General features: G+C 57.4%; 100 protein-coding genes (1 of these 100 running past the window's edge). 52 read left to right on the top strand and 48 right to left on the bottom strand.

What is annotated here, in order from left to right; translation table 11 throughout:
- Positions 1-157: 157 nt before the first annotated feature.
- Positions 158-2023, bottom strand: coding sequence for an amino acid transporter (locus tag JAO32_RS09605; protein ID WP_334239692.1), 1866 nt, complete (start codon positions 2021-2023; stop codon positions 158-160).
- 179 nt (positions 2024-2202) lie between these two features.
- On the opposite strand from JAO32_RS09605, the gene JAO32_RS09610 reads away from it, so the two are divergent.
- From JAO32_RS09610 to phoU, 4 genes are all read left to right on the top strand, one after another.
- Complete coding sequence (locus tag JAO32_RS09610) at positions 2203-2934, top strand: response regulator transcription factor (RefSeq protein ID WP_334239694.1); 732 nt, start codon at positions 2203-2205, stop codon at positions 2932-2934.
- Positions 2935-2951: 17 nt separating this feature from the next.
- The gene (locus JAO32_RS09615; RefSeq protein ID WP_334239696.1) at positions 2952-4310 is read left to right on the top strand and encodes a sensor histidine kinase; all 1359 of its coding nucleotides are present in this window, start codon (positions 2952-2954) and stop codon (positions 4308-4310) included.
- 122 nt (positions 4311-4432) lie between these two features.
- Positions 4433-5191, top strand: coding sequence for a phosphate ABC transporter ATP-binding protein PstB (pstB, locus tag JAO32_RS09620; protein ID WP_334239698.1), 759 nt, complete (start codon positions 4433-4435; stop codon positions 5189-5191).
- Positions 5192-5193: 2 nt separating this feature from the next.
- Positions 5194-5856 carry a phosphate signaling complex protein PhoU gene (gene phoU / locus JAO32_RS09625; RefSeq protein WP_334239700.1) on the top strand — a complete coding sequence of 221 codons (663 nt, stop codon included), beginning with the start codon at positions 5194-5196 and terminating at the stop codon, positions 5854-5856.
- A gap of 6 nt (positions 5857-5862) precedes the next feature.
- On the opposite strand, the gene JAO32_RS09630 is transcribed toward phoU, so the two are convergent.
- From JAO32_RS09630 to JAO32_RS09650, 5 genes are all read right to left on the bottom strand, one after another.
- A complete protein-coding gene (locus JAO32_RS09630; RefSeq protein WP_334239702.1) occupies positions 5863-7767 on the bottom strand; it encodes a hypothetical protein in 1905 nt (634 codons plus the stop codon).
- A gap of 18 nt (positions 7768-7785) precedes the next feature.
- On the bottom strand, positions 7786-8076 hold the full coding sequence (locus JAO32_RS09635) for a helix-turn-helix domain-containing protein (RefSeq protein ID WP_334239704.1): 291 nt from the start codon (positions 8074-8076) through the stop codon (positions 7786-7788).
- A complete protein-coding gene (locus JAO32_RS09640) occupies positions 8073-8690 on the bottom strand; it encodes a CvpA family protein (protein ID WP_334239706.1) in 618 nt (205 codons plus the stop codon). The genes JAO32_RS09635 and JAO32_RS09640 overlap by 4 nt, the downstream gene beginning before the upstream one ends.
- A gap of 4 nt (positions 8691-8694) precedes the next feature.
- Positions 8695-9597: a phosphoribosylaminoimidazolesuccinocarboxamide synthase gene (locus tag JAO32_RS09645; protein WP_334239708.1), complete on the bottom strand. Its 903-nt coding sequence runs from the start codon at positions 9595-9597 to the stop codon at positions 8695-8697.
- A 75-nt stretch (positions 9598-9672) separates the two neighbouring features.
- Positions 9673-10113, bottom strand: coding sequence for a MarR family winged helix-turn-helix transcriptional regulator (locus tag JAO32_RS09650; protein WP_334239710.1), 441 nt, complete (start codon positions 10111-10113; stop codon positions 9673-9675).
- 53 nt (positions 10114-10166) lie between these two features.
- On the opposite strand from JAO32_RS09650, the gene JAO32_RS09655 reads away from it, so the two are divergent.
- Entirely contained in the window at positions 10167-11303 is a 1137-nt protein-coding gene (locus JAO32_RS09655; RefSeq protein WP_334239711.1) for an FAD-dependent oxidoreductase, read from the top strand.
- A 13-nt stretch (positions 11304-11316) separates the two neighbouring features.
- On the opposite strand, the gene smc is transcribed toward JAO32_RS09655, so the two are convergent.
- A complete protein-coding gene (gene smc, locus JAO32_RS09660; RefSeq protein ID WP_334239714.1) occupies positions 11317-15174 on the bottom strand; it encodes a chromosome segregation protein SMC in 3858 nt (1285 codons plus the stop codon).
- Between the two features lie 404 nt (positions 15175-15578).
- Here smc and JAO32_RS09665 point away from each other — a divergent pair, with 404 nt between their 5' ends.
- Complete coding sequence (locus JAO32_RS09665) at positions 15579-16874, top strand: hypothetical protein (RefSeq protein WP_334239716.1); 1296 nt, start codon at positions 15579-15581, stop codon at positions 16872-16874.
- A gap of 62 nt (positions 16875-16936) precedes the next feature.
- Entirely contained in the window at positions 16937-17266 is a 330-nt protein-coding gene (locus JAO32_RS09670; protein ID WP_334239718.1) for a hypothetical protein, read from the top strand.
- Between the two features lies 1 nt (position 17267).
- On the opposite strand, the gene JAO32_RS09675 is transcribed toward JAO32_RS09670, so the two are convergent.
- Together JAO32_RS09675 and JAO32_RS09680 are read right to left on the bottom strand one after the other, a co-directional pair.
- Positions 17268-18062 carry a TIGR00282 family metallophosphoesterase gene (locus tag JAO32_RS09675; protein ID WP_334239720.1) on the bottom strand — a complete coding sequence of 265 codons (795 nt, stop codon included), beginning with the start codon at positions 18060-18062 and terminating at the stop codon, positions 17268-17270.
- A gap of 51 nt (positions 18063-18113) precedes the next feature.
- Positions 18114-19757: an ATP-binding protein gene (locus JAO32_RS09680; protein ID WP_334239722.1), complete on the bottom strand. Its 1644-nt coding sequence runs from the start codon at positions 19755-19757 to the stop codon at positions 18114-18116.
- A gap of 150 nt (positions 19758-19907) precedes the next feature.
- On the opposite strand from JAO32_RS09680, the gene carA reads away from it, so the two are divergent.
- On the top strand, positions 19908-21056 hold the full coding sequence (carA, locus tag JAO32_RS09685) for a glutamine-hydrolyzing carbamoyl-phosphate synthase small subunit (RefSeq protein ID WP_334239725.1): 1149 nt from the start codon (positions 19908-19910) through the stop codon (positions 21054-21056).
- Positions 21057-21143: 87 nt separating this feature from the next.
- Positions 21144-24422 (top strand): carbamoyl-phosphate synthase large subunit, encoded by a 3279-nt coding sequence (gene carB / locus JAO32_RS09690; RefSeq protein WP_334239727.1) that lies wholly within the window; start codon positions 21144-21146, stop codon positions 24420-24422.
- Between the two features lie 74 nt (positions 24423-24496).
- Here the strand turns inward: carB and JAO32_RS09695 are convergent, their stop codons facing one another.
- Positions 24497-24982 carry a hypothetical protein gene (locus JAO32_RS09695; protein WP_334239728.1) on the bottom strand — a complete coding sequence of 162 codons (486 nt, stop codon included), beginning with the start codon at positions 24980-24982 and terminating at the stop codon, positions 24497-24499.
- Between the two features lie 90 nt (positions 24983-25072).
- On the opposite strand from JAO32_RS09695, the gene JAO32_RS09700 reads away from it, so the two are divergent.
- Entirely contained in the window at positions 25073-26140 is a 1068-nt protein-coding gene (locus JAO32_RS09700) for a dihydrodipicolinate synthase family protein (RefSeq protein WP_334239731.1), read from the top strand.
- A 23-nt stretch (positions 26141-26163) separates the two neighbouring features.
- On the opposite strand, the gene JAO32_RS09705 is transcribed toward JAO32_RS09700, so the two are convergent.
- From JAO32_RS09705 to JAO32_RS09730, 6 genes are all read right to left on the bottom strand, one after another.
- Entirely contained in the window at positions 26164-27129 is a 966-nt protein-coding gene (locus tag JAO32_RS09705) for a tetratricopeptide repeat protein (protein ID WP_334239733.1), read from the bottom strand.
- 93 nt (positions 27130-27222) lie between these two features.
- Positions 27223-27975, bottom strand: coding sequence for an OmpA family protein (locus JAO32_RS09710; RefSeq protein ID WP_334239736.1), 753 nt, complete (start codon positions 27973-27975; stop codon positions 27223-27225).
- Between the two features lie 36 nt (positions 27976-28011).
- Entirely contained in the window at positions 28012-29349 is a 1338-nt protein-coding gene (locus JAO32_RS09715; protein ID WP_334239738.1) for a translocation protein TolB, read from the bottom strand.
- Positions 29350-29454: 105 nt separating this feature from the next.
- A complete protein-coding gene (locus JAO32_RS09720) occupies positions 29455-30231 on the bottom strand; it encodes a TonB family protein (RefSeq protein ID WP_334239740.1) in 777 nt (258 codons plus the stop codon).
- A 30-nt stretch (positions 30232-30261) separates the two neighbouring features.
- Entirely contained in the window at positions 30262-30672 is a 411-nt protein-coding gene (locus JAO32_RS09725; protein ID WP_334239742.1) for an ExbD/TolR family protein, read from the bottom strand.
- Positions 30673-30693: 21 nt separating this feature from the next.
- Positions 30694-31476, bottom strand: coding sequence for a MotA/TolQ/ExbB proton channel family protein (locus JAO32_RS09730; RefSeq protein ID WP_334239745.1), 783 nt, complete (start codon positions 31474-31476; stop codon positions 30694-30696).
- 254 nt (positions 31477-31730) lie between these two features.
- On the opposite strand from JAO32_RS09730, the gene recN reads away from it, so the two are divergent.
- The 12 genes from recN (at position 31731) to JAO32_RS09790 (ending at position 44233) form a co-directional block, all read left to right on the top strand.
- Positions 31731-33503 (top strand): DNA repair protein RecN, encoded by a 1773-nt coding sequence (gene recN, locus JAO32_RS09735; protein ID WP_334239746.1) that lies wholly within the window; start codon positions 31731-31733, stop codon positions 33501-33503.
- A gap of 368 nt (positions 33504-33871) precedes the next feature.
- A complete protein-coding gene (locus tag JAO32_RS09740; protein WP_443082586.1) occupies positions 33872-34882 on the top strand; it encodes a 4-hydroxy-3-methylbut-2-enyl diphosphate reductase in 1011 nt (336 codons plus the stop codon).
- An 81-nt stretch (positions 34883-34963) separates the two neighbouring features.
- Positions 34964-36997 (top strand): squalene--hopene cyclase, encoded by a 2034-nt coding sequence (shc, locus tag JAO32_RS09745; RefSeq protein ID WP_334239749.1) that lies wholly within the window; start codon positions 34964-34966, stop codon positions 36995-36997.
- 57 nt (positions 36998-37054) lie between these two features.
- A complete protein-coding gene (gene hpnH, locus JAO32_RS09750) occupies positions 37055-38206 on the top strand; it encodes an adenosyl-hopene transferase HpnH (protein WP_334239750.1) in 1152 nt (383 codons plus the stop codon).
- 33 nt (positions 38207-38239) lie between these two features.
- Positions 38240-38587: a hypothetical protein gene (locus JAO32_RS09755; RefSeq protein WP_334239752.1), complete on the top strand. Its 348-nt coding sequence runs from the start codon at positions 38240-38242 to the stop codon at positions 38585-38587.
- Between the two features lie 47 nt (positions 38588-38634).
- Complete coding sequence (locus JAO32_RS09760; RefSeq protein WP_334239754.1) at positions 38635-39087, top strand: hypothetical protein; 453 nt, start codon at positions 38635-38637, stop codon at positions 39085-39087.
- Positions 39088-39091: 4 nt separating this feature from the next.
- Positions 39092-39469, top strand: coding sequence for a DUF6334 family protein (locus JAO32_RS09765; RefSeq protein WP_334239757.1), 378 nt, complete (start codon positions 39092-39094; stop codon positions 39467-39469).
- Positions 39466-40470 (top strand): hopanoid-associated sugar epimerase, encoded by a 1005-nt coding sequence (gene hpnA, locus JAO32_RS09770; protein ID WP_334239758.1) that lies wholly within the window; start codon positions 39466-39468, stop codon positions 40468-40470. Before JAO32_RS09765 ends, hpnA begins: the two co-directional genes overlap by 4 nt.
- Complete coding sequence (locus JAO32_RS09775; RefSeq protein ID WP_334239761.1) at positions 40467-41156, top strand: phosphorylase family protein; 690 nt, start codon at positions 40467-40469, stop codon at positions 41154-41156. The genes hpnA and JAO32_RS09775 overlap by 4 nt, the downstream gene beginning before the upstream one ends.
- Before the next feature lie 75 nt (positions 41157-41231).
- On the top strand, positions 41232-42305 hold the full coding sequence (locus JAO32_RS09780; RefSeq protein ID WP_334239762.1) for a zinc-dependent dehydrogenase: 1074 nt from the start codon (positions 41232-41234) through the stop codon (positions 42303-42305).
- A gap of 25 nt (positions 42306-42330) precedes the next feature.
- A complete protein-coding gene (locus JAO32_RS09785) occupies positions 42331-43305 on the top strand; it encodes a diacylglycerol/lipid kinase family protein (protein WP_334239764.1) in 975 nt (324 codons plus the stop codon).
- Positions 43306-43309: 4 nt separating this feature from the next.
- On the top strand, positions 43310-44233 hold the full coding sequence (locus JAO32_RS09790) for an alpha/beta fold hydrolase (protein ID WP_334239766.1): 924 nt from the start codon (positions 43310-43312) through the stop codon (positions 44231-44233).
- Positions 44234-44239: 6 nt separating this feature from the next.
- Here the strand turns inward: JAO32_RS09790 and JAO32_RS09795 are convergent, their stop codons facing one another.
- From JAO32_RS09795 to JAO32_RS09815, 5 genes are all read right to left on the bottom strand, one after another.
- On the bottom strand, positions 44240-44683 hold the full coding sequence (locus tag JAO32_RS09795) for a VOC family protein (RefSeq protein ID WP_334239768.1): 444 nt from the start codon (positions 44681-44683) through the stop codon (positions 44240-44242).
- A 50-nt stretch (positions 44684-44733) separates the two neighbouring features.
- Positions 44734-45117, bottom strand: a complete 384-nt coding sequence (locus tag JAO32_RS09800; protein WP_334239769.1) for a group III truncated hemoglobin — start codon at positions 45115-45117, stop codon at positions 44734-44736.
- Positions 45118-46122: 1005 nt separating this feature from the next.
- Entirely contained in the window at positions 46123-47544 is a 1422-nt protein-coding gene (locus JAO32_RS09805) for a sigma-54-dependent transcriptional regulator (protein ID WP_334239772.1), read from the bottom strand.
- On the bottom strand, positions 47537-50452 hold the full coding sequence (locus JAO32_RS09810; protein WP_334239774.1) for an ATP-binding protein: 2916 nt from the start codon (positions 50450-50452) through the stop codon (positions 47537-47539). The genes JAO32_RS09805 and JAO32_RS09810 overlap by 8 nt, the downstream gene beginning before the upstream one ends.
- A 259-nt stretch (positions 50453-50711) precedes the next feature.
- Positions 50712-51740, bottom strand: coding sequence for a M20/M25/M40 family metallo-hydrolase (locus JAO32_RS09815; RefSeq protein ID WP_334239776.1), 1029 nt, complete (start codon positions 51738-51740; stop codon positions 50712-50714).
- Between the two features lie 23 nt (positions 51741-51763).
- Here JAO32_RS09815 and JAO32_RS09820 point away from each other — a divergent pair, with 23 nt between their 5' ends.
- The gene (locus JAO32_RS09820) at positions 51764-52468 is read left to right on the top strand and encodes an alpha/beta hydrolase (RefSeq protein WP_334239778.1); all 705 of its coding nucleotides are present in this window, start codon (positions 51764-51766) and stop codon (positions 52466-52468) included.
- Between the two features lie 261 nt (positions 52469-52729).
- Here the strand turns inward: JAO32_RS09820 and JAO32_RS09825 are convergent, their stop codons facing one another.
- The 4 genes from JAO32_RS09825 to pdxT form a co-directional block, all read right to left on the bottom strand.
- Positions 52730-55480: an ABC transporter permease gene (locus tag JAO32_RS09825; protein ID WP_334239780.1), complete on the bottom strand. Its 2751-nt coding sequence runs from the start codon at positions 55478-55480 to the stop codon at positions 52730-52732.
- Between the two features lie 14 nt (positions 55481-55494).
- On the bottom strand, positions 55495-55827 hold the full coding sequence (locus tag JAO32_RS09830) for a PadR family transcriptional regulator (protein ID WP_334239782.1): 333 nt from the start codon (positions 55825-55827) through the stop codon (positions 55495-55497).
- 300 nt (positions 55828-56127) lie between these two features.
- Positions 56128-56907 carry a cytochrome c oxidase subunit 3 gene (locus tag JAO32_RS09835; RefSeq protein WP_334239785.1) on the bottom strand — a complete coding sequence of 260 codons (780 nt, stop codon included), beginning with the start codon at positions 56905-56907 and terminating at the stop codon, positions 56128-56130.
- 75 nt (positions 56908-56982) lie between these two features.
- Positions 56983-57588: a pyridoxal 5'-phosphate synthase glutaminase subunit PdxT gene (pdxT, locus tag JAO32_RS09840; RefSeq protein WP_334239787.1), complete on the bottom strand. Its 606-nt coding sequence runs from the start codon at positions 57586-57588 to the stop codon at positions 56983-56985.
- A 112-nt stretch (positions 57589-57700) separates the two neighbouring features.
- Here pdxT and JAO32_RS09845 point away from each other — a divergent pair, with 112 nt between their 5' ends.
- The gene (locus JAO32_RS09845) at positions 57701-58336 is read left to right on the top strand and encodes a nitroreductase family protein (RefSeq protein WP_443082587.1); all 636 of its coding nucleotides are present in this window, start codon (positions 57701-57703) and stop codon (positions 58334-58336) included.
- Complete coding sequence (locus JAO32_RS09850) at positions 58333-59304, top strand: alpha/beta fold hydrolase (protein WP_334239789.1); 972 nt, start codon at positions 58333-58335, stop codon at positions 59302-59304. The genes JAO32_RS09845 and JAO32_RS09850 overlap by 4 nt, the downstream gene beginning before the upstream one ends.
- 1 nt (position 59305) lies before the next feature.
- On the opposite strand, the gene JAO32_RS09855 is transcribed toward JAO32_RS09850, so the two are convergent.
- Positions 59306-59935, bottom strand: a complete 630-nt coding sequence (locus JAO32_RS09855) for a UbiX family flavin prenyltransferase (RefSeq protein ID WP_334239790.1) — start codon at positions 59933-59935, stop codon at positions 59306-59308.
- Positions 59936-60063: 128 nt separating this feature from the next.
- Between JAO32_RS09855 and JAO32_RS09860 the strand changes: the two genes are divergently transcribed.
- Positions 60064-61119 (top strand): hypothetical protein, encoded by a 1056-nt coding sequence (locus tag JAO32_RS09860; protein ID WP_334239792.1) that lies wholly within the window; start codon positions 60064-60066, stop codon positions 61117-61119.
- Between the two features lie 77 nt (positions 61120-61196).
- Positions 61197-62258, top strand: a complete 1062-nt coding sequence (locus JAO32_RS09865; protein ID WP_334239793.1) for a linear amide C-N hydrolase — start codon at positions 61197-61199, stop codon at positions 62256-62258.
- A gap of 11 nt (positions 62259-62269) precedes the next feature.
- Here JAO32_RS09865 and JAO32_RS09870 read toward each other — a convergent pair whose 3' ends face one another.
- Together JAO32_RS09870 and purB are read right to left on the bottom strand one after the other, a co-directional pair.
- Entirely contained in the window at positions 62270-62851 is a 582-nt protein-coding gene (locus JAO32_RS09870; RefSeq protein ID WP_334239795.1) for a YkgJ family cysteine cluster protein, read from the bottom strand.
- A gap of 94 nt (positions 62852-62945) precedes the next feature.
- Positions 62946-64259, bottom strand: coding sequence for an adenylosuccinate lyase (gene purB / locus JAO32_RS09875; RefSeq protein ID WP_334239934.1), 1314 nt, complete (start codon positions 64257-64259; stop codon positions 62946-62948).
- A 170-nt stretch (positions 64260-64429) separates the two neighbouring features.
- Here purB and JAO32_RS09880 point away from each other — a divergent pair, with 170 nt between their 5' ends.
- Both JAO32_RS09880 and JAO32_RS09885 read left to right on the top strand, forming a co-directional pair.
- Positions 64430-65521 (top strand): tetratricopeptide repeat protein, encoded by a 1092-nt coding sequence (locus tag JAO32_RS09880; protein WP_334239798.1) that lies wholly within the window; start codon positions 64430-64432, stop codon positions 65519-65521.
- Positions 65518-67242, top strand: coding sequence for a chloride channel protein (locus JAO32_RS09885; RefSeq protein WP_334239800.1), 1725 nt, complete (start codon positions 65518-65520; stop codon positions 67240-67242). Before JAO32_RS09880 ends, JAO32_RS09885 begins: the two co-directional genes overlap by 4 nt.
- A 47-nt stretch (positions 67243-67289) precedes the next feature.
- On the opposite strand, the gene JAO32_RS09890 is transcribed toward JAO32_RS09885, so the two are convergent.
- From JAO32_RS09890 to JAO32_RS09925, 8 genes are all read right to left on the bottom strand, one after another.
- Entirely contained in the window at positions 67290-67550 is a 261-nt protein-coding gene (locus JAO32_RS09890; RefSeq protein ID WP_334239802.1) for a glutaredoxin family protein, read from the bottom strand.
- A gap of 23 nt (positions 67551-67573) precedes the next feature.
- On the bottom strand, positions 67574-68350 hold the full coding sequence (locus tag JAO32_RS09895) for a glucose 1-dehydrogenase (protein ID WP_334239804.1): 777 nt from the start codon (positions 68348-68350) through the stop codon (positions 67574-67576).
- Between the two features lie 22 nt (positions 68351-68372).
- On the bottom strand, positions 68373-68819 hold the full coding sequence (gene tadA, locus JAO32_RS09900) for a tRNA adenosine(34) deaminase TadA (protein ID WP_334239806.1): 447 nt from the start codon (positions 68817-68819) through the stop codon (positions 68373-68375).
- Between the two features lie 12 nt (positions 68820-68831).
- Positions 68832-69419: a cytochrome P460 family protein gene (locus JAO32_RS09905; RefSeq protein ID WP_334239808.1), complete on the bottom strand. Its 588-nt coding sequence runs from the start codon at positions 69417-69419 to the stop codon at positions 68832-68834.
- A gap of 123 nt (positions 69420-69542) precedes the next feature.
- On the bottom strand, positions 69543-70592 hold the full coding sequence (locus JAO32_RS09910) for an agmatine deiminase family protein (protein WP_334239809.1): 1050 nt from the start codon (positions 70590-70592) through the stop codon (positions 69543-69545).
- Between the two features lie 93 nt (positions 70593-70685).
- A complete protein-coding gene (locus JAO32_RS09915) occupies positions 70686-71597 on the bottom strand; it encodes a carbon-nitrogen hydrolase (protein ID WP_334239812.1) in 912 nt (303 codons plus the stop codon).
- 221 nt (positions 71598-71818) lie between these two features.
- Complete coding sequence (locus tag JAO32_RS09920) at positions 71819-72865, bottom strand: threonine aldolase family protein (RefSeq protein ID WP_334239814.1); 1047 nt, start codon at positions 72863-72865, stop codon at positions 71819-71821.
- A 330-nt stretch (positions 72866-73195) separates the two neighbouring features.
- On the bottom strand, positions 73196-73759 hold the full coding sequence (locus tag JAO32_RS09925) for a pyruvoyl-dependent arginine decarboxylase (RefSeq protein WP_232296297.1): 564 nt from the start codon (positions 73757-73759) through the stop codon (positions 73196-73198).
- Between the two features lie 312 nt (positions 73760-74071).
- On the opposite strand from JAO32_RS09925, the gene JAO32_RS09930 reads away from it, so the two are divergent.
- Positions 74072-75502, top strand: coding sequence for a glutamine synthetase family protein (locus JAO32_RS09930; RefSeq protein ID WP_334239818.1), 1431 nt, complete (start codon positions 74072-74074; stop codon positions 75500-75502).
- Positions 75503-75607: 105 nt separating this feature from the next.
- Here the strand turns inward: JAO32_RS09930 and JAO32_RS09935 are convergent, their stop codons facing one another.
- On the bottom strand, positions 75608-76186 hold the full coding sequence (locus JAO32_RS09935) for a hypothetical protein (RefSeq protein WP_334239820.1): 579 nt from the start codon (positions 76184-76186) through the stop codon (positions 75608-75610).
- Positions 76183-78366 (bottom strand): NHL domain-containing protein, encoded by a 2184-nt coding sequence (locus JAO32_RS09940; protein ID WP_334239822.1) that lies wholly within the window; start codon positions 78364-78366, stop codon positions 76183-76185. The genes JAO32_RS09935 and JAO32_RS09940 overlap by 4 nt, the downstream gene beginning before the upstream one ends.
- 309 nt (positions 78367-78675) lie before the next feature.
- Here JAO32_RS09940 and JAO32_RS09945 point away from each other — a divergent pair, with 309 nt between their 5' ends.
- The gene (locus JAO32_RS09945) at positions 78676-79389 is read left to right on the top strand and encodes an EAL domain-containing protein (protein ID WP_334239825.1); all 714 of its coding nucleotides are present in this window, start codon (positions 78676-78678) and stop codon (positions 79387-79389) included.
- Positions 79390-79409: 20 nt separating this feature from the next.
- Here the strand turns inward: JAO32_RS09945 and uvrB are convergent, their stop codons facing one another.
- From uvrB to JAO32_RS09960, 3 genes are all read right to left on the bottom strand, one after another.
- On the bottom strand, positions 79410-81395 hold the full coding sequence (gene uvrB / locus JAO32_RS09950; protein WP_334239827.1) for an excinuclease ABC subunit UvrB: 1986 nt from the start codon (positions 81393-81395) through the stop codon (positions 79410-79412).
- An 81-nt stretch (positions 81396-81476) separates the two neighbouring features.
- The gene (locus JAO32_RS09955) at positions 81477-84134 is read right to left on the bottom strand and encodes an ABC transporter permease (RefSeq protein ID WP_334239828.1); all 2658 of its coding nucleotides are present in this window, start codon (positions 84132-84134) and stop codon (positions 81477-81479) included.
- Entirely contained in the window at positions 84131-84472 is a 342-nt protein-coding gene (locus JAO32_RS09960; RefSeq protein WP_047487992.1) for a PadR family transcriptional regulator, read from the bottom strand. The genes JAO32_RS09955 and JAO32_RS09960 overlap by 4 nt, the downstream gene beginning before the upstream one ends.
- A gap of 222 nt (positions 84473-84694) precedes the next feature.
- Between JAO32_RS09960 and JAO32_RS09965 the strand changes: the two genes are divergently transcribed.
- On the top strand, positions 84695-86107 hold the full coding sequence (locus tag JAO32_RS09965) for a DUF418 domain-containing protein (RefSeq protein WP_334239831.1): 1413 nt from the start codon (positions 84695-84697) through the stop codon (positions 86105-86107).
- Positions 86108-86119: 12 nt separating this feature from the next.
- Positions 86120-87574, top strand: a complete 1455-nt coding sequence (locus tag JAO32_RS09970; protein WP_334239833.1) for a DHA2 family efflux MFS transporter permease subunit — start codon at positions 86120-86122, stop codon at positions 87572-87574.
- On the opposite strand, the gene JAO32_RS09975 is transcribed toward JAO32_RS09970, so the two are convergent.
- Both JAO32_RS09975 and lexA read right to left on the bottom strand, forming a co-directional pair.
- Positions 87571-88284 (bottom strand): HAD hydrolase-like protein, encoded by a 714-nt coding sequence (locus tag JAO32_RS09975; RefSeq protein ID WP_334239836.1) that lies wholly within the window; start codon positions 88282-88284, stop codon positions 87571-87573. The two genes, JAO32_RS09970 and JAO32_RS09975, sit on opposite strands and share 4 nt — an antisense overlap.
- Positions 88277-88882, bottom strand: a complete 606-nt coding sequence (gene lexA / locus JAO32_RS09980) for a transcriptional repressor LexA (protein WP_334239837.1) — start codon at positions 88880-88882, stop codon at positions 88277-88279. The genes JAO32_RS09975 and lexA overlap by 8 nt, the downstream gene beginning before the upstream one ends.
- 230 nt (positions 88883-89112) lie before the next feature.
- On the opposite strand from lexA, the gene JAO32_RS09985 reads away from it, so the two are divergent.
- The 12 genes from JAO32_RS09985 to JAO32_RS10040 all read left to right on the top strand — a co-directional run bounded on the left by JAO32_RS09985 (position 89113) and on the right by JAO32_RS10040 (position 102555).
- Positions 89113-89856 carry a response regulator transcription factor gene (locus JAO32_RS09985; RefSeq protein WP_334239839.1) on the top strand — a complete coding sequence of 248 codons (744 nt, stop codon included), beginning with the start codon at positions 89113-89115 and terminating at the stop codon, positions 89854-89856.
- Positions 89853-90095 carry a hypothetical protein gene (locus JAO32_RS09990; RefSeq protein ID WP_334239841.1) on the top strand — a complete coding sequence of 81 codons (243 nt, stop codon included), beginning with the start codon at positions 89853-89855 and terminating at the stop codon, positions 90093-90095. The genes JAO32_RS09985 and JAO32_RS09990 overlap by 4 nt, the downstream gene beginning before the upstream one ends.
- Positions 90092-91345 carry a sigma-54 dependent transcriptional regulator gene (locus JAO32_RS09995; RefSeq protein ID WP_334239843.1) on the top strand — a complete coding sequence of 418 codons (1254 nt, stop codon included), beginning with the start codon at positions 90092-90094 and terminating at the stop codon, positions 91343-91345. The genes JAO32_RS09990 and JAO32_RS09995 overlap by 4 nt, the downstream gene beginning before the upstream one ends.
- Before the next feature lie 122 nt (positions 91346-91467).
- Positions 91468-92820 (top strand): flagellar hook-associated protein FlgK, encoded by a 1353-nt coding sequence (flgK, locus tag JAO32_RS10000; protein ID WP_334239845.1) that lies wholly within the window; start codon positions 91468-91470, stop codon positions 92818-92820.
- Positions 92821-92843: 23 nt separating this feature from the next.
- Positions 92844-93725: a flagellin N-terminal helical domain-containing protein gene (locus JAO32_RS10005; protein WP_334239847.1), complete on the top strand. Its 882-nt coding sequence runs from the start codon at positions 92844-92846 to the stop codon at positions 93723-93725.
- A gap of 256 nt (positions 93726-93981) precedes the next feature.
- On the top strand, positions 93982-95190 hold the full coding sequence (locus JAO32_RS10010; RefSeq protein ID WP_334239849.1) for an endo-1,4-beta-xylanase: 1209 nt from the start codon (positions 93982-93984) through the stop codon (positions 95188-95190).
- An 85-nt stretch (positions 95191-95275) separates the two neighbouring features.
- On the top strand, positions 95276-95542 hold the full coding sequence (gene rpsO, locus JAO32_RS10015) for a 30S ribosomal protein S15 (RefSeq protein ID WP_047487890.1): 267 nt from the start codon (positions 95276-95278) through the stop codon (positions 95540-95542).
- Positions 95543-95832: 290 nt separating this feature from the next.
- Positions 95833-98229, top strand: a complete 2397-nt coding sequence (gene pnp / locus JAO32_RS10020; RefSeq protein WP_334239852.1) for a polyribonucleotide nucleotidyltransferase — start codon at positions 95833-95835, stop codon at positions 98227-98229.
- Between the two features lie 143 nt (positions 98230-98372).
- Positions 98373-100124 (top strand): hypothetical protein, encoded by a 1752-nt coding sequence (locus JAO32_RS10025; RefSeq protein ID WP_334239854.1) that lies wholly within the window; start codon positions 98373-98375, stop codon positions 100122-100124.
- Positions 100125-100144: 20 nt separating this feature from the next.
- On the top strand, positions 100145-101320 hold the full coding sequence (locus JAO32_RS10030) for a glycosyltransferase family 2 protein (RefSeq protein WP_334239856.1): 1176 nt from the start codon (positions 100145-100147) through the stop codon (positions 101318-101320).
- A gap of 51 nt (positions 101321-101371) precedes the next feature.
- Positions 101372-101782: a hypothetical protein gene (locus JAO32_RS10035; protein ID WP_334239859.1), complete on the top strand. Its 411-nt coding sequence runs from the start codon at positions 101372-101374 to the stop codon at positions 101780-101782.
- Between the two features lie 20 nt (positions 101783-101802).
- Positions 101803-102555: a dienelactone hydrolase family protein gene (locus JAO32_RS10040; protein ID WP_334239861.1), complete on the top strand. Its 753-nt coding sequence runs from the start codon at positions 101803-101805 to the stop codon at positions 102553-102555.
- A 2-nt stretch (positions 102556-102557) separates the two neighbouring features.
- Here the strand turns inward: JAO32_RS10040 and JAO32_RS10045 are convergent, their stop codons facing one another.
- Together JAO32_RS10045 and JAO32_RS10050 are read right to left on the bottom strand one after the other, a co-directional pair.
- Positions 102558-103364 (bottom strand): ABC transporter ATP-binding protein, encoded by an 807-nt coding sequence (locus JAO32_RS10045; protein ID WP_334239863.1) that lies wholly within the window; start codon positions 103362-103364, stop codon positions 102558-102560.
- A 5-nt stretch (positions 103365-103369) separates the two neighbouring features.
- Positions 103370-104149 (bottom strand): MlaE family ABC transporter permease, encoded by a 780-nt coding sequence (locus JAO32_RS10050; RefSeq protein ID WP_334239865.1) that lies wholly within the window; start codon positions 104147-104149, stop codon positions 103370-103372.
- A gap of 122 nt (positions 104150-104271) precedes the next feature.
- Here JAO32_RS10050 and JAO32_RS10055 point away from each other — a divergent pair, with 122 nt between their 5' ends.
- The 6 genes from JAO32_RS10055 (at position 104272) to JAO32_RS10080 (ending at position 112275) form a co-directional block, all read left to right on the top strand.
- On the top strand, positions 104272-105339 hold the full coding sequence (locus tag JAO32_RS10055) for an alcohol dehydrogenase catalytic domain-containing protein (protein ID WP_334239867.1): 1068 nt from the start codon (positions 104272-104274) through the stop codon (positions 105337-105339).
- A complete protein-coding gene (gene hpnC, locus JAO32_RS10060) occupies positions 105336-106286 on the top strand; it encodes a squalene synthase HpnC (protein ID WP_334239869.1) in 951 nt (316 codons plus the stop codon). Before JAO32_RS10055 ends, hpnC begins: the two co-directional genes overlap by 4 nt.
- A 2-nt stretch (positions 106287-106288) precedes the next feature.
- A complete protein-coding gene (locus JAO32_RS10065) occupies positions 106289-107266 on the top strand; it encodes a phytoene/squalene synthase family protein (protein ID WP_334239871.1) in 978 nt (325 codons plus the stop codon).
- A 2-nt stretch (positions 107267-107268) separates the two neighbouring features.
- A complete protein-coding gene (gene hpnE, locus JAO32_RS10070; RefSeq protein WP_334239873.1) occupies positions 107269-108642 on the top strand; it encodes a hydroxysqualene dehydroxylase HpnE in 1374 nt (457 codons plus the stop codon).
- Between the two features lie 148 nt (positions 108643-108790).
- The gene (locus JAO32_RS10075; protein WP_334239875.1) at positions 108791-110998 is read left to right on the top strand and encodes a DUF1800 domain-containing protein; all 2208 of its coding nucleotides are present in this window, start codon (positions 108791-108793) and stop codon (positions 110996-110998) included.
- Between the two features lie 29 nt (positions 110999-111027).
- Complete coding sequence (locus JAO32_RS10080) at positions 111028-112275, top strand: DUF1501 domain-containing protein (protein ID WP_334239877.1); 1248 nt, start codon at positions 111028-111030, stop codon at positions 112273-112275.
- 307 nt (positions 112276-112582) lie between these two features.
- Here the strand turns inward: JAO32_RS10080 and JAO32_RS10085 are convergent, their stop codons facing one another.
- The 3 genes from JAO32_RS10085 to JAO32_RS10095 form a co-directional block, all read right to left on the bottom strand.
- Entirely contained in the window at positions 112583-113020 is a 438-nt protein-coding gene (locus JAO32_RS10085) for a DoxX family protein (RefSeq protein WP_334239879.1), read from the bottom strand.
- A 36-nt stretch (positions 113021-113056) separates the two neighbouring features.
- A complete protein-coding gene (locus JAO32_RS10090; RefSeq protein WP_334239882.1) occupies positions 113057-113971 on the bottom strand; it encodes a serine aminopeptidase domain-containing protein in 915 nt (304 codons plus the stop codon).
- Between the two features lie 299 nt (positions 113972-114270).
- Positions 114271-114696 carry a recombinase family protein gene (locus tag JAO32_RS10095; protein ID WP_334239884.1) on the bottom strand — a complete coding sequence of 142 codons (426 nt, stop codon included), beginning with the start codon at positions 114694-114696 and terminating at the stop codon, positions 114271-114273.
- A gap of 497 nt (positions 114697-115193) precedes the next feature.
- Between JAO32_RS10095 and JAO32_RS10100 the strand changes: the two genes are divergently transcribed.
- Positions 115194-115343 carry the beginning of a BlaI/MecI/CopY family transcriptional regulator gene (locus JAO32_RS10100; RefSeq protein WP_334239885.1) on the top strand. It continues 252 nt past the right edge of the window, so 150 of the gene's 402 nt are visible here — the first part of the coding sequence; the start codon lies at positions 115194-115196; the stop codon falls past the right edge of the window.

Below are 115343 nucleotides of genomic sequence, written 5' to 3' on the forward strand. Positions count from 1 at the left end.
CGCATGTCGGGCCGGTTGGCAATCCCAGGACGCAGTGACCTTGCAGCGCCATGCGGAGCATCGTCAAAGGGCATTTGGCTACGGCTCTCCTCAAGGGGGCGATGGCAGGTCTCGACGAGGGTATCGTCCTACTCTTCGCACCGTCAAGAAACCCGCATTAACTTACGTGAACCACGGGGCGCCGCTCCTGCTGCGGAATCGCGCGGCGCAACACTTCATGCGTCAACGGTGCGGTATCGCCTTCGCCCAGGAAGAGGAAACGCATGATGTTCACGGCGGGACTGACTTCTGTCCAGCGGAAGTACACGTGAGGAACTTTGCCGGTGCGTTGCTCCAGATAGATCAATAGCGCTGCAATCGAATTGGCAACCACAGGACTACGTGCGCTCAGAATGCGATGCCGTCCCACGCGGCGTCCCGTGACCTGAAGTGTTTCGGAGAAGTCAGACGCATCGCCGCGAATCACCTCAAAGAAGAACATGCATTCCATGTTCGAGAGGTTGTGAAAGTGCCGAATCTTCCAATCGGCCACATCCAGCAGCTGTATGGAATCTCCTGCTTCCGGGCCACGCGCCACCAGGCGGATGATCTGGTCCACGTCTTCTTGCAGAATGGCTTCTGCTTCAGCATCCAACTCGACTTCGGAGATGCGAAGCTCCGTCGAACGAAATGCGCGTGAGACGAATGAAGAAAACAAAATGGACGCGATGAAGATGGAAGAGATCTTTAGACCTTCAGGCCGTTCGATAATGTTCGCAATAGTCGTGTAGGTGAAGATGGCTGTGGTTGCCATGAACACATAACGCAGCCGTTTCACCTGCACATTGAGCATTACGGCCACGGAAGCAGACGTGATGAGCACCAACACGCCGGTCGCATAAGCGCCGCCCTGCGCATCCACGTCGGCATGGAACAGCACAGTCACCAGCGTTGCAATGCCCATGAACACCAGCACCAACGGACGCGATGCGCGTGCCCATTCCGGAGCCATTCCGAACTTTGGCAGATAACGTGGAATCAGGTTCAGCAGTCCTGCCATAGCGGAAGCCCCGGCAAAGCCAAGGATCAGGATCGTGCTGATGTCGTAAGCGGTACCAATGACGTTTCCGGCATAGTGATGAGCCAGCCACGCCATGGCGCGTCCGTTTGCGTCTCCACCTTCGCGAAAGGCAGCCGGCGGAATCAGCACCGTCGTAATGACGCTGGTGGCGATCAGGAACACGCTCATGATTGCGGCCGCTGTCACCAGTAGATGGCGTGCATTCCGAATCCGCTCTTCCTGGTCCTTCGCTTTGATGAGCGGCATAACAGCAACGCCGGTTTCAAATCCCGAGAGGCCCAGCGCCAACCGAGGGAACAGCAGCAAGGCAATACCGATCATCATCCACGGACTCTGATGTCGGTGGGCAATGGCCATGCGCCAGCCGTGCAACGTCTCAGGATGATGGAGAATCTCTCGCACGCCTGCGACTACAACCACCGCATTCAATAGCAGGTAGGTGCCCACCAGCAACACCGCAACACCGATCGCTTCCTTGAATCCCTTCAGAAAGATGCCGCTAAGAATCGCCAGAATCAGCAGCGTCACTAGCACCTGATGATCGATCCACGCGGGCATTAGTGGGTTATGGATCAAGTGGGCCGCGCCGTCGGCTGCGGACAGCGTCATGGTGATGATGAAGTCCGTCGTGGCAAACCCCAACAGGATCAGCACGAAGATCTTGCCGAACCAGGCAGGAAACAGCGACTGCAGCATCGCAATGGAGCCCTGACCATATGGGCTCGCCTGGCAGACGCGCCGATAGATAGGCAATGCAGCGAAGAGTGTCACGAGAACCAGCACCAGCGTCGCCAGCGGAGACAGAACACCGGCGGCCAGAAAGGCAATGCCCGGTTGATATCCCAGCGTGGAGAAGTAATCCACGCCGGTCAGGCACATCACTCGCCACCAGGGATTTTGCTCCTCTGGTTCGTGCGCGCTCGGTACGTTCAGGTCGGCCAGCAGCCAGTCAGCAAAGCTCATGAATTGTTCGGAGTACCCAGCCAAGTATAAGGTTGGTTTCGAATTAGGCTACCCCGCGGCAGGTTCCGGCGTACTTTCTACCAACGATTTACCGTCCATTTGCAATTGGCCGCCGCAGTTTGCGCTACGCTGATTGCGGGTACCGCCTGTAACCGGGGTACAGGGAGATTGCAAAACGCGTGAGCCAGACTATCTTCTTGCTGGAAGACGATGCGGATATTAGCCGGTTAGTCCGCTACCAATTGGAGGCGAACGGATTCATCGTCCAGGCCTTTGCGAATGCCGGTGAAGTGCTTCCGGCTGCTGAACGGAAGGCCCCTGGGCTGTTCCTGTTGGATATCATGGTGCCCGGTGGCGACGGTCTCGATCTATGCCGCCGACTCCGCATGAATCCTGCTCTGAGCTCCGTGCCGGTGATTTTCCTGACCGCACTTGCTTCTGAGAGTGATCGTGTCCATGGTCTGGAACTGGGTGCTGATGACTACATCACCAAGCCCTTCAGCACGCGCGAGCTTCTGGCCCGCGTAAAGGCTGTGCTGCGCCGCTTTGAGCGTCACGAGCCCGCAGAAACCATCCGCATGGGCGACATTGAGATTGATAGCGGCGCCATGCAGCTTCGCGTGCGCGGAGAAGTGGTGACCACCACCGCAACGGAGTTCCGTCTGCTGGATTACCTCGCTCGCCATCCCGGACGCGTCTTCAGCCGCGATCAGTTGCTGGACGCCGTATGGGGCGATGCGCGCTTCGTTACGCCGCGTTCTGTGGACGTATACGTGCGCCGTATCCGCGAGAAGATTGAGGACGACGCAGAAGATCCGCGTTACCTGAAGACCATGCGCGGTGCAGGCTATCGCTTTGAGCGTCCGGATCGCATTGCCCAGACGCTGACTGCGGCCACTGTTACGGAATAAGAACGTAGACTCCGTACGTGACGCGTCCACTTCACAATCCGCTGGTAGCACTGTTGCTGGCCCTGCTGGCGGGTGTTGCGCTCCTCTTGTTGGTGGCGCAGCATCCCGGCTTGCTGTGGCTTGCTGCGGTTGTCTTCGTCGCCGTCTGTCTGCTTTGCGGCATGGCGGTGCGGAGCGGGATGCTGCGTCGCGCGGAGGCAGCTGCCAAGGCTGTTGAGCAGATCGGTGCCGTACCAGCCCAGCAGATTTCGACTGGTTCTGCGGAGTCGATTCGTATCCTGCAACCCGTCTTTTCCGCCGTAAGAAGTTCCGCGGAAGCCGTGGATCGCGATCGCGAACGCCTGCTGGAAAGCCGCCATCAGTTGGAAGTGCTTCTGGAAGGCATGCAGGACGCTGTGCTCGGTCTGGACGCAGCGGGCCGCGTGCAGTGGAGCAATGCTGCTTTGCAGCGACTCATGCAGCGCGAGGGCCCCGGTGTCTCCGTGCGTCACGGACGCGCGTTGGTACACACCTTCCGCGACCCCGCAGTGCTGGCTTGCGTGCAGGGAACGCTCGACAACGGAACCACGCAGGAATGCCGCAGCGAACTGCTGCTGCATGGCAGCATCTTCCATGTGACGGCGTCGCCGCTGCCCGGCGGTGGAGCTGTCGTCGTGTTGCGCGATACCACGCGGTTTGAAGCCGTGGAGCGACAGCAGCGCGACTTCGTAGCCAACGTCTCGCATGAATTGCGTACACCGCTGACCTCCATCGTTGGTTACGTGGAAACCGTTCTGGATACCGAACCGCTGTCGCCTGCAGCGAACGAGTTCCTTGAGACGGTATTAAAGAATGCCTCACGCATGCACCGCCTGACGGAAGACCTGCTGATGCTGGCGAAGGTAGAGCGTGGTGACGTCATCCTGGAGCCTCTGCCCATCTCTGCAGAACTCCTCGTACGCGACGCACTTGTGACCGTTTCCGGCGCCCCCTATGCTGAAGATGCGAAGCTCGAGATCGGCGAAATCACTGAGCAGCGTGTCATGGCTGACGAACACGCAGTACTTCAGGTGCTGGGTAATCTGTTGGAGAACGCGCTGAAGTATTCCTCCGGTATGGATCGCGTGCCGCATGTGATCGTCAGCGCGCGCCCCGTGGAGAATGCGGTGCAGTTCTCCGTGCAGGACTTCGGCCCCGGTATCCCGTCCGAACATCTGCCACGTCTCTTTGAGCGTTTTTACCGCGTCGAAAAAGCGCGTTCACGCGAAAAGGGGGGCACCGGTTTGGGCCTTTCCATCGCCAAACAGCTCATCGAGCAACACGGCGGCCGCATCTGGGTAGAGAGCGATCTGGGCAAGGGAAGCACCTTCCTGTTTACGCTTCCACTGCCCTCGTAAGCACCACGCAGGATTGCCGTTAACTTTCTAAGCGCTCCCCGGCGCGCATTGACACTCCATTCATGCTTCTCGGGTACTCTTGATGCACGGATTCGTGTGCATTCCGTGGCTGGAGCGGAAGCGTGGGCGTTGCTATTGCCGTTGACAATTTGAATGCGTGGTACGGCAAGACCCACACGCTGAAGGGCATCACGCTGGAGATTGCGGCAAACTCCGCAACGGCGCTGATCGGACCTTCCGGCTGCGGCAAAAGCACGTTTGTACGTTGCCTGAATCGTCTCCATGAAACGGCTCCGAACGCCCGAGTCGAGGGCACCATCCGTATCGGCGACGAAGATATCTACGACGACGCTTCGCCTGTCGAAGTGCGCCGCCGCGTCGGCATGGTCTTCCAGCGGCCCAACCCGTTTCCCACCATGTCCATCTATGAGAATGTGGCGGCAGGCTTGCGGCTGGGCGGCGTCGCCAAGCGCGCGGAACTGGATGAAGTGGTGGAGCGGTCACTGCGCCAGGCGGCTCTATGGGACGAGGTAAAAGATCACCTCCGCACCAAGAGTGGCGCCAGTCTTTCCGGTGGCCAGCAGCAGCGTTTGTGCATTGCACGCGCACTTGCAGTAGACCCGGAAGTGCTGCTGATGGACGAACCAGCCAGCGCGCTCGATCCCGTTTCGACGGGCAAAATCGAAGATTTGATCTTTGAGCTGAAGGACGATTACACCATCGTCATAGTCACGCACAGCATGCAGCAGGCGGCGCGCGTGGCAGAAGATACCGGCTTCTTTCTTTCGGGGGAACTGGTCGAGTTCGACAAGACCGACCGCATCTTCACCAACCCGCGCGACAAACGAACCGAGGATTACATTACAGGGAGGTTCGGCTAACGATGCGCAAACGCTTTCATCAATCGCTGGACGAACTGAAGGAAAAACTGCTGGTGATGGCAGGCTTTGCAGAGCAGGCCATCCAGCGTTCCATTGAGGCGTACCGCACGCGCGACCCCGAACTGGTGGAGCTTGTGCGCCGCAGCGAACCCGCCATCAACCGTCTCGAACGCGAGATCGACTCCACCGCGCTGGACCTGCTTGCCATGGAACAGCCCATGGCCGTGGACCTGCGCTTCATCCTGTCCGTCATCCGCATCAACGGCGATCTGGAACGTGTCGGCGATCTGGCTGTGAACATCGCTCTCCGCGCCGGTGAGACGAATGATCTGCAACCAGTGGATCTGCCGGTCGACATTCCGCGCATGGGAACGCTCGCAGCAGCCATGATTCGCAAGGCGCTGGAAGCGTTCATTGACGGAGATGCGCAGCTAGCCGAAAACGTGCTGGCATTGGACGACGAGGTCGACAAGCTGAACTCTGCTGCCTTCCACGCGCTCTCCAACGTGATCCGCAATCAGCCGCAGTACACCTCGCAGGCGCTGCATGCCATGCTGATTGCACGCAATCTGGAACGCGTAGGAGATCACGCCACAAACATTGCGGAAGATGTCATTTTCTGGGTCAAGGGACGCGACATCCGTCACGCAGCGCCCGCGGCATAAAGCGAACTAGTCGGTTTCAGGACGCGTCTGCAGCGGAATATAAGGCCCGCGTGCAGAAGTGTGTGCGCGACGTGTAATGTGCGGCGTCACCAGCAGCACCAGTTCGCCGGTAGACTTGCTGCCGTTCTTGTTCGTGGTGCTCTGGAATCCCGGAAGCTCGCTCAGGCCAGGAAGACCGGTAACCGCAGCCGTCTCCGAACTGGTGGTTTGGCTCACCATCATCACCGTATCGCCATCATGTACGGTCAGGTCCGAAGAGAACTGTCTGCTTGCCAGGATCGGGATGCCGTTCAGTGACGATCCCGCAAGAGCGCTGATCTTCACCTCAAGATGTGTGGTGATGTCACCTGTCCACTGAATCTTCGGGTTCGCCGTCACGGTGATTCCAAGGTCTTCATACTGAACCTGCGGGATAACGGAACCGTTGCTGAGCGAACTGGACCCCAGATACTGCGACAGCAGGCTGGAAAGGCTGACACCGTTTACCGATGTGTTGGCCGCAGAAGTACTGCTGGCAATGTCGCTGTAAAGAGACGTCTGGATGGGATAACGCATGCCAGCCTTGAAGATGGCGTTCTGCATGTTGCCAGCCCGTATCTGTACATCTTCCAGTGTGCGAGCATCGCTGGTGCTCAAAGCCAGGTTGATCGTCGGAGCATTCCCGGTGGTAACGCCAGTCGTCGTCGATCCTCCACCAAAGACAAAAAACGTATTCGTCAACGCAGTGGAACCGCTCACTCCGGCCACAAAGACGAGATAGGCAGCGATCGCCACGTTGCTGGTTCCGGATGGAATGACACCGTTGGCAATGAGTTGTTCCACCAGCGAACTGTTCGCAGAGATGATGTTCTGCGCCTCTGTCGCCAGGTTGTAAGCAGTGAAGGAACTCGGCAGCACGACACCAAGGTTCCGTGCACGCGAATGGTCCACGGAGTAGACCTTCACATCGAACACAACGTCGCTCTGGCCGCCCATCAGGTCAGTGAAGATGCGCTCGGCGGCATCTGCAAGGTCTGCCGGACCACGCACCACGATGGCGTTCTGCGCCGCATCTACGCTGACTTTTTCAATCCTCAGAATGGTCTGCGCAATGCTCACAAAGTCCTTGAGCTGATCGGCCGCATATCCAGGAAAAAAATAGGCTTCCTCTACCATGTGTTCATAGCGCTGATGATTTAACTGGGTGTCCTGCGCCAGCAAAATCGTGTGCTCATCCAGTGGCACAAACATGGTGTCGCTAACCAATCCCAACACCTGCATGGCTTCGGCGAAGTTGGCATTATCCACGTCGATGCGATAGTCCTTCGTCGGCATATCCGGATCAAACGCCACGCGCAGGCCATAATCGCGAGCAACCGTCTCCGCCAGCGAGCGGATACTTCCGCGCTGGTGGTAGCTGTGCCGAGAGGCATTGTGCAGTAGCACGATGCTGGCAGCCAATCGCTCGGTCCGAATCGGGTGCAGATCGACCGGGGGGGCGTGTTGTGCAACGGCAGGATTCGTCGCATCCAGCGATCGTGCTTGAGCCACCAGCGCATCTGCACCAGCGGGATCCGTCGACCGCTCTTTCGCGGCTTCGTGCAACAGATCGGTCACGTGATGCTCGCGCGCCAGCAGCAATGCCTGCACGTACTCGCTGCGCAGAGGATTGCGCTCTACGGCCTGCGCAAAGAGTTTCTCAGCCTGAGGGAAGTGGCCATTCGCCAGTTCCTTCGCTCCGGCAAGATATGCTTTTTCTGCCGTGTCACGGTCCTTTTGGGAAGGTTCTTTCGGCTTTCTTGCCGCAGGTTCCTGGGAGTCAGGGGGCAGATTGGGAGTCTGCTGCGCAAGCGCGGTGCGGGCGGAAAACGGCGCAACAGCGCAAACGCCCGCCAGCAGACCGCCAGAAATCAGCTTGGATGCAGTGACCACTGCTTGGTTAGACGTAGCTCAACGGACGCGGGCGATCGTCTGCAGCCGGGGCGTGCCAACTGCTCGTTCGCTGCGTGCCGGACGCTTCAGGCCGTTGCGAATCTGCGCGGTGTCCATGTTCAGCTCCGCCAGCGTACGGCTCAGCGTGTTGCGGTGCATGCCCAGTTCTTCAGCGCTCTTGCACTGGTTGCCGCGATGGTTGATGAGTACCTGTAGCAGGTAACGGCGCTTGAATTCGCGGACAGCGTCTTCATACGAAATGCCATCGGCGTGCATTTGTGCCACCAGTGCGTCCAGTTCGCGCTTCACTCGTACTTACCTCGCTCAGATGGCATGGTGCGGACTATGGCGGGCGTCCACTCGCCTGCAGCCGTCCTGGCATGGGTTAGCCAATCGGTTGCGGAGAGTCTCCTGCCAAAGTCACGCGGCACAACGAAGGATATCCCATGTGCGGCCGGAAGCAAATAGGGAAGCAGCAAAGATGTTTGCGCCGCAGGTACATTCCCCAGAAACGGAGCCACCGGCAACAATAACGCTGCCAGCAGCAGGATACCCCGCGCAAAGCCGAAACACGCCCCGCCCAACCGGTCCAGAAAGCCCAGTCCGACGGCAGAACAGGCTCCGCGCAGCAGCCTTCCCAGCAGTGCCGCCAGAACAATTACCGCCACCAGAATCAGAACAAATGAGGCGACTTCCGCCAACGACGACTCCGTGATCCAACGGTGCAGCCATCCAGCCAGACGATGGCAGTACCAGAACGCCAGCAGCACACCCGCCAGAATCCCCACTAGCGAAACCACCGAACGTATCAGTCCGCGCATGAACGCCATCACGGTAGACACGGCCAGCACCAGTGCAATGCACCAGTCCAATGGGTTCATGTGCCCCAGTCCAGCCGCCGCGCCATGGAGAGCTTCGTTCATCGCTTTATTCCGGCAACTTCGCCTTGCCCGTAAGCTGCATAAACGCCTGCAGATACTTCAACCGCGTCTCGGTAACCACCTCTTCCGGCAACGACGGCGCAGGTGGCTGTTTGTCCCAATGAATCTCTTCCAGGTAGTCGCGCACATACTGCTTGTCGAACGAAGGCTGTGCGCCGCCGGGAGCATAGCCACTTGCGAGCCAGTAGCGCGACGAATCCGGTGTCAGCACTTCGTCGGCCAGCACCAGCATGTCGCTGCCATCCTTTGCCGGGACAAAGCCAAACTCAAACTTCGTATCGGCCAGAATCAGGCCTTTGTTCTCTGCGTACTTCGCCGCAGTGGTGTAAATCGACAGTGTCAGCGTACGCAGAGTCTCGGCGAGTTCGCCGCCCACTGAAGCCACCACCTGGTCAAACCCGATGTTTTCATCGTGTCCGGTATGGTTCTTCGCCGCAGGCGTAAAGATCGGCGTAGGCAAACGATCGCTTTCGCGCAGTCCCGCTGGCAGAGGAATCCCGCATACCTGACCGGTACGCTGATAATCCTTCCATCCCGAGCCGGAAAGGAAACCACGCGCCACGCACTCCACCTGCACCATCTTTGCCTTGTGCACGATCATGCTGCGGCCACGCAGATAGTTGCTGTACGGCTGCAGGTCGGCGGGATAATCACGCACGTCCGCAGTCAGCAAATGGTTCGGCACCAGGTTGCGCAGGTAATCAAACCAGAAGAGGGAGATCTGCGTAAGTACCTTGCCCTTGTCGGGGATCGTGCTGCCCAGCACGTGGTCAAACGCAGAGATGCGGTCGCTGGCAACAAACAGCAGCCGGTCCGGTCCGGCCTCATACAGATCTCGCACCTTACCGCTCAAAATCGGTTTCCGGTCGCCCAGTGGCAATTCACTCATACAGAACAGTTCATCACTTTGGCGCAAGGAGGGAAAGCCCCGTGTTTGAAGCAGCGAAAGAATGAACCAGAATTGTTACTTGTTCAGTTCCTCTTCCATGTTGTCCAACATGCGTTGCAGAAGCTGTTGTAGCGTCTCTACTTCCGCTTTCGTGAACCCCTGTAGCGAGATCTGCCGGCCTTCCATCAGGATGTTTCGCGCTGCCTCAGATCGTTTGAGTGCTCGTGGAGTCAACGAGATCAGGCTGCTGCGACCGTCTTTCGGGTCTGGTTTGCGGGCGATCAGGCCATCCCGTTCCATACGATTCAGAAGCTGCGCCATGGTCGGTTGCTCTACATGCAGCAGTGTTGCCAGCTCTCGCTGCGACATGGGGCCTCGTTGCTGCAAAGCGCCAAACACTGGCACCTGAGCCACGGCCAGATCCATCTCCTGCAGGCGCGGCTCCAGCCAGCGATTGCTCATACGAGCAATACGCTGGATAAGCTGTCCGGGATTGCCAGAAAATTTGGTTTCCATGAATCGTTCTCAATAAGAATAGTATCCTATGTAAATAGATAGGAGACTATGTAATGCCAAGCAGAATTGCGATTGTTGGTGGCGGACCCGGGGGATTAACACTCGCACGCATCCTCCATCAAAACGGCGTATCGGTCACTGTGCTGGAGCGCGAATCATCCTTTATCTACCGGCCACAAGGAGGTTCGCTGGATATACACGGCGACAGCGGTCAGATCGCCCTCGCAAAGGCTGGACTTACTGCGGAGTTTCAGCGCATCGCCCGCTATCAGGATCAGGAAGGACGCCTTTACGACAAGCAGGGAACCCTGCGCTTTTTGGAGCAGAGCACGGAAGGTGATCGCCCTGAAGTCGATCGTGGCCACCTGCGCCAGATGCTGCTGGATTCGCTGCCTGATGGGATCGTGCGCTGGAATCAGCATGTAATGGGCGTTGCGCCGCAGCAGGACGGAACATGTGATGTCCTGTTCGCCGACGGTTCACGCAAGCGTTATGACCTCGTTGTCGGAGCGGACGGCACATGGTCAAAAGTGCGTCCGGCACTATCAGCGGCACAGCCGGAGTACAGCGGAATTGCCTTTGTCGAGATGGGGATTCACGACATTGATCGCCGCCACCCAGCCATTGCAGAGCTTGTCGGACATGGCCTCACTTTTGCATTGGGCGACGGCATGGGCCTATTGATGCACCGCGACGCGAATGCGCATATCGGCTTCTACGCGGCTTTCAATGGCCCTGTCGACGTCTATGCAGGTAAGTCAGACGCGGAGATCCGCAACGCGCTGCTGGAGAAGTTTGCAAATTGGGGAAGCAATCTGACCAGCCTCATTGCGCAGAGTGACGATGTGGTGGCTGTACGCGGTATTTACTGGCTACCGCCGGGACATCGGCGGAAGCACGTTCCCGGCGTCACGCTGATTGGCGACGCCGCACACGTCATGAGTCCCTTCGGTGGAGACGGAGCAAACTTTGCGCTTCAGGATGCAGGGGAGTTGGCGGAAGTACTTATGCGCGACGATTGGCGAGAACGCCTTCCCGAATTTGAAGAGGCGATGGCAGCGCGTTGTGAAGGTCCAGCCGCTATGGCGAATGCGGCGATTCTCAAAGCCTTTGCACCCGATGGCTTCGAACACAGTTTTGCGACGATGCAGCAGCTTATGCCCACGGGCACAGTGTTTCCTGCCAAGTGATAGCGACGAGCGGTTATGCTACCGCTCGCCGTTCTGCCTTGTTCATGTTCACGCTGACGATCTTGCTCACGCCGGGCTCCTGCATGGTGACGCCGTAGATCAGGTCGGCTTCGCTCATGGTGCGCTTGTGGTGAGTGATGACCACGAACTGCGTTTCCTTGCTCATCTCGTGGATCAGGCGAGCGAAGCGGCCCACGTTCGTTTCGTCCAGCGGAGCATCCACTTCGTCCAGCACGCAGAAAGGGCTGGGCTGGAACTGGAAGATACCCACCAGCAACGACAGGGCAGTGAGTGCTTTCTCTCCACCGGAGAGCAGCAGCACGTTCTGCAGCTTCTTTCCCGGAGGCGATGCGATCAGATCGATGCCGCTCTCCGCAGAGTTCGATTCGTCGGTAAGCTTCATCATCGCCTGTCCGCCACCGAACAATTTCACGAACATGTCGGAGAAGTTCTTGTTGATGATGGCAAAGGCTTCGTCAAACTTCGTCTTGCTGATTTCGTCGATTTCCTTGATGGAGTTCTGCGTGTTTTCGATCGCGTCCAGCAAGTCCTTGCGCTGCGCCTCCAGGAAGCCGTGACGCTGTTCTGCTTCGGCAAACTCTTCCAGCGCCATCATGTTCACCGGGCCCATCGCTTCCAGCTTGCCCTTCAGGGTACGAGTTTCCTCCTCCGCTGCGTCGAGTGCTTCGGATGTGATGGCTTCAATGGTGGTGTCTGCACGAAGTTCTTCCGCAGGCACATTCAGATCATTCAGCGACTGCGCTTCCAGATGCTCAATCTCGCTGGACAGGCGTGCAATCTTCGCCTGCAATGTGGCGCGCTGTTCCCGCAGACCTTCAATCTCCGTACGCATGGTGCGAAGTGTGTTGTTCTTCTCTGCAATCTGCGCACGCAATGCCGACGCTTCCGCGGTCAGACGATTCGCCTCGGCATTCAACTGTTCACGCTGTGCCGTCAGTTCTTCCTGCTGGACCTGCAACGCGACCGTCTCTTCTTCACGACGAGCCTGCTCTGCAACAGCGCCTGCGTTCTGGCCTTCCAGGTGATGAATACGCTGCTGCGTGGTATTGCGCATGCGCTCGTTCTGCTCAAAGTTTGCAGAGGCATTGCGGCGGCGCTCTTCCAACCCGGCAAGTGCGGCAGCGGCTGCAGCAGCGGCGGATTGTGCTTCTTCACGTGCACGACGCAGATCGTCGGTGCGCAGCATCGCTTCGTTGATGCGCACTTCAATCGCTTCACGCTCAGCGGTAAGCTGTGCAGCCTCAGCCTGCTTGCGCTCAATCAATTCCTGCCGCTGTGTGCGTGCATCGCGATTGCGCTCCGTGTGCAGAGACCAATCCGCAAGGCGGCGTTCAATGCGCGCTGCTTCTGACTCCATCTGGCGCAGCGCAGCGCCGCTGTTAGCAGCTTCACGTTCCGCATCGCGACGTTCGTTGCTCTTCACTTCAATGGTTTGCTGCAGTTCCTGAATGTCGCGGGTGAGGGAAGCGACACCCACTTCGCTCTGTGACAGTTCTGCCTGCACGCCTTCCAGCTTCACCTGGATCTCGCGCAATTCCTGCTTCAATGCAAGCGGGCCACCAGACCGTGCCTTGCCGCCCGTGACGGTGACGTTGTGGAAGATCTCTCCCGAAGGCGCAAGGAAGAACGCTTCGGGATTCGTTACCGCAAGTTCACGCGCCGTATCGGCATCCGGTGCAATGTAGCCTTCGCGCAGCTTCGGCAGAATCACTTCCAGCGAGCGGCCAAAGCCATTCTGCACCTTGATGAAGTCCTTCAGCGGACGCGCTCCACGCAGATCGCTATGGACGCGGCTCTGCATACCGTCCATGTAAGTAGGCGCATGATCTTCGTGAACCAGGAAGGTGGCACGCCCATCGACGGAGGTCTTCAGCAGACCAATGCCTGCGTCCGCTGAATTCCAGTTCTTTACGACGACATAGTTCAGTTCGTCTTTGAGAAACTCGTCGACAACCAGGCCGTACTTGTCTTCCACTTCCAGAAAGTCTGCGAGTGTTCCCACCGGGGCAACAGTGCTGGCGATGTTGTTCGCCTTGAAGAGCTTCTTCACCGTGTCGCTGGAGTAGCTATGATCGCGGATGAGTGCTTCCAGCGAATTGCGGCGTCCTGTCAGCGTGGCTGCTTCCGCGCGCAGATGATCGCCCTTGCGGCGCGTCTCCATCTCCTCGTTGCGCTTGTTGCTTAGTTCAATGCGGAACTCTGCAATCTCCGCTTCCAGCCGCTTCAGGCGATCCGTGATGGACTCAAAGCTCATGCTCACCTGGCCACGCTGCTTACCCAGCGCATCCAGTTCGGCCTTAGCCTGTTCACTCTCTGAAACCAGCCGCTGCGCTTCGCGTTCGAGACCCGCGAGTGACTCTGCAGCTTGCGCCTCTTCACGATGCACATTGCTGATGCGCTGCATCAACTGCATCGAATGATGGCGTCCCTGTTGCGCATCGCGGTCCGCGGAGTTCACCTGCGCCTGCGCTTCATTCGCTTCCTGCTGACGATCCTGCGCCGTGTGGCGAGCCTCTTCCGTATCTGCAGTCGCGGTTTCAAGGAACTTCTGCAGGCCTTCGCGATCCGCAGCCAGCGCTTCCATCTGGTGCTTCAACTGCGCCAGTTCGTCGGTGCCGCTGGCAATGCGTGCAGCAAGATCCTGGATGCGGTCATGATTGCTGGCAATGCGCGATGTTGCGCGCTCCAGCTCAATGCGTGTCTCGTTGGTGCGGCTCTGCGCCACACGAATCTCTTCGTCCAGCTCATAGCCACGCGCCACGCTTGCAGAGTGCTCTGCATCCAGCGCTTCCAGCGAAGCCGCCTGGGCATCAATCGCCTCGGTCAGCTTCGCAACATTCGCTTCAGACGCATTGCGATCATCATCATGCTGCGAAAGACGTGAGCGGAGAACAATGCGCAGCTTGCCGCGCAGTTCATCGCGCATCTGACCATAGCGTTCTGCCTTTGCAGCCTGACGCTTCAGCGAAGCCATCTGCCGCGTAACTTCTTCGAAGATGTCATCCACGCGGGCCAGGTTCTGTTTGCTGGCTTCCAGTCGCAGTTCGGCAAGGCGCTTCTTCGTCTTGAAACGCGTGATGCCCGCAGCTTCTTCCAGAATGGAGCGGCGATCCAGCGGCTTCGACGACAGCAACTGACCGATGCGTTCCTGCCCAATGATGGCGTAGTTTTCGCCTGACAAACCGGTGCCGAAAAAGATGTCCTGAATGTCGCGCAAGCGGCAGATCTTGCCATTCAGCAGATACTCCGATTCACCGGAACGGAAAAGGCGACGCGTGATGGTGATCTCACCTGCACGCACCGGAGCGCGATTAAATTTGCGGCGACGAATTTTTAGAACAACAGGAGCAACGGGCTCACCGTTCTCGTCAGTGGTTGCATTCTGCGGAGCATCCACTTCAATTTCTTCAGAATCTTCGCCAGCAGGAATCGGTCCCGGCTGTGCTTCGGCAACTGCGGCCGCGGTATCAGCGGAGCGAGCATCGCGCTCCGATTGCTCGTCCCAATCATTCAGTTCCGCAGGACGATTGCCTAGGGATCCGATGCTGATGGCATCGCTGCTGTCATTGGAGTCGTACACATCAGGGTCAACCAGCGTCAGCGACACTTCCGCCATGCCGGTCGGCTTGCGGTCACGCGTTCCCGCGAAGATGACGTCTTCCATCTTGATGCCGCGGAGGCTCTTGGCACTCTGTTCGCCCAGCACCCAGGTGATGGCGTCAGAGATGTTCGATTTGCCACAGCCATTGGGGCCAACGATGGCGGCAATGCCATTCCCGCTGAGCTGAACGTCCGTGCGGTCGCAGAATGACTTGAAACCGAGAATCTGAACGCGCTTGAGCTTGAGCAAAAGGGAACCTCCAACGGCCGCCTCTGTGGACGGCATACCTGTTTGACTTGAGGCTATGCGTCCGCAGGGGCGGAATCAAGCGAGATACAGGGTCTATCTTGTGGATAAGGGGTCCCTAAACCCAACGGGAAGGGGTGCTCACGTATATACGGCATATTTCGGCTCCTGCACTAAATCCATCCGGGATTTGACTGAAAACAGAAGCAGGATGACGATTTCGGTTCGATAATCGGCATTCTTCTACGTCAAAACAGGCAGGAATCATGGTTCCTTAAAAGAGGGTTCTTCAGAATGCATACCTACACCTGATACATTGCTTGCATCTATTCAAGCCTGTGCGACCTACAGAAGCACGGTAGTGCTCTGAATTGAATACAGATCGAAAAAAGAACAGGGAGAGTTCGATGAAGAAGGCGTTTCTTGCCTCGATGCTGGCAGTTTCCTGCGTTTCCGCAGTAGCTGTGACACCGATGTTTGCCCAGGCAGCACAGGGACCTCAACTCTCGCAGGACGAATACGCGGATTACCAGAAGGTGATCACGGCAACCGACGGTGCCACCAAGGCCGCGGCTGCCGAGGCGTTCCTGACGAAGTATCCCGCGTCCACGGTGAAGAGCACCGTGTTGGAACAGTTGCTGGCTGGCTATGCTGCCGCGAACAATGCGCCCAAGGCGCTTGATGCCGCGGATCGTTTGCTTGCGGTTGACCCCAATAACATTCGCGCTCTGGCGCTTCAAACCAGCCTTCTGAAGGCGCAGGGCGATTCGGCAACGGATCCTGCTGCCAAGCAGGCTGCCTACGACAAGGCCGCTGATGCTGCCAGCAAGGGGCTGAAGGTAACCAAGCCCACTGCGGTTTCCGATGCTGACTGGACCGCCATCACCAAGCAGGTGACGCCGTACTTCTACTCGGCCATCGGTATCGATGCGTTGACGAAGAAGGACAGCGCAGGCGCAATCGCTGCTTACACGGCAGAACTGAAGTCGGTTGACCCGGCCGTGACCCAGCAGCCTGGCCCCATCCTTCAGGACACCTACTTCCTGGCACAGGCGTACTACACCAGCACCCCGCCGGACTACCTGAACTGCACGTTCTTTGCGACCCGCACCGCGACGTTCGCTCCGGACCAGTTCAAGGCACAGTTCCAGCCGCTGGCCACCTACTGCTACAAGAAGTTCCACGGCGCTGAAGACGGCTATGACGCGGTGAAGACCGCTGCTGCGGCCAGTGTCTTCCCGGCGCCGGAATTTGCTACCAGCGTCAAGCCGGCTCCAACCCCTGCCGATACGGTTGCGCAGGTGCTTGCCACCACCCCGGACGTCACCAAGCTCGCTCTGGCCGATGTGGAATACATCATTCAGAACGGTACGGCAGATCAGGCACAGAAGGTGTTTGACGGCTTCAAGGGCAAGGAAACCAAGGTTCCGGGTAAGGTTGTCAGCATCACTGACACCAACCTGCAGCTTGCTGTTTCCGATGACGCGAAGCAGGCAAATCCGCTGGCTGCTGACTTCACCATCACGCTGAAGGAAGCTCCAAAGACGGCTCCCGCTGTCGGTTCGGATGTCAACGTGGTTGCAACCTTTGATTCGTACACGCAGAAGCCCCTCATGATCACCATGACGGGTGGCGAGATTGATGCCCCCAAGCCGGCTGCGAAGCCCGCTCCGGCTCACCGGGCTGCTCCACGCCGCCGCTAGAACGATACAGCAGAACAGCGAGAGGCAGCCTGCGGGCTGCCTCTCGTTATTTGGAGAGATTTATGCCAGCCAATCGCACAACCAACGTGCTGCTCGGCCTGATTACAGCTTCACTCATGGTGCTTGCCGCGCGGCCTTACATCGCACCAGCAGCTGTCCATGCGGACAGCAACTCATCGGATCCCCTCTACGTGGAGCCCGGCGTTCACATGCTGCGCCTAGCCAAAGGCGGCCAGGTGCTTGGCAAGGTCGTGGTCAACCTGCGCACAGGCAATGCATACGGCTTTCCTACCGGAACGTCTGACTCGTATCCTGCCTCGCCAATAGACAACAAGCCGCAGAACTCCCATGCCATTCCGCTGGGACATTTTGCTCTGGAAGAGGCGCGCTGAGCTATTCGCCCAGCAGGAAGCGGCGAATGCCATAGGCGCGGCCTGTGGCGCCGTCGCATTCCACCAGGGTCGCGGCCATCTTCGGGTTTCCCTTGGCGGCCTCAAACTTTGCAGGCTGGCCCGTCAGGAAGCGATCGATCACCGCCTGTCGTTCCACGCCGATCACAGAGTCATACGGCCCGCTCATGCCTGCGTCCGTCTGGTAGGCGGTACCGCCGGGAAGGATGCGTTCATCGGCCGTGGGGACGTGCGTATGTGTGCCGATAACGGCGGTCACACGGCCATCCAGATACCATCCCATCGCGATCTTCTCGCTGGTGGCTTCAGCATGAAAATCGAGAAAGATCACGCGGCTGCGGATGCCGTTGAGTAGCTCGTCGGCCTTGCGGAAGGGATCATCGTTCTGCGACATGAAGACACGGCCCTGCAGATTCACAACGGCATAGGCCTGCCCATTGGGCAGCGTGCTTTCATAAACGCCAAATCCCGGCGTCTTGGGCGCAAAATTCGCGGGACGCAGGATGCGGCGCGGACGGTCGTGCGAATCCGCTGGAACCTTCAGGTATTCCAGAAGCTCTTTCTTGTCCCAGAAGTGGTTTCCAGTGGTGATGACATGTGCGCCCAGATCAAAGAGTTCATCGGCAATGGGCGGCGTTAAACCGAATCCGCCAGCGGCATTTTCGCCGTTGATGATGCAAAGATCGACAGCGTTGGATTCAAGCACATGGCCGATGTGCTCGGCGACAATACGGCGGCCGGACGAGCCAAAGACATCGCCCACGAAAAGAATGTTCACCTGAATAGTGTTGCAGCGGTAAGGTGTGCTCGGCAAGGCACCCGGAAAGAATCAGGCAACGGCAGAAGTGAAGGGAAGAAACAGCCGGAAGACGGTACCGCTCGCGCCGGGTCTCTGACTGCTCCGCAGGCACAGCACGGCCTCATGCCGGTCGACGATCTCTTTGCTCACCCACAGCCCCAATCCGTTTCCTTCCTCGCCCTTTGTAGTGAAGAAAGCGTCGAACAGGCGCTTCTGCACGAGAGGAGGCATGCCGGTTCCCGTATCCGCCACCACGATGTACACGCCCTTGCGCCCATCACGGTCTTGTCCCTCGTGGGAACGCAGGTAGAGACGTCCACCGTTGGCAGGCAGGGCATCAATCGCATTGGTGATCAGATTGGCCAGCACCTGCCGGATCTCTCCATCCAGGCAGCGGACCGGCTGAGCGGCATACCAACGTTCTTCCAGTTGCACGCCGCGCTTGAATAGCCGGCCCTGCAGAACGGAGATCACGCTCTCAAACAACTCCTGAACCGTCACCCGCCGCGGCGCGGTGGACTGTTTGTAAAAGCGCAAAGTCTGCGCGCTGATCACAGAAACGCGCGAAAGCTCCTGTTCCGCGGTCTGAAGATAGTGCTGAATCTCTGTGATGTCATCGCTATGCTGCGACAGGTAAAGCAGGTTGGTGATGGATTCCAGGGGATTGTTGATCTCGTGCGCAATGGAGGCCGCGAGCCTGCCCACTGCGGCTAATTTCTCGTTTTCCAGTAGCGCCAACTCAGCCTGTCGCCGCTCGTGGATGTCGATGTTAATGCCGATCATGCGTAACGGTGTGCCGTCGTGCGCGTAGATAAAACGAGCCTGTCCATGCAGCCATCGCTGCGAACCGTCCGGCAGCACGGCGCGAAAATCGTAGCCAAAATCGCGCTGCTGCGCCTGCATGACAGTGTTGATTTCGTTCGTGACTCGTTCTGCATCCTCAGCCACCACACGGCGCTGCCAGTCCTGAAAGCTTCCTTCAAACGTGCCACTCGGAACGCCATAAAGCGCCTCCAGTTGCGGCGACCAGGTAATGCTGTTGTCCGGAATGCTCCAGTCGAACACGCCTGCATGTCCAGCCTCTAGGGCGATGCTTAATACTTCTTGTGTTTCAACTGCCTCTCGGTCGCTGCGGATGCGAATGATCGACTCCCACACGCGATTCGCAACAGCCTGCAGCAGCGCAATTTCATCGGAGGTCCAGACGCGCGGTTCCTTGCAATGAACGGCCATCGCCGCCGTCAGCACGCCGCTGCGCTTCACAGAGACGCAGATGATGGAGCGAATCTGCGGTGCGCGGAAAGCATCCAGCACGGCCTGTGTGCTCCAGTCCTCCTCGGAGTCGTAGATCACGTAGGGCTCGCCCGCGCGCATACACCGAAGGCACTCCAGAGAAAAATCATGGAACGCATAGCGCCCCACCATGGTTCGCACGCCGTTCAGATAGTTGCCGGTCAGGTTGAAGGTATCTTCGTCTTCCTCCACATCGGCAAAAGCGCAACGATTTACTTTCAGGAATTCTCCCAAGAGCGTGGCGGCACGCAGAACGATTTCCTCGGGCGAAAGAAGGCGGCGCGCAGCTTCGTCAATTTCCGCAAGCAGGCGCACGCGATCCAGCAGATGGCTATGGTGTGAGTCGTCTGTCAGCGACGACGCAATTGGGCGAATCGGCATCGTTTCAGGAGTTTTCTTTCTTGACTATTGGGATGCAGGAGTAAGCCTGCCAGATGTGCGGAGCGGCATTTCCACCAAAAGAGCAAAGGGTGTTTGGGTTCTGAGACGAAAGGCTGTTAAAATCGATTGAATCCACGCCTTGGAGAGGCAATGCAAGCCATTCTAGCGCTCGAAGACGGGCGCATCTTCCGCGGAAAAGGCTTCGGCGCCCCAGCCGAACGCGTCGGGGAAGTCGTTTTCAATACTGCATTGACCGGTTACCAGGAGATCTTTACCGATCCCTCCTACGCCGGGCAGATTGTCGTTCTCACCAACCCCCAAATCGGAAACTACGGCACCACGCCGAACGACGACGAAAGCACGAAGCCCTATATCGAAGGCCTTGTGGTTCGCGAGTTCTCACCGGTATCGTCCAACTGGCGTTCCACGCAGGTAACAGACGAGTACCTGGAAAAGAACAGCGTTCCTGTCATTGCTGACGTGGACACGCGCGCTATCGTTCGTCATCTTCGCGCCAACGGCGTGATGCGTGGTGTCATCGCCACCTTCGAGAAGGACGCGGTCATCGACACGGATGCTCTCGTGGCGAAGGCTCGTTCCATTCCCAAGATGGACGGCACGGACCTTGCCAGCAAAGTCACCACCAAGCAGACGTACGAATGGTCTGCTGCAACGGAGCGCAACGAAACCGGCGACAAGCTTCTTCCGGCAGCCATTGATGGCGGACGTGAGATGCACGTGGTTGCGTACGACTTCGGTATCAAGCAGAACATCCTGCGCATGCTGGCTCGTGAAAACTGCCGCGTGACGGTGGTTCCTGCAACCACGCCTGCAAGTGAAGTGCTCGCTCTGAATCCTGATGGCGTGTTCTTCTCCAACGGCCCCGGCGACCCCGAGCCGCTGGACTACGCGCAGAAGAACGTGCAGGAACTTGCAGGGAAGACGCCTATGTTTGGTATCTGCCTTGGTCACCAGATCTTCGGTCTCGCGCTTGGTGGCAAGACCTACAAGCTGAAGTTCGGTCACCACGGCGCAAACCATCCCATCAAGAACCTGGAAACAGGCAAGGTGGAGATCACGTCGCAGAACCACAACTTCGCTGTCGATCCGGAATCGTTGGACGAGAACAAGGTTGCCATTACGCACGTGAATCTGAACGACCAGACCGTAGCTGGCCTGAAGCACAAAGAGCACCCCATGTTCAGCGTGCAGTACCACCCCGAAGCCAGCCCGGGGCCACACGATTCGCACTACCTGTTCAAGGACTTCCGGAAGTTGATGGAAGACTGGAAGAAGTAATTTCAAAAGAGGCATCCTCCGGGTGCCTCTTTTTATGAGAACGGCCCGTGGATGATGCCGGGCGAAGCCGCAAGAGGGAAGAGATAGATGCCACGCAGAAATGACATCGCAAAGATTCTGGTGATCGGCTCCGGGCCGATCGTCATCGGCCAGTCCGCCGAGTTTGATTACTCCGGCACACAGGCCTGCAAAGCCCTCAAGGCCGAGGGCTACGAGGTCGTGCTGATCAACAGCAACCCAGCGTCGATCATGACCGACCCTGAGGTCGCTGACCGCACGTACGTTGAGCCGTTGACGCCGAAGTATCTGGAAGAGATTCTCCGTGTCGAAAGCGAACTGCTCAAGGAAAGCGGCAAGCCGGGCGTCTTCGCTGTTCTGCCCACGGTGGGCGGACAGACCGCGCTGAACCTGGCCGTTGACCTTGCTGACGACGGCACGCTCGACAAGTACAACGTGGAACTTATCGGCGCGAAGCTCGACGCTATCAAGAAGGCTGAAGATCGTCTCCTGTTCAAGGATGCGATGAACAAGATCGGCCTCGACATGCCGCAGAGCTCGCTGGTGAACAACCTGCGCGACGGCCTCGACTTCGCACAGAAGATCGGCTTCCCCTGCGTCATTCGCCCGTCGTTCACGCTGGGCGGCTCGGGTGGCGGTATCGCCTACAACCGCGAAGAGCTGACGGAAATCCTGTCGCGCGGCCTCGACCTTTCGCCGGTCACTGAGTGCTTGCTTGAAGAGAGCGTGCTTGGCTGGAAGGAATACGAACTTGAAGTCGTCCGTGATCTCGCGGACAACGTCATCATCATCTGCTCCATTGAGAACTTCGATCCAATGGGCGTGCACACAGGCGACTCCATTACCGTTGCACCCGCGCAGACGCTGACAGATCGCGAATACCAGGTGATGCGTGATGCCGCCATCGCCGTCATCCGCGAGATTGGTGTGGAGACCGGCGGCAGCAATGTGCAGTTCGCTGTGAACCCCGCGAATGGCCGCATGACGGTTATCGAGATGAATCCGCGTGTGTCGCGTTCGTCGGCACTCGCATCGAAGGCCACTGGCTTCCCAATTGCAAAGATCGCTGCACGCCTCGCTGTGGGTTACACGCTGGACGAGCTGCAGAACGACATCACCAAGGCCACGCCTGCCTGCTTCGAACCCACCATCGACTACGTCGTGGTGAAGATTCCCAAGTGGCAGTATGAGAAGTTCCCCGGCACGGAAGAGACGCTTGGACCGCAGATGAAGTCTGTCGGCGAAGTCATGGCCATCGGGCGTACTTTCAAGGAAGCTTTGATGAAGGCGATCCGTTCGCTGGAGACGGGCAAAAAAGCGTCTGCTTCCGACATCGAACCGCGCCGCCTTACGCAGCGCCTTGTCACGCCGCATCCTGAGCGCCTGCGCTACATCCTGTACGCATTCGAACGCGGCATGACCGTGCGTGAGGTTGCTCGCCTCACCACCATGGACCCGTGGTTCCTGTATCAGGTGAAGCAGATCACCGACGAAATCCGCGGCCTGCACGGCAAGACGTTGGATAGCCTTGACGCTGACCAGCTTCGCGACGTCAAGCGCATGGGCGTCAGCGATGACCTCATCGCAACGGCACTCAACCTCGATGGCAAGGACGCATCGCAGCAGGTTGCCGCAGCACGCGAGAAGCACGGTATCCAGCCGGTCTACAAACTCGTCGACACCTGCGCTGCAGAGTTCGAAAGCTTCACGCCGTACTTCTATTCCTCCTACGACGAGGAAGACGAAGCGATTCCGACCGCGAAGAAGAAGATCATCATTCTTGGCAGCGGTCCCAACCGCATCGGCCAGGGCATTGAGTTCGACTACTGCTGCTGCCACGCATCGTTCGCGCTGCGCGAAGACGGTTACGAGACCATCATGGTCAACTGCAATCCGGAAACTGTCTCCACGGATTACGACACGAGCGATCGCCTCTACTTCGAGCCGCTGACCTTTGAAGACGTGCTCGCTGTGTACAACCACGAAGCTTCGGCTGGTGCTGACATCGGCATGATCGTGCAGTTTGGCGGTCAGACACCGCTGAACCTCTCGCTGCCGTTGAAGGCTGCGGGCGTGCCCATCATCGGTACGTCGCCAGAGTCGATCGAACTTGCAGAAGACCGCAAGCGGTTCCAGAAGCTCATTGAAGACCTGAAGATTCCGCAGCCCGCAGGTGTCATCGCAACGAGCATTGAAGAAGCTGTTGCTGGCGCAAATAAGGTCACGTATCCCGTGCTCGTCCGTCCCAGCTTCGTGCTCGGCGGTCGCGCCATGGTCATCGCGTATGACGACGAAGCCATCGTTCGCTACATGAACACAGCCATTGAGTATTCGCAGGAGCGCCCGGTTCTCATCGACCACTTCCTCGAAGATGCAACGGAAGTCGACGTGGACGCGCTCTGCGACGGCAAGGATGTCATCATCGCAGGCATCATGCAGCACATCGAAGAAGCCGGCATCCACTCCGGCGACTCGTCCTGCGTCCTGCCTTCGGTCGATCTCAGCGCCGATGTGCTCGATCAGATTCGCAAGTACACGCGCCAGCTTGCACTCGCGCTGAACGTGATCGGCCTTGTGAACATCCAGTTCGCCATCCAGCATGGCAAGGTCTACGTCATCGAAGTCAATCCGCGCGCCTCGCGTACGGTGCCGTATGTTTCGAAGGCGGTGGGTCTGCCGCTGGCGAAGATCGCATCGCGCCTTATGACGGGCCGCACGCTGGCAGAGCTTCTGCCAGAGCAGCTTGCATCGGGTAAGGATCTCGGCACCGGCAATCACTTCTTCGTGAAGTCGCCTGTATTCCCCTGGGGCAAGTTCCAGGGAGTCGATCCGGTTCTTGGACCGGAGATGCGCTCCACCGGCGAAGTCATGGGCGTGGCCGAAACCTTCGGAGAAGCCTTCGCCAAGGCGCAAATCGCTGCAGGCCAGAACCTGCCCACCAAGGGCACGGTCTTCCTCAGCGTCAACGATCATGACAAGGTCAACGTTGTTCCGCTCGCGAAGCAGTTCGTGGAGATGGGCTTCCATCTCGTCGCCACGCACGGCACGGCAGACATCCTCAGCGACGCCGGTCTCCAGGTGGAACGTGTTCACAAGGTGAAGGAAGGACGTCCCAACGTCGTTGACTTCATCAAGGGCGAGCGCATCCAGCTCATCATCAACACGCCTCGCGGCCAGGACAGCATCTTTGACGAGAAGGCGATCCGTCGCGCAGCCGTAACCGCACGCATCCCCTCCATCACCACGCTTGCCGCGGCACGCGCAGCAGCAGAGGGCATCTCCGCGTTGCAGCGCGGTCAGATCAGCGTATACACGTTGCAACAGCTGCACGCGTCGCGCACCGTTTAAAGCACAGCACTACAAACAGTGAGGGCCTCCGCAATGTAGCGGAGGCCCTCACTGTTTGTGGCGAAAAGAAACTGTTATTCGGAGAGATTGCGCGCAATCTTTGCGCCAATGGCATACCCGATCATCGACAGCGGAATCCACGTTCCAATCAGGATGCCGTCGCCACCCAGCAGGCCGCTGTTCATCTCAATGGTGAAGAATGTGCGCCACAGCTTATCTACGGCGCCGCAACCATTGCACAGGCCGTTTCCAGTTGGCAGGTCCAGCGTGTAGACACACACCACCAGGAAAAACAGAAGCCCGGAGATCCAGATATGAGACGCGACCGTACCCGGCACCATGCGGCCCACCACAAAACCCGCGCCCATGGGAACGAGCAGTGCCAACGCAGTACAGATGATCTTTGGCACCGATGAATCCGGATCGACGTGCAGCACCCAGAACACGGCAACAATGATCACCAGCACTAACACCGCCAGCAGCGTGTGCAACGCAAACCAGCCCGCCTCGCGCGCCAGGTCGCCGGTAGATTTATTTCCGCGAATCTCAACTGATTCCATTGCCTCTCTACGTTAGCTTTTCCTGCGGCGATTGCAAAGAGTCCGGCTGGAAATTCCTTCTGTGGGCATCGATGGCGATACCATGAAGACATGCTGTTTGAAGGCGTTCACGTTCCGCTCGCAACTCCGTTTTATCCCGATGGCCGGCTCAACCTCCGCAAGCTGGAGCACAATGTGCGGCGCTACTCGCTCACGCCCACCAGCGGCCTCATTGCGCTTGGCCCCAATAGCGAGATGGCGTCACTGTCTTCGGAAGAGCGCATCGAAGTTCTGAAGACCGTAGCCGCAGAAGCAGCAAAAGAAAAGGTTTTAACCGCTGGCATTGGTCTGCCCAGCGTGCGCGAATCGTTGCTGCTGGCCCAGGCCGCTGCAGACGCGCGATTCGATACCGTCCTGCTCAGCGCTCCGGTGGAGTATCGCCACCTGCTTTGGAATGATGCGGAACCCACCGCAGCGTGTTTTACCTACTTTGAAGCGATCGCGGATGGCTCTCCGCTGCCCGTGGTGCTGCATTCGGATGCAGAAAGCGCACCTCTCCCCATGGCACTGATTGCACGGCTCGCAACGCACCCCAATGTCATCGGCATCCTCGAGCAATCGACGCACGTAAGCCGCGTCGTGCAGATGCGTGAGGCCACGGCAGGCGTGAAGCACACTGCTACCACCACCATCACCTTCACCGCTGCCACGGGCCGCATGCTGGCCGTAGAGCAGCCTGCCACGGTGGTTGCTGGAACCTTTGTCAGTGCATCGTCACTCAGCGGAGGAACCGCTGTCGCAACCGCGCCGCCAGTACCCGCCCTGAAGACGCGTACCAAGGAAGTTGGCTTCCAGATCGTATGGGGTGCCACAACCAATGCAGGAGAAGCCCTGCGAGCAGGTGCAGGCTCACTCGCCATGCCGCTGGCAGCAACCGTCCCCCAGGCCGCATTTGAGGTATGGGCTGCATGGAAAGACGGCGACCCCAAACTGCTCGCTGAAAAGCAGGGAAGACTATCCCGTGCAGAGCAGGGCATTGCTTCGTGGGACACGCCATCCATCAAGGCTGGCAGCGAACTCTCGGGCTACTTCGGTGGTCGTCCACGCCTTCCGCTTCTATCCGTAACGGCAAACCGCGCAGAAGAGCTTGCTTCTCTCCTGCGCGGCATGAACTCCTAAACCATGTGTGAAATCCGCGGAGCTTACCGGTTCCGCGGAACCACCGTCACACCCAGCGCATTTAGCTTGCTGCGCGCTGCAGTGGCTTCCTGCGTGTTGGGATAGCGCTGGATCAGCGAACGCAGTTCGCGTACACCCGCGTCTGTCTGCTTCAACGCAAGTAGCGACTCACCCTTACGAAGCTGAGAGATGGCCGTCTTCGGATTGCCCGGATACTGCTCTGCCACCTTGTCGTAGTTCTTCGCAGCCGCGGAGAAGCGTCCTGCCTTGTAATCAATCTCACCCAGATAGAAGTAGGCATTGCCCGCCAGGTTTGAGTCGGGATAGTACTTGATCACATCATTAAACTCAGCAGACGCCAGCGTGTACTTCGCTCCATTGAAGTCGCTGAAGGCTGTGCGATACAGATCTTCCACCGGAGGCGCGGCGGGTGTTGTAGGCAATGCAGAATCGTCGGCAGGAATGGCGGCCGAAGGTTTGCCATTCCGCACAATCGGCGCCGCTGTCTTGCCAGTGGGAGCAGGCGTGTCGGTCGTCATGGGCGCTGCACCACCAGCAGAGCCGCCACCCGAATCCAGCTTCGCGCTGATGCTCTGCTGCTGGCTCTGCACATCGCCGATGTTCTTCTCAATGCGGCCAAGGCGAGCCTTAAGCTCGTCCAGCGAATCGTTCAGCGACTGCATCTGTCCGGAGAGCTGTTCCACGTTCTTGCCCGTGCCTTCGCTCTGTGCGCGCATCTGGCGCTGCACGCCGTCCATGGTCTGAGCCATCTTGTTCACGGCGTCGGTTGTCTGCTGAATCAGGTCTTTCATCACGCCCATGCGTTCGTCGTTGGACTGTTGCAGGCGTGCAATGGCGTCCTGCAGTGCGCGGACCTGTGTCTGCAACTCCACCATGTCCTTGTTTGCAGCAAAGGCGGGAGTCGGGGCAGTGAACAGGACAGCGGCAAGTGCAAGCGTAGCGGGCACAATGCGAAGTGTGCGGTGCATGGGATGGTTCCTCCACGTAAGAGAACGCATGGCGGGCTTGTACTCCCCCGCCATGCGTTCGTGCGTTACCAGATTAAGGGAAATTGCAGTTGTTTACCGGTCGATGTTGAACTGCGCACGGCGATTTTGCTGCCAGCACGATTCATTCTGTTCGGTGCAGAACTGCTTTTCCTTACCGTAGGAGATCACGCGGATGCGGCTTGCCGACACGCCTGCATTCACCAGGGCGGTCTTCGCTGCGTTCGCGCGGTTCTCGCCCAGCGCCAGGTTGTACTCAGCCGAACCGCGCTCGTCGCAATAGCCGCCGATGAGCAGCTTGATGTTCGAGTGCTGGTTCAGGTAGGTGGCAGCCTGCTGCGTCGCGGTATGGCCTGCGGGATTCAGGTCGTAGCTGTCGTAGTCGAAGAAGACATCCGGCACAGCAGCATGGAACGTTGCATCATCCGGCAGGTCCGAAGAGGTACCTGCGACGGGAGCAGCAGGCACACGCACAGTCACGCGGAAGTTCGCATCCGCCGTGCCACCATCGCCTGTTGCCACCAGGTGGAAGTTCGTCGAGTTCGACGGCGTCACATTGGTCGTTCCGTTCAGATTTACCGGTCCTACACCATCAATCGAAACCGACGTTGCGTTCGTCGTGTGCCACGTCAGAACCACAGACTGGCCCAGGTCGATCGTTGCAGGCTCTGCGGTCAGTGTCGCAGTCGGCGCTGCAGCAGGTGCAGCCGGCGGTGCGGTATACGGCGGCGGCGCGCTCTGCTTCTTATGGCAGCCTGCCAGCAGCAGCATCGCAGCCATTGCAGTTGTCACAATCGATTTGGTGCGGGTTGTTTGCAATCTCATCATCTCTCCTCAATTCGTTGATCGGCAGAAAACATAACTTCAGCGGAAACTCCAATTGGGCATGTCGCTTCCGGTGCCTGCAAGCTTGTGCTTCCCGGTACCGTCGGCCAACATGGTCCAAACTTCTGCGCGTGCGCCGGAGCCCACGGCAAAAACGATGTGGCGGCCATCCGGCGACCATGAGGGGAAGTCGCAGCGGCCTATGCCGTTCGTGAGCTGGATCCAGCGCTTGCTGGCAATCTCCATCACGTAAATGTCTTGTCCTCCTGGCGCACCCGGACCGTACTTGCGATCCCATGCAAAGGCCAGGAATTGTCCATTGGGAGACCACGAAACAGAGGTGGCATACCCACCATCCGTCATGCGCTGCACACCAGCGCCGTCCGCGTCCATGATATACACCTGCGGCAATCCGCTGCGACCGCTGATAAACGCAATCTGCGATCCTGTCTTCGGATTCCACGTCGGCGAAACATCCGGTCCACGCGAGTTCGTTACGCGACGCGCTCCACTGCCGTTGGCATCCGTGATGTAAATCTCAGGATCACCCGTGCGCGAAGACGAATACGCAAGCTGCCCATTCGACGACCACGCCGGAGAAAGATTTGTTCCGCCACCGGAAGGGAAGCTGATCGGACGATTCAGCAATAGTGAATACATCCGAATCTGAAATCCGTCTCTGCCCAGCGACGAAAACGCAATACGCGAATTATCTGGCGAAACACGCGGCGAAAGCGAAATGGTGCCCAGGTGCGTCACCGCATGAGCATTCGCGCCGTCGTAATCCATCATCCAGATCTCTTTGTTACCGCCGCCTGCGTGCACAAAATAAATCTTGCTCTCTGCAATGCCGGGGATACCGCCGCCAAGCCGCAGAATGATCTCATCTGCCAGCTTGTGCGCAATCGTACGTGCGCCATTGTCGTCGCCAGCTTCGGTGTACTGCTTGCCCAGCACTTGCGGATATTGCGCATTGTGCGTGTCATCCACGTAGGCATTCACCACAACCCGATTGCCCGCAACACTCAAAGAGCCAAAGGCAACATACGCTGCGCTGACCGGCGCTGCGGTCCACTCATCCAGGCGCATCTCCTGCGGAGTTCCTGGCATGGATTGCGGTTGCATGCTCTTCGACACAAGGTCGAATACGCCCGCATTCTGCAGGTCATTGAACAACACAGAATCAAAGGTTTGTTTCAGACTGCCGGCATCGGCAGAACCTGCGCGAAAGTTCGCCGCGGCAATGCGGATGCGGTCTGCACCCGTGTTCGTTCCAGTGAAGACATTATCCTGCGCATGCAGCGCCGCGGAGCCCAAAAACATCACTCCAACGACAGCAGCCATCTTTACGAGATTCAAACGTGTGCGATTCACCATCGTTGTCCATGGTAGACGTTGCAGCATGAAAACGGTGTGGAGAATGTTCCTTGATGGGTACGGCATTTTCTTCCGCAGCGCCATGCAACTCATACTGTGTACCGGTTAGTTGCCCTTCGGATCAAAGTAATACTGCACATTGATGTATGAGCCGGAGTAGCCATCCGGCAAAGGTCCAAACGAGTCAATACGCTGTAACGCGCGCAAGGCGCTGGCATCAAGGGTGGTATCACCGCTCGGTTTTGAAATCTGAATATTTGACGGCGAGCCATCGCGGTTCACTCGAAAACTGATCCACACACGATGCCCCGCAGCGCCGCTGTCCAGCGTCTGCGTGTACCACTGCTGCGCTACCTTCTGCGTCAGTTGTCTTACGTAATACGCATAACGCTCGCCAAATGCAGAATCCGAAATGTTCGTAGCGGATGTTCCTGCACGATTCTCCACCGACGTCATGGCCATCTTCAGCCCTGCCGTCTCACCGGAAGTTGCTTTGTCCGGCTGCGGCTTTGTAGGTTGTGGCTTCTGTGGCGGCACGGGTGCGGGCTTCTCTGCAACCTTCGGCGGCGTTTTCTTCTCCGGTTGCTTTACCGGAATCGGAATATCTGTCGGCTTTGGCGGAGGTTCTGCCGCGGGCGTTGGTGGCGGAGGAGCTTCACTCGGGTTCTCGCTCGCCAGCACATTGTCTTCCTTCGGCTGAACGCGCGGAGGAAGCGGCAGGGAATTCACCATCGTCGCCTGCACCGCACCTGTAATGTCAGCTTTGTCGCCCCACTTCTCTCCGTGATTGCGAAAAACGTATCCCGCAGCCAGCACACCGCCAATCACCACGCCATGCAGCACCAGCGACACCACGAAGTTTTGCTTCGTGCGCTGCTGCATCCGGGTTGGCTCCATCGTTACGGGCATCGCTTATTTCTCAATCGGTCGGGTCACAATGCTGATGTTCGTAATCCCTGCCTGCTTCACGGCATCCATCACAGATGCAAACGCGCCAAACGGCACCTTCTGGTCCGCGCGCAGGTAGATCACTTTCTTTGACGGATCACCCTTGCTGCGCAGCAAGCTCGGTAGCTCCGCCAGGTTCACAGCCTTGTCCTGCAGATACACGCGTTGTTCATGGTCAATCGTCACCACGGTGCGTTCATCCGTAAGCTGGTTCACCGTACGTGTCTGCGGAACTGCTACTTCAATGCCGCTTTGCAGCACCGGGGCTGTCAGCATGAAGATCAGCAGCAGCACCAGCACCACGTCCACCAGTGGTGTGATGTTGATCTCTGCAAGCGAAGAGCGTGTGCGTCCGCCACTACTGGAAAATGCCATCGCGTTCTCTCTCCGAAAGCTTTAGTTGGTCTGCGAGATGCGGCGGCGCGGATCATCCTGCCCCGACTGCGGATTCGCTGCTGCGGCGTTCTCCAACGCATTCAAAAGTTCGCGACCAAAATCATCCATGCGTGCGGCAAAGTCCTTCACGCTTGCGGTCAACTGGTTGTAGCCAACGACTGCAGGAATAGCCACAACAAGACCAGCAGCCGTCGTGATCAGAGCTTCGCTGATACCCGGCGCAACGGCGCGTAATGTCGCAGCGCCCTGCGTTCCCAGACCGTGAAACGCGTCCACGATACCCATCACGGTACCCAGCAATCCGATAAACGGAGCTACTGCCGCGATCGTCGCCAGCCATGTCAACTGCGATTCCAGATCCGTCATCGCCTCGCTGCTTGCAATCTGCGCAGCACGTTCCACGGCAACGGGATTACGCGGGAATCCACGGCCGCCTGTCTGCCGCTGATACTCCTCCACAATCTCTGAAAACACATTCACCAGCGGAGAAGGCTTGTATGTATCTGCGACAGTGGCAATCTCGCTCAACCGCGACGATTTGCGAAATGCCCGCAGAAACTGCTGTCCCTTGGCGCGTGCACGACGGAACGAACCCCACTTCGTCAGCATGATCGTCCACGAAACAATCGACAACACCAGCAGCAGCGCCAGCACAGTCAGCGCCACCGGCCCACTGTTGTGCAGCATTTCCATTAATGCGGAAGAGTTGGCGGCATTCGGAGGTGCAGTTGCCGCGTTAACCGGTGTTTCGTCCTGCAGGAGAAGTGTCAGAAGAAGACTCATAGCTTGCTCGCAGTGTATCGACTCTTGCTGTGGGTGGAAGGTGAGGGAGAATCTTTTCAGGTGCATCTCTGCACAAAACAGGGCAAAACGATTGCGATAAACCGTGCCGATCGTTGCGTGTACCTTGTGCTCTATGTGTTCTGCTTTTGATATCAGGCCAGCCTGGGAACTCCTTTTGCCAATGCCTGACGCGAAGAAATGTAACCCGGCCACCAACTCATCCGTGCTATTCTCTGCGCGAAGAGAGGGCGAAAATGCTCCTTGAGCTGCGAGCGGAAAACTATGCTGTCATCGACCACGCTGTCGCCACCTTCGGCAACGGCCTGAACCTGCTCACGGGCGAAACCGGCGCAGGTAAATCCATCCTTGTCGACGCTCTCGCCCTCCTCATGGGTGGCCGCGCCGCCAGCGATGTGGTGCGCCACGGCGCAGAAAAAGCAGTCGTCTCGTGTGTCTTTGAAGCCACTCCAGGTGCTGAGGCCATCCTCGAAGCCAACGGCATCGACGTCGAGAGCACTGAAATACTTCTTCGCCGCGAAGTGAACGCATCCGGCAAGGGCCGCGTCTTTCTGAACAATCAGCCTGCCACCGTCGCCGTTCTCCGCCAACTCGCACCCGAACTCGCGCTGGTGCACTCGCAGGCAGAAACCATGGGCGCATTCGATCAGGCACAACAGCGCGGCCTGCTCGATCGCTTTGCCGGCGTGAATACAAATACTGGCCTGGGCAAAGAACTCGTCATCGACCTGCGCGAACGCCTCAAATCGCACAAGGGGCTCGATGTCGCACAGGCAGGCGAAAACATCCGCACGGCGTACGCACTCTGGCGTGACGCACGCGAAGAACTCGACCGTCTCTCTGCCGATGAGCAGGAGCGCCTGCGCATGGTCGACCTGTGGATCTTCCAGCGCAGCGAAATCGCCGATGCCAACATTGCATCCGCAGAAGAAGACGATCAGCTTGAAGCCGAAAAGCGTGTCCTGTCCAACGCGGAAAAGCTCTACACCGCAGCCATGAACGCGCAGGAAGTGCTTTACGAGAATGAAGCCAGCGCGGAATCTTCGCTTGCAGCAGCACAGAAGCATCTGGAAGAACTCGCGCGTTACGACACATCGTTCACAGAAGCAGCAACGCAGATCGCCAACGCTCGCGCCACCGTCGCTGATATCAGCGAAACTGCACGCCACTACGCGGAAAACATCAACGCCTCCCCCGAACGCCTCGCTGAAATCGAAGACCGCCTCGCAGCGCTCGATCGTCTGAAGCGCAAATACGGCAAGACGCTCGGAGAAGTCATCGCATACGGCGAAGAAGTTTCTGCAAAGTTGAACGAAGTGGAGAATCGCGAAACACTCATTGAGGCCGCGAAGAAGACACTCGCCGAATGCGAACACATCTACACCTGCGTCGCACAGGACCTCACGGAAACGCGCACATCCTCCGCGCGCAAGCTGGAAAAACTCGCCGAGCAACAAATCAACGACCTCGCCATGCAGGTGCGCTTCCGCGTGGAAGTCGCTCCGCAGAAGGAACAGAGCTTCTGGACGGCGGTCGGTTGGGATCATGTGGAATGCCTCATCGCCACCAATGCTGGTGAACCTCTGAAGCCGCTGGAAGAGATCGCCTCCGGCGGTGAAATGAGCCGCGTCATGCTGGCGCTGAAGGTTTCCGTGGAAGAGGGCGGGGCAGACCGCACCAAGCGCCGCATCCCTCTGCCACGCACGCTCGTCTTCGACGAAATCGATATCGGCATCGGCGGTCGCGCCGCGGAAGCAGTCGGCGCCAAGCTGAAAGCACTTTCGAAGCACCAGCAGGTTCTGTGCGTCACCCACCTGCCGCAGATCGCTGCCTTCGCCGACCAGCACTTCCTCGTTGAGAAGTCTGAAAAAGAAGGCCGCACCCGCACCCAGATCCGCCAGATGAAGGACGAGGAACGCACCGGCGAAATCGCTCGCATGATCTCCGGCGCCACCGTCACGGAGACCAGCCTGAAGCACGCGGAACAAATGCTCAAAGCAAGCCGTTAGTGCGGCAACCGGAAATCGGGGGAACCACTCCAAGTCATTACGGAATTACTGCAAGAGGAGATTCCCCGATGTCTCACGAACCGAAGAAGTGTGCACATACCCCCTGTAGCTGCACCGTGACAGAAGGCAAATACTGCTCGCAATACTGCGAAGATGCCGCGAAAGCTGCCCCTACGACTATCGGTTGCCATTGCCCTCACGGGGGGTGCGAAGGACACTTGTAAGGAGTCCGCAAGGACGTCCTCCGCTCGACGAAGTGCTGCGTGCGCCATATTGCGCCAGTGGCGCTTTGTCGTAGTTTCGTCAGATTGCACCACAACAGGTTCAAATCACTGCGTCAGGGGTTTACTTCGCGGTATACTTTATCCGTGAGCACTCTGACCCTCGACCCGCCTGTATCCACCGAAAACGAAAGCGCTCAACAGAAGCGCGTTCTCTTGCTGAAGCCGCGTGGCTTTTGCGCCGGTGTGGTGCGTGCAGTGGACATCGTGAAGATCGCGCTGGATACCTTCGGCGCGCCTATCTACGTGCGCAAGGAAATCGTTCACAACCGCTACGTCGTCGATGACCTGCGCCAGAAGGGCGCAATCTTCGTCAACGAGCTGGACGAAGTGCCCGAGGGTAAGCGCGTGATCTACTCCGCGCACGGTGTCTCCCCGGCAGTTCGTGAACGTGCAAAGGAGCGTGGCCTCAAGGTTATCGATGCCACCTGCCCGCTCGTTACGAAGGTTCACGTCGAAGCCATCAAGTTTGCCAAGCAGGGCTACTCCCTTGTACTCGTCGGTCATCGCGATCACGAAGAGGTAGAGGGCACCGCAGGCGAAGCACCTGAAGTAACCCAGGTCGTCTCCACGGTTGAAGAAGTTGATGCTCTCGTGGTTCCTGATCCGGACAAGGTTGCATACCTCACGCAGACGACGCTTTCGCTTGATGAAGCGAAGTACATGATTGAGGCACTGAAGAAGAAGTTTCCGAACATCGTTGGACCGCACGCGCAGGACATCTGCTACGCCACGGAAAATCGCCAGACGGCGGTGAAGAATGTGGCGCACGGTGCGGATCTGGTGTTGGTCGTCGGTTCAAAGAACAGCTCCAACTCCAACCGTCTGGTTGAGGTTTCTGAGAACCTCGGTACCAAGAGCTACCTGATCGACAAGGCCCAGGATATTCAGCCCCAGTGGCTGGAGGGTGTTGAGAAGGTCGCAATCACAGCGGGCGCATCTGCGCCTGAAGTTCTCGTACAGGAAGTGGTCGCTTATCTTCAGGGCATTGGTTATGGCTCGGTCGATGAGGTTGAGGTCATGCCGGAGAACGTTCGCTTCGGCCTTCCGCCGGAGATTGTTCGCGCCATTGCTCCGGCGCCATCACCGGCTGCGTAATCGCAGCCGAAGGTATCACGTAGTGCTCTTCGCAGTTGCAGTAAGCAGCATCGCTCGGCACGGGGAATACGTCTAATCAGAATGCAGGATCAGAAATACAGACCGGGAACGTCGGCGGCCACCGAAGCCGGCGCGGCACAGCCGCGTTTTGGGCGCATTGATCTGGGCTTGGACCAGGTGCGCTCCGCCGTCCGCAAAGCTGCGGACTGGCTACTTTCTCAGCAGCAGCCGGATGGCCACTGGTGTGGCGAACTCGAAGCCGACGTCATGCTGGAAGCCGATTACATTTTCATGCATACGCTGCTTGGCACGGGGGACCCCGGCAAGATGCAGCGCGCTGTGAATGAAATCCTTCGCCACCAGAACGAAGATGGCGGATGGAGTGTTTATCCCGGCGGCCCCTCGAACGTAAATTACGGCGTCAAGTCGTATCACGCTCTCAAGATGATGGGATGGCCCGCAGATCACCCCGTCATGGTGAAGGCCCGCGAATCGGTGCTATCGCTGGGCGGCGTGGTGGAGTGCAACACTTTCACTAAGATTTATCTCTGCGCATTCGGTCAGTACGACTACGATGCTGTCCCCGCAATTCCGCCGGAGATCGTTCTCTTTCCGAACTGGTTTTACTTTAATATCTACGAAATTTCCGCCTGGTCGCGTGGCATTCTCGTGCCGCTCTCGATCATCTATGCGAAGAAGCCCCTGAAGCTTCTGTCGCCGGAGCAGGGCATCGACGAACTCTTCGTTGGCGGCCGCAAGAATGCCGATCTGCATCTCCGCTGGGATCGTAAGAAGCCCATCTCGTGGCGCAACTTCTTCCTCTTCTGGGATCGCATCGCGCACTGGGCAGAGCGGATACACATCCGCCCGTTGCGTAAGCGTGCCTTGAAAAAGGCGGAAGAGTGGATGCTGGAGCGTTTCGAAGGTTCTGATGGCCTCGGCGCCATCTATCCCGCCATGCTCAACGCGATCGTTGCCATGCGGCACCTCGGTTACTCGCTGGATGACCCGCAGATGATCCGCGCGATGGACGAGTTTGAGAAGCTCGGCATCGACAAGCCCAACGGCGAACCGAATTACCCCACGCCCACCTTCCGCATGCAGCCCTGCCTCTCGCCCGTGTGGGACACGGCGCAGGTAGTTTCGGCGCTTGGCTCGGCTGACATTTCGCCCACTGATCCGCGCATGATCCTCGCAGCGGACTGGCTCTTCAGCAAGGAGAGCCGCCACAAGGGCGACTGGGCGCAGAAGGTTAAGAACGTTGAACCCGGCGGCTGGGCCTTCTTCTACAACAACATTCATTATCCTGACGTCGACGACACGGGCGAAGTGCTGCTCGCACTCAAGGCGGTCGATCATCCGCACGAACGTCAGCAACATGAGATCGCTCAGCGCGCCATCAACTGGATCTTTGGCATGCAGTGCAAGAACGGTGGATGGGCTTCCTTCGACCGTGACAACACAAAAATGATCTTCCAGTACATCCCCTTCGCCGATCACAACGCGATGCTGGATCCGCCGACGGTAGACATTACCGGTCGCATCCTGGAGACTCTGGCTGCCTACGGCTACACCCGTCGTGACAAGCGCGTGGAAGCCGCAGTGCAGTTCATCCTGAAGGAACAGGAGTCGGACGGTTCGTGGTTTGGTCGCTGGGGTGTCAACTACCTCTACGGCACCTTCCTCGTACTGCGTGGTCTGGAAGCCATTGGCTTTGACCAGAACGAACCCGCAGTGCAACAGTCTGTCGAATGGGTTCGCTCCGTGCAGAACAACGACGGTGGATGGGGCGAGTGGTGCGCCACGTACGACGATCCAGGAACACGCGGCGTTGGCCCGTCCACTCCATCGCAGACAGCATGGGCTCTGCTCGCGCTTCTCGCAGGTGGCGACACGCGTTCTGACTCGGTGGCCAAGGGCGTTCGCTGGCTCGTCAACCAGCAGAAGGAAGACGGCACGTGGAGCGAACTTATCCCCGGCCGCAACGGCGAAAGCTACTACACCGGCACAGGATTCCCGCGTGTGTTCTATCTGGGGTACCACCTGTACAAGCAGTACTTCCCGCTGCTGGCGCTCACGACCTACGATAAGGCGATGCGCGCTCCCGCGGAATAGATTTCGTAATACCAGTTTGTAATGCTGGGGCCGTTTGCCCCGGAGGAACTTAGACCAATGGCAATTCCTGTATCTCAGGCATGGACGGTGGCGACCTACGTCATCAAGCAGAAGCTCGCGGGCCGCAAGCGTTACCCCCTCGTGCTTATGCTCGAGCCGCTCTTCCGCTGCAACCTGGCCTGCGCCGGCTGCGGCAAAATCCAGTATCCCGCTCACATCCTCAAAGCAGAACTCACTCCCGAGGAATGCTTCAAGGCTGTTGAAGAATGCGGCGTCCCGATGGTGTCCATCCCCGGCGGCGAACCGCTTCTGCATCCCCGGATGCCGGAGATCGTTCAGGGACTCATCGACCGCAAGAAGTACGTGTACATGTGCACCAACGCGCTCCTGCTCAAGGAGAAGCTGCACCTCTTCAAGCCGTCGAAGTATCTGTCATTCTCCGTGCACGTCGACGGTGAAAAAGAGCACCACGACTTCGGTGTCTGCCGCGAAGGCGGACACGACATCGCCATGGAAGGCATCCGCGCCGCTGTGGCTGCGGGCTTCCGTGTAACGACGAACACCACGCTCTTTGACGGTGCCGACCCGAACTCCGTTCGCCGCCACTTTGATCAGTTGATGGACGCTGGCGTGGACAGCATGATGATCTCGCCCGGCTACACCTACGACAAGGCGCCGGACCAGAAGCACTTCCTCGGCCGCGCACGCTCGCGCAAGCTGTTCCGCGCACTGTTGTCGAACCGCAAGAAGCGTTGGCAGTTCAACGCAAACCCCATCTTCCTGGAATTCCTGATGGGCAAGCGTGAACTCACCTGCACGCCGTGGGGCATGCCCACCTTCTCCATCTTCGGATGGCAGAAGCCCTGCTACCTCCTGCAGGATGGCTACGCCGACACCTTCCAGGAACTGCTGGATGAAGTGGATTGGGCTAACTACGGCACCGAAAGCGGCAACCCGCGTTGCGCCAACTGCATGGTTCACTCCGGCTACGAAGCGTCGGGCGTGAACTACACCTTCGGTTCGCTGAAGGGCCTCATCGCTACGGCAAAGGCCATGTTCGGCGGCACGTACGAAGACCCCGATGCGCAGAAGCTCCTGAACGACTGGAAACCCACGAACCACGGCCAGCTCGTGCAGATCGGCTCCGGCATCCTGTCGGCTGAGTCTGAGCGCGTCAACCATTCTGAATCGCTGGTGGCGGGGGACTAAGCATCCGATGCGGCAGTTTTGTTAGCATTCCGCATGCTTGCTACTGCCGTGTTCGTCTTGTTGAGTTGGAGCCAGTCTCATCTGGATGCGCGACGCGATGTCTGCCCATTCAAGCTTCGGATAGCAGAGAATGATGTGCTTTCCATGAGGGATGAGAATGCTCCCGTCTGGTACAAGGTATCTCTGAAGACTCTGGATACTCGACTGGGTGGTGGCTGCTACAACGATGCAAATCCCAGCCCGCCTACCTCGATCAAGGTTCAGTTCGCACCGATGGTGAGCCCGGAAGTCAAAAAGAAGTTTTTAGATCTTCTAAGTCGTCATGGTTGGACTGAGAAGCGGATTCAAGTTCAACCATGGAATGACAAACCAGAATGGTAGTTTGCTTTCCGAGTCTTCTATCATTGACGGAATAGGGATAAAAGTTCATGGCAACCGAACAGCAGGAACACCTGAAGATTGAAGAACTGCAGCAGCTCAGCCCCGACCAGATTGAGGTCATGGCTGGCCGCGACCGCGAAAACCTCGAAGGCTGGATCCCGGCTCTCGCCACTGAGGCAGAGATCAAGGACGCGCTTGAAAAGGCATTCGACTACCGCGGTGATGTCACGCTCACGCTGAAGTCCGGCGAAGCCATTGAAGGTTATCTTTACGATCGTCGTCAGGGCAAGTCGTTGGAAGATTCGCTGGTCCGCATCATCCCTTCCAAGGGAGAAGACAAGAGCCGCCGCAGCATCCCGTACAGCGAAATCGCTGCGCTGAACTTCAGCGGACGAGACACCGCCGCTGGCAAAACCTTTGAAGCCTGGGTCAAGAAGTACTGGGAAAAGAAGGCTGCTGGCGAAAAGAACATCCAGATCGAACCCGAAAAACTGGACTAATTCCATGAGCGAGAATCTGCAGCCTTTCCTGCAAGCGCAGGGCAGGCAACTAACCGCAGTCCTCGGCAACGATACCGGCGAAGGCGAGGAGATACTCCTCGCCTTCGGTGCCGATGCCCTCATCTTCCGTTGCAACGAGGACTCCGACGCCATCGCCGTCAGCTTCGAACCCATCCCGGACCTCGAAGACGCTGACGACCTCACAACTGAACTCGCATGGAGCCGCTTCATCGGGAAGGAACTTTCCACCGGCTGGCTCACACTCAATCAGCAGGGCTACACCGACGGCGCGCTCCTAAGCTTCGACGGCGTCGTACCGGAAATCGGCCTCAACGTAGTCGCCGCCGCCTTCGAAGTCCTTGAAGTCCGCCAGCGCACATGAACGTCTTCCTCACTGGAGCCACAGGTTTTGTCGGCAGCCACGTAGCTCGCGCCTATGCTGCACAGGGCGCAAACCTCCGTCTGCTCACGCGCAATAGCAGCAACCTCGCCTCGCTCGAAGGCATTGCCGCAGAGACCGTCACAGGCGATCTCCGCAACGCAGCCGCGCTCCGTAGCGCCCTCGAAGGCTGCGATGCCCTCGTCCACGTCGCAGCAGACTACCGCCTCTGGGTGCCCGATCCGGCTGACATGTACAAGGCCAACGTCGAAGGCACACGCGAACTCCTGAAGCTGGCGCGCGAACTCAACATTCAGCGAGTCGTCTACACCAGCAGCGTCGCTACGATGGGCTTCACCAAGACCGACACCATCGTCAACGAGGAAACCCCCGTCACGGAAGCCGACATGATCGGCCACTACAAGCGCAGCAAGTGGCTCGCCGAGCAGGAAGCCCTCGCCGCAGTACGCCTCGGTCAGCACGTGATGATCCTCAATCCCACGACGCCCATCGGCCCGCTCGACCGCAAGCCCACGCCAACCGGCCGCATCATCGTGGACTTCCTGAACAAGAACTTTCCGGCCTACGTCGACACCGGCCTCAACCTCGTCGATGTGGAAGAGATCGCGCGCATGCACGTCGAAGCGCTGGATCGAGGAACTCCTGGCGAACGCTACATCCTCGGCGGTGAAAACCTCACGCTCAAGCAAATCCTTGACCGCATGGCGGCCATCAGCGGCCTGCCATCGCCAAAGCACAAGGTGCCGCACGCCGTCGCCATGGCCTTCGCCTTCTTCGACGAGAACATCACAGGCAAGCTTCGCGGCAAAGAACCACGCGCTACTGTTGAGGCCGTCCGCATGGGCAAGAAGATGATGTGGGCCTCATCAGCGAAAGCTGAAAAAGACCTGGGCTTCCAGGTCAAACCCATCGACCACGCACTCAAAGCAGCCATGGAGTGGTTCGTAGCGAATAACTACGCTCCTCAGTACAGCAAAGCATGATGAACGACGCCATCGTCATCATCGCCGCCATGCCCGGCGAGCTGAAGCCGCTGGTCCGTAGCTGGGCCGCGCTGGAATCCGTCAACGGCGTCGATGGGTGGCAGCATCCCGCTGGCCCCATCATGGCCTTCGCCGGAGGCATGGGCGCCGCAGCGGCCACACGAGCCTTTGCCCGCGCCACGCAGGTCTGCCAGCCACTCACCATGCTCTCCGTGGGATGGGCAGGCGCACTCCGCGAAGAGATCGCGCCCGGCACAGTTCTTCGCGCCAGCATGGTGCGCGACCTGAACACAGGCGAAATGTACGCAGCCGACGGCAGCGGTGGTCTCCTTCTCACTTCGTCGCGCGTGGCCAGTCGCGAAGAGAAACATCGCCTCGCCAACACGTATGACGGCTCCGTCGCAGTCGACATGGAAGCCGCCACGCTCGCACGCCTCGCCCTCGCCAACGGCCTCGGTTTCCGCGCCATCAAGGCCATCAGCGACACGCTTGAAGAAGAGTTGCCGGACATGAACCCGTTCATCACCGCGCAGGGTAAGTTCGCCACAGCACGCTTCGTTGCACACGTCGCCACGAAACCCCGCTACTGGAGCGCACTTTCGCAATTCGGCAAACAGGCCAGCCTTGCGGCCACCAACCTCTGCAACGCCATCGCCGACGAGATCGGCATGGAACGCCCTAAATAATGTTGCTTCCGTTGCGGAATCTTAGCGGTCGTTGCGTACTGTCGTTAGCCCCGCCCCGGTAAACTAGAGAAGAACATGGAAGCCACACCCGCAACGCAAAAAGCCGCTGTCTACCGCGCCGTAAACGACGTCCGCATCGAAGAAGTCCCCGTTCCCACCATCGGTCCCGGCGAAGTGCTGATGAAGATTCACACCTGCGGCATCTGCGGCACGGACCTCAAGAAGATCCACACCGGCTCGCACTCTGCACCGCGTGTCTTCGGTCACGAGATGAGCGGCACCGTCGTCGCTGTCGGTGAAGGCGTCACCAACTTTAAGCCCGGCGACCGCGTCATGAGCTTCCATCACATCCCCTGCGGCACCTGTTATTACTGCCGCAAACAGACCTTCGCGCAGTGCGAGACCTACAAGAAGGTCGGTGCAACTGCAGGCTTTGGCGAACCCTCCGGCGGCGGCTTTGCAGAATACATTCGCGTCATGGATTGGATCGTCGAAAAAGGGTTAGTTCACATACCTAACGACATTCCATTCGAGCAGGCCGCATGGATCGAACCCGTCAACACCTGCTACAAGGCCATCGAACTCCTCAATCTGCAGCCCGACGAAACCGTTCTCGTCATCGGCCAGGGGCCCATCGGTATTCTGCTTGCAGCACTCGCAAAACGTAAGACCCCGCACGTGCTCACCAGCGATCTCTACGCCGACCGGCACGTCGTCGCCAGGACCTACGGCCTGGACCACCCGCTCGACGCCAACAGCGACGTCATCGCAGAATGCAAGCGAGTCACCGAAGGCCGCGGGGCCGACGTCGCTCTGCTCGCCGTCGGTGCAAACAGCCTCATCACACAGGCCATGAACGCCATCCGCCCTGGCGGTCGCGTCTGCCTCTTCGCGCAGACCCAGCACGGCGAAGCCCCTTTCGATCCCGCCGCTGTCTGCATGGATGAAAAAACACTGATGGGCTCTTACTCATCGTCGGTAGCTATTCAGGACGAAGCTATCGACCTCGTCTTCAACGGCTACCGCGACGGCACCTTCGACCTCACCAAACTCATCTCCCACCGCTTCAGCCTTGAAGATGCAGTAAAGGGAATCGACCTCGCATCACACCCCGTAGCCGATAGCATGAAGATCGTGATTCAACCCTGACAGTCATGTATTGCTCCGGAAAATCATGCGTGGCATTCTGCTCTACAACCCGGCATCCGGAAGATCACAGTCCACACGTGCGTCTCTCATAGAACGGGTCGTAGCAACGCTACAAAGCCACGGCTACGAACTTGAAATCGTAGCCACAACACATCGAGGTAGTGCAGGCGATCAGGCTCGCCAAGCCATCGCAGCAGGCGCGGAGATCATCTTCGTCTGCGGAGGCGACGGCACAATCCACGACGCATTGCAAGGAATCGCAGGCACGTCCGCAAGGTTTGCCATCATCCCTCTCGGCAGCGCAAATGCTCTATGTCGAGAACTCGGCATCCCGCTGCATCCCCTGAAAGCAGCAGAGGCATACCGCACCACACGCCAAAGAGAACTGCAGATAGCGCGCTGCAACACACCACAAAGTGAACGATACTTCCTCATCATGTCAGGCGCAGGCCCTGACGGCGCATTGATGTACCACATGCTCACCACATCCAAAGGCAGGCTTGGACGTTGGACCTACGCCATGCACGCGCTGCATCTTCTGCTCCGCGCACGCTGGCATAACTTTCAAGTGCGCTATCAAACACTCGATGGCGGTTGGCACACAACCTCGGCGATCAGCGCCATGGCACTTCGCATCGGCAATCTCGGCGGCATCTTTCCTGGCATCGCACGCGGAGCTTCATTGTCCGCAAGCACCATGCGCCTCGTACTTGTAAAGTCACCGGCCCTGCTGGGCCTGCCACTGTGGTTTCTTTTCTCTTGGCTACGTCTCGATCGTTGGAACCCATACCTGCAAACTGCAGATGTGCAAGCATTCCATTGCGAATCGACTGAAGGCAAAGTCCACACACAAGCTGACGGCGAATGGATCGGAACTCTTCCACTCTCAGCCGAACTCAGCGAGCAACGCTTGATTCTCCTCGTACCGGGCAAAGAGATCACAGAATTCCATAAGCCGCACGAATCGCGGAGAAGCCGTTATAGCAATCAACCCACATAGCATCATGGGAAAATTGATTCCAGAGGTCTTCGAAGCAGTGCAACTCGCAAAAATTGGTAGCGTTGATTTAGCATTCGACAGTTTTGGCAACGAAGATAACGAAACTCTTCTACTGATCTCAGGAGCCGGTGCACAGCGAATCCGCTGGACAGATTCCTTCTGCGAACTTCTCGCCGCAAAAGGTTTTCGTGTCATCCGTTTCGACAACAGAGACGCAGGCCACTCCACGCATCTTGTGAATAGCCCAGCTCCAACCATTGCTGATTTGAGAGCCGCTCTGATGGCCGGCAGACAGCCGGAAGTTCCTTACTCTATGCTCGACATGGCAAACGATGCAGTGGCTCTTCTCGACAGCTTGTCCATCGAACGCGCGCACATCGTGGGTCGCTCCATGGGAGGTGTCATCGCGCAGATCATCGCGTCGGAACATCCGCAGCGTGTCCTATCCCTCACTTCGATCATGTCGAGTTCAGGTAATCCCACTCTCCCGCAGGCCTCATCGGACTTGATGGCAAAGATGTCCAGCGCTCCTCCCGATCCTGCTGTCGACCTGGAAGGTTTCTTGGCACACAGTGTTGTATTCGCACGTTGTATTGCTGGAACCGGATACGTCTTCGACGAAGCCGCATACCGGGCTCTCGTGCAGGAAGAACTAAGGCGTAGCTACGATCCAGATGGCACTCGTCGTCACATCGCTGCAGTCGGTACGGCTGGTGATCGTCGATCAAGATTGAGCACCATCATGGTTCCTACGCTTATCGTTCACGGTGCCGATGATCCACTCGTTCCTCCAGCCTGCGGTGAGGACACAGCATCATCGATTCCCGGAGCCAGATTCATGCTGATCGACGGTATGGGGCATGAGACTCCGCCAATCTTCTACGACGTCTTGATCGAAGCGATTGTTCAAACTGCGCACGCAGCTTGAACCACATCATGCTCCGTTAAGTTCCTGCGCAAGTCCAATCAGAACTCCTTCAGGTCCGCGAATGTAGCAAAGCCGATACGAGTTCTGATACCGGACGACTTCACCCACAAGCTGTGCGCCGCGCTTACGAAGCTTGTCGAGAGTCTCGTCAATATCATCAACGGCAAACATCACGCGGAGATAGCCCAAAGCATTCACCGGAGCGTTGCGGTGATCCGCAACAACTGCTGGCTTGAGCAGACGTGAAAGCTCAAGCCGGCCATGTCCGTCCGGTGTGCGCATCATGGCAATCTCTACATGTTGGTCAGTAAGTCCGGTGACACGGCCCGCCCACTCACCTTCAATCGTGGCTCGCCCTTCCAACTCCAGTCCAAGATCTACAAAGAATGCAATCGTCTCATCCAGATCCTCAACGACGATGCCAACGTTATCCATCCGTTTCAGTGCCATGCGGCGACTCTACAAGAACTCATCTGTATCCAACAACGGCAGCGCTGTTATTAAGTCGATGATGTGAACGGATCTTTCACGTCTCTCACGAACGCGGCAGCATCCTGAAAATTCTGACTAATTCTTTGTGCCTTGTTGAGAATCCAGTCTGCAGTCTCAGCAGGGAATATCTCTTTGGTTGTTTCAGAAAAGAGAGCGAGCCATCGATCAAAATGCTCCAGGTCAAGACCAAGACCGATGTGGCGCATTGCAGGATCGCCTTTGTAGCGACCGGTGGTTAACAACACCGTAGACCAGAAGTCCTTCAAGACGGAGAGGTGATGCGGCCAGTCGGACACAATAGCGTTAAAGATAGGACCAATCTCAGGATCCACCCGAACCCTGGCATAGAAGGTCTCCACAAGGTCTCCGATTTGTTCTTCCGTAATCTCCATAATCAAAAACCTAACTGAGTCGCTCGCACTATCAAGCGCACCGCACGGTGAGTTGAGTCGCTCGCAGCAGCGCACCGTGAGTTCGAATGTACCAAGTGTGTCCTATGGTGAAGTTACTCGTAGTACGTCATTCTGAGCGCAGCGAAGAATCCCAGCGAGTCTTCATGCGACGACATCTCTCAAATCTTTTCAGCTACAAACCAAAACAGCTTCGCAAAGCGAAGCTCCAACGCGGAAAGCGCGTCAACGATCAAAGATCGTCCAGAGAAGATCGTTATCAAGGAAAGCCTCGTACGACCAAAGATTGTCCAGAGAAGATCGTCAACCAGCGAAGCTCGTACGGTCAAAGACCGTCATTCTGAGCGCAGCGAAGAATCCCTACACACTTCACCGCGCCACCAGCGTTCAATCGCTTTCAGCCAAAGAAACAAACCAGCTTCGCGAAAACGAAGCTCGTACGGTCGAAGACCGTCATCCTGAGCGAAACGAAGTGAAGCCGAAGGACCTGCATTCCTCTCAACTCACTACAACGCCGCAGGAAACCAAAACCGCATCAACAGCCAAACAACCGGGTGCCCCAGGTTCGCGAAGCTAACCTGGGCATCGCGAAGCGTCGAGAAGGACTCGGAAGGGCAGGGCTTCAGCCCTGCCGTTAAGGCAAGCTCAGAAACGCGCGGTCACGAAAGCAAACAGGAGCATAACCTCAACCCCGCGCACCCACGGAACGACCATGGCTGGCCGTCTTTTCGAGAACAGCACAAATCCTGTCAAGCCCCAAAACAACTCAACCCACACAAAGCAAAAGAAATAGAGTTGGCATGATATTTCCACCAAGGGATTAAAATAGAACAAGAAGGAAAAGGGCCACGCATTCGCGTGGCCCTAACTCTTTTAGAAAGAGGATTTTGCCTCTAACCCCAATGGGAAGACGATTTTACAGCCACTAAAACCGTAAGCCCAATAGAAAGACGATTTTAGAAAAACAGGGGGAGGGGGAGGGTATAGCTACTCCCGATCCTTGCGCTTCTTAATTTCCACGTTCAGGCGTTTGATCTTCTGGTTCAGCGTACTCAACGGAATCTTCAGGAACTCCGCAGCTTCCGTTTGGTTCCAGTTGCAGCGTTCCAGCCGGTCTGAGATGATGCGGCGCTCAATCTCTTCCATGATGTCGAAGAGACTGGAATCCGCCTTCGTATCCAGCGCAGCAGCGGTATAAACCGTTCCGCTCAACTGCTGAGGCAGAATCTCCAGCGTGACAGTTGGCGTGGACGACAACACAACACCACGCTCCATCGCATTCTCCAACTCGCGCACATTGCCCGGCCATTCGTAATCCATCATGGCGCGCAGAGCGTCTGGAGCCAGCGTGCGCAGCTCAAAGCCGTTCTCGTCGCTGTAGCGCTTCAGGAAGTGCGCTGCCAGTAACGGAATGTCCTCGCGACGCTGACGCAGAGGCGGAAGGTCCAGGTTGATGACAGACAGGCGATAGAACAGGTCCTCGCGGAAGCGACCTTCCTTCACAGCGGTCTGCAGGTTCACATTCGTCGCAGCCACAATGCGGACGTCAACCGCGATCTCCGTCGTTCCGCCAACAGGAAGGAATCGGCGTTCCTGCAGCGCACGCAGCACCTTTGCCTGGGTGTCCAGCGGCATGGTGCCAATCTCGTCCAGGAACAGCGTTCCACCATCTGCTACTTCGAACAGCCCCTTCTTCGTGGCGACAGCGGAAGTGAAGGAACCCTTTACATGGCCGAACAAGGTGGATTCAAGCAGGTCCGTCGGAACCGCGCCAGTATTGATGGCAACGAACGGCTTGTCATGCCGCGGCGATGCCGTGTGAATCGCCTTGGCGATCAGCTCTTTGCCTGTACCGCTCTCGCCTTGGATCAACACCGTCGTCTTTGCCGGAGCTACCTGCGCAACGGTGTCCAGTAGCTTCCCCATCACATCGGACTTCCCCACGATGTTGTCGAAGGAGTAGCGCTGCTTCAGCGTGCGGCGAAGCCGAGTGACTTCCTGCAACGACCGTTGCTTGGCAATGGCAGTGCGGATGTCGGCGAGGAGCTTCTCGTTGTCCCACGGCTTCTGGACGAAGTTGTCAGCGCCTGCGCGCAGAGCATCGACGACATTGCCGACCGTGCCATAAGCGGTGATCATGATCACCGGCAACTCTGGGCGCATCCGCTTGATGCGGGGAAGTAGATCAATACCGCTCTCACCCGGCATGGACAGATCCAGCAGCAGCAGATCGTACTCGTTGGAGGAGAGCATCTCCAGCCCGGACTGGCCTTCGGGCGCCATCTCCACGGTGAAGCCCTCAAAGGTCAGCAGCGTCTCCAGGGAGTCGCGGATACCGGCTTCGTCGTCGATGATGAGGATGCGTGCGCCCAGGGCGTTGCTAGTGTCGAGTGTTACTGCCTCAGGCATTCACTGTCCTTGTGTCTTGAGTCGTGTCCAGGGGCGTCTCATCGGTACCGTCGATGCGTTCCACCGGGAACTCCAGTGTAAACGTCGTCCCCGTGCCGATCTTGCTCTCCACATGGATGCGTCCCTGATGCTCCTGCACAATGCCATACGATACCGACAACCCTAGCCCGGTGCCCTTGTGCTGTCCCTGGCGAGGCGCATTCTTGGTGGTGAAGAACGGATCGTAGATGCGGTGCAGATGCTCCGGCGCAATACCACTGCCGGTGTCCGCAATACGTAGCGTGACAGTTCGCCCATCGTCGAAGCTGGCAATGCGGATGGTGCCACCGGTGCCGTCATTCATGGCATCCTTCGCATTCAACACCAAATTCAGAATCACCTGTTGCAGCTTGCCGTGGCTGCCATAAATCTTTGCCAGCGGAAGCTGCAGGTCAATATCAACGTTGACTTTCGCCGTGCGTAGCTGATGATCGATCAATGTGAGTGTCTCGCGCACGACGGAGTTTACGTCCAGCGACGCGAACACAGTGGAACTTGTACGGGAGAAGTTCAGCAGGTTGTTGACGATCTCGCTGGCGCGGAAGGTCTGCTGAGTTATCTTCTCCAGCACAGGCGCCAGACGCTGATCGTCGCGTGTGTGCTTCTGCAGCATCTGCGTATAGGACGAGATCACGGCGAGAGGCGTGTTGACTTCGTGGGCCACGCCAGCAGCCAACAGACCGATAGACGACAGCTTCTCTGCCTGCGTCAACTGGCCTTCGAGGCGTGTACGGTCGGTGATGTCTTCCATCATGACGGTAGAACCGACTGAGACGAAGTCGCGTGTCAGCAGCGGTGCGATAGAGATATTCGCCGTGCGGCTTTCACCGGTCTGCAAGTCAAGCTTCACCTTGGAAAGGTGATGTGTTCCGGGCTCATTCGCGGCGGCAAGGAACGTCTCCAGAAACTCCGGTGAGAATATCTCCGAGACATGCTTACCAATCACCTCCGCGCGTGACAGTGCGTACAGCACTTCCATCTCGGTGTTCCAACTCTCCACGCAGTTCTGCAGATCGAGTGTGAAGATACCTACCTTGATGGATTCGACGATGTTCTCGTTGAACTCCTTCAGGCGCTCAAACTCATTGATCTGCTTCTCGAGACGATTGAAGAGCTGCGCATTCTGGATGGCGATGCCGATGTAGCCCGCGAGTGAAGCGAGCAATTCCATATCTTCCGACGAGAGGAAGTCGCCCTCCTGTGTACGACCAAGACCGATGATCGCAATAGGGCGAGTAGAGTGTCCGTTACGTCCGAATACGCGACAGGGAAGGTAATAATTAAGATCCAGCAGGGAAGCCACACGCTGTTCCGCCGGTTCCAGATGCGGCAACATCTGCGGGTTCTCAAAGAAGATGTGGTCTTGCGATAGCAGGCCAAAGTTCAGGAAAGAGTTGCGCGAGAGTTCTTCCGGCAGATCGGCCAGTACGTTGTCTGGCATGCCGTGCGACGCAGCAAGTGTGAAGGTGCGTCCTGCGCCATCGTCTGCAGCGACGAACACAGCTACGCGAGATACTAAGAGTGTTTGTGACAGACGTTCAACGACGGAGCGCGATAGGGTCGTAAGGTCTGTTTGTGACGACAGACCGCGACTGAACTCAATCAATGTCTCGCGATAGTCGAAGCGCTTGCGATCGAAGATGCGATCCACACGCGCTTGAATCGCTGCCTTGATGGGCTCAAAGATGAGTGCAGTGGCGATGATGCCTGCCATCAAGCCCCATACACGCAGATTTGGCAATCGCGTATGTACCAGTTCGCCAGTTACGGCAACGACGCCGAAGTAGACACCGACCAGCGCGGCGGTGGCCAGCGTGTATGTCACACCGCGCTTGAAGATCAGGTCCGTATCCATCAGGCGATAACGCACAATCGCCCATGCGAAGGTTAGCGGCAGGAAGATCAGCGTGAAGCCCGCTGCACGGGCCATTGAGAGCGGGACATCTGCATCGGCCAGATATGGAATGGCGTACAGCAGCGTGAACGGCACAACGGAAAGCAAAGTGCCGCGCGTGAGCCACTTCAACTGCTGGCGCTCGAGCGGTTTGTCGGCAGCGCGATAACGGAAATAGAAGACAGTTGCCGCAATCACGTAATACAGCGCCAGGTAGCCCACGCCGATTTGGTCCAGCCGGTGCTTCAGGCGTTCGGTCGCAGACCACATCTCAATGGCAGCAATCTGTAGGCCGAAGATGAGCGCACCGGGGAGATAGAGCAGAACGACCAGAGCTTTGCGCCGCAACGAGATCGCGCTTTCACCGAACGACACCGCAAAATGCAGGAATACTGCGGGCTGCAATGTGCCGGCCAGTAGCGCGCCCCAGTAACAGATCCAGTCCAGCGTGTCGAAGGCACCGGTATAGCGGAAGCTGTATAGGACACCGCTCACCAGGCAGAAGACATAGAAGTGCATTGCCTTCGGAGCTGTCCAGCGTCGTAGTAGCACATACATGCCGATGGCAAGGTATGCCATGGCGATGAGTCGCAGTCCCTGGTTACGGCTGTGGTCGGTGGGTTCCAGGATGACGGGAACGTCAAGCGGGGCGTTGCCGCGTACGAGCGAGTACGTTACACGGCTATAGGTTCCCACGCGATGCATCTCGCGTTCCAACGGTGCGACAGTGAGGGTCTTATGTCCATCAGCGGCGACCATCAGATCGCCTTCGCGTACACCGGCACGGTGTGCAGGAGAGGTTAGTGGGACGCGTTCGGCTCGCAGACCGCCGTCGGATTCAAGCCACCACACGCCATCGGTGGGCGCGTCGTAGGTGCCTTCCTGCAGGAAGTTGGCGATCCCAAGGGCACAGACCAGCAGCGTCACGAGCGCCAATACTACGGCGGTCACGCGAGTTTGTAGCGCCTTGCCCATCTCCTCCAGGATCCCGGGTACAGGTTAATCAATGAGGTACATGCACGTTTGGGGCCAATCTACAGCCCCAGGCGTAATGCTGTCTACGCCGCTGACGCCCCAAAAATCGTATCGTTGTATCGTCTTCATGATACGCGCTGTCGTAGAGAAGAATCCCTAACAGCGGAAGCATCTACAAAATCCCATAGATGAGATTGAACGTGGAGTTCACAAAGTACGGATAGGAAGCTTTATGTACTTCATGAACTCCATGTGTGTCTTAGAGTTGCTTGGCGAGCTCGTTTGCCAGTTCTGCGTACTTATCCACGGCTTCGAGGAGTTCGGACTTCAGAACTTTTTCATCCGGGGTGTGGGCTACGTGGATGGTGCCGGGGCCCAGCAGGAGTGGTTCTCCCCAGTTGGTCAGGGAGGAGATGTCCGTGGCGTACTTGGCGATCATGGTCTCGAAGCCGGGGAGGCGCTTCATGCGTACTGCGGAGAGATCCAGGGCGAACTTCACGTCACAGCGGTTGCCGACGACGCGGTTGATGGTGTCCTTTACCTCCTGCGAGTTGCCGACGGTGCGGATGAGCACGTGGGCTTCGGCGGCGTCGGGGATGACGTTGGGGGCACGGCCCCCGCTGACCAAGCCCACGTTGAGGGTGGATTCGCCGATCTCCGGGTCCACTGGTAGCTGGGTGCGGGAGAGTTCGTGGAGGACATCCACCAGCTTGTCGATGGCGGATTCACCTAGCTCCGGGTAGGCGGAGTGGGCCATCTTGCCACTGGCACGGAGTTCCACGCGCAGTGCGCCCTTAGTGGCGAGTGCGAGGCGGTTCGAGGTGGGTTCGCCGTTGATGAGGAAGCGGGAGCCCTTGCCGTCGCGGTTGGCTACCTTGGCGCCAGCGGAGTCGCGCTCTTCGCCTACTACGTAGAGCAGGCCGACGGGGACGCCGCCCTTGTGCAGCTTCTCCGCACCGGCTACCTGCGAGGCGAGGATGCCTTTGGCGTCGCATGAGCCGCGGCCGTAGACGTAGGTGTCGTCCTCAGAGGACGGGAAGTATGGCGGAACCGTGTCGAAGTGCGTGGAGAGGGTGATCTTCGGCTGCGTGCCAGGCATCTTCGCGTATAGGTTGAAGCGCTCGCCTGTGGCGCCGTTGACGCCCGGTTGTTCCACCGGTTGACGTTCTACTTCGTAGCCGAGGCCCTGCAGGTACTCGTGCAGGAAGAGTCCGCACGCTCCCTCAAAATAGGTGGTCGACTCGATGTCGACAAGCTGTCGTGTCAGCTGAATAGGATCGATTGCCATGCCTAAGGATACCCGACAGCCAAATGGCATTCGGGCCAGTTAACATGGGTGTGATGGCCGGAACGATACAGACTGTTGAGACTCTACGCGGACCTGCGGGAAGACTTGAGGCGCTGCTGAATGTCGGCGCTGCCGATGCTGCTTACAGTGCGGTGGTGTGTCATCCGCATCCTCCTTCGGGCGGCACGATGCATACGAAGGTGGTCTATCACGCGGCGAAAGCGTTCTCTCACTTTGGTGTTCCGGTGTTGCGGTTCAACTTCCGTGGAACGGGGTTGAGCGAGGGCACGCACGATCACGGACCGGGCGAGATTGCAGATGTGAAGGCTGCGCTCGACTGGTTACAGCATGAGTTCGGTTTGCCGATTCTGCTGGCTGGATTTTCGTTTGGAGCGAACATCGGGTTTCGTGCGGCTTGCGGGGATGAGCGGGTGAAGGGGCTGGTGGGGCTAGGGATGCCTCTGTCAGCGGGTGGCCGCAGTTATTCGTACGAGTTCATGAAGCGCTGTACGCAGCCAAAGCTGCTGTTGACTGGGTCGGAGGATCCGTTTGCTCCGCGTGCGGTGATGGAGCAGGTCTTCCGTGAGGCTCCGGGTGAGACGGAGATGCAGTGGATTGATGGGGCGGAGCACTTCTTCGCTGGCGTTCCGGGATCGCCAGCAATGAAGCTGGATCAGATGCGCCTTGTCATGCAGGATTGGCTTGGGCGGAAGTTCTTTCATCAGTAGGAGGGGCACCCCCCTCCCCCCTGTTTTTCTAAAATCGTCTTTCTATTGGGGTTACGGCGCTAGTGTCGCTAAAATCGTCTGCCCATTGGGGTTAGAGGCAAAATCGTCTTTCTAAAAGAGTTAGACGCAGCAAGTCAGCAAGTCAGCAAGTCAGCGGATTTTTGGTGGCTATTTCTATTTTAGTGAGTTGGCAGAAATAACATGCCAAGTCTATTTCTTTTGGTTTGTTGGGGTTGAGTGGTTTAAGGGCTTGACAGGTTTTCACTCCATTCGGAGCGCGTCCATGGGATTGATGGATGAGGCGCGTTGCGCGGGAATGATGGCGGCGATCGCTGCTGCAACGGACAGGATGAGGACCGAGCTGATGAGGATGACCGCGTTGAGACCCGCAATCTCATATAGCTGGGATTGCACGAAATGCACGCAGAGCAGTGCGACTGGTATGCCGATGAGCATGCCCAGCGCGGTTTGAATGGTTGCTCCGCGCAGGATCATGAGCATGACAGTGGAGCGGTCTGCGCCAAGGGCCATGCGCACACCGATTTCCTGGTTTCGGCGGATGACGGAATAGGCTGTGACGCCATACGATCCGACTGCCGCGAGTAGTAATGCGAGACCACCGAAGAGCATGGTGAGACGTGAGATCAAACGTTCTTCGGTGAAGTTCGCGGCGATCTGGTGGTTAAAGGTATCGAAGCGAACCACCGTGAGATCCGGGTTGATGGATGCGAGGGTGTGCTGCGTGATGGATTCCATGCCGTCGACGGGATGATCGGTGGCGAGAACGATAGCGCCTGCATACAGGCTCTCGTCCTTGTCGATGGGGTCTTTCCTGTTTTCCGGTTCCTGCATGGTGGGGATGAAGAACATGAGATGGTCTTTCCAGCGCACGTTCTGATAGACCGTGTCTTCGACAACGCCAACGATTTCCCAGGCACTATTGTTTTCGGCGCCGGGGAAACCGAAGCGTTGACCAATGGGGTTTTCGCTGGGGTTGAACATCTTGCGTACGAAGGTCTGGTTGACAACAGCGACTCGCGGCGAGGTGGGTGTATCGCGTTCGGTGATGCCACGACCCATGAGAACGTGTGTTCCTACCGAATCGAAGTAGTCGCCGTTGACGCGGAGAATCGAGGATATGGTTCTGTTTTCGGGATGCGCATGGACCTGTATGCCCCAGCCGTTGTTGTTGTCTTCCATGGGCGTGTATGAGGCGATGCCAACCTTCGTGACGCCGGGGAGTGCGTGGAAGCGGTCTTCCATGGTGTGATACAGCGCATCAAGCTGCGTTTGCGAATAGCCCGCGGCCTGCGGGTTGATGTGAACGATGTAGCGGTTGTTGGCGTTCAGTTTCATATCAGAGCCTTGCAGTTTCTTAAGGCTCTGTAGGAAGAGAGACGCAGCAATCAGCAGAACCAGAGAGAGTGCGATCTGAAAGACGACGAGGCCCTTCTGCAAGAGTGATGCGCCGGAAGCCGCGGTGCGGGAGCTACTACGGAGCGCATCTGCCGGTTGCGTTCTGGAGGCGTTCCATGCGGGTGCGAGACCAAAGAGAACTCCTGTGATGAGCGACAGTGCAGATGCGAACCCGATGACTGCAAGGGAGGGTGTTGCATGGAGCGGGATATGTGTAGCGTCAGGGAATGCCAGCGCTAACAACATGTGTGTTCCTGCATACGCGACCAGAAGACCGGCGATGCCACCGAGGAGAGCGAGAAGGACGCTTTCCGTCAGGAGTTGGCGAATGATGCGCGTGCGCATGGCACCGAGGGCAGTGCGCACAGACATCTCCGCTGAGCGCGCGATGCCACGCACCAACAGGAGGTTCGCGATGTTGGCACAGGCGATGAGTAGAACGAGGCCTGCGGTGGCCATCAGTAGTCGCAGATGATCGCCGTACTGTTCCTGCATCGCTTGAATGCCCGCGCCGCCGGGAATGAGCGTGATGTGGGTTTGTGCGAGTTTGATCTTGTCGTGATCAGGAGAGAGGCGACCACTGGAGACAAGTTCATTGCGGAGGATGGCAGAGACTTTTCGTTGCAACTGAGCAACGTCTGTACCGGGCCTTACACGACCGATGATGTATAGCCAGTTCTCCTTGGGATCGTGCGGATAGGTCACGTTCGCGAGCGCTGGCATTGTCTCCGTCGGCAAGTAATAGTCGGGTGGATTGCTGATGAGGCGATCGCCGAAGAAGTTGCGCGGCGCGATACCGATGATGGTGACCGGTTGGGTGTTGACGCGGAATGTGCTGCCGATCACCGAAGGATCGCCGGAGAAGCGGGTCTGCCATGTTTCGTAACTGATGACTGCAGTCGCGGGCGCACCCTGTTGATTGTCTGCATCTGTGAAGAGACGACCTGCGAATGGTTGAAGGCCGAAGGTGCGGAAGTAATTGCCGGAGACGAATTCACCTGAGGATGAGCGCGGCGGATCCTGTGAGTTTTCTCGACGCACGACAATGGGGCGATAGGCAAAGCCAGCCTGCATGGCGGCGAGTTCTTCAAACTCGGGTGTGTTGTTTTTAATTTGCTCGTATGCGTCGGTGGAGAAGTACGACATGGAGTCGCTGATGCCTGAGCCTACGCAGCAATCGTTGGCATCGCCCAGACGTATGAGTGATGCGGGGTTTGCTACGGGCAGGTCTTTCTGCAGAACCGCGTGGACGAGCGTGAAGATGGCCGCGTTCGCACCGATGCCGAGAGCGAGTGTTAATAACGCCGTGATGGTGAAGGCAGGCGTGCGACGAAGTTGTCGAAGTGCGAAGAGGATGTCAGCACCGATGGTTTCGAGAAGATTGGTGCCTCTTGATTCACGGCAGTTTTCTTTCACCTGGCTCATACCTCCGAATTCGAGTCGTGTTCTGCGGATGGCTTCCTGTTGGGACAGGCCGGAACGCATATGTTTCTCAACTTGCTGATCGAAGTGGAAGCGCAGTTCTTCATCGAGTTCGTTTTCGACGGCAGTTCTGCGGAACAGGGCTCGTAGACGAAAGATCAGATCGCTGAACATATGCGCATTCCTCCTTACATGGCTTCAAGAACCTGGGCTACCGCGGCGGTGAGCTTTGCCCATGCTTCCTTCTCGACTTCCAACTGGTCGCGGCCCTTCTTAGAGAGCTCGTAGTACTTGGCACGGCGATTGTTCTCTGTGGTCTGCCATTTGGCCTTGATGAGTCCTCGACGTTCGAGGCGATGGAGCGCGGGATAGAGCGAGCCCTGCTGGATGCGGAGCGCGTCGCTGGAGAGTTGCTGCACGCGTTCTGAGATGGCCCAACCGTGTTGTGAGCCTAATGAGAGCGTGCGCAGGATCAGAAGATCGAGCGTGCCTTGTGGGAGGTCGAGGTGATCGCCAGCCATGCTTCCCCTTCCACTTCGACAGAAGAGTACATGGGGTTGTTGTAGAAGTGCAAGGGGAGAGTTTTATAGGCTTACGCGAGGCATCGGAGTGCGGTGAGAGGAATGCAGGTCCTTCAGCTACGCTTCGCTTCGTTCAGGATGACGCGCTAAGCGCGTATGAGCTTCGCAAAGCGAAGCTGGTTGGGTTCATGGTTAGAAGGGGGCGGGCGCGTCGGCGCGGGAGGATGCGTTGGGATTCTTCGCTTCGCTCAGAATGACGGCCTTTGGGCGTTGGAGCTTCGCTGGGATTTGCGGTTGCTCTTATTGGCCCCAGAGGAGTAGGGCGAAGAGGAAGATCCAGAGGACGCCCATGGCGTGCCAGTACCAGGAGGTGCTGTCGACCATGATCTGGCGGGATTGAATTGTCTTCAATCCGCGCAGGCCGACGATTGCGGCGACGAGCATCAGGATTCCGAGAATGAGATGGATGCCGTGGATGCCTGTGATGAGGTAGAAGAATCGCGATGACGGGTTGGCCGAGTAAAAGACGTGCTGCGCGGCGAGTTGACGCCATGCGACGATCTGTCCCCATACGAAGGCTGCGCCGAGAAGCGTGGTGGCGATGAGCCACGGCAAGGCTTTACGGCGTGTGGGGCTGCCGAGACCGAGCCACTCTTCCATCACATCGATCTCACGAAAGACAGAGCGGCGCGCGAACTCGATGGTGAGCGAGGAGATGATCAGGACTGCGGTGTTGAGCCAGAGGATGGATGGGATGCCTATGGGAATCCACACGCGTACGTAGTGGTTGTAGGCGTCGATGTGTGCTGCGTGCTTGGTGACGAAGAAGGCGCTGACGAGCGTCATGAAAAAGATGAGGTCGCCTGCGAGGAACGAGAAGATGGCGAAGCGGTAGGTTTGCAGCCGTTCGCGAGGGCCTCGGCGGCCTACGGGATTGTTGCTCCAGTTGTCGCCGTCTCCACCGCCGCCGGTGTGTTTGGGCTCAATGGGGGGAAGGCGTCCGCCACCAATGTCTGCTTCTTCAGGTCGCCGAGGCGGGAGCTTTTCGACGACCTCATCGGGATGGAGGATGGTAGGCATGGGAACAGCGCCGTTATCGCCTTGATAGTACTCCGCAAATGCGCCGCGTGCATGTGATGTGGCTCACAGTGGCAGCTATTCCTTGTGCGCGGCGCGGACGGAGTCGAGGAAGAGTTCGTGGACGCGCTTGTCCGTCGAGAGTTCGGGATGGAATGTTGCCGCGAGGAGATGGCCCTGACGGACGAGCGTGGGGGAGCCGTCGCGCTCTGCGAGTGTCTCCACGCCGGGGCCGGTCTGGGTGATGCGAGGGGCGCGGATGTAGACCATCTCAAATGGGCCGCCGGGCAGGGTGGTTTCCGCTTCGAGGATGCGGGAGTCGTTCTGGCGGCCGTAGGCGTTGCGTTCTACGGTGACGTCGAGCGCGCCGAGCGATTTCTGCTCGGGATGGGTGACTCGTTTTGCGATGAGGATGACGCCGGCGCAGGTGCCGAAGGTGGGCTTGGTCTGCACGAATTGCTGGAGCGCGTCGAAGAAGCCGCCGCGTTCGAGCGCCTTGAGGAAGGTGGTGGATTCGCCGCCGGGGATGACGAGGCCGTCGATGTCTGCCAGTTGCTCGGGCTTGCGGATGAAGACGGTTTTCGCGCCGCACTGCTGGAGCATGCGTGCGTGCGCGTCAAACGCTCCCTGGAGCGCGAGAACGCCGATGGTTGGCTGGAAGTTGGCGGTAGAACTGTCGGCCATGGTTCATGATAGCTGCATTTTTCCTTTACGCGAGGAGGTGTACCTCTGAAGTCTTAAGCCCAGGGTGGATGGTTTGCCCAACTGCCGTTACACTGTGGCGGTGAGTGAGTCTTTGAAATCTCTTCCGGATGCCATCCGCGAACGTCGCAGTACGCCCTCGTTCGATGGCAGCCCGATTCCGGCAGAGGATATCCGTACGATTTTGGAGGCGGGGATTGCCGCGCCTTCTGGGTATAACGTGCAGCCGTGGCGCTTTGTCGTGGTGCAATCGCCGGAGCAGAAAAAGAAGCTGCGCGCTGCCTGCTACAACCAGGCCAAGGTGGAAGAGGCGTCGGTGGTGATTGCCTGCTGCGGCGACGTGGATAGCTGGCGGCGCGATGCAGACGACATTGTGCGCATGGGGCTGGAAGGCGGCATGAGCGAAGGATATGCCGCGCAGTTGAAAAGCTACGTGGAGAGTTATCTGCTGAGTTTGAACGCCGACCAGATGCATGGGTGGCTGAACAAGCAGGTGACGTATGCCGCGGCTTATATGCAGTTGACTGCCGAAGTTATGGGCTACGACACCGCTGCCATGGAAGGCTTTGAGCAGAACGAAGTGAAAGAAGCGCTTCGTTTGCCTTTGAGCTACTGGGTGGTTTCGCTGTTGGCGATTGGAAGGTTGAAGGGGCCGGATAAATACAACGGCGGCCGCTTTGATCTGAATCACGTGGCCTTTGCGGAAGAGTTTGGGAAGCCGCTGCGGTGAGGCGCGGCATCATAGCGGCGCTCCTTGTAGTTGCGGCGTTGGTTGCCGTACTGTGCGCGCTTGTCTACTGGAACCCTTTCTGGCTGGTGGACCGGTCGGTGAACCTTTACCTGCGTGGCAAGGGGATTCAGCATCATTACGTGATGGTGGACGGCTACAGGATTCATTATCTGGAGGCCAAGCCTGCAGGAAATGGGCCTGAGAAGCCGGTTCTGCTGGTGCATGGGTTGGGCGCTCGCGCTTCTGACTGGGCGAAGATGATTCCGGATCTGGCACAGGGCGGGTACCACGTGTATGCGCTGGATCTGCTGGGGTATGGCGATTCGCCCAAGCCGCAAGATGGCGACTTTACGCTGGATGGGGAAGAGCGCATTGCGACTGATTTTCTGCGGGAGCTGAAGCTGCAGAAAGTGGACCTGGGCGGATGGTCCATGGGCGGATGGGTTGCCATGAAGATGGCGCTGGATCATCCGGAGATGGTACGGCGGCTGATGGTGTACGACTCGGCCGGGCTTTACTTTGTCCTGGATTTTCCGCCGTCGCTGTTTTCACCACATGACCGCGCCAGTTTTGACGCTTTGATGGACAGGATTGAGCCGAGCCGGTGGCGTACTCGTATCCCTTCCGTAATGATTCCGGGGATGATCCGACGTTTTCAGGAGAACCGGTTTATCGTGCAGCAGTCGTTTGGCAGCATGCTGCATGGGCGGGAGTTGCTTGATTTCCGGCTGGGTGGTTTGAAGATGCCCATGCTGATTGTGTGGGGCACGGAAGATCGCCTGATTCCGCTGGAAGTGGGGCTACGGTTGCACGATCTGGTGCCGCAGTCGGTATTCCTGGGCGTGAGGAAATGCGGGCATCTGACGGCTGCGGAGTGTGCGCCACCGGTAGTAGACGAGACACTGAAGTTTCTGAATGCCGAGCCGCCTCTATCACGTTCTACCAGTTACGTAGACGCCCCGGAGTAGCCTAGTCTTCCTTCCAGCGGTACGCGGAGGGTTGCGCAAGGCCGATGTGGCCTAATACGCGACAACAATATTGGCGAGCGACGTCATCCAGGCTTGTTGGCCGGAAATACATGGCGGGAATTACGGGGTAGATGACTGCTCCAGCCTCAGCCGCGAGCATCATATTGCGCAGATGGATGCGGTTAAAGGGAGTTTCCCGAACGCAGAGAATCAGCGGTCGCTGCTCCTTCAAGGTGACATCCGCAGCGCGATCGACGAGCCGCGCCGCCATGCCGTTGGCAATGGACGCGAGCGTTCCCATGGAGCAAGGCAGCACGATCATGCCATCCGAGGGATGACTTCCGCTGGCGACGGGAGCGGCGATGTCGTCGTTGCGGAACACCGTGAATTTACTGGAGGGAGGGCTATCCAGGAGTGTCTCCAGCAGCGAGGAACGTCCGCCGGTGAGGCTAAGTTCTTCCGTAACCACTCGCAACGCATGGTCCGACGCGATGAAGTGAACGGCTTCTACGCGGTCGTCAGTGTTGAGAAGTCGAAGCAGGTGCGCCGTGAAGAGCGCTCCGCTGGCACCTGTCATAGCAACTGTCAGGCGCGCGCGCCTGAGGTCGCGGTTTTGAGAAAATGGACTCACGCCTTCGATTATCGTCGAATGCCAAAAAAAACACCGGAACATGTGGTTCCGGATTGCGTTATTAAGAATGGGCCACACCCCCAGGGTGGCCGCCAGACCCATAGCTCGACGCCTTGAAGGAGATGACCATGCCGCGTATGCGACAGGCCGCAAACTTTCTCGCCGCCGCACTGTGCTTTGTGCTTTTTGCGCCGCTCTGTGCCCACGCCAGCATCAGCCTGCTGGTGGAGGAACCGTTTGGGTCTTTTGGGGCATTCAATCCAACCGGGCATGCAGCTGTGTACCTGGACAATATCTGTGCCGATTCGCCGACGCGGCTGCGCTTATGTCATACAGGCGAAATGGGGGTGGTGGTAAGTCGCTACCACCGCGTGGATGGTTATGACTGGGTGGCCATTCCTCTGATTCCGTATCTGTATGCCGTGGAGCACATTGAAGACGTGCCGCAGACGGCTACGATTGAGTTGGAGAAGGAGTTGCGCGATCGCTATCGTCGCGCGCATTTGTTGAACCTGGCACCGAGCCGAGAAGATGGAAGCACGCCCAGAGGGGAATGGATCCAGTTGATTGGGTCGTCCTACGACCGACACATTTATGGGTTTGAATTAGAGACGACGCGGGACCAAGATGAGGGCATTATTGCGCGGTTGAATGACAGCCACAATCGTGGTCAGTTCAACCTGTTCTATCGAAACTGCGCGGACTTTGCGCGTTCGATTCTGCGCAGCACGTTTCCGGGATCGATTCCACGGAATGCGATGTCAGACTTCTGGCTGACGACACCGAAGCATCTGGCGCGGCTGGTGTCAAAGTTTGGTGAGAAGAACCCTGAGTTGAGGTTTCATACCTTCCAGATACCGCAGGTGCCGGGGAGTATTCCGCGCAGTCGCAGGGTGGATGGTATTGGCGAGTCGTTAGTGCGATCCAAGAAATACATGGTGCCACTAGCGTTCTTTTCACCTACGACCGCGGCGAGTCTGATGGCCGCGTATATTGGCACCGGGCGTTTCAAGATGCCGAAGAGTGCACCTGTGATGGCACAGTTGCAAACGCCGTTGCAACCACCGGGCATTATCGTCGCTGAGGATCGGATTCAACTGCCGGTGACTCCACCACCATTTATCGAAGCGAAGATGTGTTCCACCGTGATTCCATTGCTTGAGGCAGAGGGCGGCGGTAACTGATCCTCGACAAGCCTTCAAGTTGAATACTGCGTTTGTTTGTTGCGTGTGATTCAGGAAAGGCTTTGGAGGAAAGTTGCATGCGTCTGCTTCGTCCACTTTGTTCTGCATTGCTCTCTGTCTCTTTGCTGCTACCGATTTCAGCTGATGCCTGTACGCGCGCGGTGTATCACGGTGCGAATGATGAGGTGATTACGGCGCGTTCCATGGACTGGAAGGTGGACGTTGGGACCAACCTCTGGATTCTGGCTCGTGGTATGAAACGTGACGGAGCGACGGGGCCACGCACGCTTCATTGGACATCGAAGTATGGCAGTGTGATCGCCAGCGGATATGACATTTCAACCACCGATGGCATGAATGAAAAAGGGCTGGTGGTGAACCTGCTGTGGTTGGCGGAATCGGAGTATCCCGCGTTCGATGGAAGTAAGCCAGGACTGGCGATTTCGCTGTGGGCGCAATACATGCTGGACAAGTATGCAACGGTGTCTGAGGCGGTGGAGGCGATGGAGAAAGAGCCATTGCTGGTTGCCACTGCGCAGGTGCCGGGTGAAGAGAGGCTTGCCAACCTGCACATGTCGATGTCAGACCCCAGCGGTGATAGCGCGGTGGTGGAGTATGTCAAAGGGAAGCAGGTGATTCATCATGGCCGGCAGTACCAGGTGATGACGAACTCGCCGACCTACGATGAACAGTTGGCGCTGTATTCCTACTGGAACGACATTGGCGGCACGACTATGCTGCCGGGAACGAACCGCGCTGCGGACCGTTTTGCGAGGGCTTCGTTTTATATCAACGCGATTCCCAAGAGCGAAGATCCGGACATGGCGTTGGCGAGTGTCTTTAGCGTGATTCGCAATGCGTCTGTACCGTTTGGCATTACGACGCCGGATCAGCCGAATATCTCGTCAACGCGTTGGCGGACGGTGGCTGATCAGAAGCGGCTGATCTACTTTTTCGAGTCGGCACTGACACCGAATGTCTTCTGGATGAACTTCAAAGATATTGATTTTTCTCAGGAGACCGGTAAGGTGATGAAGCTGGACCTGGGCAAAGATCAGAAGAATACGTTTTCCGGAAATGCCGTGAAAGATTTCAAGGAAGCGAAGCCGTTCCGGTTTATGGGGTTGCCGGAGAGTTAAACGTCGGTCGCTTAATCTTTCAGAGCGAAGGCGACGATGGTGGTGCCGGTGATGCCGGTTTGTTCGTCGAGTGTGGCTTCGAGCGCGGGGTCTGGGAGATGCAGTTCAGCCGCAGCGATCGCTTCCGCTGGGGCGCCGATAAAACAAAGTTCGCAGATGCCGAATCCATCTTCTTCTGTACGGACTGGCGGACCGAAGGTGCGGCATGTCATGGGGCGATGCGCGTAGAGATCGCACGTTCCTGTGGCGGGGTCAAGAACGGGACACACAGCGTCGTTGGCGAAGTCTTCGAACTGTTCGAGGGAGGCTTCGTCTTCGTAAAGGATGCCGGTCCCGGTGTCGCCGGGGAAATCTGCGCTCAGATCTGCGATAGATTGCTTGACTCGTTCTTTGATGCGCTGCTGCTTGTCCGGTTCGGCGATGCGGAAGCCTTCGCGGATTCGCTCCGTGTCGAGCGGGCCGATGCGGAATACGCCGGTGCAGCACTGGCTGCATCCCGGACGACAGGCCAGCCATGGGCCGCTACGACGGGTTGCGTCTGCGAGTGCGGCGTCCATGAGCTGGATGAGTTGGGTGTCGTCTGGTGGGAGCATTTTTGCCTTCCCTGAGGCGTTGAAGTGAGGGAGAGAAATGCAGGTCTCGACTGCGCTGCGCTTCGCTCAGGATGACGATTGTGAGCTACTGCTCTTACTTGTGTGACAAAACGCCTTCTCCGAAGACTCGTTCGAAGATGGCGGGGACGTTGCCGAGGCGGCGGTTGACATCAAAGGCACGGGCGATACGTTCGGGCGGTAGCAGGCTGGTGATCTGCGGATCGGCTGCTACTAGTTCCTTGAAGACGAGGTCTTCTTTCCATGCCTTCATGGCTAAGGTCTGGACCGTCTTGTAGGCGTCTTCGCGGAGCATGCCGGCTTCTGCGAGATCGAGCAGGAGCTGGCCGGAGAAGACGAGGCCGCCGGTGAGGTTCAGGTTCTTCAACATGCGCTCGGGGTAGACCATGAGCTTGTCGATGAGGTTGGTGGCCTTGCTGAGCAGGTAGTCAGCGAGCGTAGTAGTGTCAGGCAGGATGACGCGCTCGGCGGAGGAGTGCGAGATGTCGCGCTCGTGCCACAGGGCGACATCTTCAAGTGCTACTTGAGAGTTTGCGCGCATCACACGGGCAAGACCGCAGATGTTCTCGCAGGTGATGGGGTTGCGCTTGTGCGGCATGGCGCTGGAGCCCTTCTGCTTTTCGCTGAAGAACTCTTCCGCTTCGCGAACTTCGGTGCGCTGGAGGTGGCGGATTTCGGTGCCGATTTTGTCGAGCGAGGACGCGATGATGGAGAGTGCGCCGATGTATGCAGCGTGGCGATCGCGCTGGAGAACCTGCGTGCTGACTTCGGCGGCTTTGAGGCCGAGGCGTTTGCAGATTTCTTCTTCCAATGCGGGGGTGACGGTGCCGTAGCTGCCGACCGCGCCGGAGAGTTTGCCCACGCGCATGTCTTCCGCGGCGGCGGTGAAACGGGCGATGTTGCGCTGGCACTCGGTGTACCAGAGGAGCAGCTTGAGGCCGAAGGTGGTGGGTTCGGCGTGGACGCCGTGGGTGCGGCCGATGCAGGGCGTGAGTGCGAATTCAATGGCGCGGCGCTTGAGGACAGCCGATAGTGCATGCAGACCTTCAAGGATGGTTGCGGATGCCTTCTTGAGCAGGAGGGCCTGCGCGGTGTCTACGACGTCGGTGGAGGTGAGGCCGAAGTGCAGCCAGCGCGATTCGGGGCCGACCTTTTCTGCGACGGCGGTGGTGAAGGCGATGACGTCGTGGCGGGTCTGGAGTTCGATCTCCTGGATGCGTGCGATGTCGAAGTCGCCCTTAGAGCGGATGGCCTTGGCTGCTTCCTGCGGGACGATGCCTGCGTCGGCGAGGACTTCGCTTGCGGTCGCTTCAACTTCAAGCCATGCACGGAACTTCGATTCGTCGGACCAGAGCTGGCGCATGGCGGGGCGTGTATAGCGATCGATCAAGGGAACGTACCTCTTTGGCGTGGTGGCCGGGATAAGCGCGGGCTGCATGCGCGCTACCATTAAGTTTAATGGACGCACGAAGTCGCGATGTCGAAGTGGCACCTTTACCGTCGCAGGTGAAGGCAGCTCGCCGACGCCTGATGCTGCGGGATGGCCTTAGATTTCTGACCTTGACCTTGGTAACGCTGGCGATGAGCGGTGTGACGACGCTGCTGTTTCGCAGTTTTGAGGCGCATCGAGAAGAACTGGCTGTGCGCTGGGCCGAGCGCGGTCAGCAGGCGCTGGCGGCGGGAAAATCGAAAGAGGCCGTGACTGCCCTGCGGACGTCCCTTGGGTTTCGCCCGGATGTTCGCGAAAATCAGCTTGCCCTGGCGCGTGCGCTGGCCGCGAGCGGGCGTGTGGATGAGGCAGAGAACTACTTTCTGAATTTGTGGCAGGCGCAGCCGGGAGATGGCGGCATCAACCTGGAGCTTGCCCGGTTGGCGCGGCAACAGAAAAAACCGTTTGACGCGATTCAGTATTACCGGGCAGCCGTATTCGGTACATGGGGCGGAGATGGGCCAGCGCGACGGCGGGATATCCGTCTTGAGTTGTCGAGCTACCTGGTGGAACTGGGGCAGGGCCAAGCGGCGCGCGCGGAGTTGTTGATTGCAGCGGGGAATAATCCGGATGCGACATCGCAGCTTCGGATTGGTGAGGCGCTGGAGGCAGCGGGTGCTCCGAAAGATGCTGCGACAGCCTATCGCAGCGTAAGCGATGACAAGGTATTGGGTGCGACGGCGCAGGCGAAGCTTGGCGAGCTTTGCTATGCGCAGGGTGACTATGCGTGCTCGGCCGAGGAGTTGACGCGGGCTTTGCGTAAGTCATTGTGGACGGCGGAACAGAAACAGCGGATGAGTGCCATGCAGGAGAACGCAGAGCGACTGCAGGCGCTGGCACTGTCGCATAATGTGCCTTCACAGGTGCGTGCAGATCATCTGCGGGAGGCGTCGCGGATTGCGATGGCGCGGGTGGATGGATGTCTTGCGAAACATGCGGGGCAGGCTGACATGATGCAGTTGCAGACGCAATGGAAGGCGCTGGATACGGCGAAGAATCGTGCAGAGTTGCGGCATGATGACGATTTGCAGGACCAGTATCGACTCTTGATTTTCAACACAGAGCGGAGTGCGGCAGATGTATGCGGCGCGCCTACGGGTGATGACGCGTTGTTGCTGTACCTGGCTGACCATCCGGCGACGCAGTTCGGAGGTCAGTCATGAGCGCGCAAACAGCGGTGGTTTCGAAGGGAATGGAAGACGCGGCGGATCAGCAGGTGGAACACGCTCCGAAGCGTGAGGAGCGGCTGTTCCTGCTGTTGAGTATTTTCATTGGCGTGATCTCCGGCTTGCTGGTGGTTTCGTTCCGCATGGCCATTGAGTGGCTGACGGTGCTGCTGCAGGGATCGGCGCCAGCACCGCACCAGTTGCGGCTACTGATTGTGCCCGCGGTGGTGGGCGTGGTGCTGGGCCTGATGACGCGATTCGTCTTTCCGGAAGTGCGCGGATCCGGCGTGAACCAGACGAAGGCTGCTCTTTACATCCATAACGGCTACATCTCCACGAAGACGATGATCGGCAAGTTTCTGCTGGCCGCGTTATCGATTGGATCGGGACAGTCACTGGGACCAGAAGATCCGTCGCTGCATCTGGGTGCGGGTGTGGCTTCGCGCATTGGGCGTTATGTGGGGCTGTCGCGCGAACGCATGCGGCTGTTTGGGCCGGTGGGTGCCGCAGCAGGTCTGGCGGCGGCGTTTAATGCGCCGATTACTGCCGTGCTGTTTGTGATTGAAGAGGTGATTGGGCAGTGGACTGCGGCGATTCTTGGGTCCATTGTTTTGTCCGCTGTTTCTGCGGTCGTGGTGGCGCGGTGGTTCTGGGGATCGCAGGCGATGTTCCGCATTCCCAATGTGAATCTGCGCGATCCGCGCGAGTTGATGGCGTACGCGGTGTTGGGCGTGATCGGCGGATTCGCATCCCTTGCGCTGACACGCGCGCTGGAATATCTGCGGCCTCGTTTGCGTAGCCTGCCTGCGAATCGACAGGTGTTTGCGCCAGCGATTGCTGGTTTGTTTGTGGGAGCGATTGCGTATCTCGGTGTGCCACAGGTGCTGGGCGTGGGCTACGGCACGATGGATGCCGCCATGCACGCGGAGTATACGGTTGGCTTTCTGTTGCTGCTGGCAGGGATCAAGCTGCTGACAACTACGTTCTCATTTTCATCGGGTGCGCCAGGTGGATTGTTTGCGCCAGCTTTGTTCATCGGCGCGATGCTGGGCTCTGCGGTGGGAACGTTTGAGCATCACTTCTTTCCGTCGCTTACGGGATCAGTGGGATCGTATGCGCTGGTGGGTATGGGCGTGTTCTTTGCCGCGTTTATTCGCGCGCCGCTGACCAGCGTGTTCATGATCATGGAGATGAGCGGCAACTACACGATTGTGTTGCCGGTTATTGTGTCGAACACGATTGCGTACATCATTTCGCGTTCGCTGCAGCCGGTGCCGATTCTTGAGGTGTTTACGCATCAGGATGGTTTGTATCTGCCTTCTCTGGAAGAAGAACGCGAAGATACGGAGCTGCGCGTGGAGGATGCGCTGCGACCTGCGGATGTACCGGTGTTGAATGGCGGCGAGATGTTGAAGGAGTTGAACGGGGGGATTGCCGCTGCCCCTGTTGTGCTGATTCGTTGTGGTGATGGATGGTATGCGGCGCGACAGGCAGAGATGAAGGAGCTGTTGCAGAAGGCGCAGGACAACGGTGACAGGACACTGGAGCAGAGCGTTGCTTCGCGCAGAACGCCGATGCTGTTCCCGGATCAGCCGTTGGCGCATGCGTTGCCTTACTTCAAGAACTGGCCGCTGTTGCCCGTGTCCAATCGTGCGATGCGTGGTGTGGTGGAAGGCGTGCTGACGCTACAGGACGTGCTGGATCGGTATCAGAAATGAGAAACGCCCTGCTGATGCAGGGCGTTCTGCTGTCTTGATTGTGAAGCTTATCCCGGTTGCTGCACGCCGAGCAGGGTGGACATCTCATCGAAGAGGAAGCCCTGGCCGGGGCGGTACGGCTGTACCCACTTGCCGTCGATGACGAACTGCGGGATGGCCTTCTTGCCTACATTCTGAAGAAGATCATCAACAGCGCCTGGAGTCGTTTCAATGTTGACTTCGGTGTAGGGGATGTTGTGCTGCGTCAGAAAGCGCTTGGCGACAAAGCAATCGCGGCACCAGTCAGCGGTGTAAACCTTCAGATCCATGCTTTTAGTTTACTCCTTTGCCGCTATTGCTCGTGGTAGTTGCGGATGAGGCCGCCGTCCACGAAGTAGGTGGAGCCGGTGACGTACGCTGCTTCGTCGCTGGCGAGAAAGGCCGCTAGAGCTGAGACATCGTCGACTGTGCCCATGCGACCCAAGGGGATGTTCTGCAGCAGAGCGTTGAGTTTTGGCTTGTCGTTGAGCAGTGACTGGTTGATGGGAGTGATGATGGCGCCGGGCGCTATGTTGTTGACGGTAATGCTCTTTGGACCGAGTTCCACGGCGAGGTCGCGCATGAGCATGCGTACGCCGCCCTTGGCTGCGCAGTAGGTGGCGAAGTGCGGGAAGACCATATCTTCATGCACGGAAGAGATGTTGATGATGCGGCCAGGCATGTTCCTGGAGAGCAGATTCTTTACGAAGGCTTGCGTTGTGAAGAAGAGGCCTTTGAGGTTCACGTTGAGCACGAAGTCGTAGTCGGCTTCCGTGACATCGACAAATTCTGATCCTTTTTCAACGCCTGCGTTGTTGATGAGGATGTCGATTTTGCCGAAGGCATCGATGCCCGATTGCACGAGCGATTGGCAGTCAGCGACTTTGGACAGGTCGGCCTTCACGCTGATGGCTTTGCGACCGAGCGCTTCGATCTGCTGCTTTGTGGCGTCTGCGCCTGCGGGATTGCCAGAGTAGTTGACGATGATGTCTGCACCGTCTTTTGCGAGACGGATAGCGATACCCTGACCAATGCCGGATGACGAGCCGGTAACGAGTGCTACTTTGCCTGCGAGTTTGCCTTCGCTCATGCGAGGTTGGATGCAGGGAAGGCTATCGGCGAGCGCGAAAAAAGTTGGTGAGCATGGCGCTGCAGTCTTCCGCGAGAACGCCGGGGATGACTTCCACGCGATGATTCAATCGCGGATGATTCATTACTTCCAGCACACTGCCGCATGCGCCTGCCTTGGGATCGGCTGCGGCGTAGACGAGGCGGCCGAAGCGTGCGTGGAGAATGGCTCCGGCGCACATGGCGCAGGGTTCGAGCGTGACGACGAGCGTGCAGCCGGTGAGGCGGTAGTTGTGCAGGTGGTGCGCCGCGTTGCGCATGGCGACGATTTCGGCGTGGGCCGTGGGATCGTTGTCGCGGATGACGCGGTTATTGCCTCGGCCAATGACTTCGCCATCAAGAAGAATGATGGCTCCTACGGGCACTTCGCCTTCTGCTTCTGCGGCGTGCGCTTCGGCGATGGCTTCGTGCATGGCTTCGATATCGGTCATCTACACCTGAGTTTACTTGGTTGCGGCAGGTGTTAGCTCAGTGCGGTAGGCGTCGCTGAGAGTGTTCTTTGCTTTCGCGATGGGGAGAGCGGTGGGGTAGAACTGCGCGAAAGTGGTGTCGACTGCGCCGTGCGATTCATGGCATGTGTAGCAGCTTGCGGGCTTGGGAACGAGATGTTCTGCGCCGTCTTTACCGCGCACGTAGAAAGACCATTCGTTGCCGCGCTTCTGATGGATTTCGAGGCCGCTGACTTCGCTGCTTTGCGTGTGGCCACCCTTGTTGATGGAGATGTTTTCTTCTGCGGTGCGGTTCTCAAGAACAAACGTTGTGCCGTCAGGCCAGTGGCCGGTTTGCTTGAAGGATGCCCATGCTTCGGGATTGACGAAGACGTTATCAAAGACGGAGTGGTGTTCCTGCGTCAGTCCTACTGCACCGGGCGCGGCGTATGTCATGTCGATGCCGCTGGTCATGTAGATCCATTCGCGATAGTTGGCGGGAACGGGGATGGAATTTTCCGGTTGTAGCGCGGCGTCTACGGTGTGCGCCGCGACGATGAAGGTGCACAGAAACGATGCTGCGGTCAGGAACACCTTGTGCATGATGATCTCCGGAACAGCTGGATTGGCGAGGACAATTTCAGCTTACATGCAGTGGTGCCTAAAACGAATGAAGCGCTCGCGATGGTTTGTCTGCGAGCGCTTCATTTCGTTTTGGTGTTCTGTTTATGCGGGTTCCTGCTGCGTCATGCAGTGGAGAGCGCCGAGTCCCCAGATGAAGTCGCCGCAGTGGATGCCGACGATTTGGCGAGTGGGGAACTGGTCGGCGAGGATGTTGAGCGCGATGCGGTCGTTGGCGTCGTTGAAGGTGGGGACGAGTACGAGGTTGTTCGCGATGTAGAAGTTGGCGTAGCTGGCGGGCAGGCGTTCGCCGTCGAAGATGACCGGTGCGGGCATGGGCAGTTCGATGACGTTGTACGGCTTGCCGTTGGGCTGACGGAAGCTGCGCAGACGATCGAGGTTCTCCGCGAGCGGCAAGTGGTTTTCGTCAGTGGTGTTGTGCTCGGTGGCGGCGACGATGGTGTCGACGGCGGTGAAGCGCGCGATGTCGTCGACGTGGCCGTGCGTGTCGTCACCGGCGCAGCCGCGGTTGAGCCAGAGGACCTGGTCGATGCCGAGGTAGTCGTGGAAGCAGGTTTCAAGCTGCTGCTTGCTGATGCCGGGGTTGCGCTGTTGGACTTCGCTGAGCAGGCACTCTTCCGTGGTCAGCAATGCGCCAGCGCCGTTGACGTCGATGGAGCCACCTTCCAAGACGACGCGATGATCACCGATCATGGGTTCGAACGCACGCATCGCGTAGTGCTTTGCGACGTGCGAGGGGATGAGGTCGTCGTTGTGCCAGTTGGGGTACTTGGCCCAGGCGTTGAACTTCCAATTGGTGATGGCTACTTCGTTAGCTTTCTTAACGAAGATGGGGCCGCTGTCGCGTAGCCAGATGCGGTCCGTCTTCCAAAGATGGAAATGGATGCGGGCGAGGTTGGCACCGGCGCGGGTGAGGATGCGTGTGGCGACCTTCTGAGCGCGCTCGTCGTTGACGAGAATGTTCACGTCTTCTACCTGCGAGAGGTTCTTGACGATCTCGGAGTAGACCCAAGGGATGGGCTGGAACTTGCCGGGCCAGTCTTCGGCGTTGTGCGGCCATGCGATCCAGGTGGAGGTGTGTGCGTCCCACTCTGCGGGCATGCGGTAGCCGAGGCTGTTTGGTGTTTCGGGCATTTTGAAGATCCTTAAAGGCAAGAGCGAACGCAAAGTTCGCTAAGTTTGCGCAATGTACGCAAAGGGGGCTATGACCACCCGTGCGTTTTGTGGCTATAGCAGGAAGCGCTTGGTGATGCCTTCGTAGGCGTCGATGCGGCGGTCGCGTAGGAAGGGCCAGTGTTGGCGAGTGATTTCGACGAGTGCGGGGTCGAGTGTGGCGTATAGGATTTCTTCTTCGCTGTGCGATGCCTTGGCGATGATGCGTCCGAAGGGATCGGCGATGAAGCTGCCGCCCCAGAACTCGAGGCCTGCGCCTTCGGGGCCGGGCATGTTCACGCCGTTATGGATGACGTCACCCTGCTCATGGCCTACGCGGTTCACTGCGCATACCCAGACGCCGTTGCTGATAGCGTGGGCGCGTTGCGTGGTCTGCCATGCGTCGTACTGGGCTTCGCCGAACTCTTCCTTCTCGCTGGGGTGCCAGCCGATGGCGGTGGGGTAGAAGAGAATCTCCGCGCCCTTGAGTGCGGTTACGCGTGCGCCTTCGGGGTACCACTGGTCCCAGCAGACGAGCGTTCCGATGTTGCCCGCGGTGGATTCGAGTGCGCGGAAGCCTAGGTCGCCCGGTGTGAAGTAAAACTTCTCGTAGTAGAGCGGGTCGTCGGGGATGTGCATCTTGCGGTAGACGTCGGCGATTTGACCGTCGCGCTCGATGGTGACAGCGGTGTTGTGATACAGGCCCGGTGCGCGGCGCTCAAAGAGCGATGCGATGACGACGACCTTGTTTTCTCTCGCGATTTGCGAGATGCGCTCGGTCGATGGGCCGGGGATGGATTCAGCGGTGGCGAAGAGTGCGTGATCCTCGCGCTGGCAGAAGTATTGCGCGCGGAAGAGTTCTGGCAGGCAGATGAGTTCTGCGCCGTTCTTTGCGGCTTCTTCGATGCGTGCGGCGGCCTTGTCGAGATTCTTCTGCGTGTCGGGCTCGCAGCTCATCTGGATGAGGGCTACGTTGGTCTTCTTCATTCGTGCTCCCTTCGTTTAGGGCGGGCCTTTGGCCCTTGGCGTTTCTGGTCCTGCGTCGCCTGGGCCTTCGGCCCAGGCTAATATCTGGTCGCCCTTTGGCGCTTGTAGCATCGGTACTTCTATTGCATGTAAATGCCGATGGTTGGGTGGTGATTTCACATGCCTGATTCGCGCTTTGCGCGAATGCCCACATCTCAGAAGCGAGATGTGGGGCACCCGGTTTAGCTCATGATGGCGCGGATGTCTGCTGCGAGTTGATCGACGCGTGCGGGGTCGGTGTCCCACGCGAACATGAAGCGTGCGCCGCCGCCGATGAAGGTGTAGAAGCGCCAGCCGCGTTCGCGGAGCTGTTGCAGATGCGGTTCGCTGGCCATCAGGAAGACTGCGTTGGCTTCCACGTCAAACATGATGCTGGCGTTGGGCACGTCTTTGATGGCGGTATGCAGGCGATTCGCCATCGCGTTGGCGTGTTCGCCGTTGCGCTTCCATGCGCCGCTTTCCAACATGCCAACCCAGGGCGATGAGAGGAAGCGCATCTTGGAGGCGAGCTGGCCTGCCTGTTTGCAGCGGTAGTCAAAGTCTTCTGCGAGTTTGCGGTTGAAGAAAAGAATGGCTTCGCCTACAGCCATGCCGTTTTTCGTGCCGCCGAAGCAGAGGACTTCCACGCCAGACTTCCATGTCATCTCTGCGGGCGTGCAGCCGACGTGCGCCATTGCGTTGGCGAAACGTGCGCCGTCCATGTGGAGATGCAGCTTCAGGTCGCGCGAGGTTTCGCTGATGGCTTTGATTTCATCGAGCGAGTAGACGCGTCCGGTTTCTGTGGACTGCGTGATGGTGACGGCCTTGGGCTTGGGGAAGTGGATGTCCTGACGCGAGGTGGCGAGTGTGCGGATGGCGTCGGGCGTCATCTTGCCGTCGATGGTTTGTGCGGTGAGGAGCTTGCTGCCATTGGAGAAGAACTCTGGCGCGCCGCACTCGTCGGTTTCCACGTGCGCGGTCTGGGCGCAGATGACGGAGTGATAGCTCTGGCAGAGAGCGGCGAGCGAAAGGGAATTAGCGGCAGTGCCGTTGAAGGCAAAGAAGACTTCACAGTCTGTCTCGAAGAGATCGCGGAAGAGGTTCGCGGCGCGTGCAGTCCAGGGGTCGTCACCGTATGCGGTGGCGTGGCCGTGATTGGCCTCGTGCATTGCGGCTAAAGCTTCAGGGCAGATACCAGAGTAGTTGTCGCTGGCGAACTGTTGCGAATTGTCAGTGCTGATATGGCTCATGTGTGCTTCTCTTTGGATTCCGGCTGCGGGGAAGCGATTCGACTTCCCCCGTAGCATCCTCGTTGGGGAGAAGAATGCAGGTCCTTCGACTCCGCTGCGCTCCGCTCAGTGTGACGAACTATGTTCGTATGAGCTTCGCTGGTTTTCTTTGAGCGATGCCTTTCGTTTCGATCAGGATGACGAACTACGTTCGTATCAGCTTCGCTGTTTTCTTTGAGCGATGCTTCCGTTGTTGCGCTTCGCTCAGGATGACGATTCTTATTTGTGCGTTACATGCAAAGAGCGCTGGCATTGCCAGCGCTCTTTGCAGATTCCAGTTACTGCGGAGCGCTACTTCTCCTCGTCATCCATGATGAGGATGGCGGCGGCGATGGTGGTGGTCCACAGGCCCTTCTTGTCGCCTACGGCGGACTGCGTCACGTTTGCCGTGCGAACGATCTTGTTGGAGATGCGGTAGATTTCCTTCTTCTCGTCCCAGCTCTTGTCGGGATCGAAGTCCACGTCGAGTGTGGTGGCGAGCATTTCCGCTGCCAGCTCTTCTGCGTAGTCACCAGCCTGATCTTCGGTCTCGCCGAAGCTGTGGTGCTCGGAGAGGTAGCCGTAGGTGTTGCGATCGGTGGGGATAGCCACGCCGATGGACGACACGCAGAGACGGTGTGCTTCACGCGTGCTGTTTTCCGCGACCACTGCAAAGACGACCTCGCCGGGGTTCAGGTACTTCAAACCTTCCTTGCGGGTGATCAACTTGCACTTGGGCGGGAAGATGGACGACACACGCACCAGATTCTGTGCCGCGATGCCGGCGTCGCGCAGCGCCATCTCGAACGAGGTGAGTCGTTCCTTGTGCTTTCCTACGCCCTTCGTGAAGAAGATGCGCTTCGGAACCATGTTCATGCCCAATGTAGTCGTAGCCTCCAGACTGATTCAAAAGCTGCTGCCTATAAGCAGAAGCCCAAATGAAATTATCACATGTTGAAGCCCTGTCGTGGGCGTTCGCCCCGTGAGAATTACGGGAATTGCAAATATTTACATTCGCGCAAGACGACCTATTTTTTCGTGGTCCAGAACGTCAATCTTCTATAGGGGGTTACCACGGATTTCTGCTAACTTAAGAATCGGTGATTCACCGCCTTTTCACACCACATCTGTAGCGAAGACCTACCAGGGTAATGGCATAGCCAGCCTGGGGGAGACTTAAGGAGTCGTATGTCCGGCAACTACCGCGATTTTCTCGAACTGTCGTATGCAGAACTCGAAGACCTTAACCTGGCAGCTAAGGACCAGCGCAAGAAGCGCGTGGCAATCGACAAGATTCAGGAAGAGCGTCTGAAGTACCTGACGGACACGAAGGGCATTAAGGCCGTCACTGTGCTGTTCAGCGACCTGGAAGGCCGCCTGCACATGCTGGACTATGACAAGAAGTTCCTGGTCAACAGCTATGACAACCTGACCTTTGACGGCTCCTCGATCCGTGGCTTCACGGCTCAGAAGGAATCCGATCTTCGCCTTGGTCTGGACTGGAACGCCTTCTACTGGACGCCGTCGGATGTCTTCGGCACCGGTAAGGTCATGGTCTTCGGCGAAGTCATCGATAAGAACGGCGCACCGTACGCTGCCGATCTTCGCGGCATCCTGAAGCAGTATGCCAACAAGATGTATGACGAGAAGGGCTACACGCTGAACGCTGCGAACGAAGTGGAAGGCTTCCTGTTTGAAGGCGTGGATGCGGAGCGCAGCTACCACAAGACCGGCTCGTTTGAGTACGTGAACGCAGGCGGCTACTACCACTCGCTGCCAGGCGATCCGCTGCGTGAGTTCATTGACACTGCTGCGGAAGTACAGCGCGCGATGGGCTTCGAAAACGAAAAGGACCACCCCGAAGTGGCTCCGTCGCAGTTCGAAATTAACTACACCTATGGTGATGTGGTTTCTGCTGCTGACCAGATCCAGCTGTACAAGCTGATCTGCCGCCAGGTGGCCACGCAGATGGGTATGACCGCATCGTTCCTGCCCAAGCCGGTTACCGGCGTGAATGGCAGCGGCATGCACACCAACGTTTCCATCACCAAGGACAAGAAGAACCTCTTCTTCGACAAGGCCGGTGAAGAGAACATGTCGGATCTGGCATGGAGCTTCATCGACAAGATTCTGACGCACGGCAATGACATCTGCCTGCTGCTGAACTCGTCAGTGAATGCATATCGCCGCCTCGATCCGCACTTCGAAGCTCCGAACCAGATCAAGGCTTCGGCTACTGACCGTGGTTCGATGGTTCGTATCCCCATCGGCAACGAGAAGTCTGCTCGTGTTGAAGTGCGTTCGGTTGGTCCGGATGCGAACCCGTACGGCGTGCTGTACTCGGTCTTCAAGACGGGTCTCGATGGACAGATTGGCAACATTGAAAACCTGCGTCAGGCTGCTCGTTACCTGCCGGACAACATCTACACCGCGATCGAGAACTTCCAGGGATCGGAGTGGATCACAAGCATGCTGGGTGCGGATGTGAAGGAGCGCTTTGCTGAGTTGAAGAAGGCTTCGGCAGATCGTTGCCCGCGTCTTCTGGGCACTGTCGTGAAGGGAAGCGAAGTACAGTTCCACCACGAGGTCTACAACCAGCTCCTCTGGGGCCAGTTCTAGGCACTTCGGTACTTCGACGTGCTTCGCACGTGTTTGTTGCTACAACTGAAAGCTCAGGAGCCCGGCCTCGCGCCGGGCTTTCTGCTTTTGTGGATTGGGTTGGGTTCAGCGGTTGGAGGGTAGGTGGATGCGGAAGATTACGCCTGCTCCGAAACGGATGTTGCGCTGGCGATCATCGACGCCGTTGGGGAGATTGGTTTGCAGGTAGTCGACCTGTAGCGGACGCAGAAGGATTGCGTGGCTCAGGGGCAGATCAACGCTTCCGCCGAAGGCCATCGCGAGATTTGTTGATGTGTCTGTGTGCGTGTTGGTGGTGATTATGAAGTCGCTGTCGAAGCCGCGCACTGCACCGAAGAGTGCCTGTGCGTTGAGATGGATACGATGGATGGGCACCGTATAGCGTGGGCCTGCGAGTAGCGTGATTTCGCTGAGTCCGCGTGTACTTGCGGGAACGCGGGCGACGGTGCTGCCACCTGCTTCCACTACCGCGAGGAGATGCGGCAGGGCGGGGATAGAGGCTTCGATGGCGCCTCCTTGCAGGAAGAAGCATCCGCAGCTTCCCGGTGGGGCGTTGGCAGCCGTGGCAGAGTAGCGCAGGCCCACTTGCAGAGAGTTGTCCTGCATTTGTGCGTGTGCTGTGGTGCATGACAATGCGATAGCAAGGAATGAGACGACGAACTTCATTGCGTGAGATCCAGTTCTACGGGGACGGAGTGTGTGAGCGTGTCGCCCACGACGCCTGTGGTGGTGGCGGTGATGGTGCAGTTGTAGCGGTGCGTGTTGTTTGCGGTGCTGGTGCTGGAGGTGGTGCGGAAACCGCCGCATCCTTGCAGCGTGAATGTGCAGAAGAGTAGCAGGAAGACGGGGCGGCACTTTCGTTTCACGGGGAGGATGCCGAGTAGAAGCAATGCTGCAAGTAGAACGCAGGTGTGCGATTGCTGGCTCGCGAGCGTTGCAGGGATTTTGATCAGAAGAGATACAGCGACCGGATCGCCACCGAGAGTGAATGTGGATGGCGTGAAGGTCGCGGTGGCTCCACTGGGAAGTCCGCTGATGGTGAGCGTGGTTGGGTGATTCAATGTGCCATTCACCGGGAGCAGTGTGATGGGCACGGTGACGGAGTTGTTGGCGCTGCCGCTGTAGCTAGTTGCAGAAGTCGTGATCGAAAAGTCTGGCGCTGCGACGACTGTCTGCGTGATGGATGTGGAGGTGCTGGTGGCGTATGCGCTGTCGCCGCTGTAGATGGCTCGGACTGTGTGTGTGCCGGCAGTGAATGCTGCTGTGGAGAGCGTGGCGATGCCTGTCGTGAGGGGGACGGTGGCGATGTTGTTTGTGCCGTCCTGGAAGACCACGTTACCGGTGGGCGGCGTTAGCAGCGAACCTGCCACGGTGGCGGTGAACTTGATGGGCGCTCCGGAATAGCTGATGGAGCCGTCGCTGACCAGCGAGATACGTGACGTCGCGAGGTTTGTCCCCGATACTCCGATGCCGGTGAGCCGCAACATGGACGGTGGCGCGGAGGCGGATTGGATCAGTCCGATGGTCTGCGCGGTTCCGTTGGTTTGCGGTGTGAAGGCAAGTTGGAGAGAGCACTGTGCCTTTGCGGCGAGCGTGAAGGGAAGTGTGCCGCAGTTTCCGTTTGAGGTGATGGAAAATGCGGGCGACAGTGCTATGGATGTGATGGAGAGCGGGGTGTCCGCGGTATTTTGCAGTTGCAGTGTCTGCGCTGCTGAAGTCTGCCCAATGGGAATGCTGCCGAAGTCCAATGCGGACAATGCGAGATGTTGCACCTGGTGGTTGCCGCGGTCGCTGATGGCGATGCCTCCGCTGGCATCTGTTGCAACCGAGGAGGGTGTGTTGAGGGCACCGGTTGCCAACGTGCCTTGTTTGCCGTTCCCGGCCAGGGCATTGCTTCCTGCCGATGCGGTTTGCAGAACTTGTTGGAGTTGCGCATCGGCGATGACGATGCTGCCTGAGGCGTCGAGGGTCATTCCTTCAGGGCTGCGAAAACTTGTGCTGCCGTAGGGGCGGATGGTGCCGTCTGGTGACAGGACGCGGAGGCGGCGGGCATCGGTGTCGGCGATGAGGATGCTGCGATCTTTCAGTACGAGCAGGGCTGTGGGCCTGCGGAATGTGGCACTTGTGGCTGGTCCTCCATCGCCGGAGTCACCTTCTTTTCCTGTGCCAGCAACGGCGACGATGGTTCCGTTTGAGGTGAGGCGGCGGATGCGGTGATTGCCGGTGTCGGCTATGAGGAGGGTGTTGTCGGAATCGATTGCCAGACCGGAGGGATTGCGTAGTCTGGCATTTTGGGAAGGGCTTCCGTCACCGGAATCTCCGGGTTTTCCAATACCCGCTACGGTGGTGATGGTTCCGTCGGGGGCGACGCGACGGATGCAGTGATTACCCGTATCTGCAATGAAGAGTGTTCCATCGGGCTGGAGGGCGATGGACATGAGACGGTTGAGCAGAGCTTTGGTGGCAGCGCCACCGTCTCCGTCGTAGCCCTCGCGCCCCGTTCCTGCAACAACAGATAGTTGGCCCGATGGGGTAATCCGGGTGACTATGTTGTTTCGACTATCAACAACGAATAGATTGCCCGCGGCATCATAGACCACCGTGCGCGGGGCTCCTAGCCGCGTCGCCAGGGCATCCCCGGCGCTGGTTGTGCCATTGCGACCGCTGCCGCTCAAAGTGGTTACGGCGTTGCCGGAATTCAGGATCAGGCGTGTTTGGGAAGGTGCGATGGACGCCATGAAGAGCAGAACAAGTGCCAATATGTGCCGCGAAAATCGGGAGACACGGGACACTGTAATGCGGATGTGGCCACGGACTGCGGAGGCCACGAGAGATCTGAGCTTCATGGATTCAGGAGATTATCGCAGTTTTCAAGTGTCTCGAAGGAGGTACTAACACCTTTGGTACATAGTGAAGACCCACCTTTGGGGGTAGCCTTACTATCAGCTTTGTAGTTCGCCAAATTTCCCAGAACGGGAATGTATGGTGATTCAAGGTGTGAGCTGGTCTAAGGGAATTACTGATACTCACTTTGAGAGAGGCCAGTCAGGAGTATGCAGGAGTTGGAGTACCAATACTGGGTGCGTGAACAAGAACGCAGATTGCGATCTGCATCCCACTCCGGTCGTGTACGCGGAGGCATACCAAAGTTTTCTATGGCGTTTCAGCCAATCGTGAATGTCGCCAGCGGCGGCGTTTACGGTTACGAATCGCTTGTGCGCTCCGAGAGCGGCGAGTCTGCGCACAGTGTTCTTTCGCGTGTGCCCACCGAACACTTTCATACCTTTGACCGCGCATGCCGATCCAAAGCGATGTCTGAGGCGATTCGTTGCGGATTCCTTACGACCGGTTCCACACGCCTTTGCGTGAATGTGAACCCGAATGCTGCTGTGAATGAGGCCAGCGATCTTCGACGTACATGCGAGGAAGCCACCGAGATGGGATTTCCGCTGGAACGGCTGGTGCTGGAGCTGGTGGAAGATGAAGAAATCTGGGACCTGGCGAAACTGAAGCCCATCATTGATGAGTATCGTGAGTATGGCGTGAAGGTGGCGATGGATGATTTTGGCGCGGGTTATTCCGGCCTCAAGCTGCTTTCGCGTTTGAAGCCTGATCTGATCAAGCTGGATATGGCGCTGGTGCATGCGATGGATGAGGATCGCACTTCGCAGGTGATTGTGAAGGCGATCGTGCAGGCCTGTTTTGAACTGGGCATCGTCACCATTGCTGAGGGCGTGGAGCGGTACGATCAGGCGATGCGCCTTCGCGATATGGGCGTGGTCTATCAGCAGGGCTATTACTTTGCCCGGCCTGCGTTTGAGTCGCTTCCCACCATCCAGTTTGAATTGCCGGAGTTGCAGATCGGCTAGAGGCGATCTGCAACTCCGTTCTAAGCGAAGAAAAATTCCTTTGTGCGCAGTTCCTTGATGGTGTCGCGCAGCTTCGCAGCCTTTTCAAATTCAAAGTTCTTTGCGGCTTCGCGCATCTCGGTTTCCAGACTGGCGATGTGCTTGTCCAATTCCTGTTGCGATGCGAAGTCCTGCACAGATGCGTCCGTGGTGACGTCGACGTAGTCGGCTTCAGCGATGCCGACGAGAGCTTCGCCGATGGGACGTGCGACGGACTGCGGAATGATGCCGTGTTCTTCGTTGTAGGCGAGCTGCTTTTCGCGTCGACGATTGGTTTCGTCGAGCGCGCGGCGCATGCTGTCTGTCATGTTGTCGGCGTAGAGGATGGCGCGTCCGTTGAGATGGCGCGCGGCGCGACCGATGGTCTGGATGAGCGATCCCTGCGAGCGGAGGAAGCCTTCCTTGTCCGCATCGAGGATCGCGACCAGCGATACTTCCGGCAGGTCGAGCCCTTCGCGGAGAAGGTTGATGCCGATGAGGACGTCGTATTCACCCTTGCGCAAGTCACGCAGGAGTTTCACGCGTTCGAGTGTTTCGATTTCCGAGTGCATGTAACGGCACTTCACGCCGACTTCGGTGTAGTAACCGCTGAGATCTTCGGCCATGCGTTTCGTGAGTGTTGTTACCAAAACACGTTCGTTCTTGCTGACGCGGTCGCGAATCTCTGCCAGGAGGTCGTCGATCTGGCCCTTGATGGGGCGGATTTCTACGGGTGGATCGACGAGACCGGTGGGACGGATGATTTGTTCGGTAATGACACCTGCTGCCTTGGTGAGTTCGTAGGGGCCGGGTGTCGCGCTGACGTAGATGATCTGGCCAGTGCGGTTCTCAAATTCATCGAAGGTGAGCGGGCGGTTATCCATCGCAGAGGGTAGACGGAAGCCGTAGTCGACGAGGTTGCCCTTGCGCGAGCGGTCGCCATGCCACATGCCATGAAGCTGCGGGACGGTGACGTGCGACTCGTCGATGAAGATCATGAAGTCGCGCGGGAAGTAATCAAAGAGCGTTGGTGGCGGTTCGCCGGGAAGCCGTCCGCTGAAGTGGCGCGAGTAGTTCTCAATGCCGTGGCAGTAGCCGACGGACTTGATCATCTCGAGGTCGAAGCGGGTGCGCTGATGGATGCGTTGCGCCTCGACCATGCGGCCTTCTTTTTCAAGCTGTGCTTCCCAGTCTGTGAGTTCGCGCACGATGGAGTCGATGGCGGCCGACTTGCGTTCAGGCTGCACGACGTAATGCGACTTCGGATAGATGGGGAGGCGGGCGTACTTCTGCTTGACGGTGCCGAAGAGCGGATCGATCTGTGAGAGGGAATCGATCTCGTCGCCGAAGAGTTCAATGCGGTAGGCGAGTTCGTCGTAGGTGGGATAGACCTCGATGATGTCGCCGCGCACGCGGAAGGTGCCGCGGCGGAAGTCACCTTCATTGCGCTCGTAAAGGATTTCAACGAGACGGCGCGTGATGTCTTCGCGACGAATCTTCTGGCCCTTTTCCAGCAGCATCAACATGCCGTAATAGGCTTCCGGCGAGCCGAGGCCATAGATGCAGGAGACGGACGAAACGATGATGCAGTCGCGACGTTCGAAGAGGGAACGCGTTGCGCTCAGGCGCAGTTTGTCCAACTCATCATTGATGGTGGCTTCCTTCTCGATGTAGAGGTCGCCGCTGGGGATGTAGGCTTCGGGCTGGTAGTAGTCGTAGTAGCTGACGAAGTATTCGACCGCGTTGTTGGGGAAGAACTGTTTGAACTCGTGATAGAGCTGCGCGGCGAGTGTTTTGTTGTGCGCGAGGACAAGCGCGGGCCGATTGGAAGCTTCAATGACCTTCGCCATAGTGAAGGTCTTGCCGCTGCCGGTGACGCCAAGGAGAACCTGATGCTTCTCGCCGTCACGCAATCCCTGTGTGAGTTCGGCGATCGCGGTAGGCTGATCGCCCTGTGGTTTGTACTCCGTCGCGAGCTGAAAGTCCATTCGTTTAGTTTACCTTTTCTTCGCCTTTTGCGGTGAAGACGGATTGCTGGACGGATGGACTTTCTGCGGCGTATGCGGTGTTTATTCCGTGCGGAGCGCCTCCATGGGATTGGCTGTTGCTGCCTTGCGCGCGGGTAGGGCGCTGGCCAGGAAAGATGCAAAGCCAAGTACGACGCAGGCCGCACCGAGGGTGAGCGGATCCCAGCCGGAGACGCCGAAGAGAACGGACTTCAGGAGTGAGGCGGCGAGGACTGCGAGCAACAGGCCGCTGATGATGCCGGTGAGGCTTAGGCGTCCGGCTTCACGCAGCACCATCGCGTAGATGGATTCGCGACGTGCGCCGAGGGCCATGCGGACACCGATTTCGCGGGTGCGCAGAGAGACGGAGTAGCTGATGACTCCATAGAGTCCAACAGCGCATAGCAGCAGCGCAGCGATGGCGAATGCGCCAGACAGCCATGCCGCGCCGCGATGGAGTGTGGCGCTTTGTGAACTGTCGATGCGGTCGCGCATGGTCATCACATCGCTCATGTTGAGGTCAGGGTCGATGGAGTGTACGACCTTTGGGATTGCCGCAATGACAGCGGACTCTCCTGATGCGACGCGAATGACAAGAGCTGTCTGGTCAGTGTTTTGATATGCCGAGTCATACGCTGCTGGCCAGATGGGATCATCGAGCGAGCCTTCATGCAGATTTTCAACCACGCCAACGATGGTCTTCATCGATTTGGGATCAAGCGTAGTGTTGCCGTATGTCTTACCAATGGGGTTCTGGCCGGGAAAATACTTTTCTGCGAAGACGCGGTTCACGACTGACACGAGAGGTTTGTCCGCTGTGTCCTGTTCGGAGATGTAGCGACCTTTGAGCAATGGTGTGCCGAGCGCCTGAAAATATGTGGCAGAGGCGTTGCGTTCGTTGATTTCGATATGTTTTCCGTCATAGGGACGATCCGGAAAGCGAATCCATTCGGTGTTGCCATTGAAGCTGACAGGCAGCGAGTTTCCGAAACCAACGGAGGTTACGCCGGGGATGGCACGTAGCTTTTCAACGACCGCGTGTTGCATGGCGTAGACGGCAGGATCGCTTTCGTATTTCTTTGTGGTGCCAGTTACAACGACCGTTACGAGATGATCCGGATTGAGGTTGAGGTCCGTGCGGAGCAGGTTCGCAAGGCTACGTGAGAGTAAGCCCGCGCCTGCGAGGAGTACGACTGCCACAGCAACCTCTGCGATCACAAGCAGCGAGCCCACGCGATTCCAGCTGAGGCTGCCGGAGCCTGTACCTGCGCTGCCTTCTGCAATGGCACGTTGCAATGCGTTCCACGAGATGCGGACTGCCGGCATGAGCGTAAAGAGCAGGACGGCCCCTATTGCTACAGCAAGCGAGAAGAGTAGAGTGTCGCGATTGATGGAAACCGCGTCGAAGAACGGCATCTGGTCACGCATGTTCTTCGGTACAAGAAGCATGATGGAACGCACGCTTGCGACTGCGAGCACAAGTCCTGTGGCAGCCCCGGTAAGAACGAGTGTGATGCTTTCCGTTGCGAACTGCCGGAACATGCGTCGGCGTGTGGCACCGAGAGCGGTCCGTAATGCGAACTCGCGGCGACGGCTTTCTGAGCGTGCGAGCAGCAGGCTTGCAACGTTTACACATGCGATGAAACACAGCAGTAGTGCTGCGGAGAGCAATACGTAGAAGACGGGGCGGATATTACGAACGATCTGCTCTGTAAGTGGCATGGCGATGCCACCCTGACCGCGGTTGGAGTCAGGATACTGCTGCATCAGGCGGTTGGCGATGGCTTTGACGTCAGCATCTGCCTGCTGGAAGGTGATGCCGGGACGAAGACGCGCCACACCATTGAGAGAGTGGCAACTGCGACGAGCTTCACAGTCGCCAGTTTTAGGGGAGATGGCTGTGATGAGTTGCAGACGTCCACGTGGGGCGAACTGGAAGTTCTCTGGAAGAACACCGATGACGGTGTACTTATCGCCGCTCATTTCAATGGCGCGGTTTACTACCGCCGGATCTTTGTGAAAGCTGTCGCGCCACAGATCGTAGCTGATCATGATGACCTTGCCAGCTCCCGGCAGATTGTCCGAGGAGACGAAGTCGCGGCCTGCGGCAGGATGGAGCCCCAAAGTGGACAGGAAATTGGCGCTGACGCGGATGGCTGGCTGGAATACGAGACCTTCGCCGATGCGCATCTGATAGCCCGCATAGCGCCACACTGCAAAGGACTCGAAGCTCTTTGCCTGCTGGTTCCAGTCCTGATAGTCCTGCCAGGAGAGGTTGGCGGGGCCCATGATTTCGACGGTTTCTGTAACCCATGCAAGGCGCTGCGGATCGCGGTAGGGTAGCGGCTTGATCATGGCGGCGTCGACAAAGGCGAATATGGCGATGCTGGCTCCGAAGCCGAGTGCGAGCGTGAAGATGGCCGTTAGAGTGAAGCCGGGCTTGCGGCGAAGTTGGCGAAGGGCGAAGCGGAGGTCCTGGAGAAATTCTTCAATGGAGGGAAGTGTGCGACGATCGCGAACGGATTGCATGGTTTGTTCCAGTCCTCCTAATTGCAATAGCGCCTGGCGGCGTGCTTCTTCATGGGAAAGACCGCGGCGTTCACCGTCTTCTGTCATCAGGGCAAGGTCGTGGGCCAGTTCTTCCCGCATGCCGGACTCATTAGACGGAGCTGTCCAGAGGCCGCGCAGTCGGATGAAGAAGGCACGCAGAGCGGCGATCATTTTGCAGCCTCCAGCGCCAGGAAGCGGGCCATGATTTCGCTGGTCTGCTGCCAGCTCTTTGTCTCCGTGGCAAGGCGGCGGTGACCTGCGCGCGTTAGAGAGTAAAACTTGGCGCGGCGATTGTTGTCAGAGTTGCCCCACTCCGCGGCGATGTACCCTTCCTGTTCCAGCTTCACGAGTGCGGGATAGAGCGTGCCGTAGTTGAGCGCGAGGAGGTCGCCACTGGTTTGCTCGATGCGACGCGCGATGCCATAACCGTGCTGTGCCCCCATGCTTTGCAGGGTTTTCAGCACCATCAGGCTCAGGGTTCCTTGCCACACATCCGCGCGTTCGCTCACGTCGATATCTCCTATAGGAAACCCATAGGTGTTCCTATGGTTATCCAATAGAACACTGCGGCGCGCCTTTGGCAAGGGGATTCTTGCCCGTGCGCCGTTCCTGAGAGCTGTATACGTGGCTGAAATCGGCAAAGTTCGGGGAAATTTTGATGTTCTGCGGGTACTGTTCCGGTGATAGTCTTCGTCCACGATCGTTCGCCGTTTTTGTACATGGAGTTCCGTATGGCGACTTCTCCGCTTGTGTTTGATGAATCGGCTCTACCTGTCGGCATGCCGGAAGAGCTTGCAGGACCAGAGGAACCGGCGCTTGGGCCGGTGTCTCGGCAGGAACGCATTGGCGCGCTGGATGTGTTGCGCGGCTTTTCGCTGATGGGCATCCTGATTATGAACATCACGGATTTTGCCTATGGCTATACCAACTACGCATTGCCGCTGAGCATGCTGTCGCCTGTATTTAGCGGGCCGCATGCGACTGCGAACACTGTTGCGTGGATGTTGCGATGGGTGCTGGCTGAAGGCAAGATGCGCGCCATGTTCAGCATGTTGTTTGGTGCTGGCGCAGTGTTGCTGACGGAGCGTGCGGAGCGACGTGGTGGCGGTGATCGTGTGGCGGATATCTTTCTTCGTCGCAATATGTGGCTGGTGGTGATTGGGATGCTGCACGCATTCCTGATCTGGAATGGCGACATTCTTTTCTGGTACGGCATTACGGGATTGCTGTTTCTGTATCCGATGCGTCACCTGAAGTCGAAAACGCTGCGGCGGACGGCAGGTTGGCTGCTGTTGGTCTGGGTGCTGGCGGCGGGTATTGGACGCAGTGTGGGCGTGTACTTCACGAACAAGGGCGGCAATGACGCAATTGCCAAGGTTCATGCGGGCAAGACGCTGACGGAGAAGGAACGCAAAGACATTGTGGAGAAGGTGTCGCAGGACAAGCAGTGGAGTCGCCTGCGCGTGGACACCGAGAAAGACGTTGCGGATCACAAGAGCTACACCAAGGCGCTGGGGGCGGATGCAAAAGATGCGCTGCAATCAGAGCAGGCGATTCAGTTTGCGTTTCCGGATGTGCTGATCTTCATGCTGCTGGGCATGGCGCTTTACAAGAATGGATTTCTTACCGGCGAGCAACCGACGAAGGTGTATGTGTGGACCGCGGTGATTGGCTATGCGATTTCGCTTCCATTGGGCGCGGCTGGAGCGATCATCGCGTGGAAGAACGGCTTCGAGATTGTGAAATCCACCATCTGGCTCTTTGGGCCTTACGATATTTGTCGCGTGAGCGGAGCGCTGGCAAATGCTGCGGTGATTCTGCTGATTGTGCGTGCGGGTGCGCTGCGATGGGCAACGAAGGCTGTGGCCAATGTGGGGCAGATGGCATTGTCCAACTATCTGGCGACGAGTGTGATCTGCCGTTTCCTTTTTGTGTGGGGGCCGACGCACTGGTACGGCTACATGACGTATTACAAGGTGTATTACGTGATGGCCGGTGTGTGGGGGTTCAACCTGATTTTTAGCGCGATCTGGTTACGTTATTTCCAGTTTGGTCCTGTGGAGTGGGCGTGGCGTTCGCTTACGTACTGGCATCGCCAGCCGATGAAACTGCGTGCGGCGTCTGCGGACACGGTCTCGGCTTAGTAAACTAAGGTCTTGGCGACCACCTCAAAGAAAGTCGAAGACCCGTCCACGCTGCGTGGACATGCGCTGGCCGTTGCTCTACTGGCGGCGGGCGCGCTGTTTATGGAGAACCTGGATGCGACGATTATCGCGACCGGGTTACCGACGATGGCGCGCGACTTTGGTACGTCCGCCATTGCCGTGAATGTTGGCATTACGGCGTATCTGTTGACGCTGGCCATCTTCATTCCCGTGAGCGGATGGGTGGCCATGCGGTTTGGCGAACGGCGCGTTTTCACTTCAGCCATTCTGATCTTTACCTGCGCTTCTGCCTTGTGTGGGCTGAGTCACACGTTGCCCTTGTTTACCGCTTCACGCGTATTGCAGGGCATTGGCGGATCCATGATGGTGCCGGTGGGGCGGCTGATGGTGCTGCGCGCTTCCACCAAAGCGCAGTTGATGAAGGCGATTGCGTACACAATCTGGCCTGCGCTGGTGGCGCCGATCCTGGGGCCACCGCTGGGCGGATGGATTCTTTCGTTTACGACGTGGCCTTGGATGTTTTTGCTGAACGTGCCGATCGGTGTGGTGTTGTTTGCATTGGCGCTGAAGCTGGTGCCGAAGGATCGTGAAACCGTTCGCGAAAGTTTTGATCTTCCTGGATTTTTGTTGGCTGGATCGGCCTCGTTCTGCTTGATGTATTTGCTGGAATCTCTGGAAGTGGAACATGCTCCGGGATTGAAGGCTGCTGTGCTTTTAGTGGCTACTGTTGCACTGTCATTGGGGACGGTGTGGTGGCTGCGGCGCGCGGAAAAGCCTTTGTTTTCGCTGGAAGTGTTTCGTATTGAGACATTCCGTGTATCGAATGGCGCTGGATCGCTATTTCGTATGGCGGTGTTTTCCGTACCATTCTTGCTGCCGTTGCTGTTTCAGGAGGCTTTTGGGCTGAATCCGTTGGAATCAGGATCGCTGACGATGGCGGTGTTTGCGGGAAATTTGGCAATGAAGCCGCTGACCGGGCCGTTGCTCCGTCGCTATGGTTTTCGTACGGTTCTGTTGTGGAATGGGACGTTGACTGCGTTGGCACTGGTGGCGTGTGGATGGTTGCATGCAAACACGCCGAAGGTGATCACGTTGCTTGTCTTATTTGCTGGTGGACTTGGGCGTTCGATGGAACTGACAGCGCTTACGACCATGGGATTTGCGGACTTACCTGAGAAGTTGAAGAACAGCGGCACCACGCTGGCTACGACGATCAATCAGATGACGACGAGTCTTGGTGTGGCAGTTTCTGCGCTCGCTCTGCATGGAAGCGCATTGGTACGTGGCGGGGCGAGTGCATTCGATTTTCGTGTGGCATTTTGCGTGATGGCTGGACTTGCTGCGCTGAGTTTGCCTTCGTATCTGCGAATGCATCCTGCGGCGGGTGCGGCAGTGAGCGGAAACCTCATCCGGCAGGAACGCGAAGCGACACCGGCGGAAGGTTAGGGCAGAAGTTCCTGCAGAGCGGAGAACCACTCCGTGGGGCTGTCCACGATCGCGTCTGGACCTGCTTCACGCAGCTTTGCCGGGGCTAATCCGTAGTTGCATCCCAGGCAGAGGATGCCAGCGTTGCGCGCTGTGGCGACGTCGACGTGGGAATCGCCGACGAGAACGGTTCGTTGCGGAGATACCGGACGGCCCAGCATGCGCGATGCTTCTTCCATCAGCGCCTGTATGCCTTCGGGATCTGGCTTTTTGGTGGGGAAACTGTCACCACCGTAGTTGGCAAAGAAGAACTCAGACAGCCCCAACCCGGAACAGATGACGCGTGAAGGACGATAGGGTTTGTTCGTGAGGATGGCCATCGGCAGGGATGGCGCTGCTGCGCGAATCCTGCGGAGTTCACTGATGACGCCGGGATAGGCATAGGTGAAGTCGAGGTTGTGTGCGCGGTAATAGTCCAGGAAGAAAGGGATTGCCTGTGCAAGTGCTACTTCGTCAATGGCTCCTGTAGCTTCCAGGGAGCGGCGGACGAGCATGGCAGCGCCGTCACCAATGAACTCCGCAATGCGATGTGGTGGAAGTATTTCTCGCCCAAGGAACGCTAGTGTGGCATTCACTGACGCGGCGAGGTCCTGTTCCGAGTCGATCAGGGTTCCATCCAGATCGAAGACGAGAAGATCGCAGCGTAGTTCGCTGCTGGCTTCCTCAGGCATACTTGCGCAACATGCCCAGAACCTTGCCCTGAATGGCGACGCGGTCGGCCGGGGCAAAGATGGGGGCCATCTCATTATTAGAAGGCTGTAGGCGGATCAGATTGCCTTCCTTGTAATAGCGCTTGAGTGTGGCGTCGGCACCGTCGACGAGTGCAACAACGATTTCGCCTTCGCGGGCAGTGTTGGTGCGCTCCACTAATACGTAGTCGCCGTTGACAATGTGTTCGTCGCGCATGCTGTCGCCACGGACTTCGAGGGCAAAGACCTCTCGGTTGCCGATGATCTCGGAAAGCGAGATGGATTCTGCGGTTTCGATAGCTTCCACGGGGCGACCTGCGGCAATGCGACCCATCAGGGGAAGACGTTCGTTGTTCTTACGCGAATTCCTAGGCGAAAGGACGTCAATGGAGCGGCTGCGGTTGTGCGCTCGCTGCAAGAGGCCTTTGTTGTGCAGGTTTGTGATGTGTTTGTGCACCGTTGCCAGCGAATTCAGGCCAAGTCCAGCCGCAATTTCTTCGTAGGAAGGGGAGTATCCCTTGCGCTGGGTAAAGCCGGAGAGGAAGTCCAAAACCTCTTTTTGTCGCCGCGTGATCGCCATGGCTGAAATTGTAGCGAATAAAAGGCGAACTGCAAGGTAAAAGTTTTTTGAACCAAGAAAGGCAATGGAGTGGCATAGTTGTTCCCGATGTGGTACGACTCGCGAACACCGCTGCCAGCGAATCATTGTTTTGCTCTCATGTTCACGGCATCTTGAGATGGAGACAGGTGACGGATGGAAAAGTACACCTGCTCAACACATGGACAAATGGAACGCGGGAGGAACAACGAATGAGAGTGATGGTGGCAGAAGACGATGCGGCACTTTCTTTGTTTCTAAAGAAAGCGCTCGAACTGGAAGGACACACCGTTCGCGTAGTTGCAGATGGTGCAAGTGCCGTGGAAGGCATTCAGGAAGACATGCCGGATCTGTTGGTATTGGATCTGGGGCTTCCGCAAATGGATGGCGTCGATGTATTGCGCGCACTGCATGATCGGGTTGCTTCGATGTCGATCCTGATATTGACGGGCCGGTCGGAGTTATCGGAAAAGATTGAATGCCTAAACCTGGGCGCGGATGACTATCTGTTGAAGCCGTTCTCCATGTATGAACTATTAGCCCGTTGTAAGGCTATTGGCAGACGACGGATGGGAGCCTCAGCAGGAGTGTTGCAATGTGCAGGGCTGCGTATGGATCGCATTCAACGCACAGTGTCGTTCCAGGAAGAGATGCTTGAATTCACTTCAAAGGAATTCACGTTGTTGGAATATCTGTTGCTGCAAAAGGGGCGCACTGTGTCCCGTCGTGAACTGATGGAGAATGTGTGGCAGATGTCGCCGGATGCTGGAACGAACGTAGTGGATGTGTATGTGAATTACCTTCGCCGTAAGTTGGGTGCAGTGGGCGCGGTGGGCCTGGTGCAGACCATGCGTGGTGAGGGATATGGCATTGCTGCGAAAGATAAAGGGAATTCGTTACGATTCAACACTGTGCCTGCGGCTGCTGGTTTCCATACAGCTTTGGAGGTTGCATGAACCAGATGGAGTTGACCATGAATGATACTGCGTTGGAAGAACTGGAAGATGCCATCCACTCGCTCTCACAGCCTATGACTGCGCTGTTGTTTGCCGTGGAGATGGCTGCTCTTCGCACCACGCCGGAGCAGCTTCAGGACGCTTTAAACACTGCACGTACTGAATGTCGTCGCGCCGTATCAGAGTTGGAACGCGTACGCGATGCCGCTGCGCGTTTGCATGCGGGAGGGGCGCGATGAGTGCTGTTGTTGCGGCGTCAGTTGTGCAGCGTTCCGTGGTGTTGGTGACTCCTGATACGGAGTTGCGGCACAAGCTTTCTACTTTGCTCGCAGGCATGCGTTGGGAGGTGTTTCCGGCTTCCGGCGGTGCTGAAGCGATGATGCATCTTGGAAGCTTGGCGCCGGAGGCGATGATCGTAGATCATTGGCTGCCAGACTTGGATGCTACCGAGTTTGCGACGTATGCCGCGACACTTTGTCCTGCGACGGATATGTTGCAGATGGATGGTAGTTGTAGCGGTTCTGCAGTGCGCAGTGCGCGCCGTAATGAGCTTTTGCATGCATTGCGAGAGGCGCAGGAAAGCTGCACGGAAACCTCGCCTGCAACGAGTGGATTTGATGGTGCGGCATGGCTGCAGGCACCGGTTACGGTACCTCTTGTTGCCCCGGTGGCTGCGGCAAGGGAGATGCAGGCTGAAGTTCCGGAAGAGATCAAGATGCATCTTCCCGAGTTCGTTGGTGATGCTGCGATGATGCGGGAGCTGGCGCTGCAGATCCGGCTGGTGGCTCCTCATCCAGCGAACGTTCTCGTGCTGGGAGAAACGGGTACCGGAAAAGAATTGGTTGCAAAGGCAGTGCATCGGTTGAGCCCTCGTGTAGGGAAGCCGTTTGTGGTGTTGAACTGTGCTGCGATCCCGGAACATCTACTGGAAGCGGAACTATTCGGACATACGCGTGGCGCGTTCACAGGGGCTGTGACATCGCGTATGGGCCGTATTGAAGCAGCGCATGGCGGCACGTTGTTTCTGGATGAGATTGGAGAGATGCCTTTGCCGTTGCAGGCGAAGATGCTTCGCTTTCTGGAGAACGGTGAAATTCAGAAGGTGGGCGAAAATGAGCCTATCCGTGTGGATGTGCGGATCGTTGCGGCGACGCATCAGCCGTTGGAAGAGCTTGCCCGTGATCGTCGGTTCCGATTGGATCTGTATCACCGACTTGCGGTGTTCCCCGTGGAGATACCTGCGTTGCGAGAGCGGCGTGAGGATATTCCCATGCTGGTGGAGCATACTCTGCGCAAGTTAGGCGAGAGCACGCCGCGCAAATCCATTAGCAGGGAAGCTCTTGCATTGCTGCAAAACCTTGATTGGCCGGGCAATGTTCGTGAGCTTGGCCACATGATTCAGCGCGCAGTGATTCTTTGTGGTGAGGAGGCGGGGATTCGACCAGAACATATCCGGCTTCCGGGTCGGATATCCGCCACGATACATTAGAAAATTCGCAAGCAACCTGCATATTGCAGTTAGGCCGCTCACAGGAGCGGCCTAACTATTGGTCTTCTACATGCACTTATCGGCAGTAAGTTGCTCTGACTTAAGCGAAAAGGAAAATTTTGATGCTTGAGATGCCGACAGCCGATGCGCTGGAACGTTATCTGACGCTTGCAACACAGCAGATGAAGCTGACCGCTGAAAATATGGCCAATCAAAACACCGATGGCTATACCCGCAGGGTTGCCAGCTTTTCCAGCACCGATATGGTGAATGTAAATGGCATCTCAACCAGTTCCGGTGTGACCGCGACCGTGACCGCTCAGCGTGATCGTGTATTGCAACGGTCTTTGCAGCAGGCTACCGAAGCTTCGAGTGCTAGTAGCGCGCGTACTACGGCCTTGGACAATCTGCAGTCTCTATTCACCATTGATGGTTCGGGTGACGATGCATCGGGCATTGGGGCAGCGATCAGCGATTTCTTTAACAGCGTGACGTCCCTTGCATCTTCGCCCTCTGATACCAATACGCGGCAAACTGCTTATGCCGCTGCGCAGGCGCTTGTAACAACGATGAATCGGACAGCATCGCAACTGAGTGCACAGACGACTTCGCTCAATCAGCAGATTGGCACGTCTGTGGATCAGGCAAATGGTCTTCTCACGAGCATTGCCTCTTTGAACAAGCAGATTCAGCAAGCGGGAGGGCAGGACACCAGCGGTTTGCAGGATGAACGTGACCAGGCCGTTCTTTCCCTTGCAAAACTGGTGGATGTAAATACGGTGACAGCAACCGATGGCACCGTGAACCTTTCCCTGTCTGACGGTACGCCTCTACTGAATGGAACGCAGGCGATCAGTCTGAGCACGGCTACTGTAAACGGAAACGTCCACATTATGTCCAATGGATCTGACGTTACCGGCTCCATTCTGTCGGGCAGTATCGGTGGTTTATTGCAGGTTCGTGACCAGGATCTCCCTGCCGTGCAGCAACAACTAGACTCGGTCGCATCGGCGATTGCCTCTGCGGTGAATGCACAGAACGCAGCCGGAACCGATGCAAGCGGGAATGCTGGCGGAGATGTTTTCTCTGGTAATACAGCAGCAACGTTGAAGATGGCCATTAGCAGTGGCGATGGCATCGCCACCTCTTCGGACGGCAGTAATGCTACAGCAATAGGGGCCGTTGCATCGCAGGCGATTGTGGGATCACTTACGGCTTCTGGAGCGTTTTCCGTGATGATTACTTCGCTGGGGCAGACGGTATCCTCTGCGACTACAACCAAGTCCGCGAATGATGCGGTGCTGGCACAAACGTCGACTCAGGTTGCGAATCTATCTGGCGTTTCGCTGGATACGGAAGCAGCCAATCTCACACAGTATCAACGGTCCTATGAAGCAGCGGCGAAAGTGCTTTCGATCGTAAATGAGTTGATGGCGCAGGCGATTAATCTTGGCCAGCAGACGACCGTTTCGTAATGCAGAAGCAGGGAGAATGATCCATGTTGAATAGCACCACATCGCTGCAACAAATGCTTTCGTCGCTCTCGAATCTGAGTGATCAGCAGACGCGCATCTCGCAGGAGATGTCTTCAGGTCTTCGCATTACATCATTGGGGGACGATCCAGTGGCGTCGGGCCAGGCCGTTACCATGGCCGACACGTTGCGACAGGACGCCGCATTTCTCTCCACGGCAAGCAATGCCAGCAATCGTATGCAGACTGCGGATACGGCTTTAGGGTCAGTGGTGTCGCAGCTGACCTCTGCGATTAGTACGGCTACAGGAGCGTTGAGCGGCACGGGAAATACAACAACGAATGCGGTTGCCGCGCAATCGCTGTCTTCCATTCGCGACACGATTCTTTCGCTTGCCAATAGCAGCTATGGTGGGACCTATCTGTTTTCCGGATCTTCTACAGCAGTTCCATTTACAGAAGATGCTTCGGGAAATGTAACTTATACCGGCAATAGCGACGCAACAAGTGTTGCACTGACATCAGGCGGCACGGTAAGCACCTCTCTTGCGGGGAACAATGTTTTTGCTGCATCCGGCGCATCGGTCTTTGACGCTTTGAACAACATCATTACCGCCTTACAAAGTGGAGCGACGCCCGATTCTTCATCGCTTGTGAGTGGCTTGCGGGATGCGCTGAATAGTGTCATTTCACAACGAGCCACTTTGAATTCTGCACAGAGCCGTATTTCCAGTGAGAGCGATTACATTACTGCGCAGAAGACGAATCTATTGGCACAGCAATCGACGCTGCTGTCTGCGGACACAGCAACGCTTGCAACGGAACTCTCTTCTGTGACGACACAGCGTTCCGCTTTGTTGAGTACGATTGCTGCGGTGCAAAAGGGAAGTCTCTTCGACTACCTCTAGCAGCAGCGTGGTGCCGATATCCGGTACACTCGGCATGTGATTGGTGCGGTTAGTTTTCTTTGGAACAGCACGCGTGGCTCCCGGTTGCGCCCTTGGCGGAGTCCTTATCTTCGTTGGCGTCTCGAGACATATTCAGGACTGCACGCCGAGGAGATTGGCGCGAAGGAAGTGTTTGGTTTCCTATGGGCTGAGAAGCAGCAGTTTCTGCATTTTCTCCGCTGGACGGACGAGATCCGTAAGGAGAGCCGTACGCCCCATGCGTGATCCTCGTGCATGGTCTCGGCGAGATTTTCTTGGGCATGCGGCAATAGCCTCTGCATCATTGGCACTGCTGAATGGCTGCGGCCCCAAGAGATCATCTGGTTCGGGGTATCGCTTGCCGGGGGTGGACGTGAGCGGACCACACTCTTTGAAGGCACATGCGATGGATGCGCGAATGCTATTTGGCTTCGCGGTCAATACGCAGAAGCTGCGTGACGATGCGGCTTACCGAGCTCTTGTGGAGCAGCAATGCAGCATCATCGTGGCGGAAAATGCGATGAAGTGGCATGCGTTGCGTCCGGCGATAGATCAGTTTTCCTTTGCAGATGCAGATGCGTTGGTCGAGTTTGCTGCCCGCCGTCACATCCGTTTGCGTGGCCACAATCTCTGCTGGCATGAGGCGCTGCCGGAGTGGTTCGCGAAGCAGGTGACTGCTGTGAATGCCCGTCAGTTGCTGCGAGACCATATCCGCACCGTTGCCGGTCGCTATTCCGGTCGCATCCATTCGTGGGACGTGGTGAATGAGGCGATCGAGATCAGGGATGGCCGTCCGGATGGCCTCCGCAACACGCCCTGGCTGCAGATGATTGGAACGGACTATATCGAGATGGCCTTCCGTGTGGCGCGCGATGCCGATCCGTCGGCGCTGCTGACTTACAACGAATACGGTATTGAGCAGGAAACCCAGGAAGCGGCAATGAAGCGTGCGGCGGTGTTGCTGATGCTTCGTCGGTTGAAGCAGCGGAATGTGCCACTGGACGCCGTCGGGATCCAGTCGCACTTGCAGGCGCAACCTGCGAACGGCTATGGGCCTGGTTTGCAGAGGTTTGTGCAGGATTGCCGCGAAATAGGACTGGAAGTCTTTATTACAGAGTTGGATGTGAACGATCGAACCCTACCTTCCGATGTCGAAACGCGAGATATTGGCGTGGCCAATCGATATCGCAGCTACCTGGACCTGTTATTACCGGAAAGAAATGTGACTGCGGTACTGACGTGGGGAGTTTCCGATGCAGGGACCTGGCTGAATCAGGGTAAGGATCGGGCGAGGGAAGATGGCTTACCTCAACGGCCTCTGTTGTTTGACGGCCAGCTTCGCGCCAAACCGGCATTTGTGGGGGTACGGGATGCTTTTGATGCGCGGCACCAGGCAGGTGCTTTGCGGGGTACTCCGCCGTCGCAGAAACCACTGCCAAAACTGTAGGTTGGCTTTGGCGAATCTTCGCCCCAGTGGTATCCTGTTGCGTAGACCAATTCGGCTTTATTGAAATCAGGAGCACTACAAGACAGTGTTGGCAACAGTTAAAAAGAACGAGATTATCAGCAAGTATCGTGTGCACGATACCGATACCGGCAGCCCCGAAGTGCAGATCGCTATTCTGAGCGAGCGCATCGGCCAGTTGACCGAGCATTTCAAGACGCACAAGAAGGATCATGGTTCGCGCCGCGGCCTGCTGATGCTGGTGTCCAAGCGTCGCAGCCTGCTGGATTACCTGAAGAAGAATGACTCCGACCGCTACCGCGAAGTGATCGCAAAGCTCGGTATCCGTAAGTAAATCTTCCTTCAAGTTATTCCGAGGGCCGCTTCTCGTGCATTCGTTTATCGGGAGCACCGTATCTGCTGTGCCGGGACGTCTTCGTCCCGGCCACACGCTCTTTCAGAGGAGCGTGAACGGTTGATCCTGCCCTTCGGCACATCCAGGATTTCGTTTCGGAGTTCGTCCGAAATCACCCTCGTATCGTCATTTACAAGGATTTCGCGCCACGCAGGCCATCGTGCTGTGCGTGCGCATGCGCGTGTCTGCGCAAATAAGTTTCCATAACCCACAAAGAGAGAACACCCGCTATGAAGCAGGAGATTACCGTTGAACTTGCCGGTGGCAAGAGCATCACATTTGAAACGGGCCGCATTGCCAAGCAGGCATCAGGCGCCGCTTTTGTAAGCAGCGGCGACACCGTGATCCTGGCAACCGCCGTTGGCGCTCCGGAGCCGAAGGAAGGCATCGACTTCTTTCCGCTGACCGTTGAGTATCGCGAAACCAGCTATGCAGGTGGCCGCATCCCCGGCGGTTTCATCAAGCGCGAAGGCCGTCCTTCTGAGAAGGAAATCCTCACCTCGCGTCAGATTGACCGCCCCATTCGTCCCCTTTTCTCCGAGACCTACCGCAACGAGACCCAGGTGGTCGCGTTCGTGTACTCCGCAGACAAGCAGAACGATCCGGATGCGATTGCCATTAACGCAGCATCATGCGCTCTGGCGCTGTCGGATATTCCGTTCCTTGGCCCTATTGGCGCAGTCCGAATTGGCATTGTAGACGGCGAGTTCATTGTGAACCCGACTTACGAGGAGCGCACAAAGAGCCTGCTGAACATCATGGTTGCCGGTACGAAGGACGGCATCACGATGGTGGAGTCCGGTGCGAAGGAAGTATCGGAAGACAAGGCTGTTGAGGCTATCGAGTTTGCGCACGAGCAGATCAAGCTGATCTGCGCTGCCATTAACGAACTGGCTGTGAAGGCAGGCAAGACAAAGCGCGCAGTTGCTGTAGCTGAAGATATTTCTGGTTACTACAACGAACTGAAGTCGCAAGTGGGCGAGCGCCTGACAGATGCTTTGGATACACAAAAGTATGGCAAGACTGAAAGCTATTCGAAGATTGCCGAGATCAAGAGCGAGCTGAAGAAGTCGCTGCCGGAAGGCGATGCCGCTGCGGCGAAGCGTCTGGGTAAGGTATTTGAGCTGCTGCGCGAGAACATCTTCCGCGAGCAGGTGCTGAAGGACCGCATCCGTCCCGATCGTCGTGCATTCGACGAGATCCGCAAGATCGATATCGAAGTGGGCGTTCTACCGCGTACGCACGGTTCGGCTCTGTTTACCCGTGGTGAGACCCAGGCTCTGGTCACAGCAACGCTCGGTACGGCCGACGATGCGCAGCGCCTGGAAACCTACGAAGGCGAAGTGAAGAAGCGCTTCATGCTTCACTACAACTTTCCGCCGTATTCCGTTGGTGAGGTTGGACGTATGACCGGTACCGGTCGTCGCGAAATCGGCCACGGTGCTCTGGCGTCGCGTGCGATTGAAGCTGTTCTGCCGGATGAAAAGTCCTCGCCATACACGCTGCGTGTGGTGTCGGACATCACGGAATCGAACGGTTCCTCGTCCATGGCTTCGGTTTGCGGCGCTTCGTTGTCGTTGATGCAGGCAGGCATTCCGTTGAAGGCTGCTGTGGCTGGTATCGCAATGGGCTTGGTGAAGGAAGGCGACGATTACGCCGTTCTGACCGACATTGCCGGTGCGGAAGATCACTACGGCGACATGGACTTCAAGGTGGCCGGAACGCGCGAAGGCATTACTGCGCTGCAGATGGACATCAAGATCATGGGCATCACGCCGCAGATTATGCGTGAGGCTCTGGCTCAGGCCAAGGCTGCTCGCCTGTTCCTGCTGGACAAGATGGATGCAGTGATCGCGTCGGCATCGGAAGAGAAGTCGCGTTACGCTCCGCAGATCAAGACGCTGCAGATTCCGACGGACAAGATTCGTGACCTGATCGGACCTGGCGGCAAGGTGATCCGCGGCATTATCGAAGCCACGCAGGTGAAGATCGACGTGGACGACAGCGGTAAGGTCGATGTCTCGTCAAGCGATCCAGATGGTTTGGCACGTGCTATCCAGATGATCAGCGATCTGACGGCTGTGCCGGAGCCCGGCAAGACCTACCTGGGCAAGGTGGTTCGTCTGGCCGAGTTCGGCGCATTTGTCGAAATCTTCCCAGGCACGGACGGCCTGCTGCACGTTTCGGAAATCGCAGAGCATCGCGTGAAGGACGTGAAGGACGAACTGCGCGAAGGCGATCAGGTTCTGGTGAAGGTTCTGGCAATTGAAGGTAACCGCATCAAGCTGAGCCGCAAGGCTGTTCTGAAGGAGCAGCGTGCAAAGCTTGGCTTGCCTGATCCTCAGGTGGAAGAGGGCAATGGGGATCGCGCACCGCGTGCTCCTCGTCCGGCAGCTCCTGCCCCCACGGAGACCATCACGCTGGAAGGCGGCGAGGACTTCGATGAGGACGATGATCTGGATGATGAGATTGAGGGCGAGGACGAAGGTGATGAGTCTGAAGGTGAAGGCCCTGAAGGTTCGTCGCAGAATGCCGGAAGCGGAGCCCCACAGGGCCAGCGTCGCCGTCGCCGTCGTCGTGGCGGACGTCGTGCCCCCGGTGGCAACAGCGGCGCACCTCGCGCGTAACTCGAATTAGCTAAAGAAGAAAAGACCGCGGCATTTTGCTGCGGTCTTTTTCTTTTGACCTTGCAGCAACAGGCAACACCGCTGCATAGGCTATCCTGAAGATGCTTCCACTGTGCTCCCCATCCTCGACCCCTGGAAGGCGCGTGAACGTTTCAGCGATACGAAAAGCCCTTTGGATATACCTACTGCTGCTGGTGCCACTGGCGTGGTTTTCTGCACAGTACGATGCCTACAGCATTGACGGAGACGCCGTAGCCTACATGGATCTGGCTGATCTGATCCGTGGGCACAACTTACACGCTGCGGTGAATGCCTATTGGCATCCGCTGTATCCGGCCTTTCTGGCTGCGGCGCAGACGATATTCCATGTGAACCGCTGGGATGAGTTGGGTGCCTATTACGCGGTCAATGTCTTCATTTTCTTTCTGGAAGTGGGTAGCATCCTGCTTCTGGTGCATGGACTGGTGCGCTTACGGAAACGGCTGGCGCCGGCCATGGAGAGCCTTCTCTCTGCCGACTTGCTTGCCTTATTTGGGCTTTCGTTGCTGGTGATTGCCACCACGCGAGAGCTGACACTTGGCAAAGTGCGAACGGATAGCCTGCTACAAGCGTTGATCCTTTCCGGTGTTGGGCTGTTGCTGGAAGCGCTGGCGACGGAAGGTAGCGCAGCCTTTGTTTATGCAGGCTTGATGGGACTCACGCTCGGCTTCGCGTATCTGACCAAGTCGTTCGCATTTCTGCTGACACTTTTGTGTGTCGCTGCGCTGGCGTCGTTTGCAGTGCTGGTATGCAAGCGCCGTATTCCCACGGCGCTTGCGCAGAGCGTTGTTGCGTTGGTTGCATTTGGTGTCATCGCTGGGCCGTATATCGCGGCGCTTTCCCGTCAACATCATCGATTTGATTTTGGTGACTCCGGCAGTCTGAACTATGTCTGGTATGTTTCTGGCACAGAGAAGATGCATCTGCAACCGCGGATGACCAATTCATTTGGTTCTGCTGTGGTCGAGTTGAAGCATCCTGAGCAGGAATTGATGCAGACGCCGGGCGTCTATAGCTATACGCAGATGCAGCATGGGACGTATCCACCGTGGTTTGATCCAACCTACTGGAACGATCACATTACGGCGAAGTTTTCGTTGTCCCGGCTTGTGTCACGTGATGAGCGTAATGTGGTTTTGATCTTCCGTTATCTTTTGAACCATCCAGAGCCATTGCTTTTGCTGCTGGTTCTGTTGCTCACATGCGGAAGACTTAACTGGCGCGGTCGTTATGCTTGGCCGGTAGCGGGATTAGGCATTTTGATATGGGCGATTTATGCCCTTGTGAATGTTGAAGAGAGATACGTTACGGCAGCATATCTCCTGATCCTGATTGCGCTCTTCGCTATGTTTGAGAAGCGCAAATCACACGAGAGCACACTGCAGCTTGTGCCTTCTGCTGTGTTGCTACTGTTTGCGTTGTTGCCTTTGGGAGCGTTGATTCGACAAACGGCAGAGAATCGGCGACAGCTTTCCATTATTGGGCAGGTGCCTGCATGGCGTGATGCTCAGATCTTCAATGCTGCGGAAGGGTTGCGGTCCATGGGCCTAATGCCGGGTGACAGTATTGCCTGTGTTGGAGCGGCTGCATGCCTCAACGACCACTACTGGGCCAGGATTGCAGGAGTGCGTATCGTTGATGAGATCTATGCACCCGAGGCAAAGCATCTGGCTGTGCAGTTGGACGCGATGCCGAACCGGCAGCAGGCATACGATGCGCTTCGTAGTCAGGGAGCAAAAGTGATCGTGGGGGCGTTTGACCCAGGTGAGATGAATAGCGCACACCCCGCCACGGAAGGGTGGCAACGGCTTGGTGAGACAAGGTATTACGCTCTCCGGTTAAGCCCGAAGTCTTAAGTCATGCCATGATGAATGCAATGAGCTCACAGGAAGCCGCACATACAGGTTCGTTAGAACTCACAGTTGTCATGCCCTGCTTGAACGAGGCAGAGACACTTGCCATTTGCGTGGATAAAGCAATGGCGGCACTACGAGAGAACAACATTGCGGGCGAAGTCGTCGTTGCGGACAACGGTTCCACAGACGGTTCGCAGCAGATTGCTATCGACCACGGCGCACGAGTAGTTAACGTACCTATCCGTGGTTATGGTGCTGCGTTGAATGCGGGTATTCTTGCTGCGCAGGGCAAATATGTATTGATGGCGGATGCTGACGATAGCTACAACTTCGCGCATATTCCACGGTTTCTGGAACAACTTCGTAACGGCGCAGATTTGGTTATGGGCAATCGCTTCGCAGGAGGAATCGGACCCGGCGCAATGCCCCCGCTGCATAAATATCTTGGCAATCCGGTTCTAAGCTGGATGGGGCGTACGTTGTTCCATACGCCGGTTGGCGACTTCCATTGCGGTATTCGCGCCTTCAGCAAGAGCGCTTATGAATCCCTTGCGCTTCGCACCACGGGCATGGAATTTGCCAGTGAGATGGTGGTGAAGGCGTCGCTGCAGAAGCAGAAGATTGTCGAAGTGCCGACGAACCTGAAGAAGGACGGCCGTAGCCGTCCTCCACACCTGAAGACGTGGCGCGATGGATGGCGACACTTCCGCTTCCTGCTGATGTATTCGCCGCGTTGGCTATTCCTGTTTCCCGGCCTTACGTTGATGCTTGGCGGCTTTGGGTTGATGGCGTGGCTGTTGCCTGCGGAGCGTCCGTTGGGCCATATCAACCTGGGTGTGGATACGTTGGCGTATGCCGCTGCAGGTGTGTTGCTGGGCTTTCAGCTTGTGTTCTTTGGCGTTTCGGCCAAAGTGTTTGCGATCACCGAAGGCCTGCTGCCTGAAGACGAAAGCTTTGATCGTTGGTTTCAGTACGTCACGTTGGAAACTGGTTTGATTGCGGGCGTGTTGCTATTGCTGGTTGGTATCGGAATTGCGATCTCTTCAGTTGTCGGCTGGGCACATACGGGCTATGGGCCGTTGCCTCCCGTAGAGATGATGCGTCGCACGCTTCCAGCCATGTTGTGCCTGATGCTGGGAACGCAGGTGTGCTTCGGTAGCTTCTTCCTTAGCCTTCTGGGTCTGCGTCGCCGGTAAACGGCGAACGCAGGACTTGCACAAGCCTGTTTTGTTTACACTAGGCCGCAGATGGCAGCTTCGATGTACATCGTCGTTGAGGGAGACGATCCCGGCTTCGATACGTTCGTGAACGGTCGCGCACTGGCTCGTAATGAAGACCCGTTGGAGCGTCTGGCGATCCACCTGGGAGTGCGTCCCCTCATTGATTTCTTTTCCGCGGATGACAACGCGATGGCGCTGCTGCTGGAAGAGGGAGCAGGTGATCCTGAACTACAGGGAAAACTGCTTCCACCGCAGTGGTTCAGCGGATACGAAGGATTGGCCACGGTGTCGCCCATGCTGCAGGCCTTAAAGGAAGATCCAGCACTGATTGGCAGTGAAGGCGAGTTCATTCGTGAAGAGCTTGAAGAATACGAAACGGTTCTTCGCAAAGCTGCGGACCGCGGTGTGCGTTGGCATCTTGCGGTGAGTTTTCGCTAAGACAAAATGGAGATGGAACTGTGATTCTTGCACCGCATGAATATGTAACCCTTGAGACTCCTTATGGCCCTATGCGCACGCATATCGTGCGTCCGGCTGCTCCTGGTAAATATCCGGGACTGGTGTTTTATTCGGAGATTTTCCAGATCACAGACCCCATCCGTCGCACAGCCGCGTTGCTTGCTGGACATGGCTATGTGGTCGCCATGCCCGAGGTCTACCATGAGTTTCTACCGGCGGGTGAAGTGCTGGCCTATGACCAGGCTGGCAGCGATGTCGGCAACAAGTACAAGTATGAGAAGGAACTAGCCAGCTACGACGCGGATACGCGTGCGGTGCTGGATCATCTGAAATCGCGCGAGGATTGCACTGGCGAGCTTGGTGCCATCGGTATCTGCCTTGGCGGTCATCTTTCCTTCCGCGCTGCCTTTGAGCCTGATGTGCGCGCCACGGTTTGCTTCTACGGAACGGACATCCATAAGGGGTCACTGGGCAAGGGGCAGAACGACGATTCGTTGGCGCGTGCGGCAGAGATCAAGGGCGAGTTGTTAATGATCTGGGGGCGCCAGGACCCGCATATTCCATTGGAAGGCCGTCGCCAGATTCTTGCGCGCCTGGATGAGTTGAACCTGCGCTTTGCGTGGCATGAAGTGAATGGAGCGCATGCATTCATGCGCGATGAGGGCGCACGTTATGACCCTGAGCTTGCAATGCACCTGTATCGCGAAACGTTGAATCTTTTTGCGCGCCGACTGGGACAGGGAGACCGCTAGGACTACGAGAGGAAGTTCTGCAACCACGGGTCTTCGCTATGGGTCAGCTCCAGCGTAGACCCGTCAAAGACGACTCGTCCCTCGTTCAGCACCAGGAATTTTGTGTTCTTATCCACGCCCCCATCAGGGATGGGCTGCACGGATTTTGTCGCGCTATCCCAATGATGCGTGGCGAGGAAGAACGCGTCCTGCAGGCGATGCGTAATCATCAGCGAGGCAGTGTGCGATTCGTCGCGCTGCTTCAGGATCAGTTCCACAATAGTCGTGGATGTGATGGGATCCAGGCCGCCCGTTGGGGAATCGTAGAGGATCAAATCCGGCTTGGTGATCAGCGCACGTGCGATCGAGACGCGACGACGCATGCCGCCAGAAAGCTCTGAAGGAAATTTGTTGATTGCCTGGCTGAGTTCTACGAACTCCAGCGACTCTTCCACGCGCTTATGCGCTTCGGCCGGATCTACGCCTTCTTCGTTCAGACGGTATGCCACGTTGTCTTCAACGTTCATGGAGTCGAACAATGCAGACTCCTGAAAGACCATCCCCACACGACGCCGCATTGTGAAGAGTTCCTGCTGTGTCATGGTGGTGATTTCCTGACCGAAGACGCGGATGCTACCGCTGTCCGGCGGAATCAATCCATTGATGATCTTCAACAGAACGCTTTTGCCGCCGCCTGCAGGGCCGAGCAGGACGCAGGTTTCACCGTTGTAAAGGGTGAAGCTGACGTCATCGAGAACGCGATTGTTATCAAAGGCGATGCTGACGTTCTGAACCTCAAGTACTGGTTCTTTTGCTTTTTCTTCAGGCATTGTGGTCACCGCCCGAAGATGCCGATGGTCAGGCGGCTGATGAGGAAGTCCATCACGATGATCATTACGGAGGAGACGACCACGGCCTGAGTCGTGGCTTTGCCCACGCCCTGTGTTCCTCCCTTAGTGCTCACACCGAAATAGCAGCCCACGGTGGCAATGATGAACCCGAAGAAGACTGGCTTGGTCATACCCTGCACCACGTCGCCGTAGTTCAGGGCGCGATAGCTGGTTCGCCAGTAAGAGTGGGCATTCAGGCCCAGCATGAAGACCCCGACCAGTCCGCCGCCCAACATGCCCACGGCGTCGGAAATGACCGTAAGCCAGAACAGCATGAATACGGTGGCCGAGACGCGCGGGGCAACCAGTTTGCGAATGGGATCCACACCCAGGGCACGCATGGCGTCCAGTTGCTCTGTCACCTTCATGGAGCCGAGTTCGCTGGCCATGCCGGAGGCGTTACGGCCCGAAACCATCAGGCCCGTAAGTACGGGGCCAAGCTCCTTCACCATGGAGAGCGAAACAAGCGTGCCGGTCATGGAAACGGCACCAAACTCTTTGAGCGACGAAACGGACTGCAGAGCCAGAACGCACCCGGTAAAGAAGCCCGACAGGATCACAATGGGCAACGATCCGATGCCGATGGAATCCATCTGCGTGAAGATGTCCGAGAAATAGACGGGACGCGAAAAGAGAGAGGCGATGGAGCGACCGCAGAGCAGTGAGTACTCCTGCACGGACCACAGCTTGTCTTTGGCAAATTCGGTTGGCGAAACAAACTTCATCCGTGGTCGTTGGCCTGCCCTTAAAAGTTTGGAAGTCCCGGTCAAGGTATCAGATGCGCAGAAACGATCATCCGTTTCGCACCCGCTGCTTAAGCATGCAACAGGTGAGAAAATAGTAACGAATGGCAAAGACGATGCAAGCCGTAGTTCTCCATGGCAGGGAAGACCTGCGACTGGAGACCGTTTCTGTTCCGGAAATTGGTCCCGGAGAGCTTTTGGTGCGCGTTGGCGCGGCCCTGACGTGCGGGACGGACCTAAAGGTGTTCCGCCGAGGGTATCACGCGAAAATGTTGGTCCCACCCACGCTCTTCGGGCACGAGATTGCCGGAACTATCGTGGCTATGGGGGAGGGAGTCGCTGGTTTTAAGCCGGGCGATCGCGTTGTGGCGTCAAATTCGGCTCCTTGCGGAGAATGCCTGTTCTGCCGACGCGATCAGCCGAACCTGTGCAGTGATCTGCTGTTCAACAATGGCGCGTATGCCGAATACATCCGCATCCCGGCCCGCATTGTCGAGAAGAACACGTTACATATCCCGGACGGCGTTCCGTTCGAGCATTCCGCTCTGATGGAGCCGTTGGCGTGTGTTGTCCTGGGGTTGGAGCAGTGTTTCCCCAAACCCGGTGACACGCTGGTCGTCATTGGAGCGGGACCGATTGGGCTTATGTTTATCCGCACAGCGCACATCAGCGGGTGCCGCGTGATTGCCGTGGTGAAGCGTGATGACCAGATTGCCAGTGCGAAGCGATTTGGCGCAGATGAAGTCGTCCAGATTGCTGAGGGTGTCGATACTGTTGCGGCTGTGCGTGCGCTGACACCTGAAAATGAAGGCGCAGACATTGTGGTGGAGTGCGTTGCCACGCCCGCGACATGGGAACAGTCTGTGGACATGGTGCGCAAGGGCGGCACGGTGAACTTCTTTGGTGGCCCACCCAGCGGCACGGTCGTGGCGCTGGATACCAATCGGCTGCACTACGGCGACATTACGCTGAAGGCCACGTTCCATCACACGCCCGCAACAAACCGTCGTGCCTTTGAGCTGATTACCAGCGGACGCATGCGCGCGGAAGATTTCATTACTGCCACCGCGCCATTGAGCGACGTGCCGGAAGTCTTCGCAAAGATGCTGGTGCGTAGTGACAACCGCATGCTCGACATCAAGACAGCCATCCTGCCCGGGAGTGCAGCATGACGTCCGTAGCAGAACAACGGTTGGAGGGTGCTCCAGTGGAGTTGCTGGAGCCTGCCACGCGTCCCTCGTTGGAGGAGGCCCAGGCGTGGTGTAAGGCGCTTGCCGAGTCTCATTACGAAAACTTTCATGTAGCCACGGCGTTCCTGCCAAAGCCGCTACGTCCGCATTTCCACGCGGTGTATGCCTTCTGCCGTGTGTCGGACGATCTGGGTGATGAAGTCGCGGATACGGCAACAGCAACGCGTCTATTACATACATGGCGAGCGATGCTGGATGAGTGCTACGACGCGCCGGAGTTGTCGCGGCATCCTGTTTTTGTCGCTCTTCGACCCACGATTGTGGCTTGCGATCTGCCGAAGAAGCCATTCGCCGATCTCATCGCTGCGTTTGAACAGGACCAGGTAAAGACACGATTTGCCACGTTGGCAGAAGACGAAGAATACTCCGTGTATTCCGCAAATCCTGTGGGGTCGTTGGTGCTGTATCTATGCGGCTATCGCGAACCTTCTCTACACGCGTTGAGCGATAAGACATGCACGGCGTTGCAGCTTGCGAACTTCTGGCAGGACGTTGGCGAGGATCTTCGCCAGCGTGACCGCATCTACCTGCCGCAGGATCGCATGGAGAGGTTTGGCGTGACTGAAGCTGATCTTCGCATCGGTCGCGAGACGGATGGATATCGTGCGATGTTGCAGGAGCTCTGCGCAGAGACGCGTGCCATGTTGCTCGAAGGTGCGCCGTTGATTGATCGTGTGGATCGTGAGCTTGCGGCTACGTTGCGGCTGTTTACTCAGGGTGGACTTGCCATTCTGGATGCGATTGCAGCCGTCGGCTACAACACGCTTAGCCAGCGACCAGAAGTCAGCAAGAGTGCAAAGTTGAAACTGTTGCTTGGCGCCGGATTGAGCAAACTCGGTGTGCACCGTGGATCGCGAGGGCTGCGTTGACAATGCGTCGCACAGTACAACTTGAAGCCGCGTATGCAGAGTGTTGCGCTATTGCCAAGCGCGAAGCGAAGAATTTCTACTATGGCTTTCTTGCGTTGCCAAAGCACAAGCGTGAGGCCATGTGTGCCGTGTATGCGTTTATGCGTCGCGCGGATGATATTAGCGACGATGAGAGTTTCACGCTGGAGACGCGTCGCATCCAGATGGCGTCATGGCTGGCGTCATGGAATGGATTTCGCAGCGCGGCGTTTCACGATGAGTCGCCCGTTTTGCCGGAAGACAAGCGTGATCATGCCGTCTTTCTAGCAGTCGCCGATGTGCAGCAGCGCTTTGGAGTGTCAGACAGACTGCTGGAGCAGCTAATTGTCGGCACCACTATGGACCTGAAAGCGGAGCCGCCGCAAGGCGTTCGCCGCCTGAAACTAGATGGTCGTACAGTCGATGTTTACGAAACGATGCAGGCCTTGGAAGGCTATTGCTATCTTGTGGCGTCTGTTGTCGGCCTCACGACCATCCGTATCTTTGGCTACTGTGATCACGTTGCAGAAGAATATGCAGAGAAGATTGGCCTTGCATTTCAATTGACGAATATTCTGCGCGATGTAAAAGAAGACGCAGAGCGTGGTCGTGTGTATCTTCCGGAAGATCTTCTGGCAAAGCATCAACTGACTGCGCAGGATGTTCTGACAGCATCTGCAAGTGGCACGATGCGTCCTGAACTGCGTGCATCGCTGGCAGAAGTTGCTTCGCGTGCGGAGAAGTATTACGAGGCAACGGATAATCTGATTCCACTACTTGATCGCGACAGTCGGCCTGCTATGCGCGTTCTCATTACGATCTATCACCTGTTGCTGAAGGAGATCGTTGCGCGCAACTATGACGTCTTGCAGCAACGTGTGAGTGTCTCTACTGGCCGCAAGCTACGTGTACTGGCAGGCGGTATGGTGCGTGCGCTGCTGGTTCGTGGAGGAACGGCGTGACCATGCCGTCGTTTGATGTTGTTGTTGTCGGTGCGGGATTAGCTGGCCTTGCTGCAGCTTCGTCGTTGTCTGCAGCAGGTGCATCGGTGCTCATTCTCGAGCGCAAGCCCTTCGTCGGCGGTCGCGCTTATTCCTATGAACATCCCGTTCTGCACGAAGAGATCGATTGCCAGCATGTACTGCTGGGATGCTGCACAAACCTGATCGACCTGTGTGCGAAGTCAGGTGTGGCAGATCGTATCCGCTGGTATGACGAATTAACGTTCTTGCAGCCGGGGAATGCACCACGCACGCGTTTGAAACCGGGCGGCATGCCTGCTCCGTTTCATACTTCGTTTGATTTTCTGCGTGCGCCCATGCTGTCCATGAAGGACAAGATTGCTGTTGCGCGCGGCTTGATGGAGTTCCTTCGCGGCTATCCGCAAGACGACAACGAAAGTTTTGCCACATGGTTGAAGCGCACAGGACAAACCGAAGGCGCGATCAAGCATCTTTGGGAACCTGTCATTGTTGGCGCGTTAAACGATAGTTTTGAAAACTGTTCCACAAAATATGCGGGGCAAGTCTTTCACGAATCGTTCTTGAAATCCGCCGAAGGCGGACGCCTGGGAATTCCGACCCTGCCGCTGTCGCAGTTTTACGGTTACGTCGCCGAGCAGTGTGTGCGCCAGGGTGCGGAGCTTCGTCTGTCGCAATCCGTAACTGCGTTGCATCGGGATGGGGATGCTTGGCGTGTGAGTACGTCCGAAGGCGATTTCGCTGCGCATAACGTGATTCTGGCGACGAACTTCCACCAAACAGCGACTCTGTTGCCGCAAGCGAATTACGCATTTCAGAACTTTAAGAACGCCCCCATCACAACGGTTCATCTTTGGTTTGATCGTCAGATTACGGAACTGGATCATGCCGTGTTGCTGGATACTGGCATTCAGTGGCTCTTTCACAAATCGCGCATTCGCCGCTGGGAAAAGGAACGGGGAAGCTATTGCGAACTCGTAATCTCTGCATCGTTTGAGCAGCTTCATCAGACGCGCGAGGCGATCTTCTCTAACGCTTTGCGCGAGCTTGCAATGTTCTTTCCTGCTGTGAAAGAAGCGAAGTTGGTGAAGAGCGGCATCCTGAAGGAGGCACGCGCTACCTTCTCCGTTACACCGGGACTTGATGCCTACCGTCCGAAGCAGGCAACAGGACTGCCGGGTCTGTTCGTTGCAGGTGACTGGACCGCGACAGAATGGCCTTCCACTATGGAAGGCGCCGTACGCAGCGGGCGCATGGCAGCAGAAGCATTAGGTGCATCTGCTGGTCAGAATGCGCGCTTCTTGTCGCTGGAACCGCAGGCATCTGGTTTCATGCAGTGGATCGCAGCCCGCCGTTAAGCCACAGCATGCATTCGCTTTAGCCGTATTAGCAGCGAGTGATGCCAGGACTTTCCGTAAAGTTTCATCTTTTCGCGCAACAATCCCAAGAACACGCGGGTTACTAGAGATATGGCGAGCCCACGTGCTTGTCGGAGGTGGTTTCCCGATGCGTGCCTCGAATGCTTTTCGTGTTGGTCTTTCTGCGGTTCTCTGTGGGACACTGGCGGTGCCTGCTATGCCAGCAGCGCCGCGAGTGGATCCTGTCCGGCCGTTGGATCGGAACGCACGTGCAGAGTTGATGCTGCAGCGCTTTACCTTCGGCCCCACAGCATCTGATTTGCAAAGCATTCGCAGTGTAGGCATTGAAACATGGTTTCAGCAGCAGTTGAATCCGCAGAACATTCCAGACACAAGTTTTGAAACACGGATGGATGTCTATCCTTCTTTGCGTATGACACAGGCAGAACGGCTACAACGCTACCCGGAACCTGCGACGATCCGTGTGCTGGCACGAAGCGGAAGGCTGCCTGCCGATCCTGAGTTGCGCGCCATCGTCAGCGATCAGGTGGAGTTCTACCAGATGGTGCAGGACAACAAAGCTGCCAAAGCGCAACCTGCTACTAACAGCATGGCTGCTCCCATGATGAGTGGTGCAGCGGAGAAGCCTATTGCGCAAACAACAGCGCAGGTACAGGCTCAGGCTGTGGTTGCAAATCTGGAACAGACCACACCTGCGATGGAAAAGCCGGAGGTAGACGCGATTCTTGCACTGCCCCCGAACGACCGTTACATGCAACTGCTACATATGCCACCTGCGGAACTGATCGCATTGCGTAAGGGAGCACGTGGTCCGCTAGAGGCGAAGTTGGTTGATGGCATGTCGCCTTTGCAGAAGGAAACACTTCTTGCTCTCTCAGGCACCAATCGCATGATGAATGCGGAAACACAGGGTGCACGACTGCTACGCGACATTTATTCTCAGCGACAACTGGAAGCCGTAATGACGGACTTCTGGTTGAATCACTTCAACATTTTCAGCGGCAAGGATGGTCAGGAGCCTTCGCTTATCCCGCAGTATGAACAGACGGTTCGCGATCATGCACTTGGTCATTTTGAAGATCTACTGGTAGCCACAGCGCAAAGTCCCGCCATGCTTCGGTATCTGGATAACGCCACCAGCACAGGTCCCAACTCGCTGGCTTCTCAGCGTGAACGTCGCAATCCCAAGAACAAATCGAACTCAGGGTTGAATGAGAATTACGCGCGTGAACTCATGGAATTGCACACGCTTGGTGTGAACGGCGGATACACGCAGAAGGATGTTACGGAAGTGGCGAAGGTGTTCACCGGATGGACACTGGAACGCCCTTACGATGGTGGTGACTATTCTTTTAACCCCAATCGTCATGAGCCTGGAAGCAAGACAGTGTTGGGCAAAACGATTAAGTCAGGCGGAGAAGACGAAGGACGTGAAGTACTGCACATGCTGGCCACGAGCCCAGCAACAGCGCACTTTATCAGTACAGAAATTGCCCAGCGGTTTGTGAGTGATGCTCCACCGAAAGCAATGGTGGATCGTATGGCGCAGACCTTCCTGAAGTCCGATGGAGATATCAAAGCCGTGCTGTTGACCATGGTGCATTCTCCAGAGTTCTTTACTACCGCGACGGTAAATGCGAAGTTGAAGACACCGCTGGAATACGTCACGAGTGCGGTACGTGCAAGTGGTGCTGAGGTGACGAATCCATTGCCGTTGGTGCAATCGCTGCAGCAGCTTGGTATGCCGTTGTATGGATGCATGCCACCTACCGGTTACAAGTGGGATGAAGAAACTTGGCTGAGTTCTTCGGCGTTAATCAATCGCATGAACTTCTCGCTGGCGCTGGCGACGAACCGCATTGGCGGCGTGAGTGTGGATTGGACACCGGTGATCACCGATTCAAGTGCAGCGATCATGCGTCCTGTTGCGATGACTTCTGCTTCCTCCGATCCAGAAGCGATGCGCAAGGAATCGCTGCTCGAAGCGAAGTTGTTTGAGGTGCCAATCAGTGCGCAGACGCGCTCGGCCGTTATCTCGCAAGGGAATGACAATATAGCCGCGCAGGCTTCCCAGCAGTTCTCGCAGACGAACAACGGCCATGTGCTAACGCAGGCAGAGAAAGACGCACAGCAGCAAGACAAGTTGGACGAAATGATGATGGGCCGCCGAAACGGGATGCAACCTGCAAAGGCTGCAGGCGGAGTGAAAGGACAGGCCGTTGTGCAGCGTGGGCTGGGTGCAACACCAGCAAAAATGGGACCGCCACCTGCAGATAAACAAGCTGCGGCCATGGCAGGCCTTCTGCTTGGTTCGCCGGAGTTTCAACGGCGGTAACAAGGGATTGTAAAGGCGAGGGTAACGCTATGTTTTCACGGCGAGCATTTGTAAAGAACGGCGCTCTGGCGCTGGTCGGCACGGCAACCGTTCCGCAGTTCCTGGTGCGTTCGGTGATGGCGGAACAGGCGACAGCGCAAGCCAATGGCAAGAAGCTTGTGGTGCTGTTCCAACGTGGTGCGGCGGATGGCCTGAACATCGTGGTGCCGTATCGCGAGAAGAACTACTATGCCATGCGTCCGAATATTGCCATTCAACCCAATGAAGTGTTGGATCTGGATGGTCAGTTTGGATTGCACCCCGCCATGGCTCCGCTGCTGCCGCTGTATCAGAAGGGACACTTGGCAGTGGTGCATGCTGTTGGTTCGCCGGACACAACACGGTCGCACTTCGATGCGCAGGACTACATGGAGAGTGGCACACCGGGCATCAAGAGCACGCAGGATGGTTGGCTAAACCGTGCGTTGCAGGCGGAACGCATCGATCCCAAGGTAGCAACAGCATTCCGTGCAGTGGCGTTGGGAACGCAGGTGCCGCGCACGTTGCAGGGACGTCTACCTGCGGTTGCCGTGTCCAATGTAGCGAACTTCTCTGTGGGCAATAGTCAAGGAGCGCAAGCGGCGGCTGTCTCCAGTGCGTTTCAGGAGATGTATGCCGGCACACATGACCGCATTCTGAGTGGTGAAGGTCAGGAGACATTCGAGGCCGTACGCATGCTGAAGGCGACGGATCCTGCTCACTATCAACCTGCCAATGGTGTCGTCTATCCGAACACCTCCTTTGCCAACAGCCTGAAGCAAGTGGCGCAGTTGATGAAGGCCAACCTTGGAGTGGAAGCGGCGTTTGCCGACATTAATGACTGGGATACACATCAGGCGCAGGGCGCGGTGCAGGGAAGACTTGCGAATCGCCTGAAGGAGTTCAGTGAGGCGATTGCGTGCTTCTGGAATGACATGGGGCAGGATGCCGAACACATCACGCTGGTGACGATGAGTGAGTTTGGTCGCACTGCGCGACAGAACGGTACAGGTGGTACAGATCATGGGCATGGCAACGTGATGTTCGTACTTGGTGGCACTATTCGCGGTGGCAAGGTTTACGGTGAATGGCCGGGACTGGAAGATCACCAGTTGAACGAAGGACGTGACCTGGCGATCACCACTGATTTTCGGCAGGTATTGGCCGAAGCGACGCAGCATGCGTTGGGAACGCGTGATCTTTCACAGGTGTTTCCAGGTGCCAATCTTGGACAAGATCAATACCTGCGGTTTGTCTGAGTGAGGATCCAAGAAGTGCAGATGGGACGTAGAAATCACGTCGCCTGATATGTCACGACGTATCCAATTAGGTTCCTACAAAAGGCTTATTGGTACCGCGCAACCTTTGGTCGAAAATTGCGTCTTATTGGATGTAGTCAGTAGTTAGCCGGGGTCACCCTCTACGACACCGGTTTCACCTATCCGCAACAAATCTTCCCACCTTTTATGTAAGGCTCCCAGAGTATCGGGAGCCTTCACTTCTATGGGCCGTATGGGTGGCGAGTGATGGTGGCTGCTGGCTGAGTAGCTGGCTGTCAAGTGTGTGCTACTCGATGCCGAGGCGGCGATCGAGGGAGAGCATGCCGGCACCGAAGGCGGCGGCGATGAGTGCCAGGACGCCGATGGCGAGTGGGTACTTGGAGGCGTCGTAGGCCGGGTAGGTGACCTTGGCGATGCCCACGATCAGGGTGATGGTGACGAGCGCACCGAAGAGGCGAGTGAGCAGGCCCAGCAGGATGCAGAAGCCGCCCAGGAACTCCACCAGTGCGGAGATGGTGCCGAGCCATGCGGGCATGCCCAGCGTCATCACGTAGTGGTTCCACTTCTCGATGGCGGAGAAGAGGTTGTTGCCGTGCAGACCGCCATGCGGAATGACCTTGTGCCAGCTTGCGGAGATGAGAGCTGCGCCAAGGACAAGGCGCAGGACGAGCAAGGCAAAGGGTTGCAGACGGTCGAAGAATCGGCCCATGAAAACACCTCTCAAGATCAGGCTAAGGTGTTTTTGCTGTGTTTCTTGCGGCTATTTCGCTGTGGGTGCCAACACCGGCACGGGGCCACCGGGTAGGGTACTGTCCAGGAAGCGGGACAGTGCGGCTCTCTCTGCGGTGGCGTCGTGGGTGGGGACCTCTACCGTAAGCTTGGGGTCAGCGGCAGCCTGATAGGTGGCGGTGCGGGCCTTATCCAATGGGCCAACGGTGTAGAGCAGCTTGGGAGCTGCGAGGTGCTTCAGGCCGTCGAGCGGGAAGCCGTCATGGAAGACCACGCTCATTGGGTAGAGCAGCACTCGGGCATCCGAGCGGACGCGGGATTCTACCGACGGATCGGCGTTGTAGGCGATCAGGCCTGCGCCGGGGCCATAGTTCTGGAGCAGTTGCGTACCGATGGAGACACCGATGCCGCTACCGAAGACCAGCACGTGATCCGGCTGGATGTGGCGTGTTCCCGTGAGGTATTCCCATGCGGAGACGGCGTCCGCCAGCATGCGGTCCTGGCTGGGATGTGGGCGCTGCGCACTGTTGCCGTAGCCGCGGTAGTCAAAGGCGAGGACGTTGAGGCCGAGGTCGCGCAGGGCTGCGATCTGTGTGCCATCGCCGGCATCAAGCTGGCCGTCGGCACCGCGCAGGTAGAGAACGGCATAATTGGCGCGAGGCGATTCGGCGTTGGCGGCAATCCATTCGCCGGAGAGTTGCGGCTGCCCGCTGGAGTCGGGACCGAAGCGGAGCTTCTCAGAGGCTAATCCGGTTCCAACATTGGGCTTGCGTGTCGGGTGGAGAACAAGCTGCCAGGAACCCATGTAGATCATCAAGCCCATTGCCAGATAAGCGCAGATGAAAGCTGCAGCGATCGTGAGACCGAGCATCTTGAGGAGCCAGCGCGGATCAATGACCTGGACGGTTTTGGGTGGGTTCTGCTGCTTTTTCTTCGACTTCGCCATCGTCTCTCATGGTATCGCGTGGAGACTATCAGGAGGGGTACCCCCTCCCCCCTGTTTTTCTAAAATCGTCTTTCTAATGGAGTTACGGTTCCGATGGCTGTAAAATCGTCTTACCATTGGGGTTAGGGGCAAAATCGTCTTTCTAAAAGAGTTAGGGCCGCGCTTTTTGCGCGGCCCTTTTCTCTCTGTTTCTATTTTAACTGTTTGGCAGAAATACCATGCCAGCGTTATTCCTTTTGGTTTCTTTCAGTTGGAGAAATATGGGCTTGACATGATTTGATGCCAGATCGTTTATGTACTCACCGAGAGAGTGAGCGCTTGGACTTGTCTCCCGCAAAGAGCCTGGGGCCGACCTCTATCAGTCTTGGCATCATCTTATGTAAGCTCACACGATCCCACGGAGCATTGGTGCGAGTTCGCAGTCCTTTCTCGTTGAGGTCACTGACGATCTGGGAATAGGAAAAGTCCTGATTCAGCAGATCCAGCATCTGCATCAAGACCGAATTCTCGTAGGGGTCGATCTCCAGTCGCAGGCAATCGTCGGAGAGCCGAAGACCGTAGGGGATCTCTTCGGCTTGTTCTGAATCATGCGGTGTTTCCGATTCCGGAAGCTCTCGACGCCATTCGATCGAGACCAACTGCCATCCTGCCTTCTGGCGTTCGGCGATCAGAGTGGGGCTGAAAGGGCCGGAGAACCTGTCTTTGACTCGTTCAAAGTGAGACATGTGTTTCCTCCTGCCTTCGGAAGTGCACGTGCCGCGCCAAAGCATTTTGCTTCAAAATCAAGCGGTTGATTCGCGAGGGCTTTGGCAAGCTGTTGCATCTTCAGACAGGGCTGTCCGCATTCGAACAAATTCCGCATACCCTGCGATGGAGCCTTACGAGTGAAGTAAAGGCATTTTTTCGGGTGAACACGCGGTGGGCAGCATGCTCCTGTTTGTCTTCGTGGCCGCGCGGGATACTTTGGTTAGCTTCTTACGGCCGGGCTGAAAGCCGTGCCCTTCCGAAAGAAGTCGCACTTTGCGCGAAGGATGCGCTTACTCGCAATGCACGAGACTCAAAGCGTCTTCGCAGAGTGTATTGATGACGCTATGCGCGCTTAAAGAGACTGATTCGATTCCCGCAGTCCTCGACTTTCAAGGCGGTTTAAAGGCATCTCCTATTTTCATAGTTGACAAGTCTGCAGGATTAATTCATTCTCCTATTTACATAGGAGTCGCTCGTGATTGGTCGAAAGAAAGGTTCATCATCCCTTACCCAACTTGAGCTTGAGTTGATGGAAGTGCTTTGGAGTATGGACGGCCCAAGCACTGTGCAGCAGGTGCAGGAGGCGCTGTCGCCAAGGAACCAGCTTGCCTACACAACCGTGCAG

This window comes from Terriglobus sp. ADX1, from assembly GCF_036877645.1.
Lineage (GTDB): Bacteria > Acidobacteriota > Terriglobia > Terriglobales > Acidobacteriaceae > Terriglobus.

What these genes read in the sequence shown, in the direction of transcription:
- JAO32_RS09605 (WP_334239692.1), bottom strand. Translation starts at nt 2,023, where the DNA reads ATGAGCTTTGCTGACTGGCTGCTGGCCGACCTGAACGTACCGAGCGCG.
- phoU (WP_334239700.1), top strand. Translation starts at nt 5,194, where the DNA reads ATGCGCAAACGCTTTCATCAATCGCTGGACGAACTGAAGGAAAAACTG.
- JAO32_RS09640 (WP_334239706.1), bottom strand. Translation starts at nt 8,690, where the DNA reads ATGAACGAAGCTCTCCATGGCGCGGCGGCTGGACTGGGGCACATGAAC.
- JAO32_RS09645 (WP_334239708.1), bottom strand. Translation starts at nt 9,597, where the DNA reads ATGAGTGAATTGCCACTGGGCGACCGGAAACCGATTTTGAGCGGTAAG.
- JAO32_RS09650 (WP_334239710.1), bottom strand. Translation starts at nt 10,113, where the DNA reads ATGGAAACCAAATTTTCTGGCAATCCCGGACAGCTTATCCAGCGTATT.
- JAO32_RS09655 (WP_334239711.1), top strand. Translation starts at nt 10,167, where the DNA reads ATGCCAAGCAGAATTGCGATTGTTGGTGGCGGACCCGGGGGATTAACA.
- JAO32_RS09665 (WP_334239716.1), top strand. Translation starts at nt 15,579, where the DNA reads ATGAAGAAGGCGTTTCTTGCCTCGATGCTGGCAGTTTCCTGCGTTTCC.
- JAO32_RS09670 (WP_334239718.1), top strand. Translation starts at nt 16,937, where the DNA reads ATGCCAGCCAATCGCACAACCAACGTGCTGCTCGGCCTGATTACAGCT.
- JAO32_RS09680 (WP_334239722.1), bottom strand. Translation starts at nt 19,757, where the DNA reads ATGCCGATTCGCCCAATTGCGTCGTCGCTGACAGACGACTCACACCAT.
- carA (WP_334239725.1), top strand. Translation starts at nt 19,908, where the DNA reads ATGCAAGCCATTCTAGCGCTCGAAGACGGGCGCATCTTCCGCGGAAAA.
- carB (WP_334239727.1), top strand. Translation starts at nt 21,144, where the DNA reads ATGCCACGCAGAAATGACATCGCAAAGATTCTGGTGATCGGCTCCGGG.
- JAO32_RS09695 (WP_334239728.1), bottom strand. Translation starts at nt 24,982, where the DNA reads ATGGAATCAGTTGAGATTCGCGGAAATAAATCTACCGGCGACCTGGCG.
- JAO32_RS09700 (WP_334239731.1), top strand. Translation starts at nt 25,073, where the DNA reads ATGCTGTTTGAAGGCGTTCACGTTCCGCTCGCAACTCCGTTTTATCCC.
- JAO32_RS09705 (WP_334239733.1), bottom strand. Translation starts at nt 27,129, where the DNA reads ATGCACCGCACACTTCGCATTGTGCCCGCTACGCTTGCACTTGCCGCT.
- JAO32_RS09710 (WP_334239736.1), bottom strand. Translation starts at nt 27,975, where the DNA reads ATGATGAGATTGCAAACAACCCGCACCAAATCGATTGTGACAACTGCA.
- JAO32_RS09715 (WP_334239738.1), bottom strand. Translation starts at nt 29,349, where the DNA reads ATGGTGAATCGCACACGTTTGAATCTCGTAAAGATGGCTGCTGTCGTT.
- JAO32_RS09720 (WP_334239740.1), bottom strand. Translation starts at nt 30,231, where the DNA reads ATGCAGCAGCGCACGAAGCAAAACTTCGTGGTGTCGCTGGTGCTGCAT.
- JAO32_RS09725 (WP_334239742.1), bottom strand. Translation starts at nt 30,672, where the DNA reads ATGGCATTTTCCAGTAGTGGCGGACGCACACGCTCTTCGCTTGCAGAG.
- JAO32_RS09730 (WP_334239745.1), bottom strand. Translation starts at nt 31,476, where the DNA reads ATGAGTCTTCTTCTGACACTTCTCCTGCAGGACGAAACACCGGTTAAC.
- recN (WP_334239746.1), top strand. Translation starts at nt 31,731, where the DNA reads ATGCTCCTTGAGCTGCGAGCGGAAAACTATGCTGTCATCGACCACGCT.
- shc (WP_334239749.1), top strand. Translation starts at nt 34,964, where the DNA reads ATGCAGGATCAGAAATACAGACCGGGAACGTCGGCGGCCACCGAAGCC.
- hpnH (WP_334239750.1), top strand. Translation starts at nt 37,055, where the DNA reads ATGGCAATTCCTGTATCTCAGGCATGGACGGTGGCGACCTACGTCATC.
- JAO32_RS09755 (WP_334239752.1), top strand. Translation starts at nt 38,240, where the DNA reads ATGCTTGCTACTGCCGTGTTCGTCTTGTTGAGTTGGAGCCAGTCTCAT.
- JAO32_RS09760 (WP_334239754.1), top strand. Translation starts at nt 38,635, where the DNA reads ATGGCAACCGAACAGCAGGAACACCTGAAGATTGAAGAACTGCAGCAG.
- JAO32_RS09765 (WP_334239757.1), top strand. Translation starts at nt 39,092, where the DNA reads ATGAGCGAGAATCTGCAGCCTTTCCTGCAAGCGCAGGGCAGGCAACTA.
- hpnA (WP_334239758.1), top strand. Translation starts at nt 39,466, where the DNA reads ATGAACGTCTTCCTCACTGGAGCCACAGGTTTTGTCGGCAGCCACGTA.
- JAO32_RS09775 (WP_334239761.1), top strand. Translation starts at nt 40,467, where the DNA reads ATGATGAACGACGCCATCGTCATCATCGCCGCCATGCCCGGCGAGCTG.
- JAO32_RS09780 (WP_334239762.1), top strand. Translation starts at nt 41,232, where the DNA reads ATGGAAGCCACACCCGCAACGCAAAAAGCCGCTGTCTACCGCGCCGTA.
- JAO32_RS09785 (WP_334239764.1), top strand. Translation starts at nt 42,331, where the DNA reads ATGCGTGGCATTCTGCTCTACAACCCGGCATCCGGAAGATCACAGTCC.
- JAO32_RS09790 (WP_334239766.1), top strand. Translation starts at nt 43,310, where the DNA reads ATGGGAAAATTGATTCCAGAGGTCTTCGAAGCAGTGCAACTCGCAAAA.
- JAO32_RS09795 (WP_334239768.1), bottom strand. Translation starts at nt 44,683, where the DNA reads ATGGCACTGAAACGGATGGATAACGTTGGCATCGTCGTTGAGGATCTG.
- JAO32_RS09800 (WP_334239769.1), bottom strand. Translation starts at nt 45,117, where the DNA reads ATGGAGATTACGGAAGAACAAATCGGAGACCTTGTGGAGACCTTCTAT.
- JAO32_RS09805 (WP_334239772.1), bottom strand. Translation starts at nt 47,544, where the DNA reads ATGCCTGAGGCAGTAACACTCGACACTAGCAACGCCCTGGGCGCACGC.
- JAO32_RS09810 (WP_334239774.1), bottom strand. Translation starts at nt 50,452, where the DNA reads ATGGGCAAGGCGCTACAAACTCGCGTGACCGCCGTAGTATTGGCGCTC.
- JAO32_RS09815 (WP_334239776.1), bottom strand. Translation starts at nt 51,740, where the DNA reads ATGGCAATCGATCCTATTCAGCTGACACGACAGCTTGTCGACATCGAG.
- JAO32_RS09820 (WP_334239778.1), top strand. Translation starts at nt 51,764, where the DNA reads ATGGCATTCGGGCCAGTTAACATGGGTGTGATGGCCGGAACGATACAG.
- JAO32_RS09825 (WP_334239780.1), bottom strand. Translation starts at nt 55,480, where the DNA reads ATGTTCAGCGATCTGATCTTTCGTCTACGAGCCCTGTTCCGCAGAACT.
- JAO32_RS09830 (WP_334239782.1), bottom strand. Translation starts at nt 55,827, where the DNA reads ATGGCTGGCGATCACCTCGACCTCCCACAAGGCACGCTCGATCTTCTG.
- JAO32_RS09835 (WP_334239785.1), bottom strand. Translation starts at nt 56,907, where the DNA reads ATGCCTACCATCCTCCATCCCGATGAGGTCGTCGAAAAGCTCCCGCCT.
- pdxT (WP_334239787.1), bottom strand. Translation starts at nt 57,588, where the DNA reads ATGGCCGACAGTTCTACCGCCAACTTCCAGCCAACCATCGGCGTTCTC.
- JAO32_RS09860 (WP_334239792.1), top strand. Translation starts at nt 60,064, where the DNA reads ATGCCGCGTATGCGACAGGCCGCAAACTTTCTCGCCGCCGCACTGTGC.
- JAO32_RS09865 (WP_334239793.1), top strand. Translation starts at nt 61,197, where the DNA reads ATGCGTCTGCTTCGTCCACTTTGTTCTGCATTGCTCTCTGTCTCTTTG.
- JAO32_RS09870 (WP_334239795.1), bottom strand. Translation starts at nt 62,851, where the DNA reads ATGCTCCCACCAGACGACACCCAACTCATCCAGCTCATGGACGCCGCA.
- JAO32_RS09885 (WP_334239800.1), top strand. Translation starts at nt 65,518, where the DNA reads ATGAGCGCGCAAACAGCGGTGGTTTCGAAGGGAATGGAAGACGCGGCG.
- JAO32_RS09890 (WP_334239802.1), bottom strand. Translation starts at nt 67,550, where the DNA reads ATGGATCTGAAGGTTTACACCGCTGACTGGTGCCGCGATTGCTTTGTC.
- JAO32_RS09895 (WP_334239804.1), bottom strand. Translation starts at nt 68,350, where the DNA reads ATGAGCGAAGGCAAACTCGCAGGCAAAGTAGCACTCGTTACCGGCTCG.
- tadA (WP_334239806.1), bottom strand. Translation starts at nt 68,819, where the DNA reads ATGACCGATATCGAAGCCATGCACGAAGCCATCGCCGAAGCGCACGCC.
- JAO32_RS09905 (WP_334239808.1), bottom strand. Translation starts at nt 69,419, where the DNA reads ATGCACAAGGTGTTCCTGACCGCAGCATCGTTTCTGTGCACCTTCATC.
- JAO32_RS09910 (WP_334239809.1), bottom strand. Translation starts at nt 70,592, where the DNA reads ATGCCCGAAACACCAAACAGCCTCGGCTACCGCATGCCCGCAGAGTGG.
- JAO32_RS09915 (WP_334239812.1), bottom strand. Translation starts at nt 71,597, where the DNA reads ATGAAGAAGACCAACGTAGCCCTCATCCAGATGAGCTGCGAGCCCGAC.
- JAO32_RS09920 (WP_334239814.1), bottom strand. Translation starts at nt 72,865, where the DNA reads ATGAGCCATATCAGCACTGACAATTCGCAACAGTTCGCCAGCGACAAC.
- JAO32_RS09925 (WP_232296297.1), bottom strand. Translation starts at nt 73,759, where the DNA reads ATGAACATGGTTCCGAAGCGCATCTTCTTCACGAAGGGCGTAGGAAAG.
- JAO32_RS09930 (WP_334239818.1), top strand. Translation starts at nt 74,072, where the DNA reads ATGTCCGGCAACTACCGCGATTTTCTCGAACTGTCGTATGCAGAACTC.
- JAO32_RS09935 (WP_334239820.1), bottom strand. Translation starts at nt 76,186, where the DNA reads ATGAAGTTCGTCGTCTCATTCCTTGCTATCGCATTGTCATGCACCACA.
- JAO32_RS09940 (WP_334239822.1), bottom strand. Translation starts at nt 78,366, where the DNA reads ATGAAGCTCAGATCTCTCGTGGCCTCCGCAGTCCGTGGCCACATCCGC.
- JAO32_RS09945 (WP_334239825.1), top strand. Translation starts at nt 78,676, where the DNA reads ATGGCGTTTCAGCCAATCGTGAATGTCGCCAGCGGCGGCGTTTACGGT.
- uvrB (WP_334239827.1), bottom strand. Translation starts at nt 81,395, where the DNA reads ATGGACTTTCAGCTCGCGACGGAGTACAAACCACAGGGCGATCAGCCT.
- JAO32_RS09955 (WP_334239828.1), bottom strand. Translation starts at nt 84,134, where the DNA reads ATGATCGCCGCTCTGCGTGCCTTCTTCATCCGACTGCGCGGCCTCTGG.
- JAO32_RS09965 (WP_334239831.1), top strand. Translation starts at nt 84,695, where the DNA reads ATGGCGACTTCTCCGCTTGTGTTTGATGAATCGGCTCTACCTGTCGGC.
- JAO32_RS09975 (WP_334239836.1), bottom strand. Translation starts at nt 88,284, where the DNA reads ATGCCTGAGGAAGCCAGCAGCGAACTACGCTGCGATCTTCTCGTCTTC.
- lexA (WP_334239837.1), bottom strand. Translation starts at nt 88,882, where the DNA reads ATGGCGATCACGCGGCGACAAAAAGAGGTTTTGGACTTCCTCTCCGGC.
- JAO32_RS09985 (WP_334239839.1), top strand. Translation starts at nt 89,113, where the DNA reads ATGAGAGTGATGGTGGCAGAAGACGATGCGGCACTTTCTTTGTTTCTA.
- JAO32_RS09990 (WP_334239841.1), top strand. Translation starts at nt 89,853, where the DNA reads ATGAACCAGATGGAGTTGACCATGAATGATACTGCGTTGGAAGAACTG.
- JAO32_RS09995 (WP_334239843.1), top strand. Translation starts at nt 90,092, where the DNA reads ATGAGTGCTGTTGTTGCGGCGTCAGTTGTGCAGCGTTCCGTGGTGTTG.
- flgK (WP_334239845.1), top strand. Translation starts at nt 91,468, where the DNA reads ATGCTTGAGATGCCGACAGCCGATGCGCTGGAACGTTATCTGACGCTT.
- JAO32_RS10005 (WP_334239847.1), top strand. Translation starts at nt 92,844, where the DNA reads ATGTTGAATAGCACCACATCGCTGCAACAAATGCTTTCGTCGCTCTCG.
- JAO32_RS10010 (WP_334239849.1), top strand. Translation starts at nt 93,982, where the DNA reads ATGCGTGATCCTCGTGCATGGTCTCGGCGAGATTTTCTTGGGCATGCG.
- pnp (WP_334239852.1), top strand. Translation starts at nt 95,833, where the DNA reads ATGAAGCAGGAGATTACCGTTGAACTTGCCGGTGGCAAGAGCATCACA.
- JAO32_RS10030 (WP_334239856.1), top strand. Translation starts at nt 100,145, where the DNA reads ATGAGCTCACAGGAAGCCGCACATACAGGTTCGTTAGAACTCACAGTT.
- JAO32_RS10035 (WP_334239859.1), top strand. Translation starts at nt 101,372, where the DNA reads ATGGCAGCTTCGATGTACATCGTCGTTGAGGGAGACGATCCCGGCTTC.
- JAO32_RS10045 (WP_334239863.1), bottom strand. Translation starts at nt 103,364, where the DNA reads ATGCCTGAAGAAAAAGCAAAAGAACCAGTACTTGAGGTTCAGAACGTC.
- JAO32_RS10050 (WP_334239865.1), bottom strand. Translation starts at nt 104,149, where the DNA reads ATGAAGTTTGTTTCGCCAACCGAATTTGCCAAAGACAAGCTGTGGTCC.
- JAO32_RS10055 (WP_334239867.1), top strand. Translation starts at nt 104,272, where the DNA reads ATGGCAAAGACGATGCAAGCCGTAGTTCTCCATGGCAGGGAAGACCTG.
- hpnC (WP_334239869.1), top strand. Translation starts at nt 105,336, where the DNA reads ATGACGTCCGTAGCAGAACAACGGTTGGAGGGTGCTCCAGTGGAGTTG.
- JAO32_RS10065 (WP_334239871.1), top strand. Translation starts at nt 106,289, where the DNA reads ATGCGTCGCACAGTACAACTTGAAGCCGCGTATGCAGAGTGTTGCGCT.
- hpnE (WP_334239873.1), top strand. Translation starts at nt 107,269, where the DNA reads ATGCCGTCGTTTGATGTTGTTGTTGTCGGTGCGGGATTAGCTGGCCTT.
- JAO32_RS10075 (WP_334239875.1), top strand. Translation starts at nt 108,791, where the DNA reads ATGCGTGCCTCGAATGCTTTTCGTGTTGGTCTTTCTGCGGTTCTCTGT.
- JAO32_RS10080 (WP_334239877.1), top strand. Translation starts at nt 111,028, where the DNA reads ATGTTTTCACGGCGAGCATTTGTAAAGAACGGCGCTCTGGCGCTGGTC.
- JAO32_RS10090 (WP_334239882.1), bottom strand. Translation starts at nt 113,971, where the DNA reads ATGGCGAAGTCGAAGAAAAAGCAGCAGAACCCACCCAAAACCGTCCAG.
- JAO32_RS10095 (WP_334239884.1), bottom strand. Translation starts at nt 114,696, where the DNA reads ATGTCTCACTTTGAACGAGTCAAAGACAGGTTCTCCGGCCCTTTCAGC.